Origin of the sequence: Candidatus Karelsulcia muelleri, assembly GCF_003214255.1 — a bacterium.
In the GTDB taxonomy this organism is placed as follows: Bacteria; Bacteroidota; Bacteroidia; order Flavobacteriales; family Blattabacteriaceae; genus Karelsulcia; species Karelsulcia muelleri_B.
The window spans coordinates 1-87,500 of record NZ_CP029011.1; the positions used below are offsets into that span (position 1 = coordinate 1).

An 87,500-nucleotide genomic window follows, 5' to 3' on the forward strand; every position below is an offset into this window, starting at 1 on the left:
ATGTATAAAAATCAAAAAGTTTTTTTTGAAAACTTAAAAAAAAAAAAATTTCAAGTAACTTGGAAATATCAAAAAAAATTATTGAATATTATTCTTAATATTTTGTTTTATAATAGATATTTTCAAAAACAATTAAAAATAATTCCTAATTACCTATTAATTGTAGAACATTCTAATGTTTATACATTAGGAAGAAGAGGATTTTATAAAAATTTATTGTTTAATAAAAACAAAATTCCAATTTCTAAAATTGATAGAGGGGGGGATATTACTTACCATGGGCCTGGTCAATTAGTTTGTTATCCTATAATTTATATTAAAAATCTCTCTTTAGAGATAAAGAAATATTTACGTCTTCTGGAAGAAGTGATAATTCAACTTCTATTTAATTTTTTAATTAAAGGATATAGCAAATTACCTGAAACAGGAGTTTGGGTTAAAAATAGGAAAATTTGTGCAATTGGAATTAAAATAAGTAGATTGGTAACAATGCATGGTTTTGCCTTAAATGTCAATACAAATTTACATTATTATAATAACATAATTCCATGTGGAATTAAAAATAAAGGCGTTACTTCTATAAAAAAAGAAAAAAAAAAGATTGTTTCTATGTATAAAGTTATTTTTTTTTTAAAAAAAAAATTAAATTATATTTTGAATATTAAATTCATTTAAATCAGATTTAAAGATTGGTTTAATAATTTTTTAATACGGGGGATATTAGGATTAATTCCAGATATACAATTTTTAGAAAAGGAAAAACAAGCCTCACCTATTAATTTGGCAGACTCTAAAAAATTCGAACCTATAACAGGTTTACAAACTCCTGAACCGGAAGCTAGAGAAATAGTAGTATCATTTCCTATCACTTTAATTGAAACCATACAGAAGGCTTCACATTGAGTGGAATTGATTTTTCCTGAGGAAGAGGGAATAATTATTTCTCCATCTCCAATTACAGAAGACATCATTCTAATATCATTAGATATTTTAAAAAGAGAAATTGCAAGATTTTTTAAAATCCCATGTGTAATTACTATTGTTTCATGTGAGGATAATGCTGAAAATTTATTTTTTGCAGTTTTAAATTCAAAACCAGTTAAATTAGAAATATAATTCACTACTTTTAAAGCAAATCGGCAATTTCCAATAGCTAATTCAAGGATATTATTTATAATGTTTTTTAATTCTTTAATTACTTTATCAAGTTGTGAAACATAAGCTGAAAATTCTTGTCCTAGGGACGGAGCATCCAGAAGATGAGTTATTCCGATTTTTATAATATTTTTATAATCAAAAGATTTTAATTTTAAGGAATTCCGTAATTTTTTTATTCCTGGAATTGTTTTTTCAATTAATATTTTATATGATGTTATCTGCATCGCAGTTGTAAAGGCATCATTAGATGATTGAGATTTATTTACATCATCATTCGGATTAATGGAAGATATTCCTTCACCTAATTTTTTGCCTGATAAAACATGAGCTCTATTTGAAATAACTTCATTTATGTTAATATTAGTTTGTGATCCAGTTTGCCAGATAACTAATGGAAAATTATTATTTAATTTTCCTTCTAATATTTCATCACAAACCTTTGTAATAATTTTTTTTTTTTTTTTAGATAAAAATCCTAATTCATAATTAGTAATTGCAGCAGCTTTTTTTAGATATGCTAAACCAGAAATAATTTCTATTGGCATAGAATATTTTTTCCCTATTTTAAAATTAATTTTAGATCTTTCCGTTTGTGCCCCCCAATATTTTTTATTTGAAACTTCTATAGTTCCTAAAGAATCTTTTTCTATCCGAAAAGTCATATATTTTTATATGTTAAAATTTTTTATATATATATTAAATTAAAAGATATATATTTAGTTTTTTATGAACCTTATGAACCTTATGAACCTTATGAACCAAAAAAGGAAAAAAAATTTATATTTCCTGATAGGAATAGGAATATATTTAATTTTTTTCTTATTTTTAATTTATTTTTTCTTTTTTAATCTGAAAAAAGAAAATTCATTAAATAAAAAAAAAATAGAACTTTTTAAAAAAGAATTAATTCAAAATAATTTAATTAAAACTCAAGAGTTAAAGTTAAAAAAAATTAAAGAAAAAGAAGTTATTCTAGAAAATAATGTTTTAAAATTAAGTTTCTCCACAATAGGTGGAAATATTAAAAATCTTTTTTTAAAGAAAAATACAAATATCTCTATAGAAACTGATAATTTTTCTCTTCTTAAAGAGAATAGCTCTTTATTTGGATTAGAATTTACTAATAAATTTGGTAAAAAAATTGAGACTTATAAACTTGAATTTCTTCCTGAAATTAAAGAAGATCTATTTAAATATACTCTAAATATGCATGCTCAATTAGAGCCGAATGTTTCTATTGATTATGTATATGTTGTTTATAAAGGAAATAATTATTATATAGATTTTTTTATTAAATCTAAAGGTCTTTCTGAATATGTCTCAAAAAATTCTTTTAATTTTGAATGGAGTCAAAAAATATTAAATCTTGAAAAAGAAAAAACAATAGAAAAAAAATATACTAATATCTCCTTTAGGATTAATTCAAAAAAAAATAAAATTAATTTTTTTGATAAAAAAAAATATTCTTTTAAAGAATTAGATAATTTATATTGGATCGCTAATAAACAACAATTTTTTGCATCTATTTTATGCTTTAAAAATCAATTAACAATTGATAATTCAAAAAAAATTTTAATTTATTCTGAAAATCTCAATTCTGATTCCGAATTAAAATTTTCTGAATTAAAAATTCCCTTTCTTTTAAAAAAAGAAGAAGAATTAAATTGTGATTATAAATGGTATTTTGGACCATTAGATTATCATATCTTAAAACAATCTAAAGATGGTTTTGAGCAAATAATTCCTTTTGGAAAAGGAATAGCCAAAGTTTTAAATAGATATTTTTTTTTAAATTTATTTGAACTTTTTGAAAAAGCTAATATTAATTCTGGAATAATAATCATTTTAATGACTATTGTAGTAAAATTACTTCTTTCTCCAATTACTTATTCTCAATATAAGTTCAATTTCTTCATGCAAAATTTATTAATGCAAACAAAATTTTTTTTAAATCCACAGATTTTAATTGAATTTTATAAAAAAATTGGAATTAATCCGATATATAGTTTATTAGGAAATATGATTCAAATACCTATATTTTATTCATTAATGAATTTTTTTCCAACATTAATAAATTTAAGAGGAAAAAGGTTTTTATGGGCAAAAAATTTATCTTATTCTGATAGAATTTTAAATTTAAATTTTAATATTCCAATTTATGGAAATCATATAAGTTTGTTTAATATATTTAATATTCTAATATTATTTTTTTTTCCAAAAATAAGGAAAAGGAATAGGTTTTATAAATCTAAAACAAATAGAATATATATATTATTTTATATAATGATGTTATTCTTTTTTAATAATTATCCTTCTGGAATATATATATATTATATTTCATCTAATATAATTAATATTTTATTCTATTCTCTAATAGATTTTTCTTTTCAAGAATTGAAAATTCCTATAATATGAACTTTTTAAAAGGATATGATACTAAAAAAGTAGAAAAGAAAATATATCAATATTGGATAAATAAAAATTATTTTTCATCTATTCCAGATAATAGAAAATCATATACTATTATAATGCCTCCACCTAATATTACTGGTATTTTACATATGGGGCATATTCTTAATAATACAATACAAGATATCTTAACCCGTTATGCTAGAATGAAGGGATATAATGCATGTTGGGTGCCTGGTTTAGATCATGCTTCTATTGCTACAGAAGCCAAAATAGTTTTTAATTTAAAAAAAAAAGGAATTTCTAAAAAAAAAATAGGAAGAAAAAAATTTTTTAATTATGCATTAAAATGGAAAAAGAAATATGAAAAAATTATAATTAATCAATTAAAAAAAATTGGGTGTTCTTGTGATTGGAAAAGAAAAAAATTCTCTTTAGAGAAAGAAATTACTGATTCTGTTACGAAAATATTTGTGAAACTTTATAAAGAAGGAAAAATATATAGAAAATATAGTATTGTTAATTGGGATCCATATGCTCAAACTACCGTTTCAAACGAAGAAATAATATATAAAAAATATAATGGAAAATTATATTATATTAAATATAAAATTGAAGGACAAAATAATTTTGTAACAGTAGCTACTACAAGACCAGAAACTATACTAGCAGATACAGCCATTTGCATTAATCCAAATGATAAAAGATTTTTGTTTTTAAAAAATCAAAGAGTACTTAATCCATTAAGTTTAAAATCAATTCCTATTATTGAAGATGATTTTGTTGATATGAATTTTGGTACAGGATGTTTAAAAATTTCTCCTGCTCATGATTTAAATGATAAATTAATTGCTGAGAAACATCATTTATCAATTATTAATTTATTTGATGATAAAGCCTTTTTAAATAAAAATGGATTAAATTTTTTGGGATTAAATAGATTTAAAGCAAGAAAAAAAATTATTCAATTTTTGAAAAAAAAAAATCAATTAGTAAAAATTGAAAATTACATCTATAAAATAGGAATTTCTGAACGGACAAAATCTATAATTGAACCCAAATTATCATTACAATGGTTTATAAAAATGAAAGATTTTATTTTTCCTACTTTAAATTTTGTGAAAAAAATTAATATTTATCCAGAGAAATTTAAAAAAAATTTTTATCAATGGCTTTATAAAATTAATGATTGGAATATCTCTCGTCAATTATGGTGGGGTCATCGATTACCGGTTTATTATTACAATAATAAAGATTATGTTGTTTCAGAAACAATTGAAGAAGCTTTAATAGAAGCACGTTTAAAAAGTAATAATAATTTTTTATCATATAAAGATCTTAAACAAGAAAATGATGTTTTAGATACATGGTTTTCTTCCTGGTTATGGCCTATATCTATTTTTGATGGCATTAGAAATCCTAATAATAATGAAATTAAGTATTATTATCCTACTCAAGATTTAGTGACTGCACCTGATATCTTATTTTTTTGGGTAATACGTATGATTATGTCAGGATATTATTTAATGAATAATTATCCTTTTAAAAATATCTATTTTACTGGAATAGTGAAAGATAAAAAAAATATAAAAATGTCTAAATCTTTAGGAAATTCTCCGAATCCTATTGATTTGATTAAAAAATATGGTGCTGATGCCGTTCGTGTTGGAGTTTTATTAAGTTCAAATGCAGGAATTGATTTAATTTTTGATGAAAATATTTGTATAAAAGGAAGAAATTTAACTAATAAAATTTGGAATGCATTTAAATTAATAAAATCTTTTAAAGGAGTTTTTTATTTAAAACCAAACTATTCTGATGAATTAACCATTAAATGGTTTTATTATAAATTGAATAAATGTTTAGAATTGATAAAATATTATATAAAAAATTATAAAATTTCAGAATCTTTTCTTTTAATTTATAAATTATTTTGGAATGATTTTTGTTCATTTTTTTTAGAAAAAATAAAATCTAAAATTTTAAATAAAAAAATAAGAAATAAAACAATATTTTTTTTTAAACAAATAATAAAATTATTTCATCCTTATATTCCATTTTTAACAGAAAAAATTTGGCAATTTTTGAAATTAAAAAATTATGATAATGATTTAATCATTACTAATTGGCCAATTCCAATTAGTTCAATTTATGAAAAAGAATTTATTAAAAAATTTAATAGATCTCTTAATTTTTTAAAAAAAATTAGAAAATTATGTGTTTTAAATAAATTTGGAAAAAAAGAAAAATTAATTATTTTAATTGAAAATAAAAATTTTTTATTTTATTCATTATTTTTAAAATTAGGAATTATAAGTTCTTTAATTTTTTTAAAAAAAGAAAAAAAAAATTATTTTTCATTTTCATTTGAAAGAAAAGAATTTTTTTTAAAAAAAAAAATAAAAAAACTTTCTTTAAAAGAAAAAGAAAAGATTAATAAAAAAATATTTTTTTATAAACTTTTTTTAAAATTTATTAAAAAAAAAATTGATAATCAAAAATTTTTGAAAAAAGCTTCATTCCAATTAATTAAAAAAGAAAAAAAAAAAGAAATAGATTGTATTCAAAATATTTTTTTTTTAAAAAAAAAAAAAAATAAGATTTTTGATCCTACTAAATTAAAAAAATATGAAATTTATATCTTCTAGTAATGAGCTATTACGATCCTTAAAAGATATTTTATATGTTATAAATATAACTAATAAATTACCAATTTTAGAAAATTTTTTATTTAAAATAAAAGAAAAAAATGTGTTAACTATAACTGTTTCGGATTTAGAAATTACTATGACTATTAGTCTAAATATTAATTCTATTAATTTTGGGAGTGCTGTAATTCCTCATAAAATTTTACTAGAAATTTTAAAAAAGATTCCAGAACAACCTTTAACTTTTTGTAAAGAAAAAGAAAATAAATTAAAAATTCTTTCTCAGAATGGAGAATATGATTTATCTATTTTTTCTTCAGAAGAATATCCAAAATATTCTTTATTAAGAAATAATAATCATTTCTTAATTTCTGAAAAAATATTATTAAATATTATAAATAATACTTTATTTGCAGTAGGAAATGATGAAATTCGTCCAGTTCTTAATGGAGTTTTTTTTGATATAGAAAATAATATTTCAAATTTTGTTTCAACAAATTCTAATTTGTTAGTAAAATATTCTATAAAAGATTTGAGTTTTAATAAAGAAATTAGATTGATTATTCCTAAAAAACCTTTAAATTTATTAAAATATAATTTAAATGATACAAATAATAATGTTTATATATCATATAATGATTTAAATACATCTTTTTTTTTTAAAAACAAAAAAATTATATGTAGTCTTCTAAATGGAAATTATCCAAATTATAAATCTCTTCTGAAGAAGAAGTATAATAAAATCTTAATTATAAATAAAAATTATTTTCTTAATGCTATTAAGCGGGTAACATTATTTTCAAATAGATTAACCTATCAAATAATATTAAATTTTTCTAAAAAAAGATCTCAAATATCTTCATTTGATATAAATTATAATAAGAAAGCATTTGAATATTTATTTTGTAATTATGATGGAGAACCATTAGAAATAGTTTTTAATTCAAAATATTTAATAGAAATATTATCTAACATTAATTGTGAGGATATTAAATTTGAAATGTTAAATAATAATTCTTCTTGTAGAATATCACCTCTTATGAAGAATTATAAAAAAGAAGAAATATTAATATTAATTATGCCTTTATCTAAATGAAAATCTCTTTTAATTGGTTAAAATTGTATCTTGATACTGAAGTATCTATTAAATTTATTTGTAAAATATTAACTGATATAGGACTTTTAGTAGAAAATTTAAAAAAAATAAAAAATTTAAATTCTTTTCAAGAAGATTATTTAATAGAATTAAATATTCCTACTAATAGGAGAGATGTAATGAGTCATTATGGAATAGCAAGAGATTTAAATATTGCTCTAAAATCTAGAGGATTTAAATCTAAAATGAAAGATTTCCCATCTGTTTCTCTTTTTAAAAAAGAAATTAATTTTAAAAACCTTAAATGTTTTATCGAAAAAAATAAAAAATGTATAAGATATTCTTATACTACTTTATCTAATATTAAAGTTTTAGATTCTCCTAATTGGTTAAAAAATTACCTAAATAATATAGGTTGTATTTCTACAAATAACATTTTAGATATAGAAAATTTTATTTTGTATGAATTAGGGAAACCTATCAGAATTTATGATTTAGATAAAATTAAAAATTTTTCTCTTTCTTTAAAAGAATCCCCCAAAAAATTTTGGTTTAATAAAAAATTTTTTTCATCTAAAAATGATTTAATATTATTTAATGAGAAAAATCCTATTTGTATAGCAGGTTTATTAGTTAATAAGAATTTTATTGTTGAGAAATTAACAAAAAATATTTTTATTGAAAGTGCTGATTATTCAGCAGAATATATTTATAAAATTGCCAAAAAATATAATATAAAAAATGAGTTTTCAATTAGATTTGAAAGAGGATTAGATCCCAATTTAAATATTTATGCATTAAAACGGGCTGCATTATTAATAAAAAAACTTTCTGGAGGAAAAATTTCCTCCAAAATAGTGGATTTTTATCCAGAAAAACCAGAAAAAAATATAGATCTTTTTATAAGATTTAACAAAATTAATAATATTATTGGATATAATTTAAATTTTATTAAAATAAAAGAAATATTAATTTTATTAAAAATTAAAGTTTTAAAAGAAAATTTTAATGGATTAAAAATTAAAATTCCGTTCTCTAGAAAAGATATAACCCGGGAAATAGATGTTATTGAAGAAATATTAAGAATATATGGATATAATCATTTTAATTGTAAAGAAAAAATTTATTTTTCTTGTAAAAAAAGAAATTTTCTATTAAAAAAAGAAAAGATGATTGAAAATATGATTTCTAATCAATTAAATTCACATGGTTTTTATGAAATTTTAAATAGTTCTTTAACTGAAACAAAATACTCAAAATATGAAAATAATAATTTTTATGAAAAAATATTTATTTTTAATTCAAAAAATAAAAATTTTTCTTTTTTAAGAGATAATCTTTTATTTGGGATACTTGAAAAAATTTCATCGAATAAAAATAAATATAAATTTTTTGAATGGGGAAAAAAATATTTTTTTTATAAAAAAAATATTTTAGAAAATAAAACTCTTGGAATAATTTGTGCAAAGAATAATAATTATAATTCTTTTTTTAAATTTAAAGGAATTATAGAACAATTAATAATTAGATGTGGAATAAATGTTGAGAATCAAAAAATATATAAAAACGGAATTTACTTTAATTATAAAAAAAATATAATTTGTAATATTGGATATATTAAAAAGGCTATTTTAGAAGAATTTGAAATTTTACAGAATATTTTATATGCAGATATAAATTGGGATATTATTCTTCTTCTTTTAAAAAAAGAAGAAAAAAGTTTTTTTAAAAAAAAATATCATAAATATAATTTTACTATTTATAGAAGAGATATTTCTTTACTCATTGAGAAAAAAATTTCTTTTGAAGAAATAAAAAAACTTTCTTTTTATAAAGAAAATAAAATTTTAAAAAAAATTCATTTATTAGATGAATATAATTCGAAAAATTTTCCTTTTGGAAAAAAATCTTATACTATAAGTTTTTTTTTTCAAAATTTGAAAAATAATTTAACTGAAACTATAATTGAAAAAACTATTAATAAATTAAAATTTATTTTTATAAAAAAAATAAAAGCTATTATAAGGTAAAATTATGAAAATATTAAATACCCCATATTATGGAATTTATTTTGGTGAAGATTCTTATATAAAAAAAAAGAATTTTTTTTTAAAAAATTTTTCTAAAAAAATACTTTTAGTAGATAATATTTCAAAAAAAAATTGTTTAAATTATTTTTTATCTAAAATAGATTTTTTAAAAAAATATTATATAATAAATATTCCTTCAGGTGAAGAAAAAAAAAATATTGAAACTTGTAAAGTTATATGGAAAAAATTATTAGATATAAATGCAGATAGAAAAAGTCTTTTTTTTAATTTAGGAGGAGGAGTAATAACAGATTTGGGTGGATTTGCATGTTCAGTTTTTAAAAGAGGATTAAATTTTATTAATATTCCTACTACTCTTCTGGGGATGATAGATGCCTCTATAGGTGGAAAAACAGCTATTAATTTTTTATCATTAAAAAATGAAATTGGATTATTTAATTTTCCTAAAGGAGTTATAATCGATAATAATTTTTTAAAAACTTTATCAGAAAATGATCTGAAATCAGGATTTGCAGAAATAATGAAATATGGATTAATATCAGATATTAATCTCTGGAAAAAAATAAAAAATTTGATTTTAAAAAAAAAAAAACTAATATATAGTTATAATTTAATTATAAATGCTATAAAAATAAAAAATTCTATAATAGAAAAAGATCCTTTAGAAAAAGGATTAAGAAAAATTTTAAATTTTGGTCATACGATTGGACATGCAATAGAAAGTTATTTTATTTACAATTTAAATAAAAAAATTTCTCATGGACATAGTATAGCTATAGGAATGATATGTGAATCTTGGATTTCATATAAAATGAAAATGATAACAAAAAAGGAATTTGAAGAAATAAATATGATAATCTCATTATTATATGATAATATCAAAATCTATAATTCACATATATCAAAAATAATAGATTTTATGAAACATGATAAAAAAAATGAAAATAACAAAATTAAATTTTCTTTATTAAAAAAAATAGGATATTCTATTTTTAATAAAGAAGTAGATTTCTTTTTAATAAAAAAAAGTTTTCAAAAGACTAATATGATTAATTTAATTTAATTGAATTGAATTGAATGGAAAAAATTATTTCAATAAATCTTGAAGAGGAAATAAAAGCTTCATATATAGATTATTCTATGTCTGTTATTGTTTCTAGGGCACTTCCTGATGGAAAAGATGGCTTAAAACCTGTTCATAGACGAGTTTTATACGGAATGTATGAACAAGGAGCCTTTAATAAGAAAAATTATAGAAAATCTGCTAGAATTGTGGGTGATGTGTTAGGGAAATATCATCCTCATGGAGATAGTTCAGTATATGAGGCTATAGTAAGAATGGCACAAAGTTGGTCTTTACGTTATCCTTTAATAGATGGTCAAGGGAATTTTGGATCTATAGATAATGATCCTCCTGCAGCAATGAGATATACTGAAATTAAACTTCAAAAAGTCTCTGAAGAAATGTTATTTGATCTTAAAAAAGATACAGTAGATATAAAACTTAATTTTGATTCTTCTTGTAAAGAACCTATAGTACTTCCAACTGTTATTCCGAATTTATTAATAAATGGCTCTTCAGGAATAGCAGTTGGAATTGCGACCAATATGCCTCCTCATAATATTGTAGAATCTATAAATGCTATTTGTTCTTATATAGAGAATACAGATATTTCGATAGAAGAACTTATGAAAGATATAATAGCTCCTGATTTTCCTACAGGTGGAATTATATATGGATATGAAGGTGTAAAAAAAGCTTTTTTAACAGGACGGGGCAAAATTTTATTAAGATCTAAAGTTTTTTTTGAAAAAATAGGCGGCTGTTATTGTTTAATTATTAAAGAAATTCCTTATCAAATAAGGAAAGAAGATTTAATAAAAAAAACCCTTAAATTAATTAAAGAAGAAAAATTAGAAGGAATTTCTAAAATTAGAGATGAATCTGATAGAACTGGGATGAGAATAGTTTTTTATTTAAAAAAAAATGTTAATAAACATTTATTATTAAAAAATATTTTTAAATATACTCCTTTAGAAACAACATTTAGTGTTAATAATATAGCATTAGTTAATGGCAAACCAGTACAACTTAATTTAAAAGATATAATAAAACATTTTGTAAATCATAGACATGAAGTTATTATTAGAAGATCGAAATTTGATTTAAAAAATGCAAAAGAAAAAGCACATATAATAAAAGGTTTTTATTTAGTATTAGACAATATAGAAACTGTAATTGAATTAATTAAATCTTCTAAAGAGAAAAATCATGCAAAAAAAAAATTATTAATTAAATTTAATTTATCAGAAAAACAAGTTAAAGCAATTTTAAATTTAAAATTAAATTCACTTACTAAATTAGAAAATGAAAAAATAAAAAAAGATTATTTAAAATTAAAAAAAGATATATCTTATTTTACTAATATAAAAACTGATATTTTTTTTCAAAAAAAAATAATAAAAAAAGAATTAAAACAAATTAAAGAAAAATATGGAGATTTAAGACGTACCCAAATAGATTATTTAGGAATAAAATCATCATGATGCAGTTTAAAATTAATAAATTTAATCTTCTAAAGAAAATTAAAAAAAACAACTAAATTTTATTTTTAAAAAATTATTTATTATAATTAATTAAAAAAACAGAATTATTATTAAAAAAACAGAATTATGTCTAATAAAAAAAAAAAAATTTCTTCAAGTTTAGAAGATATAATGAATTTAAATAAAAATGTTAAATTATCAGATTTTGATTGGAGTTCTTATGAAGTATCTTTTAGTAAAAAAGAAATAAAAAAAAGAAAAAAACTTGAAAAGTTATATACTGAAAATTTACAAAGAATAGAGGAATTTTATATTTATAAAGGAAAAATAATTCAATTAATTGATAGAAATGTTATTCTCGATATTGGATTTAAAGCTGAAGGTTTAATCCCTTTTAATGAATTTCGTGAAAATAAAAAATTTCCTAAAATAAATGATATTATTGAAGTAATTGTAGAAAAATTGGATTATAAAGGGAAATTAATTATATCTTATAATAAAGCAAAAAAATTAAAATCTTGGGAAAGGATTCAAAATTCTTGGAAAAAAAATGAAATAATAATATTTTTTGTGACTGCTCGTACTAAAGGTGGTCTAATAGTAGTTTTCTTTGGAATTGAATGTTTTTTACCAGGCTCTCAAATAGAGAAAAAGCCTGTAAAAGATTTTGATTATTATGTAGGCCAAACAATGGAGGGAAAAATAGTAAAAATAAATAATAAAACAAAAAATGTGGTTGTTTCACATAAAATTTTATTAGAAAAAGATCTTGAAAAGAAAAAATTAATTTCTCAATTAGAAAAAGGTCAAATATTAATAGGAATAGTAAAAAATTTAACCCATTATGGGAGTTTTATAGATGTAGGTGGTGGAATAGATGGATTATGTCATATTACAGATATTAGTTGGGAAAGAATAGACCATCCTTCAGAAAAATTAGAAGTTGGACAAATAATTAATTTTGTGATTTTATCAATTGATCAAATTAAAAATAGAGTTCAACTGGGATTAAAACAGTTACAAACTAATCCTTGGATTCATTTCGAAAAAAAACTAAAAAAAGGAAAAGTATTAATAGGGACAGTTAGTGTGGTAACAGATTATGGAGCTTTTGTAGAACTTTTTCCAGGTGTAGAAGGATTAGTTCATGTATCTGAAATGTCTTGGCATCAACAATTAAAATCTGCAAAAAATTTTGTAAAAATTGGAGAAAAAGTAAAAATTTTAATCTTAAATTTAGAGCATTCAGCTCAAAAAATGTCTTTAAGCATGAAGAGACTTTCTCCAGATCCTTGGGAAAATATAGAAAATAAATATCCATTAGGGACGAGAAATATTGGTACTGTTAAAAGTTTTACTAATTGTGGCGTTCGGTTAGAATTGGAACCTGGAATAGAAGGGTTATTATATAATTCTGATATTTCATGGACAGAAAAAATAAAATCTGGATTAGATATTTATAAAAAAGGAGATTTAGTTCAACTAATTGTGTTAGGTTTAGATGTAATGACACGAAAACTGAATTTTGGTTGTAAACAATTAACAAAAAATCCTTGGGAAAACCTTGAACAAATATTTCCGATAGGAAGTATCCAGATTGGAAAAATTATAAAATTTTTTTCTAAAGGAGTAATAGTTAAATTTAATGAAACTACTATATGTGCTTTTGCACCTCTTGGGTTTCTAATTAAAAAATCTGGGATACTATTAAAACCATTTGAAGAAGCAGAATTTAAAATTCTAGAATTAGAAAAAAATTATCAAAGATTTTTTGTATCTCATTCTTCTATATTTACAAAATATGTACCAAAAATAAAAAAAGAAAAATCCTCTCCCTCTAAATCTAAATTTGAGTTAGAGGAAGAAGAGGAAGATGAAAATCTGTTTTTTTTTAAAAAAAATAGAAAAATTAAAAATAAAAATAAAAAACTTAAACTTAAACTCTCTAAAAGAGCTAAAAAAAATAAAAAAAATAAAAAAAATAAAAAAAATAAAAAAAAGAAAAAAAATAAAATAATTAAATTTATTTATGTTAATTACTTTAAAAATAGATAATTATATTAATAAAAATTTTAAAAAGGAATTAAAATACTTAGTATTATTAAGACATGAAACCTTGTTAAAAACACATTATTCAAAAATGTCTATAACTCCTTATGAAGGAAGGTTATTAAGTCTAATTTCAAAATTAGTTAATCCAAAACTAATATTAGAAATAGGAACTTTTACTGGATATTCAACTCTTTGTTTAGCAGAAGGATTAAAAAAAGAAGGAAAATTAATTACAATTGAAAAAAATAAAAATTGGAAAATTATTTCTGATAAATATTTTCATTTGTCTCCTTTTTCTAAAAAAATCTCCTCCCTACAGGGAGATGCACTGAAAATAATTCCCAATTTAAATCTTAAAAAAATTGATTTAGTTTTTATAGATGCTGATAAAAAAAATTATTCAAATTATTTTGATCTTGTCATTTCTAAAATGAATAGTGGAGGAATTATTTTATCAGATAATGTGCTTTGGCATGGCAAACTATTTAATAATATAGAAAATTATGATAAAATTTCAAAATATATAAATATTTATAATAAAAAACTTTCCCAAGATCTAAGAATAGAGAATATAATTATTCCAATAAGAGATGGGTTAAGTTTATCTTTTGTAAAAATATAATTAATGAAATGAATATTCCAAATACAAATTTAAAAAGAGTTGTAATTATTGGATCAGGGTTTGGTGGCTTACAAGTAGCTTATAAATTAAATAGAAAATTTTTCCAAATTGTTTTGATAGATAAAAATAATTATCATACCTTCCAACCTCTTTTATATCAAGTGGCTACATTTGGTTTGGAACCTGATTCTATAGCAAAATCTATAAGAACAATTCTAAATAATTATTATAATTTTTTTTTCCGTTTAGCTAAAGTAAATTTTATAGATCTAAAAACTCAAATTATATTCTCAAATATGGGAGAATTATATTATGATTATTTAATTTTAGCTACTGGCTCTAAAACAAATTTTTTTGGAAAAAAAAATATTGAAAAATTTGCCTTACCAATGAAAACTCTTGAGGAAGCTTTAAATTTACGTAATTGTATTTTACAAAGGTTTGAATCTGCTTTATACGAAACAAATTATAAAAAACAATGTTTATTAATGAATTTTGTTATTGTGGGGGGGGGGCCAACAGGAGTAGAATTAGCAGGGTCATTAGCAGAATTCAAATCTTCAATCTTTCCTAAAGATTATCCAGAATTAGATAATAAAAAAATAAAGATTCATTTAATTCAAGCTACTAAAAGATTATTAGATGGAATGTCAGAATCTTCTTCTAAAAAAGCATTAAAATATTTAAAAAATATGGGGGTAAATGTTTGGTTAAATAATCCTGTAAAAGATTATGATGGAAAAATTTTATCGACAAATAAAGGAAAATTAAAATCAATTAATGTTATTTGGACAGCAGGTGTTAAAGGGGCTTTAATTAAAGGATTAAAAAAAAAATATTTAGCCAATAATAGAATTCAGGTAGATTGTTTTAATAAAGTTAAAGGGGAAAAAAATTTATTTGCAATAGGAGATGTAGCAGTTATGAAACCAAATGGACATCCCATGATAGCACTTCCTGCTATGAAACAAGGAATTCATTTAGCAAAAAATTTTAATAGATTTTTTTCTAAAAAACAATTAATTCCTTTTAATTATCACAATAAAATTACAATGGCAATTATAGGGAGAAATAAGGCCGTTTGTGATATTTTTTTTTTAAAAATAAGTGGATTTTTTGCATGGCTTATTTGGATGTCTATACATTTAATTAAAATCGTAGGGTTTAGAAATAAACTTTTAACATTAATAAATTGGGGGACCCAATATATAAATTATAATAAAAGTATTAGATTAATAATTAACTATTAATATTTAATTAAATTTATAGATTTAATAGATTTTCTAGATTTAATAGATTGAAAAAATTCTTTATTATTTTTTGTTTTCATTAAACGTGTTTTGATAAAATCAATTGCCTCGACAGACGTCATTTCAGCCAGAAGTTTTCTTATAAGAAACATTTTATTTAAATTGTATTTAGTTAATAAAAATTCTTCTTTTCTTGTACTAGAAGCATTCAAATCTATAGCTGGAAAAATTCTTTTATTCGCAATTTTTCTATCTAATTGTAATTCCATATTTCCTGTTCCTTTAAATTCTTCAAAAATTACTTCATCCATTTTTGAGCCCGTTTCTATTATTGCAGTAGCAATTATAGAAAGAGAACCTCCATATTCAATATTTCTAGCTGCACCAAAGAATCTTTTAGGTTTTTGCAAAGCATTAGAATCTACACCTCCTGATAAAATTTTTCCAGATGTAGGAGATACCGTATTATATGCTCGTGCTAATCGTGTTATAGAATCTAATAAAATTACTACATCATGTCCACATTCAACCATTCTTTTTGCTTTTTGTAAAACAATATTAGCTACTTTTACATGTTTTTCTGCTGGTTCATCAAAAGTAGAGTATACTACTTCGCCATTAACATTTCTTTGCATATCTGTTACTTCTTCTGGTCTTTCATCTATTAAAAGAATTATTAAATATACTTCTGGATGATTAGAAGCAATTGTATTGGCTATTTCTTTTAATAAAGTCGTTTTCCCAGTTTTAGGAGGTGCTACTATAATTCCTCTTTGCCCCTTTCCTAAAGGAGAAAATAAATCTACAATTCTTGTAGAAAGAGTTACTTTTCTTTTTGAAATTTTAAATTTTTCATTTGGAAATAATGGAGTTAACTTTTTAAAAGATTTTATTTTTATTACAGAAGTAGGAAATCGTCCATTTATTTGAAATATTCTTTTCAAAGGAAAATATTTTTCTCCTTTTTTTGTATTTGGAGTTCGTACTTCTCCTCTGATAGTATCACCTGTTTTAATTCTAAAAAGTCTTATTTGAGATTGTGAAACGTAAACATCCTTAGATGAGGATAAATAATTAGTATAAGAAGATCTTAAAAAGCCATACTTGTCTGTCATCGTTTCTAATACTCCTTCACTAACTACTATTCCTTCATATTTAAATGGATAAATTTTATTGGTTTTTTTTTCAGTTATATCAAACATAATTTTATATATATTTAAAATTTATAAAAATAAAATGAATGAAATTTTTTTTTCAAAAAAAATTAAAATTTTTAAAAAAAAATTTAATTCCCTTTCTAAGTTAATTATAATTAGTACTCCGGAAATAATAAAAAATTATAAAAAATATATTCTTATTTATAAAGAATATAAATTTTTATATAAAATAATTAATTATTATAATAATTTAAAAAAAAATAAAACCAATATTAAAGAAATAGAAAATCTTTTAAAAAAAGATTCAGAATTATTAGAATTAGCTTTTTTGGAGAAAAAAAATCTTTTTTTAGAAAAAAAAAATATTTTAAACAAAATAGAAAATCTTTTAAATTTAAATTTAAATTTAAAGAAAAAAAATTATAACAAAATTTTAATGGAATTAAGAGCAGGCACTGGAGGTGATGAAGCTTGTATCTTTGTAGAAGATATATTTAGAATGTATACTCTTTATTTTAAAGAATTAGGTTGTAAATATGATATATTAAATATGCAACAAGGATCAATAAAAGGATATAAAGAAATCATATTAGAAATAGAAGGAAAAAATGTTTATGACAAATTAAAATTTGAATCAGGTGTTCATAGAGTTCAGAGAATCCCATATACTGAATCACAAGGTAGATTACATACATCTGCAATAACAGTAGCTGTTATTCCAGAAAATTATTACAAGAATAATATAAAAATAGTTTTATCAGATATAAAAAGAGAGACTTTTAAAGCTAGTGGCGCAGGAGGTCAACATGTTAATAAAACAGAATCTGCAATTCGTTTAACTCATATTCCTACTGGAATAGTAGCAGAATGTCAAGAAGAACGATCACAACATAAAAATTATGAAAAAGCAATTAAAGTTTTACGTGCTAGAATTTATAATTCAGAATTTAAAAAAAAAAATGAACTTCTTTCTAAAAAAAGAAAATCTCTTATTTCGACAGGAGAAAGATCAGAAAAAATAAGAACCTATAATTATCCTCAAGGAAGGGTAACAGATCATAGGATTAATAAATCCATTTATTATTTAGATCATTTTATGAATGGCAAATTAAATGAAATGATTACAGCTCTTCAAATTCTTGAAAAATAATTTGAATTTTTTTTTAATGTTAAAAAAATTTTTAGGGTTTATATTATTTTTATTAATAAGTTTTTCTGGTTTTTGGTGTATAATATTTTTTTTAATAATAATTCCATATTGGATAATTTTTTTTTTGAAAAAATAGAAAAAAAAACAAAAGAAACTATTTTTTTGAAAAAATAGAAAAAAAAACAAAAGAAACTATTTTTTTGAAACAAAAGAAAAAAAAAGTTTATAAAAAAAAACAAATAAAAAAAAAACAAATGAAAAAAATAGCTATTATAAATGGTCCAAATTTAAATCTTTTAGGTAAAAGAGAACCCAAAATATATGGTAAAAAAAACATTGAAATTTTTATTAATCTTTTAAAAAAATCTATTAAAAATAAAAATATTGCAAAAATTTACTTTTATCAAAGTAATCATGAAGGGGAAATTATTGATATAATTCATAATATCGGGTTTGAATACAATGGAATTGTTATAAATCCAGGTGCATATACTCATACTTCTTTAGCAATAGCAGATGCTATCAAATCTGTGTCAAGCCCGGTTATTGAAGTTCATATTACAAATATTTTTTCTAGAGAAAAAATTAGAAAGAAATCATTTATAACAGAAGTTTGTCAAGGCAGTATATTTGGATTTGGTCTTAATTCTTATGAATTAGGAATAATTAGTTTATTAACTTTTTTTTAAACTAAAAAAATAATCTTATTATTTTTTAATTTTAAAAAACCAGAATTAATTTTTATTTTTAAAATAGTTGTATTTTGATTACACAAAATTTTTATTTCCTTTTCAAGTTTTATTTCCTTTTCAAGTTTTATTTCCTTTTCAAGGAAAAATTCATTTTCAAGTAAAAAATTACTATAAATTTTAATTATTCCAGATGATATCATCGATATCAAGGAACAATGATTATTTAATAATTCCAATTGTCCTTTTTCAGTAGAAAAAAACACAGCGAATCCTTCGATTTCTAAAATTTTTTTTTCTTTTTTTAAAATAAAAATTTTCATTTATTTTCTTTTTCTATATCTCTCTCTTCTTCTTCTTTTACATCTTCTATATTATTCCCCTCTTCTTCTTTTACATCTTCTATATCTTTTACATCTTCTATATCTTTTACATCTTCTATATCTTTTACATCTTCTATATCTTTTACATCTTCTATATCTTTTACATCTTCTATATCTTTTACATCTTCTATATCTTTTACAATATCTTTTGCAATATCTATTTTTTCTTTTGAAGAATCAATTACTTCATTTATTGTTCCTTTTAAATTAAAATGAATTTCTGCTATATTATCTAGTTTGCCGTCTAAAATGAAATTAAATCCTTCTATTGTGTCTTTTATATTTACTAATTTTCCAGTAATTCCCGTAAATTGTTCTGCTACATTAAATGGTTGAGATAAAAATCTTTGAACACGTCTAGCTCTATGAACAATTAATTTATCTTCTTCAGATAATTCTTCTATTCCCAAAATAGCTATTATATCTTGCAATTCTTGATAACGTTGAAGAATTTTTTTGACACGTTGTGCACATAAATAATGATCATTTCCTAGAACTTCTTTCGATAAAATACGTGATGTAGAAGATAAAGGATCTACAGCTGGATAAATTCCTAAAGATGCAATTTTTCTTGATAAAACAGTTGTAGCATCTAAATGAGCAAAAGTAGTTGCTGGAGCGGGATCACTCAAATCATCTGCAGGAATATAAACGGCTTGTATAGAAGTAATTGATCCCTTTTTAGTAGATGTTATTCTTTCTTGCATAGTTCCCATTTCAGATGCTAAAGTCGGTTGATATCCAACTGCTGAAGGCATTCTACCTAATAAAGCTGATAATTCAGATCCTGCTTGAGTAAAACGAAAAATATTATCTATAAAAAAAAGTACATCTCTTCCTTGGCCACTACTATCTCTATAATATTCAGCTAATGTTAATCCTGATAACACTACTCTGGCTCTTGCTCCTGGGGGTTCATTCATTTGGCCAAATACAAATGTTGCTTTAGATTTTTTTAATTCTGTTTTATCAACTTTAGTTAAATCCCATTTGCCATTTGTCATTTCTTTTAAAAAAGAATTCCCATATTTTATTATTCCAGAAGAAATCATTTCTCTTAAAAGATCATTTCCTTCTCTAGTTCTTTCTCCTACCCCTGCAAAAACAGATAATCCTCCATAAGATTTAGCAATATTATTAATTAATTCTTGTATTAAAACGGTTTTTCCCACACCAGCACCACCAAATAAACCTATTTTTCCACCTTTAATATACGGTTCAATTAAATCAATTACTTTTATTCCTGTATATAATATATTAAGATTTGTTGATAATTCTTCAAATTTAGGAGGGTCTCTATGAATTGATAGTCTTTTAGACTTTGTCAAAGGACCTAACCCATCAATAGTATCTCCTACAACATTAAATACTCTTCCATTAATTTCTTCACCTACTGGCATACTAATTGTAGTTCCGAGAGAAATAACATCTTGTCCTCTTTTTAAGCCATCAGTTATATCCATAGATATACAACGTACAGTACAGTCTCCAATATGTTGTTGGACTTCAAGTATAATTTGTTTTTTTTCTTTATTAAAAACTTCTAAAGAATCATATAAATTCGGTAAAGAGGATTCATTTTCAAATGAAACATCAATTACTGGACCTCTTATCTGTCTAATTTTTCCTTTTATCATAAAAAAAAATTATATTATATTATATTATATTATATTATATTATATTATATTATATTATATTATATTATATTATATTATATTATATATTTTATTAATATAAATATTAAATTAAGATGTTTTTTAAGAAAAAATTAGGTCAATATTTTTTACATGATAAAAATATTGCACAAAAAATAGTGAATAGTATTTCATTTAAAAAAACTATTGTAGAAATAGGTCCCGGAATGGGAATGTTAACACAATATTTATTATTAAAATCTAAAAATGTTTTTCTTATAGAAATAGATAAAAAATATGTTTTTTTTCTTAAAAAAAAATTTTCAATTATAAAAAATAATATTTTTAATTTAAATTTTTTAAATTGGAATCCCCAAGAATATTTTTTATCTTCTTTTACTTTAATTGGAAATTTTCCATATAATATTTCCTCACAAATTTTATTTAAAATAATTAAATATCGTGAATATATACCAGAATGTATAGGAATGTTTCAAAAAGAAGTTGCAGAAAGAATAACCTCTAAAAATAAAAAAAAATCATATGGGAAATTATCTGTAATAATGCAAACATTTTATAAAATAGAATATTTATTTACAGTTAATAATAATGTTTTTATTCCTAAACCAAGGGTAAAATCTGCTGTGGTAAAAATGTTAAAAAAAAAATTAAATTTTAAAATAAAAGAATCTATATTTTTTAATATAGTTAAAACAGCCTTTCTTTATAGAAGAAAAAAATTATTTAATTCATTAAAAATATTATCGTTTTCTACAGAATTTTATAAACTTCCTATTTTAAATAAACGAGTTGAACAATTATCTGTAAATGATTTTATTTTACTTACAAAGTATGCTAGCAAAATAAAAATAGATTAAAAACTTATTTGTTTTTTTTTAAAAAAATATATATATATATAATATTGCGGGGTGGAGCAGTTGGTAGCTCGTCGGGCTCATAACCCGAAGGTCACAGGTTCGAGTCCTGTTCCCGCTATACTTACTTAAAATTAAAATTAAAATTAAAATAATTGATACATAAAAAGTATGTTTAAAGAATATAAACATTTAGAAATAGAAAAACTAACAAATGAAATAATAATTTATTGGGAAAAAAAAAATTTTTTTAAAAAGAAAAAGAAAAAAGACATATATATAATATATGAAGGTCCTCCTTCTTCTAACGGTTCCCCTGGAATACATCATATACTTCCTATAACAATAAAAGATCTATTTTGTAGATATAAAACTTTAAAAGGAAAAAAAGTAAAAAGAAAAGCAGGTTGGGATACACATGGATTACCAGTGGAATTAGTAGTTGAAAAAGAATTAGGAATTACTAAAAATGATATAGGAAAAAAAATAAGTATATTTAAATTTAATACTAAATGTAAAGAAGCTGTAATGCGTTATTATAACGAATGGCTGAAATTAAGTAAAAAAATTGGTTATTGGATAGATTTAGAAAAACAATATTTTACATTTAAAACTAAATATATAGAAACAATATGGTGGTTATTAAAAAATTTTCATAATAAAAATTTATTATATAAAGGATATAAAATTCAACCTTATTCTCCTGCTGCAGGAACAGGATTGAGTTCACATGAATTAAATTTCCCTGGTGGGTATAAAAAAATAACAGATTTAACAATAATAGTGAAATTTAAATGTATAAAAAATACTCTTCCAAAAGAATTAAAAAAAATAACTGGAGAAATATATTTTTTAACCTGGACAACTACTCCTTGGACTTTACCTTCGAATACTGCATTAACAGTAGGAAAAAATATAGACTATGTAATAATATCTACATATAATCCTTATTCTTTTTTAAAGATAAATATTATTTTAGCTAAAAAATTAGTTAAGAAAGTTTTATCAAAAAACTTTTATTATGTAAATTCTAAAAAAGAATTAAAAAAAATTAAAAAAAATAAAATTCCATATTTAATTTTAAATGGATTTAAGGGATATAAACTTATTGGAAGTAATTATGAACAATTAATTAATTGGTTTTCCCCCTATAAAGAGAAAGAAAAAGCATTTAAAATTATATCTAGTGATATTGTAACTAAAAAAAATGGTACTGGAATAGTACATATTTCACCTACTTTTGGTGAAGAAGATTTTTTTTTATCTAAAAAAAAGGATATTCCTCCAATGTTAATTTTAGATAAAAATAAAATTCCTGTTCCCTTAGTAGACATGGAAGGAAAATTTATAAAAGAAACCCCATATGGATTTAGTGGAAAATATGTAAAAAATGAATATTATAGTGATAAAAATCGTCCTGCTAAATCAGTAGATTTGGAAATAGCTTTATATTTAAAAAATATAAATAAAGTATTTAAAATAGAAAAATATATTCATTCCTATCCTCATTGTTGGCGTACCAAAAAACCGATATTATATTATCCTTTGAATTCTTGGTTTATTAAAACTTCTTTTTTTAAAGAAAAAATGTTAAAATTAAACAATTCCATAAATTGGACTCCCAAATCCACAGGAAAAAAAAAATTTGGTTTTTGGTTAAAAAATATAAATGATTGGAATTTATCACGTTCTAGATTTTGGGGAATTCCTTTACCTATTTGGAGAACAAAAAAGGGAGATGAAGAAAGAGTAATTGGATCTATAAAAGAATTAATAAATGAAATAGAAAAATCTGTGAAAGAAGGTTTAATGAGTTATAATCCTTTGAAAAATTTTATTATAGGAAATATGTCAGATAAAAATTATGATAGTATAGATTTACATAAACATAATTTAGATAAAATTATTTTAATCTCTAATTATAAAAAACCTATGATTAGAGAATCTGATATTATAGATGTTTGGTTTGATTCAGGTGCTATGCCATATGCACAATTACATTATCCTTTTGAAAAGAAATTTTTAATTGAAAAAAAAATAATGTTTCCTGCAGATTTTATTTGTGAAGGTGTTGATCAAACAAGAGGATGGTTTTTTACATTACATGCAATTTCTTGCATGTTATTTAATTCAATTTCATTTAAAAATGTAATATCTAATGGATTAGTTTTAGATGAAAAAGGAAAAAAAATGTCTAAAAGTAGAGGAAATACTATAAATCCTTTTAAAATTATAAAGAAATATGGTCCTGATACTATTAGATGGTATTTAATATCAAATTCTTCTCCATGGGAGAATATTAAATTTAATATAAAAATTATTGAAAAAATAAAACAAAAATTGTTTGGAACATTATATAATGTCTATTATTTTTTTTATATTTATGCTAAAATAGATAATTTTAAATTAAAAGAAAAAAAAATTCTTTTAAAAAAAAGACCATTTATTGATAAATGGATTTTATCTGAATTAAATTCTCTTATAAAAAAAACAGATTATTATTATCATAATTATGAACCTACCAAAGTAGTACGTAAAATTGAAAATTTTGTAATAGAAAATTTAAGTAATTGGTATCTAAGATTATCTAGGAAACGATTTTGGAAAGAAAATTATACAACAAATAAAATTTCTGCATATCAAACTTTGTATATTTGTTTATCAACAATATATAAAATATCATCTCCTATAGCTCCATTTGTTATGGAAAATTTTTATAAAAATTTAAATTTTTATTTAAAAAAAAAATCTTTTGAAAGTGTACATTTATCAGATTTTCCTCAATATAATATTAAAGCTATAAATAAAAATTTAGAATTAAAAATGAGGCTAGCTAAGAAAATAACATCAATGATTTTTTCATTAAGAAAAAAAGAAAAATTAAAAGTTAGACAACCTTTAAAAAGAGCTTTGATAGTAATCAATACCAATAATTTTAAATTTAATAAATTTTTAAATCTTCTAAAAAGAGAAGTAAATATAAAACAAATAAAATTTTTTTCAAAAAACAAACTTTCTAGTGTTACTAAACAAGAAATTAAAGTAAATTATAAATTACTTGGACCTAAATTTGGAAAGGTTGTAACTTTAATTTATAAAAAAATAAATAACTTAACTATAGAAAATATAAAAAAAATAGAAACAAAAAATTTTTTAAGATTAAATATCAATGATAGAAAAATATGTTTGTCTAAAACAAATGTATTTATATCAACAGTATATCTTAAAGGTTGGAGCGCCTTGTGTAATTATGGAATAACTGTAGCAATAGATACTACTATTTCAGATACTCTGAAAAAAGAAGGCTTTTCTAGAGAATTAATAAATAGAATCCAAAATATAAGAAAATTTTTTAATTATAAAATAACAGATAAAATTTATCTTTATATAGAAAAATCTTTTTTTATAGATAAAATATTAAAATTGAATGAACACTTTCTTTGTGAAGAAACTCTTACTTCAGAATTAATTGTAATTAATCATTTAAAAAATGGGATTTTTTCATTTATTGAAAAAAATAAAATTAAAATTTTATTAAAAAAAAAAGAATAATAAAAAATTATGTTAATATTATTAATTTTTTTAGATCAAATCATAAAAATTTATATAAAAACACATTTTAAATTAGGACAAAGTTTAAAAATTTTTAATTGGTTTCAATTAATTTTTAATGAAAATCCTGGAATTGGATATGGGTTTAATTTAAAATATGGATATTTAGAAAAACTAATAATTAGTATTATTAGAATAATATTAATTAGAAATTTAAAATTTTTTTATAAAAAAAATAAAATATCTATCTGTTTATTATTGGCAGGGGCTATTAGCAATTTAATTGATTGTTTATTTTATGGAATTATTTTTAATAAGGGAGTAAGATTTATTAATCATTCTTGGAATTTTTATGAAGGAATTTCAAATATTTTTTATAAAAAAGGATATTCTTTTTTTTTGTGTGGTTGTGTTGTAGATATGTTCTATGTTAAATTATTAAAAATAAAAATGCCTAATTATATTCCTCTTTTTAGAAATGTTGAATTAAAATTTTTAAATGTTATTTTTAATTTAGCGGATCTTTTCATTTTTATGGGAGTAATAATCTTATGTTCTCCCCAGGCTGGATTTGAACCAGCGACCCCCTGATTAACAGTCAGGTGCTCTAAACCAACTGAGCTACTGAGGAATAATTTATATGTAATATAAAAATTTAAATTTATTTTTCCAAATCTTTATTTTTTGAACTTTTTAAAATTGAAATAAAAGCAGATTTAGGAATTTCTACTTTTCCAAAAGTTTTAATTTTTTTTTTACCTTTTTTTTGTTTTTCTAATAATTTTCGTTTTCTTGTAAAATCTCCTCCATAACATTTAGAAATTACATTTTTTCGTAGGGATTTAATTGTTTCTCTATAAATTATTTTTTTTCCTATAGAGGCTTGAATAGGAATTTCAAATTGGTGTTTAGGAATAATCTTACTAAGATTATAACAGATTTTTTTTCCTATTAAAAAAGAATTTGTTCTATGAACTAAGGTTGAAAAAGCATCTACAATTTTTCCATTTATAATGATTTCAATTTTAACAATATCTGATTTTCTATATTCTAAATGAGAATAATCAAAAGAAGCATATCCTTTAGATATGGTTTTTAATTTATCATAAAAATCAAAAATAATTTCAGAAAAAGGTAATTCAAAAATTAATTCTACTCTAGTTTTAGTAATATAAGTTTGATTCATTATAATTCCTCTTTTTTCAATACATAATTGTATTATTTTTCCTATAAATTGTGGAATAGTTATTATATTAGCTCTAATATAAGGTTCTTCAATTTTTTCTAATTTATTTTTTTCTGGAAAATCAGAAGGATTATTTATTAAAAAGTTCAAATTGTTTTTTAAAAAAACCTTATAGTGTACATTTGGAATAGTTGGAATTACATCTATATTATATTCACGTTCAAGTCTTTCTTTAATAATCTCCATATGAAGTAATCCTAAAAACCCGCATCTAAACCCAGTGCCTAACGCATAAGAAGTTTCTGGTGTAAAGGATAAAGAAGAATCATTTAAAGATAATTTTTCTAGAGAAAATCTGAATTCTTCATATTTTTCTTTTTTTCTAGGAAAAAATCCTGCAAATAACATTGGTTTTACTTCTTCAAATCCTTCTATCGGATTTTTAGCTGGATTTATAGCATCTGTTAATGTATCTCCTACTTTAATTTCAGAAGGATTTTTAATTCCAGCAATTAAATAACCTACATTGCCAGCATGAATAATTTTTTTTTTTAAATTTTTTAATTTAAAAATTCCTATTTCCTCCACATTATAAACAATATTTGTTGACATAAATTTTATCTTTTGACCTGTTTTTAACATACCATTTTTAATTCTAAAATATGTTTGAACCCCCCTAAAAGGATTGTAAATCGAATCAAATATAATTGCTTGTAAAGGTAAGTTAATATCTCCTTTAGGAGATGGTATTTTTTTAATAATAGAATCTATTATAGATTTTATTCCTATTCCTTTTTTAGCACTTGTACATAATATATCATTTTTATGACAATTTAATAATTCTATTATTTCAAGTTTTACTAATTCAATATTAGAATAAGGTAAATCTATTTTATTTATAATAGGAATTATCGTAAGATTACTTGCTAATGCAAGTTCTAAATTAGAAATTGTTTGTGATTGTATACTTTTTGTGGCATCTATTATAAGTAAAGCCCCTTCACAAGCTGAAATAGATCTAGAAACTTCATAAGTAAAATCAACATGACCTGGAGTATCTATTAAATTTAATAAATATTTTTTTTTTTTATATTTATATTCCATTTGAATTGGGTGACTTTTTATTGTAATTCCTCTTTCTCTTTCAATTTCAAGACTATCTAGTAGTTGATTTTTTTTCTCTTTTATTGAAATTGTTTTAGTAAATTCTAATAATCTATCAGCTAATGTACTTTTTCCATGATCTATATGAGCAATAATGCAAAAATTTCTTATATTATTCATATTATTTTATTTGATTTTTTAAAAAGTTCATTTATTTTTAATGATAAATCTAAAAAAACTATTTCAACAACAGCATTTTTTTCTATTTCATAGATAGCTTTATTAATTTCTATATTTATTTGTTCTATATTTTGTTTATGAATAAATAAACAAAAATTTGTCCAATTAAACTTATTATAAGTTAATGGAATTTCTTTTATAAGAAAATTATTATATTTTTGTAGAAAAGCTTTTCTGAAAATTTCTATTAAATATAACAAAAATTTTATTTGGGTTTCTTTTTTCCAAAAATTTATTTTTTTAGAAAAAAGAATAATTTTTTCGAAAAAAATAGGATTTTTTTTTATGAAAAATAAATTTCTTATCCAAGAAATAAAATTAATTTCTAAATAGTTTTCTTGTAAATTATTTACTAATTTTAAAGCTTTATTTAAATTTCCTTCTGCTTTTAAAGCAATTTGTTTAGATTGGATAGTATCAATTTTTAATTTTTTTTCTAAAAATTTTTTTATTTCTTTAAAAGAAAATTTCTTAAAACGTATAAGAAATATTCTAGATAAAATAGTCGGTAATATGTTATTTTCATTTTCCCCAACTAATAAAAAAATGGTTTTTTTAGGAGGAAATTCTAAAATTTTTAATAATTTATTACTAGAATAAAGTGTTAATTTTTCTGGCATCCATAATATTATTATTTTATAATCACTTTCATAACTTTTATATGTTATCTTTTTTAAAAGATTTTCTATTTGTTCTTTATATATAAAACATTCATTTGATTTTATCCATTTGATCCAATCTGAAAAACAACCATATGGTTGTTTTTTTAAAAAAATACTCCATTTATTAAAAATATTTTGATTTTTTTTAGGTAAAGGGAATATAAAATGTAAATCTGGATGTTGAAAATTTTTAAATTTTAACAAACATGAATGATCATCTTCTTTACAGAAAATTTTTTTAGAAAAATTTATAGCTGTAATTAAATTACCACACCCTTCAGGACCTAAAAACAAAATAGCATGAGGAATTTTATTTATTTTTAATAAATGAATAATTTCACTTTTCATAGTTTAAATACTTTAACTTTATGCATAAATCAAAAAAAGTAGAACTTCTAGCACCTGTAGGAAGTTTTGAAGCTTTAGAAGCAGCTATTAATTCAGGAGCTGATTCGATTTATTTTGGATTAGATCAATTAAATATGCGTACTAGATCTGTTAATAATTTTTCTATTTCGGATATTCCATTTATTGTAAAACAATGTAAAAATAAAAATATTAAAACATATTTAACAATTAATACGATTATATATGATCATGATTTATTTTTAATTAAAAAAATAGCAAATAATGCTAAAAAATTTGGAATTGATGCTATTATAGCAATGGATCAATCAATTATTAATTATGCTAAATCAATTAATTTAAAAGTGCATATATCTACACAATTAAATATAACAAATATTGAAAGTATAAAATTTTATTCTTTTTTTGCAGATACTATTGTCTTAAGTCGTGAATTAAGTTTAATTCAAATTAAAAATATTATTTCTAATATAAAAAAAAATAAAATTTTAGGGCCTTCAGGCAAATTAATAAAAATTGAAATTTTTTGTCATGGAGCATTATGTATGGCAATTTCAGGGAAATGTTATTTAAGTTTCCATTCATATAATTCTTCTGCCAATAGAGGATCATGTAAACAAAATTGTAGAAAAAATTATACCTTAATAGAGAAAAATTCTGGAATTTATTTAGATGTTAAAAATGAATCATTATTATCATCAAAAGATTTATGTACAATAAATTTTTTAGATAAAATTATTGATTCAGGAATTAGTTTATTAAAAATAGAAGGAAGAGCACGATCTCCTGAATATGTGGCTAATACAACCTCCTGTTATAGAGAAGCTATAGATTTAATTTTAAAAAAAAAACCAATTCCAGAATCTAAAATTAATTTTTGGTTACAAAAATTAAATAATGTTTATAATAGAGGTTTTTATAGTGGCTATTATTTAGGAAATAAAATTGAAAAATGGTCTACTAAAAATAAAGTAGATTTTTTTTATCCTAAAAAAAAAATTTATTTAGGAAAAGTAAAAAATTTTTATAAAAAATCTATGATTGGAGAATTTTTAATAGAATCATTTCATTTAAAATTAAATGATTCTATTTATATTATAGGAATGAAGACTGGAATAAAAAAAACTTTTGTGAAATCATTAATGGTAAATGATATAAAAACTAATATAGCTTTTAAAGGAGATCTTTGTACTTTTCCTATTAATTTTAATATTAAATTATCAGATAAATTGTATAAAATAATTGAAAAGTAATGTTTATTATAAGTTTTAAAAGAAAAAAATGTATAGGTTGTTATTCTTGTATAGAATCTTCTCCATTACATTTTAAAATGTCAAAAAAAGATGGAAAATCTTTTTTATTAAATTCTATAAAAAAAAAAAATTTTTTTATTTTAAAAACCAAAAATTGGGGGACCTTTTTAAATTGTAAAAAAGCTTCAATAGTTTGTCCAGTTAAAATTATTATGTTAAACTCACAGTTTTATTAAAAATTAATTTATCTAAACAAAAACTTAATTTATCTAAACAAAAATATCCAATTCGTTGAAATTGAAATTTCTTATAAATTGTTGCTTTTCTTATGGAAGGTTCTGCATATGCAATTGTTGTTTTTAATGAATTTTTGTTGATCTTATCAAGATAATTTTTTAATTGTTCAGATTTCTTTTCAAGAAAAAGATTATCATATATATTTATTTTAATTTTTATAGCATGAATTTTAGAAACCCAATGTAATGTACATTTAATTTTTTTCTTCCTTGTAAACCCCGATAAACTTTTTTTATCATAAGTACAATATATTTGTTTTATGCTACCATCTAAATTTCTATAAATCTTATTAGCTTTTAAAATATAAGCGTTTTTTAAACGTATTTCTTCTCCTAAAGAGAATCTCAAAAAATTTTTTGTTTTTTTTTCTAAAAAATCTTCATTTTCTATATATATTTTTTTTGAAAATGGAATTTTTCTATAGTTTTTTTTTAATTGGTTAGGAAAATTTTCAGAATTTAACCATTCAACTTTATCATCTGGATAATTTTCAATTATTAATAATATTGGATTTATTACCACCATTACTCTATAAGAGATTTTTTTTAAATGTTTTCGAATACTAAATTCTAAAAGAGAAATATCTATATTATTTTCTCGTTTGGAGAGACCAATTTTTTTTATAAAATTATTTATTGATTTTGGAGTATAACCTCTTCTTCTAAGTCCTGCTAACGTAGGCATTCTTGGATCATCCCATCCATTTACAATTTTTTTTTTTACTAAAATTTGTAATTTTCTTTTACTTAAAATATTATAATTTAAATTTAACCTAGAAAATTCATATTGTTTAGGAATTAAACTATTTTTTTTTTTTATATTTTTTAAAAACCATTTATATAATGGTTTATGATTTTCAAATTCAAAAGAACAAAAAGAATGTGATATTTGTTCTATATAATCTGATTGGCCATGTGTCCAATCATAAGTAGGATATATACACCAATTTTTTTTGGTTTTAAAATGATTTTTTTTTTTGATAATTCTATACATTATAGGATCTCTAAGATTCATATTTGGGGATTTCATATCTATTTTTGCACGTAAAACACATTCACCGTCATGAAAATATCCATTTTTCATTTTTTCAAATAAAAAAAGATTTTCTTTTATAGATCTTTTTCTATATGGACTTTCAATTCCTTCTTCAAAAGGATTTTTTTTTTGTTCTTGGATTTGTTCTTGGGTTTGATCATCAACATAAGCTTTTCCTTTTTTTATAAGAATTTTAGCCAAAAAATAAAGTTTATTAAAATAATTAGATGCATAAGTTTCTTTCTTCCATTTAAAGCCTAACCAAAGAATATCATTTTTTATATATTCAATGAATTTTTTTTTTTCTTCTATTGGATTTGTATCATCAAATCTTAATATTACTGAGGTTTTATATTTTTCTGCTAATTTAAAATTGAAAAAAATAGATTTAGCATGTCCAATATGTAAATAACCATTAGGTTCTGGTGGAAATCTAAAAAGTAATTTGTTTTTGGTAAATCCTGATTTTAAATCTTTTTCTATAATTTTTTCTAAAAAATTTAAATTTTCTTTTTTCATATAAATTTTTATTTTCTTAAAAAAAGAATTAATATACTTATATCTGAAGGAGAAACTCCACTTATTTTAAGTGCTTCTCCAATAGAATTGGGTTTATAATTTATTAATTTTTCCTTTGCTTCAATTGAAAGAGATTTTATCTTTTTATAATTAAAATTAATTGGAATTTTTAAATTTTCTAATTTAGACATTTTTTTTACATTTTCTTCTTCTTTTTTAAAATATCCTTTATATTTAATTCTAAGAGAAATTAAATATAAAATTTTTTTATTGATCTTATTCTTTTTCATAAAATTTTTTACTAACGATAACTTCTTTATTTCTTCTATAGAAATTTCTGGCCTCGATAAAAAATCACCTAATTTAATGTTTTCTTTTCTAATAAAAGATTTTTTTAAAAATTTTTTCGCTAATTCAAATTTAATTGTTTTTCTTTTAAAAAAAGAAAAACATTTTTTTAAATGTTTATTTTTTAATTCTAATTTTTTTATTCTTTCATAATTTACCAATCCTAATTTTTCACCAATAGGGGTTAATCTTTCATCGGCATTATCTTGTCTTAATAAGATTCTATATTCTGCTCTGGAAGTGAACATTCTATATGGTTCTTCTGTTCCTTTATAAATTAAATCATCAATAAGTACTCCTATATAGGCTTCATTTCGTTTAAGAATCAATGGATCTTTTTCATTAATTTTTAAATTAGCATTTATTCCTGCTATTAAGCCTTGTGCTGCGGCTTCTTCATATCCTGTTGTTCCATTTATTTGACCTGCAAAAAAAAGATTTTCAATTTTTTTTGATTCTAAATTAATTTTTAATTGTGTAGGATAAAAATAATCATATTCTATAGCATATCCTGGTCTAACCATTTTAGCCTTTTCAAATCCAGGAATTGTAATTAATGCTTTATATTGAACTTCTTCTGGCATAGAAGTAGAAAATCCATTAATATATACTTCTTGAGTATTCCAACCTTCTGGTTCTACAAAAATTTGATGATTATCTTTATTAGAAAATCTATAAATTTTTTCTTCAATAGAAGGACAATATCTAGGACCTACACATTTAATGTGTCCATTAAAAATAGGAGATAAATTAAATTTATCACGTAATAATTTATGAGTTTCTAAATTTGTATAGGTAAGATAACATTTTTTTTGTTTTATTCTCATTCTCTTTTTTTTACTTAAAAAAGAAAAAGGTTCTATTGGAGAATCTCCTAATTGTTCAATCATTTTCGAATAATCTAAAGATTTTCCATCTAATCTGGGAGAGGTCCCTGTTTTCATTCTTCCTGAAATTAATCCAAATTGTTTTAATTTTTCTGTTAATCCTTTTACAGAATTTTCGTAAATTCTCCCCCCACTTTTTTGTTTTTTTCCTATATGGATAATTCCATTTAAAAATGTACCATTTGTTAATATTACTGATTTACTTTTAATAGTAATTCCAAGAATGGTTTTAACTCCAATTACTTTATTATTTTTAATAATTAAATCTATAACAGTATCTTGATATAAATTTAAATTATAATTTTTTTTTAAAATTAAACGCCATTCTTTCGAAAATTTTAGTCTATCACATTGGGCTCTAGGACTCCACATTGCAGGTCCTTTAGATTTATTTAACATTCTAAATTGAATCATACTTTTATCTGTTATTATACCTGAATACCCTCCTAAAGCATCAATTTCTTTAATTATTTGTCCTTTTGCAATTCCTCCCATTGCGGGATTACATGACATTTGTGCTATATTATATATATTTGTTGTAATTAATAATGTTTTTGATCCAAGATTAGAAGCTGCTAGAGCTGCTTCTGATCCAGAATGTCCCCCACCTACTACAATTACATCATATTTCTGATCAAACATAATATTTATTAATAATGTTTTTTTTTTTAAAAAAAAATAAATAAAAATCTTCTTTTTTAGACATTAAATTTTTTTCATATTTTTTAATATCATTATATCCTATTAAATGTAATCCAGCATGGATAATTACACGTTTTAATTCATCATAAAATGAATTTTTAAATTTTAACGAATTAAATTTTATTCTATTAATACTAATAAAAATTTCTCCAGAAATAATATTGTTTTCAGAATACTTAAAAGTTAGAACATCTGTATAAGAATTTTTTTTTAAAAATTTTTTATTAATTTTAATTAAAAATTTATCCTCACAAAAAATATAATTTATTTTTTTTATCTTTTTTTTTTCTTTTTTAAAAAGAAACCCAAGCAATTTTGAAAATAATTTTTCATTATATAAATGAAATTTTGTTTCATAAATAAAATTTATCATAATAAGGAATTAATTAATGTTATATATTGTTCCAACCCCAATAGGAAATAATCTTAAAAAAAGTAGATTTTATTTTCTTTTATTTGAGCAGAAAATATTAAAAATTATAAAAAATTATTATAAAATAAAGAATATTTTAAAATCATATCATTCTTATAATTTCTGATCCAGGTTTTTTATTAGTAAAATATTGCATAAAAAATCAAATCAAAGTTTCTTGTTTTTACCAGCATTCTTGGATTTTTACCACATAAACAAGGTAAAAAGAATAAGTAGTCCTTCTAGAATTTTAGAAACTTTATTTTTAATAAAAAAATTTGAAAGAAGCACCGAGCGGATTTGAACCGCTGTAAAAGGTTTTGCAGACCTCTGCCTAGCACCACTCGGCCACAGTGCCCAATAAAATTATATTAATATTAATATATATATATTTTTTTTTTAAAAAAATATGAAAAAAAAAACTATATTATTTTCTTCCAGAAAAAGTTTACACCTTTCAAAAGAAATTGCCCATTTTTATGGGGATAAATTAGGAAATATAAATTTCTTGGAATTTAGTGATGGAGAATATGAACCAGATTTTGAACAATCTGTTAGAGGTACTAGTGTTTTTTTAATTGGATCTACTCTGCCTCCAGCAGATAATCTGATGGAATTATTATTTATGTGTGATGCAGCAAAACGTGCTTATGCAAAGAAAATAACATTAGTCATACCATATTTTGGGTGGGGCAGACAAGATAGAAAAGAAAATAAAAGAACTCCTATTGGAGCAAAATTAGTATCTAATTTAATGACAGTGTCTGGTGCTACAAAAATAATTACAATGGATTTACATGCAAATCAAATACAAGGCTTTTTTGAAATTCCTGTAGAAAATTTAGATGCTTCAACTTTATTTATAGAGTATATCAAACAATTGGAACTAGATTGTTTAACAATTGCTTCTCCTGATATTGGAGGAGCCAAACGTGCAAGAAATTATGCTAGCATTTTAAATGCTGAGGTAGTTATATGTTATAAAGAAAGAAAACAAGCAAATAATATAGACTTTATGAATATAATTGGAAATGTAAAAAATAAAAATGTTATTATTGTAGATGATTTAATAGATACAGCAAATACTATTTCAATAGCTTCAAATCTTATAAAAAAAAAAGGTGCAAAAAGTATACGTGCTATTGCTACTCATCCAATTTTATCAGGATCTGCATATGAAAAAATAGAAACTTCTTCTTTAGAAGAACTTGTAGTAACAAATACAATTAAATTAGATAATAAAAAAAATTTAAAAAAAATAACAATTTTAAATTGTGCAAAAATATTTGCACAAGTTATGCGAAATTTTAATTAAAAAAATATATATATGAATAATATAATAAATATAAAAAAAAAATCTAATCGTGAATTAAGAAATTCTGGTTATGTTCCTTGCGTAATATATAGAAAAAAAAAAAATATAACATTTTCTGTTTTAATTTCCACATTAAAAAAAAATCTTTTGAAGATGAATTATTATAAAATTTATTTAAAAATAAAAAATTATTATAAAATGGAGGCAATTTTAAAAGAAATTCAATTTCATCCAATAACTGAAAATGTGATACATTTAGATTTTTACGAATTAAAAAAAAAGAATAAATATACTATTTCCATTCCCCTAATATCTGAAGGTCATTCTATAGGTGTTTCTAAAGGAGGTGAATATAAACTTTTTTTAAAAAAAATAAAATTAAAAATTTTAAAATATTTTTTTTTAAACAAAATATTTTTAAATATAAGTAATTTAGAAATAGGAAATAATTTTTATTTAAAAAAAATTTATAATCCTAAATATATACTTCTTCATTTTAAAAAAGAAGTAATAGCATCAGTTTTTCCATCTAGAAATCTTTTAAAAGATGAAAAAAAGAAAGTAAACCTAATCAACCAGAAAGAGAAAGAGAAAGAGAAAGAGAAAGAAAAAAATATAAATTAAATGAATATAAAACGTTATACTGTAACAGCAGCATTACCATATGCTAATGGCCCAATTCACATTGGTCATTTATCAGGAGTTTACCTTCCAGCAGATATATTTGTACGTTATCTTAAATCTAATGGAAAAAACGTTATTTTTATTTCTGGAACAGATGAACATGGTGTTCCTATAACAATAAAAGCAAAAGAAGAAGGATTATCCCCCCAAGAATTAGTAAATAAATATCATTCTTTAATTAAAAACTCATTAAAAAAAATGGGAATATTATTTGATAATTTTTCACGTACTACATCTAAAATCCATTTTAAAACTTCTAGAAAGTTTTTTAAAATTCTTTATCAAAAAAAAATTCTTTTTGAAAAAGAATCAGAACATTATTTTGACAAAAAAGTTAAAAAATTTTTACCTGATAGATATATAAGAGGAATATGTCCTAAATGTAGTTATAAAGCAGCATATGGGGATCAATGTGAAAAATGTGGTTGTTCAATTTCGCCTGAAGAATTAATAAATCCTTATTCTTTTTTTACTGGCAAAAAACCTATTTTAAAAAAAACTAAACATTGGTATTTACCATTAAATAAATATCAAAATTTTTTAGAAAAATGGATAAAAACAAAAAAATTTAAAAAAAATGTTTCTGGACAAATAAAAGCCTGGCTTAAGGAAGGGTTAAAACCTCGAGCAATTACAAGAGATTTAAATTGGGGTATTCCTCTTCCAATTAAAAATAACACTGGAAAGGTATTATATGTGTGGTTTGAAGCTCCTATAGGATATATTTCTTCCACAATCGAATGGGGTTTAAAAACAGGAAAAAATTGGGAAAAATATTGGAAAAATAAAAATACAGCAATTATTAATTTTATAGGAAAAGATAATATTGTATTTCATGGAATAATTTTTCCAATTATGCTTAAAGTTCATGGAGAATATATCTTACCATATAATGTACCTGCTAATGAATTTCTTAATATTGAAAAAAAGAAAATTTCCACTTCTAAAAAGTGGGCAGTATGGTTACATGAATATTTAGAAGACTTTCCTAAAAAAGAAGATGTTTTAAGATATGTTCTTACATCTAATATGCCGGAAACAAAAGACACTAATTTTAGTTGGCAAAATTTTAAAAAAAAAAATAATTCAGAATTAGTCTCAATATTAGGAAATTATTTTAATAGAGTTGTTGTACTTACCAAAAAGTTGTTTAATGGCAAAGTTCCTTCTCCAGAGAAATTTCAAACAAAAGATTTTTTTCTATTAAAATTTTTAAAAAAATGTCCTTTAAAAATAGGAGGTTTTATAGAAAAATATCATTTTAAAGATGCTTTAATGACATTTATGGAACTTGCACGTTTAGGAAATAAATATTTAACGGATGAAGAACCGTGGAAAATTAATAAAAAAAGAGTAAAAACTATTATATATATATCTTTTCAAATAATGGGAGTGATTGGAAATTTGTCTAATCCTTTTTTACCTTTTACATCATCAAAAATATTAAAAATGTTATCTTTAAAACAATTAAATTGGCAATTGCTTTTAAAAACTAATGAAATTGTAACCCCCGGCCTGTTATTATCAAATAACAAATTATTATTTGATAAAATAACCGATTTTGAAATAAAAAAACAATTAAAAAAATTAATAAAATCAAATAAAATAAACAAATGATTTGGGATCCCATAAAAATATTAAATATATTTGGGTTTAAACTTTATATATATAGTATTTTTTTTTTTATATCTTTTTTATTGGGTATTAAAAAACTTAAATATTTTTATAAAATTGATGAACATTTGATAAAATATAGTTTATTAGGTCTTTTAATAGGTGCACGAATAGGACATGTTCTATTTTATGATTTTTTTTATTTTAAAACAAATTTGCTTGAAGCTATTTTTCCAATAAAAAATTCTAAATATATAGGCTATCAAGGATTATCTAGTCATGGGGCTGCTATAGGATTATTAATTTCTACATTTTTTTATAATAAAAAATTTATTAAAAAACAATTTTTTTGGCTTTGTGATAGATTCTGTATAATAATTGCTTTTAGTGGTTCGATTATAAGAATCGGAAATTTTTTTAATTCTGAAATTAATGGAAAAAAATCTAATTTTGCTTTTCCTTTTTCTATTGGTTTTATCCAATTATATCAAGATAAAATCTTGAAGATAAAAAGATATCCTTCTCAATTATATGAATCTATTTCTTATATAATAATATATAAAATATTATTTTTTCTTTATAAAAAAAATAAATTTAATGGATATATTTTTAGTATATTTCTTATATGTATTTGGTCTATAAGGTTTCTCTTAGAATTTTTAAAAGAACCTCAACCAAACGAAATGTTTTTTTTATTTAAATTAAATACTGGTCAATTATTGAGTATTCCTTTTATAATTATTGGATTTTTACTTTTTTTTAAAAAAAAATTAAAGACAATAATTTATAAATTTTATTATCCGTTTTAATGATTCTTTTTTTCCTATTATTGAAATAATAAAAAACAGATCCAATCCTTTTAAAGATCCAACTAAAGAAATTCGTAATAATTGCATAATAGAATATCTTTTTTGGTCCAAGTCCAACTTTTGAATTAAAGTTTTAATATTTAAAATATTAAATTTTTTTTCATTTAAAAAAATCCATATTAAGGAATGGAACCTTTTAATATTTTTTTTAAAAAAAAATTTTTCATTTAAATCTGGAGATTTAAAAAAATAAATTGTTTGATTTATAATTTCATTTATAAATGAACATTTTTTTATTAAAAAATTAATAATTTTTAAGAAAAAAATATTTTTTATTTTTATATAAAAAATATTACGTTTTTTTAATTCTTTCTTTAAAAGAAAAAGAATTTCTTTATAAGTTTTTTTTTTAAAATATTTACAATTAAACCATTCTGCTTTTTTAAAATTAAATTTAGCAGAAGATATGTTTATATCTTCAATTTGAAAAATTGAAATTAAATTTTTTAATGAAAAAATTTCTTTTGTTCCACCTGGATTCCAGCCTAAAAAAACTAACATATTGAGAAAAGCTTCTGGAAAATATCCAGATTCTCTATATCCTTTATATTTTTGGGAAGTTTTCTTATCTTTCCATCCTAAAGGAAAAATTGGAAATTTTAAAATTTTTCTTTTACTAATTTTACCTTGTCCTAAAGGATTTAATATTAACGGTAAATGTAAAAAAATTGGAGTAATCCAATAAAAATATTTATATAAACAAATATTTATTGGAAAAGAAGATAACCATTCTTCACCTTTTATAACATGAGAAATTTTCATTAAATGATCATCAATTACATTGGCTAAATGATATGTAGGAGTGCCATCAGATTTTAGAATAATTTTCTCATCTAATGAATTAATAATTATTTTGCCCCGTAAAAAATCTTTTATTTTTAATCCAAAAAATTTTGGAATTTTAAATCTTATTACAAAAACTATTCCATTAATTATTTTTTTAAAAGTTTTTTCATTAGAGATATTTAAATATAATTTTTTTCTATTATAATTTCTTTTCTTCTTTTTTTTTTCAAAAGCATAATAAGCAAAATCATTTGCTAATAAATATTTTATATATTTTTTATAGATTTCATATCTTTCTGATTGTCTATAGGGCCCATAATTTCCTTTCATTGCTGGTCCTTCATCTACAGTAAGTCCACACCATTTAAGAGATTTAATTATATAATTTTCTGCACCAGATTTGTATCTGGATCTATCGGTATCTTCTATTCTGAGAATAAATTTTCCCTTATTTTTTTTAGCAAATAAAAAATTATATAAAGCCGTTCTAATGCTACCTAAATGAAGAGGTCCAGTAGGACTGGGTGCAAAACGAACTCTAACTTTTTTCATAAAAAATTAAATTCCTCCAATTATTTCAAGTATTTCTTTTGTAATATTTTCTTTTCTTATTTTATTAAAATAATATAATAATTCTTTTTTAATTTTTAACCCATTATCTTTAGCTTTTTGCATAGCCATCATTCTTGATGAATGTTCTGATATTTTTGATTCTAAGATTGAATTATAAATTTTTAATTTTAACATTTCAGGAAATAAAAATTTTAATATTTTTTTTTTAGATGGTTCAAATCTAAAATCTTTTTTTTTTTTTAAAAAAAAATGTTTGTTAATTTTAACTGGTAAAATTTGTTTTATTGAAATAAATTTTTTATATATATTTTTTGAATTATTATATATCATAATAATTTTAATAAAATTTCCTATTTTATAATTTTTATATATATCATTTATTATATTAGACAAAATATTAAAATTTATGTTTTCTATTAAATTGCTATTATAAACTAATATAGGATATTTTTTAGAAAAAAGTTCTTTTCCTTTTTTACCAAAAAATAATATATAAATATTTTTTTTTTTAAAAAAATTATTAATTAAATAATTTGAAATTTTTAATAAAAAATTATTAAAAGATCCACAAAGACCTCTATTAGAGGTTAATACTATTAAGAGTATAGTATTTTTTTTGTTTTTTTTAAACAAAAAATTATTATTATTTAATAATAAAATTTTAAAAATTTTTTCGAGATTATATTTATAAAAATTTAAATTTAAAAGTTTTTCTTGAGTTTTTTTTAAATTTCTAGATGAAACTAGTTTCATTGCACTAGTCATTTTTACAATAGAACTTACTGTATTTACTCTATTTATTAATTCTTTTAAATTAGACATTTAATTTAATCTAAATTTTTTTTTAATAATTAAGGCTACATTCTTTAATGTAGATCTAATTTCATTATTTAATTTTCCCTGTTCTAATAATTTTATTATATTTAAATGATTATTATTTAAATAATTTAAATATTCTTTTTCAAAAAGCTTCACTTTTTTAAGTGGAATATCTTTTAAAAGATTCTTTGTACCTGCATATATAATAGCTATTTGATAGCCTAATCTATATGGAGAATTAATAGATTGTTTTAATATTTCTATATTTCTTTTGCCTTTTTCAATAATTTCTTTAGTTGTAGCATCTAAATCTGATCCAAATTGAGAAAAAGATTCTAATTCTCTAAATTGAGCTTGATCTAATTTAAAAGTACCTGCAATTTTTTTCATTGATTTAATTTGTGCCGTTGCACCTACTCTGGAAACCGAAATTCCTTCATTTATAGCCGGTCTTATTCCTGAATTAAAAAGGTTTGTTTCTAAAAAAATTTGTCCATCTGTTATTGAAATAACATTTGTAGGAATATATGATGAAACATCCCCAAATTGGGTTTCTATTATTGGTAAAGATGTTAAAGATCCTCCTCCCAAAAGTTTTTTTTTTATACTTTTTGGTACATCATTCATTTCAGATGCAATTTTCTTATCACTTATTATTTTAGATGAACGTTCTAATAACCGTGAATGTAAGTAAAAAATATCCCCTGGATAAGCTTCTCTGCCTGGTGGACGACGTAATAATAAAGAAATTTCTCTATAAGCTACTGCTTGTTTCGATAAATCATCATAGATAATTAAAGCAGAACGTCCAGTATCACGAAAAAATTCTCCTATTGCAGTACCAGAAAAAGGAGCAAAAACCTGCATAGCAGCAGAATCTGAAGCATTAGCTGTTAAGATAATTGTATATGATAAAGCATCATTTTTATTTAAAATTTTTATTATACTAGCTAAAGTTGATGCTTTTTGACCAATTGATACATAAATACAATAAACGGGATTTCCATTTTCATAAAATTGTTTTTGATTAATTATAGTATCTATTGCTAGAGTAGTTTTTCCAGTTTGTCTATCTCCTATTATTAATTCTCTTTGGCCTTTTCCTATAGGAATCATAGAATCTATACATTTAATTCCAGTTTGTAAAGGTTCTTTTACTGGTTCTCTATAAATCACCCCAGGTGCTTTTCTCTCTAATGGCATTTTAAATACTTTTCCTTCTATCGGGCCTTTTCCATCGATAGGAACCCCGAAACTATTTAAAACCCTTCCTAACATTCCTTCCCCTACATTTATAGACGCAATTTTTCCGGTTCTAATGACTTTCTCCCCTTCTTTTAACCCATGGGAAGGTCCAATTAAAATAACTCCTACATTTTCTTCTTCTAAATTTAGAACAATTCCTTTTGTTTCATTTTCAAATTCTACTATTTCTCCATAAATTACATTATTTAATCCATATACATTCACAACTCCATCTCCTATATTCATTATTATTCCAGATTCAAGTATTTCTTCATTAGAATTAAAATTTAAAATTTTTTTTTTTATTAAAGCTGAAATCTCAGCATATTTTATATCCAACATATATTTTTATTTTAACAAATTTTGTTTAAAATTTTTAAAAAAATTTTTAATTGTAAAATCATAATATTTATTATCAAATTTTATTAAAAATCCCCCCAATATATTTTTTTTTTTTTTTAAAAAAAAAATAATAATTTTCTTCTTAATCAGAAAAAGAATTTTTTTATATAAAAAAAAATTTAAATAATTATTATTAATATAATTTTTATACCGAAAATGTAATTCTATTATATTTTGTTTTTTTTTAAAAAAATCTATATATTTTAAACAAATTTTTTTAAATAAAAATTCTTTGTTTTCAATTATTATTAATAATAACAAGTTTTGTATTAAATTAGATTTAATTATTTTTTTAAAAAAATTTATTTTTTTCTCTTTTTTTAAAAAAGGTGTTAATAACAATTTTTCCAAATTATGATTTTTTTTTATTAAAAATAATAATTTTTCTATTTCATTTTTTAGAAAAATTTCTTTTTTTAATTCTAAAGCAGAATCCAAAAATCCTTTTGCATATTTTTTTATTAAAATTTTAGAATATAATTTCATTCTTATGAAAGAATTTTTTTCAAAAATTTATTATGATTTTTATTATTTAATTTAAATTCTTTTGTTAAAATTTTTTTTGAAATAATTATTGATAAATTTAAAATTTCATTTTTTAATTTTTCTAAAGCTATTCTTTTTTTATTTTCTATTATTATATTGGTTTTTTCAATAATTAATTGACTTTCTAAAAACACTTTTTTTTTTGCTTCTTCCTCTATTTTTTTTTTTTCTTTTTGAGCTTCATTTAAAATCTTTTGCTTTTTTTTTTCTGCTTTTATTCTAATTTTTTTTTTTTTATTTTTAAAATTTTTTATTTTTTCTTTTGCTTTTTCGGCTTCATTTATTGAATTCATTATATTTTTTTCACGTTTTTCTATAAAATTATTTATAGGATTCCATGCAAATTTTCTAAGAATAATAAATGTAAGTAAAAATATTATTGATTGCCAAAATATTAATCCTAAAGAAGGCGTAATTAAATCCATAATAAAATTATGGTTCTTATTTTAATACTGCCAACAAAGCAGTAACTATTCCAAACAAAGATGCTCCTTCTAAAAGAGCTGCAGAGATTATCATTGCAGTTTGAATTTTATTTGCAGCTTCTGGTTGTCTAGCTATTGCTTCCATAGCATTTCCTCCAATCTTGCCAATACCAAATCCCGCTCCCAATACAGCTATTCCTGCTCCTAAAGCAGAAAATCCTATATAATTTAAATTATTTTCCATAATAATTAATTATTTTATAATAATATTAAATATATATATAATAATTTTTATTAAAAATCAAATAAATTAATTAATTGCTAATCCTAAATATAATGCTGATAAAGAGGTAAAAATAAATGCTTGTAAAAAGCAGACCATTATTTCTAATAAAGAAATAAAAATAGAAAAAGGAATAGATATAACTATTGAAAAAAAATTTTTAAAAATAAAAATTAAAGAAATAAAACTTAATAAAATTATATGTCCTGCTGTAATATTTGCAAATAAACGAATACAAAGAGTAAAAGGACGAATTAATAAACCTAAAATTTCTATTGGAATTAATAAAAATTTAATTAAAAATGGAACATTTGGCGGAAAAAAAAGATGTTTCCAATAATTTTTTTTAGAACTAAAAAAAGTGATTAAAAAAATTATCATTGATAATGATAAAGTTACGCTAATATTCCCTGTAATATTAGGTCCTGTAGGAATTATTCCTAAAATATTATTTACTAAAATATAAAAAAACAGTGTTAATAATAATGGTAAATAAAATGTATCTTTTTTTTTTCCTAGATTAGGAATAACTATTTCATTTTTTAAAAATAAAATTATTGCTTCTAAGAGAAGAAAGAGTTTGTTTTTAACAAACTTCTTCTTATAAGAAGAAGATAATTTTATAAATATAAAAGATAATATAAAAAGAGATGTTATTAAACAAAACACATTTTTTGTAATTGAAAAATCAAAAGGAATTTTATTAAGGATAAAACCATTTTTATCTGTTTTTAGAAAACCAACGGAATTAGTTTGATAAATTTTATCATGAAAAAATCTATAATAAAATTTATTAATTTTTAATAAATTATTTCCATGGTTAAATTTTGATGACATAAAAACATTTAATCCTTTATTTAAAATTAATATTGGTAATGAAAAAGAAACATTTTTTTTTTCTTTTTCAAAAAAATTCCATTCATGAGAATCTTTTATATGATTTAAAATAAAAAAAGCTGGATTAAATAAAAAATTTTTTTTATTATTCAATTTTTGAGAATGTAAAAATCTTAAATTACTAAACCCAAACAAAAATATTAAAAATAAAAAAAAATTCATTATTAAGTATATTTAAATTAATTTTAGAATTAATTAGTTAGTCCAGCAAATTGACATTAAAAATATTTATTTTTTTAAAACCCATTGAGCAGTATCAAAATTAATTTGTCTTAAAAGAATTTTTTTGTTTTTAACAAAATTTTTTTCATTATATTTTTTATAATGAATAATTGTGTATAATTCTACATTATTTATTTTTTTTATAATAAATTTATTTTTTAGATTGAAAATAATATTCATAATATTATTAAATTTATCTTCTAAACAAACTGTCAAACTAATTGAGGAATATTGAATTAATAATATTTTAATTTTTGAAAAAAAATTAAATATTTCACTAATATTTTTTTCTAAATATAAAAAATTTTTTTTAAGAAAAAAAGATAACAAAATTGTTTTTTTTTTTAATATAAAAAAAGAATTTTTAAAATTTATTTGTTTTTTTTTTTTAATTAAGGTCCCTTTTTTTTTGGGGAAAAAAAAAGATCTAACATATAATGGAATTTTTTTTTTTTTTAAAGGATGTAAAGTATTTAGATGTATAATTGAGGCACCATAATAAGATAATTCAAAAGCTTCTTCAAAAGAAAGACTTTTTAAAAAAGTAGTTTTTTTAAAAACTTTTGGATCTGCATTTAAAATGCCAGGTACATCTTTCCAGGTAGTTTGACTTTTTGCATTTAAACAATATGAAAAAATTGATGCAGTATAATCTGAACCTTCTCTTCCTAAAGTAGTAGTATAATAATTATTATCTGCTCCTATAAAACCTTGAGTTAAATAAGAAAATTTCTTATTTAATTTTTTAATTTTTTTTTTTGTTTGTTTCCAATTTACATGTGCTTCACGAAAACAATTATCAGTTTTTATAAAATTTCTACAATCTATCCAAATATTTTTAATATTTTTATAATTTAAATAATCACTAACTATTTTAGTAGAAATTAATTCTCCAGCTCCCACAATTTGATCATATATAAAATTATAATTTAATATGTTATTTTTTTTTAAAAAAAAATAAATATTATTAAAATAAAATAATATATTTAAAACATAATAGTTTTTATTAAAAAATAAATTTTTAATCATTTTTAAATGATTTTTTTCTATTTCAAATAAAAAAATGTAGGGGGATTTTTTTAAAAAATATGTATTTACTACTTTTTCAAGCTTATTAGTAGTTTTGCCAATAGCTGAAATTACAATAACAGTATTTTTATAACCTACAGATTTTATTACTTTGGATAAATTTTTTACTCTTTTAGAGTTTTTAATAGAAGATCCTCCGAATTTATATATTTTCATTTAAAGATATTCTCATCAAATGAATTTCGAAATTATTTAATAATTTTTTCAAGTAACAGGAAAATACTATTTATAAGTAGAAATATAATTATAAGAAAAAAACTTAAGAGATAATTCATATTAAAAATTAAATTCTTTTCTAAAAAGAAAGAAATTATTTCTATAAATAAAAAAATTATTAATATAAATAAATATATGTATGAAATATTTTTTTTCAAAATTTTATTGATTTAAAAAATCTTAATAAGACTTTCATTTGGAAAAATATTACATACATTTCGTCCAAATACTTTTATTGAAAAAGATAATAATATTATTCCAAATAATTTTTTAATAATATATAAATTAGATTTACTAATTTTTTTTTCTATAAAATCAATATTTTTTATTACAAAAAATACGAATATCATATTCAAAATTAATGACAACATTATTGTTTTAATATCATAATTGGTTTTTAAAGACATTAAAGTTGTTACAGATCCTGGACCGGCAATTAATGGAAATGAAATTGGAATAATAGAAATTTCGATATTAGATTTTTTTTCTAATTTAGATAAATCTATTTCAAAGATCATTTCTAATGAAACTAAAAATAATATTATAGCTCCCGCTAATGAAAAAGAGTAAAGATCAATTCCAAATGAATTTAAAAAAAAATCTCCTAAAAAGAAGAAAAATAAAAAAATTAACATTGATACCAATGTTATTTTTTTAGTATTTATTATATTTCCTTTTTTTTTATATCCAATAATAATAGGAGCATTTCCTATAATATCTATTATACTAAACAATATAAGAAAACATGTAAAAAATAATTTTATTTGTTGAAGTTGCATTTTCATTTAAAAAAATTTAAAATTTTACTTTTTTAAACAAAGTAATAAATATTAATTAATTAATTATTTAATTATTATTTTGTCTTATTATTTCAAATAAAATAATAGCAGTTGAAGTACTCACATTAAGAGAATCTATTTTGCCTTTCATAGGAATCTGAATAATAATATTAGATGATTTAAACCAATTTTCTGATAATCCTTTTGATTCTGCCCCTATGACAATGGCTAAAGATTTCTTCTCTAATTTTAGATTATATATATTTTTTATATTTTTTATATTTTTTTTAACAGATGTTGAAATAATTTTAATTTTTTTTTTTTTTAACCATAAAATAATATTTTCAGAATTATCTATTGTTATATTATTTGTAAATACTGCACCTAAACTTGAGCGAATAACATTAGGATTAAATATATCAATTGTATTATTACATAATAATACAGCATCTATTCCAGCAGCCTCAGTTGTTCTCAAAATAGCTCCTAAGTTTCCAGGTTTTTCTATTCCTTCTAAAACTAGTAAAAAAGTAGTTAAATTAATTTTTATTTTTTTAATATAAAATTTTTTTTTCAAAAAAGAGGCAAGAATGCCACCAGTTTTTTTTCTAAAAGAAATTTTTTTATATATTTGATATGAAATCAAAAATTTTTTTCTAAAAAAATTAGAAATAAATTCGTATTTATATATTTTTTTATATAAAAATATATATTCTGGAATATAATTTGCTTTTAAGGCCATTTTAATTTCTTTTAATCCTTCTACTATAAAGTAATTATATTCTTTTCTTTTTTTTTTCTTTTTTAAAAAAAAAGATATTTAATAATTTTGTTATTAAAACTATTCATTTAAATCTTAATAATATAATTAATTAAAAAATCTCCTACTTCTTTAGTAGAAAAAGAATATTTAGGATTTAAATCTTTAGTAGAAACTCCATTTTTTATAGAATTATTTACAGCCTTTTTTATTAAAAAACTTTCTTTTTTCATTCCAAAATCTTCTAACATCATAGCAACAGATAATATTGATCCCAAAGGGTTAGCTATATTTTTTCCAGCAGCTTGTGGATAAGATCCATGTATTGGTTCATACATAGGAGTTTTTTTTCCAATAGAAGAAGAAGGAATTAATCCTAATGAGCCAGTTATTGCACTAGCTTCATCTGATAGTATATCTCCAAACATATTATCAGTTAATAATATATCAAATTTTTTAGGATTAAAAATCATCTGCATAGATGCATTATCTATAAAAAGATAATCTAATTGTACTTCTTTAAAATTTAAATGAATTTCTTTCAAAGTTTCTCGCCATAATCTAGAAGTTTCTAAAACATTTGCTTTATCAACTAATGTTACTTTTTTTTTTCGTTTTAAAGCTGCTTTAAAAGCAGCTGTTGCTATCCGGGATATCGTTTTTTTTTCATAATTACAAACATCATATGCTTTTGTTTTATTTAGAGATAATCCTTTTTTTCCAAAATAAATTCCATTAGTAAGTTCTCTATAAATAATAAAATCAACATTTTCTATATATTTTTTTTTTATCGGAGATATTTTTAATAATTTTTTATAAACTTTAATAGGTCTTATATTAATATATACCCCCATTTTTTTTCTAAGTTTTAATAAACCTTGTTCCGGTCTAATTTTAGAATTCTCATATTTGGGATTTCCTATTGCTCCAAATAAAATCGAATCACATTCTAAACAAGTATCTAAAGTAGATTTTGATATTGGTATACCTGTTTTTTCTATAGAAATTCCTCCTACTAAACAGTTATGATAAATAAATTTATGATCATATTTTGTTCCTATAGCATCTAATACTCTTAAAGATTGATGAATTACTTCTGGGCCTATCCCGTCTCCTGACAAAACAGCTATATTTTTTTCCATATCTTAATAATAATAAATTTTTTTTTCAAAATTTTTAAATTTTTTTTTCAAATTTAAAATATATTCAATTTCATCATATCCATTTATGAAACATTTTTTTATAAAATCATCTATTTTAAAAAATTCTTTTTTTTTTTCAATTTTTACATATTGGTGTTCAAGATTTATTTCAATAAATAAATTAGGATTTAATAAAATTTTTTTTAAAATAAATTTTAAAAAAGTATTTTTTAATTCGATAATTAATAAACCATTATTTAAAGCATTTTGTTTAAAAATATCAGCAAAATAATTTGAAATTACTACTTTGAATCCATAATCTCTAATAGCCCACGCTGCATGTTCTCTACTAGAACCACAGCCAAAATTTTTTCCAGTTATTAAAATTTCTCCATAAAATTTTTCATGATTTAATATAAAATTTTTTATTAAATTTCCTTTTTGATCAAATCGCCAATCTTTAAATAAATTTTTTCCAAAATTAATTTTTTTAGTTAATTTTAAAAATCTAGCTGGAATAATTTGATCAGTATCTATATTTTCTAGATAAATTGGAACTGCTCTACTAATTAAAGTAATAAATTTTTCCATAAATAAATAATTAATTAATAGGATTATATTTTAAATATTCTGATACATTTACAATTTTTCCTTCCAGAGCTGTAATGGCTGCTACTAAAGGACTAGCTAACAAAGTTCGTGCTCCTTTACCTTGACGGCCTTCAAAATTTCTATTTGAAGTAGATAAACAATATTCCCCAGATGGAATTTTATCTTCATTCATTCCTAAACAAGCTGAACATCCTGGCAGACGTAATTCAAAACCTGCATTTAATAAAATTAAATCAATTTTTTTATTTAAAATTTGTTTATATACTTGTTTTGAACCTGGTACGACCAAAACATAAACATTTTCTGCTTTTTTTTTATTTTTTATAATTTTAGATATTAATTTAATATCTTCTATTCTAGAATTAGTACAACTGCCAATAAAAATATAATTTATTCTTAATCCTAATAAAGACTCTCCTTCTTTTAAACCCATATATTTTAGAGATTTTATTTTAATATTTCTTTTTTCAAAATTATTTTCTTTTGGAATTGAATCAGATATTTTTATGCCCATACTTGGATTAGTTCCATATGTTATCATGGGATAAATATTAGAGGAATTAAATTTATATTCTTTCTCAAAAGATGCTTTTTTATCTGTTTTTAGATTCTTACATTTTTTTTTAAAACTATTTAATTCTTTTTTCTTGGTAGAGAAAATTTTATAATATAAATATTTTAAAGTTGTTGTGTCTGGTTCTATCATACCTCCTCTTGCGCCCATTTCTATACTCATATTGCATACCGTCATACGTTCTTCCATATTCATTTTTTTAAATACAGATCCACTATATTCTATAAAATAACCTGTTCCTCCATCTGGACCTAATTTAGATATAATATATAAAATTATATCTTTTGCAGTTACTCCTAAATTTAAATTTCCTTCTAATTTTATACGCATTTGTTTAGGTTTACTTTGTAATAAACATTGAGTAGCCATTACCATAGCTACTTGACTGGTCCCTATACCAAATGCTATACAGCCAAAAGCTCCATGAGTAGAAGTATGACTATCTCCACATACTATTGTCATTCCAGGAAGAGTAATTCCAAGTTCAGGACCAATAACATGTATTATACCTTGAAAATCATGTTTTAATCCAAAAAATAATATTCCATTTTTATTACAATTTTTTTTTAATTTTTCTATTTGAAATTTTGAAAGAACATCTTTTATTGGAAAATTTTTAGCAGTTGTAGGAACATTATGATCTGTTGTAGCTATTATTTTATTAGGTTTTAAAATTGAAATTTTTCTTTTTTTTAATTCTTCAAAAGCTTGTGGACTAGTTACTTCATGTATATAATGCCTATCAATATAGAGAACATCTATTTTTTTATTTAAACTAAAAACTACATGTGATTCCCATATTTTTTCAAAAAGAGTTTTATTCATTTTATAAAAAATTATTTTTTTTTAAAATTTTTTTTAAATCTTCATCAGAAATTTCTTTTTTTTTATCTGCATATTTTATAAAAAAATTATAAATTAAATCTAATTTTGATTTTTTAAATGAATAACCTAATTGTTTATAACGATAGGCTAAAGCTGAACGTCCACTTCTAGCTGTTAAAATAATAGAGGATTTTTTAACTCCTACATCTTTTGGATTAATTACTTCATAAGTTTCTCTTTTTTTAATTAATCCATCTTGATGGATTCCGGAAGAATGTGAAAAAGCATTAGCTCCTACTATTGCTTTATTATACTGAACCAACATCCCGGTACATTCAGATACTAATTTACTTGTTTTATATAATAATTTGGTATTTATTTTTGTATAAAAATTTAAATGTTTATGTTGTTTCAGTATCATAACAACTTCTTCTAAAGAAGTATTTCCTGCTCTTTCTCCAATTCCATTAATAGTACATTCTATTTGTTGAGCTCCATTCATTATTCCAGCTATTGAATTTGCAGTCGATAATCCCATATCATCATGACAATGAGTTGATATTGTAACTTTATCAATTGAATTAACATTTTCTTTTAAAAATTTAATTTTTTCAGCATATTCTTCAGGTAAACAATAACCTGTCGTATCTGGAATATTAATTACTGTTGCTCCTGCTTTTATAACAGCATCACAAATTTGTGCTAAAAAAATATTTTCTGTTCTGCCAGCATCTTCTGCATAAAATTCTACGTCTTCTACAAATTTTTTTGCATATTTTACTGCCTCTTTTGCAAGATCTATTATTTTTTTTTTAGTACTATTGAATTTATATTTAATATGATATTGAGAGGTACCTATTCCTGTATGAATTCTCGGCTTTTTAGCATATTTTAATGCTGAAGCTGCAACTTCTATATCTTTTTTTACAGCTCTTGATAGACTACATATTATTGGTTCAGAAATAGATTTACAGATTGCTTCAACTGAATGAAAATCACCTGGACTAGATATCGGAAATCCGGCTTCTATTATATCTACTCCCATTAGTTCTAATTGCCGAGCTATTTTAATTTTTTCTGATGTGTTTAATTTACATCCCGGAACTTGTTCTCCATCACGTAATGTAGTATCAAAAATTTTAATTCTTTTTTTTTTCATATTTAATTAATTTCAGAGGCTGGGCATAAAAATGGTGATTATCTTTTAATTAAAAAAATAATTTCTAATATTAGTGAACAATAATAATTTATCATATAATTAAGAATTATAAATTCATTTGATAATTTAAAATTATTTATCATATAAAAAATAATTACAATATTTAATAATAAATTAAAAAAATATTTAAAATAGAGATTTAACTTGTTTTCTAAAAAAAAATAAAATAAAAATATTTTTAATTTTAATAAAAAAATTATTAAATATAAAATTTTTATTTTGGAATCATCATTAAAAAATATAATTATTAAATTATAATTAAAAAAATATAATATTATTATTGAAATAATAAGATAAATCAATTTTTTTTTCATATAAAAAATGATTAATTTAATACAAGAATTTTTGTGGAGAGGATTAATACATAATACTACTTATAGTAAAAAAATCAAAAATGAAAAAATTACTTTATATACAGGATTTGATCCTACTTCTAAATCTTTACATATAGGAAATTTAGTAGCTATAATTATGTTAATTCATTTTCAAAGATCAGGGAATAAGATTATATCAGTTATTGGAGGAGGAACAGGAATGATTGGAGATCCATCTGGAAAAAATAGTGAAAGAATTCTAATTAAAAAAGAATCTTTACAGAAGAATATAAAAAATATAAAAAAACAATTATCTTTTTTTTTAGATTTTCATTATAATGAAATATTAAATAATTATGAATGGTTAAAAAAAACATTATTTCTTGATTTTGCTAAAGATATAGGAAAATATTTTCCAATTAATTATATGTTATCAAAAGATTCTATAAAAAAAAGAATTTATAAAAAAAATAGTATTTCATTTACAGAATTTACATATCAATTATTACAAGCATATGATTTTCTTTATTTATATAAAAAAAAAAATTGTTCATTACAAATAGGAGGTTCTGATCAATGGGGAAATATTACCAGTGGGATAGAACTTATAAGAAAAAAACTAGGTATAAAAGTAAATGGATTAACTTTTCCGTTAATTACTAAACTTGATGGCTCAAAATTTGGAAAAACTGAAAAAGGAGATAATATCTGGATAGATCCAAATTTAACATCTCCATATGAATTTTATCAATTTTGGATAAATATTTCTGATGATCAAGCAAAAAAATATATAAAAATATATACTTTTTTAAAAAAAGAAGAGATAAAAGAAATTATTTTTTTTCATGAAAAAAATCCAAATTTAAAATTAATTCAAAAAAAAATAGCATCTGAAATAACTATTTTTGTACATGGAAAAAAAATTTTTGAAAAAATAAAATTTATATCAAATATTCTTTTTAAAAAAGAAAAAATTTTAACTAATCTAAGTAAAAATGATATTAAATCTATATATGAAAATATTCCTCATAAAAATTTATTTATAGATATAAATTTTAAAATCCCAATTTTAGATTTATTAGTAAATAAAAGTAATTTTATTAAATCTAAAAAAGAAGCTATTAGACATTTAAAATGTAATTCAATTTTAATAAATAAAAAAATAATAAAGGAAAATTTTTTTTTAAAAAAAAAGGATTTGATCTCAGAATCATATGTTCTTTTGCAAAAAGGGAAAAAAAATTTTTTTATGATTAAATTTAATTTTTTGTTTTTAACACATTTATAAAAAAATCTCTATTTAAAGATAAAGAATATATGGAATATAATTTTAATAAAATAGAAAAAAAATGGCAAATTTATTGGAAAAAAAAAAAAATTTTCAATAAAAAAATTCTTTATAAGAAAAAAAAATATTATATATTAAATATGTTTCCTTATCCTTCTGGAGAAGGATTACATGTTGGCCATCCAATAGGATATATAGCATCTGATATATATGCACGTTATAAAAATTCTCAAGGAGAGAATGTTATTAATCCAATAGGATTTGACTCATTTGGATTACCTACAGAACAATATTCAATCCAAACAGGAATACATCCTAATATAATGACAAAAATTAATATTAAAAGATATAAAATACAACTATTAAGATTAGGAATCTCTTTTGATTGGGACAGAGAACTAAATACTAGTGATAGTACATATTTTAAATGGACTCAATGGATGTTTATAAAAATGTTTAATTCTTGGTATGATAAAAAATTAGAAAAAGCTAGATCAATTAAAATTTTAATTAATGAATTTAATTTCAATGGAAATAGAAATATTAATGCTTTTTCTACATTTAAAAAACGATTTTCTGCAGATGAATGGAAAAAAAAAAAAAATTTTGAAAAAGAAAAAATTTTACAAAACTATCGTATAGCTTTTTTATCAAAACGATCTGTAAATTGGTGTCCTAAATTAGGGACTGTATTAGCAAATGATGAAATTAAAGAGAATCTCAGTAAAAGAGGAGGTTATCCTGTTTATAAAAAAAGAATGTTACAATGGAGTCTTAGAATAAGTGCATATTCTGAGAGACTTTTAAATGGTTTAAATAAAGTTAATTATCCTGATAATTTAAAAAAATCTCAAAAATCCTGGATAGGAAAAGAATCTGGAATAAAAATATTTTTTTCATTAGAAAAAAATGAAAAAATAAAATTAGAAATTTTTACTATTAAACCATATATGTTATTTGGAGTAACATTTATAATAATTCCATTAGGAAGTTATTTTTTAGAAAGAAAAAAAATAACAAATATTGTTGATAAACAATATATTAATGATGTAAAAAAATATCTTTTAAATTTTTCTCTAAAAGAAAAAGAAATCTCAGGAATATTTACAGGCAATTACGTTTTACATCCATTGACTAAAAAAAAAATTCCAGTTTATATTAGTTCTTTTATAAAAGATGATTATAATTTAAATTCTATTATGTGTGTTCCAGCACATGAAATTAAAAGTTATAAATTTGCTAAAAAATTTGGTATTAAAATACTTGAAGTGTTATCTATAAAAAGTTCTGAAAAGATTTTTTGTATAAATTCTTCATTTTTAAATGGATTAAATTTAAAAAATTCTTTTTTTTTTATAAAAAAAATTTTATTAAACAAAAATTTTGGAAAAAAAAGTATTTCTTTTAAATTAAAAGATGCTGTTTTTTCAAGACAAAGATATTGGGGGGAACCAATTCCAATATATTATGAGAATAATATTCCTAAAACAATAAATAAATTACCTTTATTATTACCATATATGGATTTACCATATATGGATATTTCTCATAATGAGATTAATTCTCCATTAACTCGAGCTAAATTTTGGGCGTGGGATAAAAAAAATAAAAAAATAGTTTATACAAATTTAATAAATAAGAAAACCATTTTTCCTTTAGAAACTAATACGATGCCTAGTTGGGCTGGCTCAAGTTGGTATTATTTCCGATATATGGATCCTAAAAATAAAAATTTTTTTTTAAATAAAAGAAAAGAAAATTATTGGAAAAATGTTGATCTTTATGTAGGAGGAATAGAACATGCTACAGGTCATTTAATTTATGCAAGATTTTGGCATAAATTCTTAAAAGATTATGGATTGGTAAATTCAGAAGAACCTTTTAAAAAAATTATTAATCAAGGAATGATTTTAGTAAAATCTGCTATTATTTATCGTAATAAAAAAAAAAAATATTATATATCATATAGTTTATTAAATTTAAAAAAAAAAAATGATTTTCAAAAAATTAATATAGATATCAAATATATTAAAAATAAGAATGAAGTAGATATAGAAAAAATAAAAACTTGGCGGTCTGAATTGAATAATTCAAAATTTATATTAGATAATGGAAAATTTACATGTAATCGTATACTTGAAAAAATGTCTAAATCTAAATATAATGTAATTAATCCAGATTTTATTTATAATAAATATGGTGCTGATACATTCCGTATGTATGAAATGTTTTTAGGACCATTAGAAAAATCTAAAATCTGGAATATAAAAAATATAGATGGAATCTATAATTTTTTAAAAAAATTTTGGAATTTTTTTCATAAAAAAGGAAAATTTTATGTAGATGAAAATTATCCTTCTAAAGAAGAATTAGAAATTTTATATAAAACTATAAAAAAAATAAAAAATAGTCTAGAATCTTTTTCTTTTAATATACCTATAAGTGAATTTATGATTTTTTTAAATAAATTAATACGTATGAAATGTTATAAAAGACAAATATTAGAACCAATAACTATTTTATTTAGTTTTTATGCTCCTCATATTTCTGAAGAAATATGGTATAAATTAGGTAAAAAAAAATCTATTTATTTTGCTAATTTTCCAAAAAACAATCTAAATTCTCTTTTAGAGAAATATTTTAATTACCCAGTAACATTTAATGGAAAATTTCGTTTTAAAATTAAATTTAAAAAATCTGAACCAATTCAGAAAATTGAAAAAAAATTATTAAACAATGAAAAAATAATTTTGTTTTTAAAAAACAAAAAACCTAAAAAAATATTTATTATTCTGAATAAAATAATTAATATAGTTTTTTAAATTTTAAAGTATAGAATTTTTTTAAAAAAAAATATATTATATATATAATTTAAATATTAAAAATCTCTTTTTATGAGAGAGGATTATAAAAATTTAATAAAACTTTGTACGCAAGTAAGAAGAGATATATTAAGAATGGTATATTTAGCTAATTCTGGTCATCCAGGTGGCTCAATGGGATGTACTGAATATTTTGTAGCTTTATATAAAGTAATAATGAACTATGATACCAAAAATTTTAAAATAGAAGGAAAAAATGAAGATTTATTCTTTCTTTCTAATGGACATATTTCTCCTGTATATTATAGTATCTTATCAAGATGTAATTTCTTTCCTCTTAAAGAATTAAATTCTTTTAGAAAAATTAATTCTCGTTTACAAGGACATCCGACTCCTTCTGAAGGGTTACCAGGGATTAGAATTTCTTCAGGTTCCTTAGGACAAGGAATGTCCGTTGCTATAGGTGCTGCTTTAGCTAAAAAACTTAATGGAGAATCAACAGTAATTTATAGTTTACATGGTGATGGAGAACTTAATGAAGGTCAAATATGGGAAGCAGTTTTATATGCTGGAGCAAAAAAAATAGATAATTATATAGCTACTATAGATAATAATGGTCAACAAATAGATGGAACGACAGATGAAGTTCTAAATTTGGGAAATATTAAAGATAAATTTGAATCTTTTGGATGGTTTGTTTTAGAAGAAAAAAAAGGAAATAAATTAATTAATGTAATTAATGTGTTAAAAAAGGCTAAAAAATTTATTAATAAAAAAAAACCTATATTAATAATTTTAAAAACTAAAATGGGATATGGAGTAGATTTTATGAGTAAAGATAATTCTTGGCATGGAAAAGCTCCTTCTTTTGAAGAGCTACAAAAAGCTTTAATTCAACTTCCCCAAACATTAGAAGATTTTTAAAAAAATATGAAATTATATAAAAATATAGGAATGAGAGAAACTCGTTCCGGATTTGGAGATGCATTATTAAAATTAGGAAAAGAAAATACTAAAATAGTAGCTTTGTGTGCTGATTTGACTAATTCATTATCAATGACAAAATTTTATAAATTATTTCCTTATAGATTTTTTCAAATAGGCATTTCAGAAGCTAATATGATGGGAATTGCAGCTGGACTGACTATTGGAAATTATATTCCTTTTACTGGAACATTTGCCAATTTTGCTACGGCAAGAGTTTATGATCAAATTCGTCAATCAATTGTTTATTCTAAAAAAAATGTTAAAATATGTGCCTCCCATTCTGGGATTTCTTTAGGAGAAGATGGGGCAACTCATCAATCTTTAGAAGATATAGGAATGATGAAAATGTTACCAGGTTTAGTAGTTATAAATACTTGTGATTATAATCAAACATATGCTGCTACAATAGCAATTTCAAAATATATAGGACCTGTTTATTTAAGATTTGGGAGACCTGCAGTACCTAATTTTACTAGTGAGAAAAAACTATTTCAAATAGGAAAAGCAATTATTCTTAATAGAGGAGAAGATGTAACAATAGTTAGTACAGGGCATTTAGTTTGGGAATCTTTAGAAGCCGCTAAATTTTTAAAAAAAGAAGGGATTTCATGTGAAGTAATTAATATACATACAATAAAACCATTAGATGAAGAATCTATTTTAAAATCAGTAAAAAAAACTAAATGTATAATTACTGCAGAAGAACATAATTATTGGGGGGGATTAGGGGAAAGTGTTGCAAGATTATTAAGTTTAAATTATCCTTGTTCACAAGAAATAGTAGCTGTAAATGACACTTTTGGAGAAAGTGGCAAACCATTTGAATTAATGAAAAAATATTCTTTAGATAAAGAAACTATTATTAAAAAAGTAAAAAAAGTAATTAAAAAAAAAAAATTATTAAATTATTAAAATGGTATTTTAGCTCAGTTGGTAGAGCAACGGACTGAAAATCCGTGTGCCCCGGTTCAATTCCGGGAGATACCACCTAAAAAATTCTTAATTTAAGTTTTTTTATTAAAAATGTTGAAATGTTCATTTATAAAAGAAGAAAAAAAAGAAATCTGTAGAAGATTAAAGAAAAAAAATTTTTATAATTTTTTTATTATAAATTTAATTTTAAAAAATGAAAAACAAAAAAAAAAAATAAAATTAAAAATAAATAATTTATTTTTTTATCTAAATTTTTTTTCAAAAAAAATACTTTTGTTTTTAAAAAACAAGTATTTTTTGGAATTAATTAAAAGTTATTCTTTTTTTTTAAAAAAAAAAAGAAAATCTTATAAAAAGATTATTAAAAAAATAAATATTAAATTAATTAATAATCTTATTAAAATTCCTAATATTCCTTCAAAAGAAATTAAAAAAAAAACAAATATTGTTTTATATCAAAATTTTGATAAAAAAAAAATAAAACAAAATTTGTTTCCTCACTGGGAATTAGGAAAAAAATTTAAACTTTTTTGTTTAAAACAAGGATCAATTATATCTGGAAATGGCTTCAATGTATTAATAAATACAGGAGCTTTATATCAACGAAGTTTAATACAATTTTTTTTAGAAAAAAATATTATTTCAGGATATATAGAATATATTCTTCCATTTATTGTAAATAAAAATTCTGTTTATGGAACCGGTCAATTTCCTGATAAAGAAAATCAAATGTATAATATAAATTATGATAATTTAAATTTATATCTTATCCCAACAGGGGAAGTACCATTAATAAATATATTTAAAAATAAAATTTTTAAAGAATCAGAGTTACCTTTAAAAGGAACAACTAATACTTCTTGTTTTAGAAGAGAATCAGGTTCATATGGAACTAATGTTAGAGGATTAAATAGATTACATCAATTTGAGAAAGTAGAAATTGTACAAATTAGTACATGTTATTATTCTTATTATTCATTTTATGAAATGGTTAATCATATTAAATATATATTATTATCATTAAAATTAAAATTTAGAATAATTCAATTATGTGGAAATGAGTTAGGATTTACTTCTGCTTTAACTTATGATTTTGAAGTTTATTCTCCTGGACAAAAAAAATGGTTAGAAGTTAGTTCAGTTTCTAATTGTAGAAATTTTCAATCAAATAGATTAAATATAAAATATCGTTCGATTAAAGGAAATATTCAAGATTGTCATTCTTTAAATGGAAGTTCTTTAGCTATTCCAAGAATTTTTTCAACTTTAATAGAAAATTATCAAAATATAAATTATATTTTAATTCCTAAAGAATTAATTAAATTAATGAAAAGAAAAAAAATAAATATATGTCAAAATTTTGTGAAATAACTTGTCGAAAACCAATAATGGGAAATAAAATTTCACATGCGAATAATAAAATTAAACGCAAATTTTACTTAAATTTAAGTAAAAAACGTTTTTTTTTAACAAAAAAAAATAAATGGATTACTTTAAAGGTTTCTTCTGCCGGAATAAAAATTATTAATAAAATTGGAATTGAAAAAATATTGTTTTTATGTCAAAAAAAAAAATTAGAATTCAAGTAATAATAGAATGTACAGAACATAAAAATAGCGGATTATATGGAACTTCTAGATATATTACTACAAAAAACAAAAAAAATAATCCAGAAAGATTAGAATTAAAAAAATTTAATCCTATTTTAAATAGAAAAACTCTTCATAAAGAAATAAAATAATATGGAAAAAAACTTCAAAAACCATAAAAAAAAAACTATTCAAAAAGAAAAAAAATCATTAAAAAAAATGACAAAAATTATTTTTTTTTTAAAAAAAAAAAATAATTATTCTTTTAAAGAAAAAATTATAAATTCTAATTTAATTGTTCATTGGGTGAACGACCGGAATTGAACAATTAAATTCTAAATTCTAATTTAATTGTTCATTGGGTGAACGACCGGAATTGAACAATTAAATTCTAAATTCTAATTTAATTGTTCATTGGGTGAACGACCGGAATTGAACAATTAAATTCTAAATTCTAATTTAATTGTTCATTGGGTGAACGACCGGAATTGAACCGGCAACCCTTAGAACCACAATCTAATGCTCTAACCAATTGAGCTACGTTCACCATAAAATAAATAACAAAACCATAAAATAAATAACAAAACCATAAAATAAATAACAAAACCATAAAATAAATAACAAAACCATAAAATAAATAACAAACTATAAACAAAAATTCTTAATCTTTTTAATAAGGAATTTAAATTTCTCTGGAATAGGAGAAATCAAATATTTATTTTTTAAATAAATAGGATGTTTAAATTCTAAATAATAAGCATGTAATGCTTGATATTTCAACGTTTTTAAACATTTTTCTAAAAAAATTCTTTCTTTAAAAGAAAGAAAATTTTTATACTTTTTATCTTCTCCATAATTTTTATCATTAAAAATGGGATGCCCAATATATTTTAAATGTACTCTTATTTGATGAGTCCGTCCAGTTTCTAAACTACATTTTAAAAGTGAAAAATATTTAAAGGTTTCTAACACTTTATAATGTGTAATAGCTTGTTTACCTAAACAACCATTAGGAAAAACATTCATATGTGTTTTATTTTTTAAGCATCTTCCTATATTACATATAATAGTTCCTTCTTTTTTAAAAAAAATTCCCCAAACTAAAGTAATATATTTTCTTTTTATTTTATTAAACCAAAATTGTTTTGATATTTTATTTAAAATCTTTTCAGATTTTGAAACTAAAATTAAACCACTTGTTCCTTTATCTATTCTATGTCCTAAAAATGGATAATTATCATTAATATTAATTATTTTTTTATTTTTAAAATAAAAATGTAATCCATTACTAAGAGTCATAGATTTATTGCCATTGCCTGGATGAACTACTAAACCTGATTTTTTATTAATAATTAATATATATTCATCTTCATAAAGAAGATGAAGTTTCATTTTTTGATAATGAAATTTTTTTTTTTTCAAAAAAATTTCAATTACATCATTATTTTTTAATAAATAATTTTTTTTTTTATAAATTTTATTAACAAAAACATTTTTCTTTTTAATTAAATTTTGAAAAAAATTTCTTTTATAAGAAGAAAATTTTTTTTTTAAAAAAAAATCTAATCTTAGATTAATTTCATTTTTTTTAACAAAAATTTTTTTTTCAACATAATATTTTTATTTTAATATTATATATATAAAAATAATTAAGAAATTGAGATTTTTTATAGAAATATCTTATAAAGGATCATCCTTTTTTGGATGGCAAATTCAAAAAAAAAATCTGTCTATACAAGAAACAATAGAAACTTGTTTAAGTTTTTTATTAAAAAAAAAAATAAAAATTATAGGTGCGGGAAGAACAGATACTGGAGTTCATGCTATTCAAATGTTTGCTCATTTTGATTTAACAAAATTAACAAAAAATCATATAAATAATCATTTTCAAAGCAAATTAAATTCTTTTTTACCTTTAAATATAAAAATTATCAATATTTTTTCTGTAAAAAAAAATATTCATGCTCGTTTTAATGCTATAAGTAGAGTTTATGAATATAGGATTTCTTTATCTAAAGATCCTTTTTTATTTAAAACAAGCTGGCAATGGTTATCTAAAAACCAAATAGAATTAAAAATTCTTAAAAAAGGTGCCAATATACTTAAAAAGTATAAAGATTTTAGTAGTTTTTGTAAAGAAAAATCTAAAAAAAATTTATGTGAAATTTCCACTGCAAAATGGATTTTAAAAAAAAATATTTTATATTTTAGAATTGAAGCCAATAGATTTTTAAGAAATATGGTAAGATCTTTAGTTGGAACACTAATTGAATTAGGAATAAAAAAAATTACAATAAAAGATTTTATTAAAATAATAGAAGCAAAAAATAGAAATTTAGCCGGAATAACTGCTCCCCCAAAAGGTCTTTTTTTAATTAAAATTAATTATCCATTAAATATTTTTTTAAATTAATTATCTCCAATGAAAATTTCTTCCTCTTCAGATGAATATTCTGTAAATCCAGTTCCTGCTGGAATTTTTTTACCTACAATAACATTTTCTTTTAATCCATTTAAATAATCAGTTGTCTGACTAATAGCAGCGTCAATTAAAACTTTTGTAGTTTCTTGAAAAGAAGCAGCCGAAAGAAAAGATTTCGTATGTAACGCTGATTTAGTTATTCCTTGAATAATAGGTATAGAGAAAGCCGGAAGGGCCTCTCTATAAGAGATGAGTTTTTTATTTAAACCATTTAAAATTTTATTTTCTTTTTTAATATCAAAAAAATTTATTAATTGACCCTCATAAAATTTTTTAGAATCACCTGAATTTTCAATAAATTTCATTTTAATTATTTTTCTATTTACTTCTAAAAAATCTTCTTTAGATTCAATATTTCCTTCTAAAAAAGGAGAATCTCCTGATTTTATAATTTTTACTTTTATCATCATTTGTTTTACTATAATTTCAAAATGTTTCTCATTAATTTTTACACCTTGTAAACGATATATTTCTTGTATAGCATTAACTAAATATTGTTGAGCAGCTTTCAAACCTTTAATATATAAAATTTTTCTTATTGAAAGATCCCCATCTGATAATGGTTTTCCTGCTTTTATATAATCATATTCTTGAACCATAACTTGTTGATTAAATTTTAACAAATATTTTTTTTTCTTTCCTGATTTAGAAAATAAAATTATTTCTTTCTTTCCTTTTTTAAACTTTCCATAACTAACAATCCCATTTATTTCTGCTACCATTGCAGGATGGAAAGTATATCTTGCTTCAAATAATTCTGATAATTGAGGTAACCCTCCTGTTATATCTCTTGATTTAAAATATTTTATAGGTATTTTTAATAAAATAGTTCCTTCCGTAATTTTTTCTCCATTCTTTACTACTAAATGTGTTCCTACAGTGAGGTTGTAAGTTTTTAAAACTTCATTTTTTTTATTGACTATTTTTAGTCTAGGAATTTGATTTGTTACTTCTGTAATTACTTGTTCTTTAAATCCAGTTTGAGAGTCAATTTCACTTTTAAAATTAATTCCTTTTTCAAGATTTTCATATTTTATATGTCCTGAAATTTCAGCTATAATAACTGCGTTATATGGATCCCAACTACATATAGTTTCATTTTTTTTTAAAAATGTTTTATTTAAAACATATAAAGTTGATCCATATGGAATCCTTTGTTTCATTAAAAGTAATCCCCTACTATTGAATAGTTTCATTTCAGCAAATCTAGAAACTACAATAGTTTCATATTTATTTTTTACTATTTTTATATTTTCATATTCTATATATCCATCATATTTTGCTTTTATTTTTGAAGATTCATATATTTTTCCAGCTGTTCCTCCAACATGGAAAGTTCTAAGAGTCAGTTGAGTGCCAGGTTCCCCAATTGATTGTGCTGCCATCACTCCTACGGCTTCTCCTTTCTTAATTAGAGACCGGTTAGCAAGATTTCTTCCATAACATTTTCTACAAATTCCTATTTCAGACTCACATGTAATAGGAGATCTTACTTCAAGACTATCTAGTTCTGCTTCTTCTAAAAGAAAAACATTTTTTTCATCTATCATTTCAGATGATTTTATTAACAATTTCTTAGTCCTAGGATGAGAAATCTCTTTTAAAGATATTCTCCCTAAAACCCTATTTGACAATGTTTCTATTATTTCATCATTTTTTTTTAATGCAGATACTTTTCTTCCTAATAAGGTTTTACAATCATTTTCTTGTATAATTACATCTTGTGCTGAATCTACTAAACGTCTTGTTAAATATCCAGCATCTGCAGTTTTTAAAGCTGTATCAGCTAGTCCTTTTCTTGCTCCATGTGTAGATATAAAATATTCTAATATAGATAATCCTTCTAAAAAATTAGATAAAATTGGATTTTCTATAATTTCTGAACCTGCCCCTTCAGCCTCACTCTCACTCTCACCCTCACCCTCACCCTCTAAACTAGAACTATATTTTTTAGGTTTAGCCATGAGTCCTCTCATTCCGGCTAATTGACGGATTTGTTCTCTTGAACTTCTAGCTCCAGAATCAAGCATCATATATACAGAATTAAATCCTTGTTTACTTGTTTTCATATAATTAATAACTTTTTCTGTTAATTTCTTATTAGTATTAGTCCATATATCTATTATTTGATTATAACGTTCATTATTAGTTATTAATCCCATATTGTAATGATTTTTAATAATTTCAAGTTTTTTCATTGCTTTTTTAACAAAAATTTTTTTTTCTTTCGGAATAAGTATATCATTTATATTAAAAGATAAACCTCCTTTAAAAGCATGATAATATCCTAATTCTTTTAGAGCATCTAAAAATTTTGCAGTAGTAGGAATATTGGTAATATTTAATATATTAGATATAATTTCTTTTAAAGATTTTTTTGTTAATAATTGATTTATAAATCCTGCTTTGTAAGGAACAATTTTATTAAATAAAACTCTTCCTACTGTAGTTGTTATAAATTTTGTTTTTAATAACCAATCCTTATAATCTAAAATTTTAGCTTTTACTCTAATAATAGCATGAATATTTACAATTTTATTCTGAAAAGCTATTTCAACTTCTTCAAAAGAAGAAAAACACATTCCTTCCCCTTTAATTTTATTTGTTTTAGTAGATTTTAATTTTTTTGTTAAATAATATAATCCTAAAATCATATCTTGTGATGGAACTGTAATTGGGTCTCCATTAGAAGGATTTAAAAGATTTTGTGATGCTAACATTAATAATTTAGCTTCTAAAATAGCTTCAGTTGATAATGGTAAATGAACTGCCATTTGATCTCCATCAAAATCAGCATTAAAGGCTGAACAAACTAATGGATGTAATTGAATAGCCTTGCCATCAATTAATTTAGGTTGAAATGATTGAATTCCTAATCGATGAAGAGTTGGAGCTCTATTTAAAAGAACTGGATGACCTTTTAAAAGATATTCTAATACATCCCATAGAATGGGATGCTTTTGATCTATAAATTTTTTAGCTGATTTTACTGTTTTTACAATTCTTCTGTCAATAAGAATTTTAATAATAAAAGGTTTATAAATTTCAGCTGCTATTTCTTTAGGTAATCCACATTCATGTAATTTTAATTGGGGACCTACTACTATTACTGATCTTGCTGAATAATCTACTCTTTTTCCTAAAAGATTTAGTCTAAAACGACCTTGTTTGCCTTTTAACCCATCAGATAAAGATTTTAATGGTCTATTAGTTTCTGATTTTACTGTTGTAATTTGTTTTGAATTATCAAAAAGAGAATCCACTGCTTCTTGTAACATTCTTTTTTCATTCCGTAATATTATATCAGGAGCTTTCATTGCTATTAATTTTTTTAATCTATTATTTCTAATTATTATTTTTCTATAAAGATCATTTAAATCCGAAGTTGCAAACCTGCCCCCCTCTAAATGAACTAAAGGACGTAATTCTGGAGGAATTACAGGAAGTGTTCTTAACATTAGAGATTCAATTTTTCCTCCTTTTTTTTTTCCTTCTAAAACACCTTCTATTACATTTAGTCTTTTTAAATACTCAATTTTTTTTTGGTAAGTTTTGTAATTGTAAGACTTTTTAATTTTTTTTTTTAAATAAGATCTCAAAAGTTTGAAATCAATATTTTTGAGTAAATATTCTAAACCTTCACCACCCATTTTAGCAATAAATTTTTTAGGATCATCATCAGATAAATTTTGATTTCCTTTTGGAAGAGATTTTATAACTTTTAAATATTCTTCTTCAGTTAAGAATTCTAATTTTTTAAAAGGAAAATTTTTCTTTCTTCGAACACCTTGTTGAAGAACAACATACCGTTCATAATAAATTATCATTTCAAGTTGTTGAGATGATAAGTCTAAAATATATCCAATTTTATTTGGAAGAGATCTAAACCCCCAAATATGGACTATTGGGACTACTAAATTAATATGCCCCATTCTTTCACGACGAACTTTTGTCTCAATTATTTCTACACCACATTTCTTGCATATAAATCCTTTATAACGAAATTTTCCACAAGTACATTCAAAATCTTTAATAGGTCCAAAAATCCGTTCACAAAAAAGACCATCTTTTTCAGGTTTATGAGTCCGATAATTTATTGTTTCTGGTTTTAATACTTCCCCATATGAAGTTTTTAATATATCTGCATAATAAGCTAAACTAATAGTAATTTTATTAAAATAATTAATCTCTTTCTCTTCGTTTCTGTTAATTTTGTTTTTTCTGTTTTCTTTCATAATTTTGTTTTTTAATCTAAATCTTCTTCTAAAGAAAGATTTAACCCTAATCCTTTTAATTCACTAATTAAAACATTAAATGATTCTGGAACGCCAGGAATTGGAAATTTTTTTCCTTTCACAATTGCTTCAAAAGTATTGGCACGTCCTATTACATCATCAGATTTTATAGTAATAATTTCACGTAAAATATTTGCTGCTCCAAAAGATTCTAAAGCCCAAACTTCCATTTCACCAAATCTTTGTCCTCCAAATTGAGATTTTCCTCCTAATGGCTGTTGAGTAATTAATGAATATGGACCTATTGATCTAGCATGTAATTTATCATCCACCATATGATTTAATTTTAACATATAAATAACACCTACTGTTACTGGTTGCTCAAATTTCTCTCCTGTTTCTCCATCAAATAAATAAGTATTTCCAAAACGAGGTAAATTAGCTTTATCAGTATATTTTGATATTTCATCTAAAGAAGCTCCATCAAAAATGGGGGTCGAAAAATTTATTCCTAGTTTTTCTCCCGCCAAACCTAAAATAGTTTCATAAATTTGGCCTATATTCATTCGGGATGGTACTCCTAATGGATTTAAAACTAAATCTATCGGAGTTCCATCTTCTAAATAAGGCATATCTTCTTCTTTTAAAATTATAGCAACAATTCCTTTATTGCCATGTCTGCCAGACATTTTATCACCTACTTTTAATTTTCTTTTTTTAGCAATAAAAACTTTAGCAAGTTTAAAAACACCTGGTGGTAATTCATCTCCTATTAAAATTCTATTTTGTTTTTTTTTTAATTTTATTTTTAATTGGTTTTTTTTTAAATTAAAATTATTAATTAATTTTAATACTAATTTATTTTTTAAATTATCTTTTACCCAATTAGGAGAAATAATATTACTAAAATTATCAATTTTTTTTAAAACTTTTAAAGTAATTTTTTTTCCTTTTAAAATAATTTCTTTATTGGAAGAATTTCTTACTCCTTCAGAGATAGTTCCTTCTAATATAGAATTAAGTTTTTTTATTAATAAATCTTTTAATTTCTCTAAATTTTTTTTAAAAGAAAAATTTAATTTTTCTAATTTTAAATGTTTCTTTATTTTATACTCTTCAGTCTTTTCACTTCTTGAATAAAGTTTTTTATCTATTACTACTCCAAATAACGATGGATCAGCTTTTAAAGAAACATTTTTTCTATTTACTGCTCTTTCCCCAAAAATTGCTTTTAAAAGTTTTTTTTCTGTATAAGGATTTTTCTCTATTTTAGGAGTTAGCTTTCCTATAATTATATCTCCAGGTTTTACTTTAGATCCTATTCTAATCATTCCATTTTCATCTAAATTTTTAAGATCTTCTTCATTAAAATTTGGAAGATCATTTGTTAATTCTTCCATTCCGAAGTGAGTATCACGTACTTCTATTGAATATTCATCTATATGAATAGATGTAAACCAGTCCTCACGGAGTACTTTTTCAGAAATTACTATTGCATCTTCAAAATTATATCCTTTGAATGGCATAAAAGCTACTTTAAGATTTATACCTAATGCTAATTCTCCATTTTGAGTAGCATATCCTTCACATAAAACTTGATTTTTCACCACTTTCATACCTTTTTTTACTATTGGTCTTAAATTTATACAAGTATTTTGATTAGTTTTTCTAAATTTAATTAATTTATATTTTTTAATTCTTTTTTCAAAAGAAAGTAATTTTTCTGTTTCAGACATAAAATATTTTATTTTAATAACATTTGCATCTACTGAATCTACGATTCCATCTGCTTCTGCATATATTAACATTCGTGAATCATAGGCTAAATGTTTTTCTAATCCAGTTCCTACAATAGGGACTTGAGGATTTAATAAAGGAACTGCTTGACGCATCATATTTGACCCCATTAATGCTCTATTTGCATCATCATGTTCAATAAATGGTATTAAAGATGCTGAAATAGAAGCTATTTGATTAGTCGATAGATCTATATAATCTACTTTTTTATAATTTACTAAAGTAAAATCAGAATCTTCGCGAACTATAAGTTTGGGTTTTAATTCCCCGGTTTTATGATTTAAAATTGCATTTGCTTGTGCTATTAATTTTCCAGTTTCTTGTTCAGCACTAAGATATAATGGTTTTTTCTTTAAAAGAACTTTTCCATCTTTTACTCTTAAATAAGGAGTTTCTATAAATCCCATAGAATTAATTTTTGCAAAAACACATAAAGAGGATATTAATCCAATATTAGGTCCTTCAGGAGTTTCTATAGGACATAATCTTCCATAATGAGAAGAATTCACATCACGTACTTCAAATCCTGCTCTTTCTCTTAAAATTCCTCCCTGCCCTAAAGAAGATAATCTTCTTTTATGAGTTATTTCAGCTAAAGGGTTAGTTTGATCCATAAATTGAGATAATGGATTTGTTCCAAAAAAAGTATTAATAACAGATGTTAAAGTTTTGGCTTTTATTAACTCTAAAGGAGTTATAGAAATTTTCTTTTTTAGATTAATTTTTTCTTTTATAATTATTGCAATTTTTGCAATACCCAATCCATATTGTGTATATAATTGTTCCCCTACTGTTTTTACTCTTCTATTAGAAAGATGATCTATATCCTCAATTTCTTTGGTTGAATTATTTAATTCAATTAAATGTTCAATAATAGAAATTAGATCTTCTTTACTTAAAATATTATAAGTTAATGGAATATCTACTTTTAAAGTTTTATTTAATTTATATCTTCCTACTTCACCTAAAGAATAGTTTATTTCAGAAAAAATTAATTTGTTCATTAATTCCTTTGAAGATGAATGACTTGGCGGATCACAATTTTTTACTTTTTTATATATAAAATCCAGAGCTTCTTTTTTATAATTTGTAGGATCTTTTTGTAGAGTATTATGGATTATTGAATAATAAAAATTTTTCTTTTTATATAAATAAATTTCTTTAATTTGACACTGAAGAAGTTTTTTTATATGATTTTTATTTAAAAAAATATTTCTCTTTAAAATAATTTCATTTTTTTCTAATGAAATTAGTTCTCCTGTTTTTTCATCAATCCAATCTTCAAACGAAGTTTTTAATATGTTTGCAGCCATATATTTTCCTAAAAGTTGGTTAGAATTTTTTTTAGTTAAAATAAATTTGTCAGCTAACTCAAAGATATTTAAAATCTCCTGATCTTTAGAATAACCTATTGCTCTAAGTAAAGTAGTAATAGGGAATTTTTTACTTTGATCTATAGAAACGGACAATACATTATTTATATCTATTGAAAATTCCATCCAAACTCCTTTAGAAGGAATTAGTTTGGCATAAGCCAAATTTTTTCCATTTGGATGAGAATATTGTCCAAAAAATATTCCCGGGGATTTTTGTAATTGAGAAACAATTACTCTTTCAGATCCATTAAAAATAAATGATCCTGTTGGAGTCATATATGGACAAGATCCAATATATATGTCTTGATATACTGTTTCAAACGTTTCATATTCTGGATTGGTACAATAGAATTTTAATCTTACTTTAATAGAAACACTATAGGTTAAACCTCTTTTAAGACATTCTTCTAATGAATATCTAGGAGGATCTATTAAATAATCTAGAAATTCTAAGATAAATTGACTTTTAGAATCTGATATTGGAAAATATTCTAAAAAAGCTTTATATAATCCTTCCTTTTTTCTATTCATATAAGTTGAATCAAGTTTCAAAAATTTTTTAAAAGATTTTATTTGAATCTCTAAAAAATCTGAATAATAAGAATTAGTTTTTACTAAAGAAAAATTAATTCTTTCTGGATTCTCTATAAATTTCATTTTTTGTTTGTTTTTCATAAATTGTTTAATTTTTTTCATAGTTTTCAGTTTTAATTTAATTCAATTTCTGCTCCTATGTTTTCAAATTTATTTTTTAATGATTCTGCCTCTTCTTTTTTTAAAGATTCTTTTATAATTGTTGGAGCAGAATCCACTAAATCTTTAGATTCTTTAAGACCTTTTCCAGTAACCTCTTTTATTAATTTCACTACGGCTAATTTTGATTGACCTGATGATTTTAGAATCACATTAAATGTTTTTTTTTCTTGTTTAGATTCTAAACTAAGTTTAGTTTCTTCACTTGAAGTAGTTGGGGGAGCCATTATTCCATAATTTTCTTTTAAAATAGTTGATAATTCAGTAACTTCTTTTACAGTTAAATTTACTAATTTATCCGCTAATTTTTTTAAATCTGTCATTTTATTCATATTCATTTTCATTTTCTTAATTAATTTTTTTTTTTACTAAAGAATATATAAGAAGATTAAAATTTTTTTTTAAATTGAAAAAAAAATTTATTAATTCAAATTTAAGATAAAAAATTATATCTAATAATAATTCATTTTTTGATTTAAGTGTTATTAATGTTTTTAATTGTGAATCTCCACTATATAATATATCTTCTATAAAGGCTGCTTTTAAATATTCTTTTTTTAAAGAAAATTTTTTTTTATAATTATTTATAATTAATGCTGGTACATTAACATTATTAGATGTCATTAAAGTAGTTGGGCCTTTTAAAAATTTATTGAAAATTTCAAATTTTGAATTTCTTATAGATTTTTTTAGTAATGTATTTTTTATAAATTTTAATTTTATTTTATGTTTATAACAATTTTTTCTCAAATCAAAAATTTGATTAGAAGTTAACCCTGATAAATTCACTAAATAAATAGATTTAGTCTTAAAAAGATAAGATGATATTAAATTTATTAATTTATTTTTTTTAGTTTTAATCATAATATAACTGATATACTTGGTCCCATAGTACTAGATAAATATATTTTTTTAAAATAAATTCCCTTAAAAGTTGATGGTTTTTTTTTATTTAAAACACTAATTAATTTTAAAAAATTTTGTTTTATTTTTTCAAAACCGAAGGAAACTTTTCCAATTCCATTATGAATAATGCCATATTTATCAACTTTAAATTCTATTTTTCCAGATTTTATTTCATTTATAGATTTTTTAGGATTTTGAGTTACTGTCCCTGCTTTGGGATTAGGCATTAATCCTCTAGGACCTAAAATTTTGCCTAATGGCCCTAATTTTATCATTACTGATGGTATTGTAACTATTACATCAAATTCTAACCATCCATTATATATTTTTTTTATATAATTATCTAATCCAATGTATTCTGCTCCTGCATTTTTTATTTCTTTTTCTCTTTCTGGAGGAATTAAAGCTAATACTCGTACATTTTTTCCAGTTCCATATGGTAAATTTACTGTTCCACGTATCATTTGATTAGGTTTTTTAGGATCAACACCTAAACATATTGCAACATCAACAGATGAATCAAATTTTGTAAACAATTGTTGTGTAACTAATTTTGAGGCTTCATCTAAACTATATTTTTTTTTATAATCAATATTATTATATAATTTTTTATTTTTTTTGTTTTTTTTTCCCATTGTATGTTTACTTGTTAATAAAATAACTAAAAAATTTCAATTCCCATGGATCTAGCTGTTCCAGCTACCATAGAAATAGCAGATTTTATATTGAAACAATTCATATCTATGATTTTATTTTTTGCAATCAATTTTATTTTTAACCAAGAAATTTTGCCAACTTTAATTTTATTTGGTTCTTTGGAACCTTTTTCAAGGTTACAAATTTCTAATAATTGTTTAGAGATTGGAGGTTGTTTTATAATAAAATCAAAATTTTTATCTTCATATATAGTTATAATAACAGGTAACAATTTTTCTTTTTTATCTTCTGTTTTAGAATTAAATTTTTTACAAAAATCCATTATATTTACCCCAGCAGCTCCTAATGCAGGACCAATAGGAGGTGCTGGATTGGCTAACCCACCTTTTATTTGTAATTTTATTTTTTTCAAAATTCTTTTATTCATAATTATTTTTTTTATAAAAATCAAAATGTATTAAAAAATTTCACTTTCATAATCCGAATCATAATTTATTTCGGAATCTGTATTTAAAATGTTTTTTAACAAAAAAAATAAACTTTTATCCATCAAAAAAATTATACTAGAAAATAGTATCCATATAATTATTATATATAATATATTTTTTTTTATAGTTAATAATGTTGGCCAGTTTATATTTAAAAAATAATCTTTATAAAAATTTGAAACTATTTTTTTAATTTTCATCAGCATCCGGCTTTAAATTCACGGGTGGTAAGAATCGAACTCACGACCTTTGGTTTTGGAGACCAATGCTCTAACCTACTGAGCTACACCCGTTTTTAATCAAGTATTTTAATTACTTGTCCAGCACCAACTGTTTTTCCACCTTCACGAATTGCAAATCTTAAACCTTCACTTAAGGCAACTGGTTGAAAAAGTTCTACTTCTACAGTAATGTTATCTCCTGGCATTACCATTTCTACATTATTTAATAATATAATTGTTCCTGTTACATCTGTTGTTCTTAAATAAAATTGAGGTTTATATTTATTATGAAAAGGAGTATGCCGGCCTCCTTCTTCTTTTTTTAAAATATATACTTGAGCCATAAATTTTTTATGAGGAGTAATATATCCAGGATATGATATAACCATTCCACGACGGATATCTTTTTTTTCTATCCCTCTTAATAATAAACCTACATTATCTCCAGCTTGGCCTTTATCTAAAATTTTTCTAAACATTTCTACTCCAGTAACTATAGAATTAAGTTTTTTTTCCCCCATTCCTATTATTTCAATAGAATCTCCTGTATTTATAATACCTGTTTCTATCCGTCCTGTGGCTACAGTTCCACGTCCTGTAATAGTAAAAACATCTTCAATTGGCATTAAAAAGGGTTTTTCTATATCTCTTATGGGTTCTTTTATATAATTATCCACAGCTTTCAAAAGGTCTTCTACTTTTTTTATCCATTTTTCTTCTCCATTTAAAGCTCCTAATGCTGAACCTTGTATAATTGGAATATTTTCTCCATCATATTCATATTTAGATAACAATTCTCGAATTTCAATTTCTACTAATTCTATTAGTTCTGGATCATCCACTTGATCTACTTTATTCATAAAAACTACTAAATTTGGTACTCCTACTTGACGAGCTAATAAAATATGTTCTCTTGTTTGAGGCATGGGTCCATCTGTTGCAGCTACTACTAAAATTGCTCCATCCATTTGAGCAGCACCTGTAACCATATTTTTCACATAATCAGCATGTCCTGGACAATCTACATGAGCATAATGACGTGATTCAGTTTGATATTCTACATGGGAAGTATTTATTGTTATTCCTCTTTCTTGTTCTTCAGGAGCATTATCAATTGAACTAAAATCTTTAGCTATTGCTAGTCCTTTTTTAGCTAAAACTGTTGTTATAGAAGCAGTTAAAGTAGTTTTACCGTGATCTACATGACCTATTGTTCCTATATTTAAATGAGGTTTATCACGTTTAAATATTTCTTTTGCCATATTTTTTTTTCTTTTATCTTATCTTTTCTTTTCTTTTCTTTAAGAGCCAATGACGGGGGTTGAACCCGTGACCTCTTTCTTACCAAGAAAGTACTCTTCCAACTGAGCTACATCGGCAGGCCGAGCGGAAAATAAAATATTTTGAGCGGGAAACGGGATTTGAACCCGCGACATTCAACTTGGAAGGCTGATGCTCTACCAACTGAGCTATTCCCGCATAGTGCATAGTGGGAAGAGTAGGATTCGAACCTACGAAGGAATAATCCAGCAGATTTACAGTCTGTTCTCGTTAACCACTTGAGTATCTCCCCAATTCTATATATTTATATATAAAATAAAATATAAATTCCATGAGCCGATGGAGGGAATCGAACCCACGACCTCGAGATTACAAATCACGTGCTCTAACCAACTAAGCTACATCGGCATATACACTTTTTTTTTATTATTATTACAAAATTGATTATAAATTGAATTGATATATATTAGATTAAAGATTATATATTACCCAATTATAATATAATGAAGAAATCTTTTAAAAAAATATGAATTTAAAAAAAATAAAATTAATATTAATATCAATTTCAATTTTTTATATTTTGAATATAAAAAATTGTTATTCGAATTTAAATAAAAAAATAGAACATGGAAAAAATTTATTTAAACAAAATTGTACTGCTTGTCATTCTTTAGAATTAAAAAAAAAATTAATAGGTCCTCCTTTATATGGAATAAATGAAAAAAGAAATAAAAAATGGCTTTATAAATGGATAAAAAATAATAAAAAATTAAGAGAATCAGGAGATAAAGAAGCAATTGAATTATATAATAATTCTAATAAAGTAGAAATGCCATTATTTACTAAATTGTCTAAGAAAGAGATAAAGGATATCTTATTTTTTATTAAAAAATCAAATAATTTAAATAAAAAAAATAATAAAATTATGATTGAAAAATCAAATTTTAATTTGATAAATTATTTAAAGGATCCATTTATTAGAACAATTTTTTTAAGTTTATTTATATTAAGTTTAATACTTATTTATTTAATAAACAAATTAATTTATTTTTTAAAAATTTTAAAATTAAATTCTTTTAAAGAAAACGGTTTAAAAAAAAGAGAATTATCTACAACTAAATTAGTATTTTTATTAATAAGAATGAAATTAAAAATTAAAAAAATATATTATATAATTCAAATATTATTGATAACATATGTTATATGGATTTTATGGATTTTTTTAATGAGAATAGATGTAAATAAAGGATATAAACCTAATCAACCGATATTTTTTTCTCATAAAATCCATTCTGGAATTAATCAGATTCCATGTGAATATTGTCATTATAGTTCTATATATAGTAAAGTTTCAGGAATTCCATCATTAAATGTATGTATGAATTGTCATTTATCCATTAATGAATATAATGGAAATTATTTTTGTTTTGGAAAAACAAAAAAATATTTTGACAATGAAATAAAAAAAATATATAAATATTTAGGCTGGAATGAAAGAAGTAGAGTGATTTATGGCAAAGAATTTAATATAAAATGGATAAGAATTCACAATTTACCTGATTTTGTTTATTTTAATCATTCTCAACATATTATAGTTGCAGGAAAAGAAATAAAAAAATCAAAAAAGGTAGATTCAACTTGTGAAGCTTGTCATGGCGATGTTAAAAATATGGATAAAATATCAATGTATAATGATTTTACTATGGAATGGTGTATAAAATGTCACAAGCAAACAAAAATTAATAAACACAATAAATATTATTTAAATTATTTTAATAAAAAAAATTTAAATAAAACGATTAGTTCAATAGGAGGAATAGAATGTGGAAAATGTCATTATTAAAAATTATTAAAACTTTAAAAAAATGAATATGAAAGAGGAGTTTTTATTAATTATTAATATAATATTAATTAAATAAATTTTTTATGAAAAAAAAATATATAAAAATAACACGAAGAGATTTTTTAAAAATCTTAGGGTTTACTACATTATCGGTAACTTTAGCAGCTTGTAAAGGACCTATAATAGAATCTATTCCATATATTATAAAACCAGAATCTATTACTCCTGGAGTTTCGAATTATTATGCTTCTACTATGTATGATGGCTTTGATTTTGGAAACGTTATTATAAAAACTAGAGATGGAAGACCTTTAAAAATAGAATATAATAAAAAATCAAAAGATTTAAATGAGGTATCATCTAGGATTCAAAGTTCGATATTATCACTTTATGATAATAAAAGATTGAAATTTCCTTCAATAAAGAAAAAAAAAATTTCTTGGAAAAAATTAGATAATATTATTATTAAAAGATTAATAAATTTATCAAAATCAAAGAAAAAAATTGTGATTTTAACGTCTTCATTACCTAGTCCATCTACTAAACAATTAATTTATGATTTTTCTAGAGTTTATAAAAAAACCAATCATATAATATATGATTCAATTTCTTATTCATCAACTTTAAATGCTGTAAAAAATATTTTAGGTAAAAGAGCAATACCATATTATGATTTATCTAAAATTGAATTATTAATATCTTTTGATGCTGATTTTTTAGGAGATTGGAGTCCTCAAAATTTTCATAAAGTTTATGTAAAAAGAAAAAAACCTAATTTATCGATGATAAATCATATTCAGATAGAAAGTAATATGAGTTTATCTGGAGCAAATGCAGATTTAAGAATTCCAATGAATTTAACTGAAATTCAAAATTTACTGTTTGAAGTTTATAAAGGATTAAAAAATAAATCAAAAAATAAATTAGCAATTACATTAGTAAAAAAAATTTTAAAAAAAGGAAATAAAACTCTTGTGATTGCTGATGGAAATAAAGAAATGTATGAAATGGCATTATTAATAAATAAGAAAATTAAAAGTAATGCATTAAAAAAGAATAAATTTATTCTTTTAAAAGAAAGTAATGATAAAATTTTTTTTAAATTTATTGAAGAATTATCCAATAATAAAATTGGAGCATTATTAGTATTTAATACTAATCCGATATATAGTTTTTATGATGAAAAAATTAAATCTTATTTAAGAAAAATACCTTTAACGATTTCATTTGCAATGAAAGAAGATGAAACTTCAGATTATATGGAGATTTGGGCTCCTATTCATCATTGGCTTGAATCTTGGGGAGATTATAAACCTTTAACAGGAATGTATTGTTTAAGACAACCAACTATAAGAAAAATTTTTAATACTCGACAATTTGAAGATTCCTTATTAAAATGGATAAAAAAAAACCCAAATCATTTTAAAATAAAAAATTTATTTTTTAATAATTTTAAAAATAAAAAAAAAATTAAATATTCAGATTATTTAAAAATTTTTTTTGAAAAAAAAATTATGAAAAAATCCGATTTAAATTCTTTTAACAAAGCTTTATTTCATGGAAGTTTTAAACTTAAAGAAAAATTGAATTTAAATATAAAAAAACAACCTTCAAACTATATTTTGAATATAAAAAACAAAAAAAATTTTGAATTAAGATTATATTTAAAAACAAGTATAGGAGATGGAAGACAATCTGATAATCCTTGGTTACAAGAATTACCAGATCCTATTACTAGAACTACATGGGAAAATTATTTAACTATGTCTTTGAAAGATGCAAAAAATTTAAAACTAAAAAATTGGAATGTAGAAACAGGAGCTTTGAATGGAAATTGTGTGAATTTAATTTTTAAAAATTTAATAATAAAAGATATTCCTGTATATATTCAACCTGGCCAAGCCATAGGAACGATAGGATTATCATTTGGATATGGAAGAAAAAAAGGAAAAGTTACTAAACTAAGTAAAGGCTTTAATGCTTATTTATTATATAAAAATTTTTCTTTGATTCAAAGAAATATTCTTTTAAAAAAAAGTAGTAAAAATTATAAATTTTCTTGTATTCAATTACAAAATACTACCGCCGGGAGAAATTCTCTTGCAAAAGAAAAAAATCTTTTTATTTATTTAAATAAAAAAAAATTTGTATGTAAACAAAAAAATTTTTTTAAAAAAAATCTTTTTGTGAAAGAAGAAAAAAATGGTCATCATTTTAATCTTTCAATTGATTTAAATAAATGTACAGGTTGTACAGCTTGTGTAATTGCATGTAATGTAGAAAATAATATTCCTATTGTAGGAAAAAAAGAAATTCGGAATTTTAGAGATATGCATTGGTTACGAGTAGATAGATATTATTCTAGTAAAAATAAAAAAGAAAATTTTTTTTTTAAAAAAAAAAATTTGGGATATAAAAACCCTTTTACTGAACCTAAATTTTATAAAAATCTTTTACTCCCAGAATGGGAAAATCCGAAAATTATATTTCAACCAATAATGTGTCAACATTGTAATAATGCTCCTTGTGAAACAGTTTGCCCTGTAGGGGCTACTACACATGGAAAACAAGGTCAAAATATGATGACTTATAATCGTTGTATAGGTACAAGATATTGCGCAAATAATTGTCCATATAAAGTACGTCGTTTTAATTGGTTTAATTATTCTAATAAATTTAAATTTCCAATGAATATAAATTCAAATTTAGATAAATTTGTATTAAATCCCGATGTAGTAATAAGAAGTAGAGGAGTAATGGAAAAATGTTCTCTTTGTATACAAATGACGCAAGCAGTAATTTTAAAAGCAAAAAAAGAAGAAAGAAAAATTAAAGATGATGAATTTCAAACAGCATGTTCTAAAGTATGTCCTACTAATGCTATTAGTTTTGGAGATATGAATGATAATTCATCAAAAATTATAAAAAAAAAATTAAGTGATAGAAGTTATAAACTATTAGATTTTTTAGGAGTGAATCCTAATGTGTTTTATAATATAAAAATAAGAAATTTTAAACAAAAAAAGAAAAAAAATAAAATAAGTAATTTTAATTAAATGTCGACTCCTTTAATCTTAGGAAGAAATAACTATACTGAGATTAGTAATAGTATTATTAAACCTATAAAAAACAAAGCTAGTAAATTATGGTGGATTTCATTTCTATGCTCTTTAATGGCATTTATTTGGGGGGGAATTTGTATTTTGTATACCATACATACAGGAATAGGAGTTTGGGGGTTAAATAAAACTATAAATTGGGCATGGGATATTACTAATTTTGTGTGGTGGGTAGGAATTGGGCATGCTGGAACTTTAATTTCAGCAGTATTATTTTTATTTAGACAAAAATGGCGTCTATCTATAAATAGATCAGCAGAAGCTATGACTATATTTGCTGTAATTCAAGCAGCAATATTTCCAATAATTCATATGGGCCGGCCATGGAATGCATACTGGGTATTTCCTATTCCTAATCAATTTGGAACATTATGGCCAAACTTTAATTCTCCATTGTTATGGGATGTTTTTGCTATTAGCACATATTTTTCTGTTTCTTTAGTGTTTTGGTTTATAGGATTAATTCCAGATTTTGCTATGATTCGTGATAAAATGAAAAATCCTTTTAAAAAAAAAATATATAATATTTTAAGTTTTGGCTGGGGAGGAGATTTAAAACAATGGCAATTTTTTGAAAAAGTATCTTTATTATTAGCTGGGATTTGTACACCTTTAGTATTTTCAGTACATACAATAGTTTCTTTTGATTTTGCTACATCTGTTATTAAAGGATGGCATAGTACAATTTTTCCTCCATATTTTGTAGCCGGAGCTATTTTTTCAGGTTTTGCAATGGTTCAAATTTTATTAGGAATAATGAGGAAACTCTTAAAGTTAGAAAATTTTATTACTAAAAAGCATTTAGAATGTATGAATTTAGTAATATTGGTTACTGGAGGAATTGTGGCTCTGGCATATATTGCTGAATATATATTAGCTTGGTATTCTAAGAATCCATTTGAAGATTTTATATATTTTTCTTCAAATGCTGCAATAGGTCCTTTTTGGTGGGCTTTTTGGGCACTGATTATATGTAATATGATTATTCCCCAATTGTTATGGGTTAAAAAAATAAGAACAAATTATTTGTGGTCATTTTTAATAGCTATATTTATTAATATAGGAATGTGGTTTGAACGTTTCAATATAATTGTTTTAAATTTAAGTCATGATTATTTACCTTCCTCTTGGGTAGGATTTTTTCCATCTTTTGTAGATTTAGGAATTTTTATAGGAACTAATGGTTTGTTTTTTTTATTATATCTTCTATATATAAAATCAATACCTGTTATTTCACAATCTGAATTAAAAACAATTTTAAAAAAAAATTAAAATAAATGAAAAATATAATATATGCATTATATGATAATGATGAAATGATTTTAAAAGAAATAAAAAGAATTAATTTATTAAAAATTAAAATTAAGAATATTTATTCTCCTTTTCCAATTCATGGAATAAAGTTAAAATCACCTTTTAATATAAAAATTTTTTATTATGGATTATTTGGATTTTTGATTTCAAGTTTAATAACTTGGTATTCAATGATATTGGATTGGCCTCAAAATATTGGAGGAAAACCTTCTTATAGTTTTTATTTAAATTTTCCATCATTTATACCAATTTTATTTGAAATCACAATTTTTTGTACGGCACATTTTATGTGTTTAACTTATTTTTTTAAATGTAATTTATATCCAGGATCTTTTCCAAAGAATCCTGATGGAAGAACTACAGATGATAAATTTTTAATGGAAATAAGATTATATAATAATATAAGAAATTTTGTAAATTTCTTAAAAACCAATGGAGTTTTAGAAATAAGTATAAAAAAATAAAATTTAATTTTTATGTATAAAAAATATATATATATATTTATTTATATAATAATGATGGTATCGTGCAATAAGAATATTTTGCCTAAAAATGTTTATATGCCAGATATGTATTCTTCAAAAGCATATGAGCCAGATAGAAAAAACATATTGACATTTAAAAAAAAAATAAAAACAAAAATGAAATTTTATCCTTTTGGAAAAATTGGTTTAAATCCAGTTAAAGGAACTATTCCTCAAAATAAGGAAAAAATTTTACCATATACATTACCGAATAATAATAAAGGATATAATCTTTCAAAAGAAATAAAAATTTCTCCTTTAAAAGGAAAAAAAAAATCAATTTTAAAAAGAGGAAAATATTTATATGATAGAAATTGCGCCATTTGCCATGGTTCGAAAGGAGATGGAAAGGGAATTTTAGTAAAAAATGAAAAAATTTTCGGAGTTCCTTCTTATAAAGAACTTGATATATGTATTGGAAGTATTTTTCATGTTATAATGTATGGAAAAAATAATATGGGTTCTTATTATTCAAATTTATCTATGTTAGATAGATGGAAAATAGCAGAATATGTTATGAATTTAAAATATAAAAATTAAGATGAAGAAACTTCAAAAGAGAAAATTAAGATTAATATTCATTATTGGATTATTATTAATGTTAATAACAATTTATAAAAAATCATATATTCATGAATATGAAATAATTCAATTAATAGATGGTTTAAGTTTAAAATTAAAAAAAAATAATATATATGATTATAATAATTTTAAATATAATTTTATTAAAAAAATTTGTAATAAACCTTGGGTAGCATTATACACTTCTAATATTTATTTTGTTAATATTTCATTAGGAGGATTGTTATTTTTAACAATTCAATATATTTCGAAATCAAAATGGTCATTAGGATTAATAAAGATTATGGAAAGTATAATTTCTTTCTTTCCTTTTGGAGGAATGAATATTTTAATATTAATAATATTAAATTATTTAGGAATAAATAATATTTTTTATTTAAATATTTTAAATAAAAAAAATATAATTTATTTTATGAAGAAATTGATGATATCATTTATATATATATATGTAATTAATTTTTTTATAAAAAGAATTTGTGAAAAGGAAAAAGATTTAAAAAAAAAAAGAAAATATTCAGTTTTATTTGTAATTTTTTTTTCATTAATTTTTCCTTTTATAGGATGGAATTGGATAATGTTTTTCCATTTAGATTGGATAAGTACAATTTTTAATTGGTATTTAATAGGGACTAATTTAGTATTAGGAATTAGTTTAATTAGTTTATTATCAATTTGTTTAAATAAAAAACAAGTGTTTTTAAATTTTAAAAAAAAACATTTACAGAATTTATCAAATTATTTATTTTCTGCTAGTTTTTTATGGTGTTATTTTTTATTTGCACAATTTTTGTTAATTTGGTATAGTAATATTCCTGAAGAAACGTTATTTTATTCCAATAAAATTTTAAATTTAAAAAATTTAGATATATTATTGATAATAATAAATTTTATAATTCCATTTTTCTTTTTAAGAAAAAAAAAGAAAAAAATTATAATATTTTTATGTTTAAATATTTTAATAGGTAATTATTTAAATATATATAACCTAATTACATCTGATAATGTAGGAATTATGTCGGGATTAGGAATGGAAGAAATAAGTTCATTTATTTTGATTGGAAGTTTATTTTTATTAAAAATAAAAAATTTTTTAATAAAAAAATAATAAGTCTATTTTAAAAATTTAGAATTAAAAAAAAGAATTTTGTTGATTATAAATAATAAACCATTATTTCTTAATTGGGAAAAAAAAGATTTTAAATTTAATTGTTTATAAAAATTATGATTATAATTTTTAATTTCTTTTAAAGAAGAATTGGAATAAATATATTTTATTAAAAAAAAAATTCCTTTTGGAAAAAGGGCTGTAGTAAAAATTTTGATAATTAGTTTTTTTTTATTTAAATTAATTTTAATCCAAAGTTTAGATTGACAATCTTCAATTAGATTGTTATCAATAAGATTTTTTTTATTCATTAATAATAATTTTTTTCCATGATTTATTAAAAAGAAATATCTTTCTTCTAAAGAAGAAAAAGATTTAATTTTCTTAATTAAGTATTTTTCTTTTTTTAAAATTAAATTCATAAGGTTAAAATTTCCTATTTATAAAGAAAAAAATTAATGTTTTTAATGATTTATTTGCTGAATTGTTAGGAAAATTATTTAATTGAATTAAGGCTTTATTGGTGAATAATTTCATTTTATAAATAGAAAATTCTATTCCACCTAAAAACAAAATAAAATTAATTAATTTTTTATAAAAAAAAAAAAAATTTTGTTTTTTCTTTGAAAGATTCAATATCCATTTTTTTTCTTTGAAAGAAGCTTTATTGAAACTATAAATAAATGGGAAGGTAATTTTTGTTTCATTTAATTTTAAAAATAAATTTTGTTGATTAAAATTATTATGTTGATTAAAATTATTATAATCTAATAAATCATCTTTTATTTGAAAAGATAACCCAATTAAAATGCCGATTTTTTTTAAAAAAAAAAGAGTGTGTTTTTTTTTAAGTAATTTTCCACTTTGTTCACAACAAGTACTTAGAAGTAATGCGGTTTTATTAAAAATTATTTTTTTATAATTTTTTTCATAAAATTTATGATTTTTAATAAAGTCAATTTGATACAATTCTCCTTCACTCATTTTTAAGATGAGATTAGAAAATAAATTATTATAATGATTATAATTATGATTTAATGCAAGATTTAAACTTTTTGAAAAAATGTAGTCTCCAAAAATTACTGCAATTTTATTATTCCATAAGGAATTAATAGTTAAAAAACCTCTTCTAAAAGAACTATTATCAATTACATCATCATGGATGATGGATGCTGTATGGATTAATTCTATTATAGAGGCTAACTTATAAGTTTTTTTAGAAATAGTTCCTAACATCTTAGTTATTAAGAAGATTAAAAGAGGTCTAACATATTTTCCTTTTTTTAAAAAAAAATAATTTTTAATTTTCTTTAAAAAAAGAATTTTACTTTTTAAGAAAAAAAGAAATTGTTTTTCAAAAATTTTTAATTCTTTTTTAAGAAGAAATTTTTTTTTCATATTAAAAAAAAATAATATTAAAAATTTAAAAAAAAACTAAAAAAAATCAATTTGGATTTTAAAAAAAAAAGATATATAATAAGAATAAGAGAAAATCAAATAATTATTAATAAATAATTATTAATAAATTATTTCTAATTAAAAAAACGTTCTTTTTTTTAAAAGCTTAAAAGGATTTTTCTTTAAAAGAAAAAATATTGGAAGAAAAATCAATTCACATTGAAGAGTTTGATCCTTGCTCAGGATAAACGCTAGCGGAGGGCCTAACACATGCAAGTCGAGGGGCATCAAAAAAAATATAAGATAAGTTTACTTAACTTATGTTTTTTGTTTGGCAACCGGCGTACGGGTGAGTAATACATACGTAACTTTCCTTATGCTGAAGGATAGCCCGAGGAAACTTGGATTAATACTTCATAATACCATTTTTTATTAAGAAATTTGGTTAAAGTTATTATGGCATAAGATAGGCGTTTGTCCGATTAGTTAGTTGGGAAGGTAATGGCTTCCCAAGACAATGATCGGTAGGGGGCCTGAGAGGGCGTCCCCCCACATTGGTACTGAGACACGGACCAAACTTCTACGGAAGGCAGCAGTGAGGAATATTGGTCAATGGAGGCAACTCTGAACCAGCCACTCCGCGTGTAGGAAGAAGGCAATTTAGGTTGTAAACTACTTTTGTATATGAATAAAAAATTCTATTTTTAGAAAAATTGAAGGTAATATACGAATAAGTATCGGCCAACTCTGTGCCAGCAGCCGCGGTAAAACAGAGGATACAAGCGTTATCCGGATTTATTGGGTTTAAAGGGTGCGTAGGTTGTTTTTTAAGTCAGTAGTGAAATCTTAAAGCTTAACTTTAAAAGTGCTATTGAGACTGATAAACTAGAGTGAGGTTGGAGTAACTGGAATGTGTGGTGGAGCGGTGAAATGCATAGAGATCACACAGAACACCGATAGCGCAAGCAGGTTACTAAACCTAGACTGACACTGAGGCACGAAAGCATGGGTAGCAAACAGGATTAGATACCCTGGTAGTCCATGCCGTAAACGATGATCACTAACTATTGGAGAATAATTCAGTGGTCAAGCGAAAGTGATAAGTGATCCACCTGAGGAGTACGACCGCAAGGTTGAAACTCAAAGGAATTGACGGGGGTCCGCACAATCGGTGGAGCATGTGGTTTAATTCGATGATACGCGAGGAACCTTACCAAAACTTAAATGTATTACGAATAAATTGGAAACAATTTAGTCATTAGACGGAGTACAAGGTGCTGCATGGTTGTCGTCAGCTCGTGCCGTGAGGTGTGAGGTTAAGTCTTTGAACGAGCGCAACCCTTATTATTAGTTACCATCAAGTAATGTTGGGGACTCTAATAAGACTGCCGGCGTAAGCCGAGAGGAAGGCGGGGACGACGTCAAATCATCACGGCCCTTATGTTTTGGGCCACACACGTGTTACAATGGTCGGTACAAAAGGCAGCAACTGGGTGACCAGAAGCAAATCTTTAAAGCCGATCTAAGTTCGGATTGGAGTCTGCAACTCGACTCTATGAAGCTGGAATCGCTAGTAATCGTGCATCAGCCATGGCGCGGTGAATATGTACCCGGGCCTTGTACACACCGCCCGTCAAGCCATGGAAGTTGGAAGTACCTAAAATCGGTGACCTTTATAGAAGGAAACTGCCTAAGGTAAGTCTAATAACTAGGGCTAAGTCGTAACAAGGTAGCCGTACCGGAAGGTGCGGCTGGAACATCTCTGTTTTTAGAGGATAAAAATTTTATAGAAAATCCTTTTAATGCTTTTAAAAAATTTTGAGACTTTTATTTATTATATTATATAATATATATTATATATTAGATAAATAAAAAGTCTCGTAGCTCAGTTGGTGAGAGCGCTACACTGATAATGTAGAGGCCAGCGGTTCAAATCCGCTCGAGACTACTTATCAATGGGGAATTAGCTCAGATGGCTAGAGCATCTGTTTTGCAATCAGAAGGTCATCGGTTCAAATCCGATATTCTCCACTGAAAAAGTTAGTAGTAAAGGAGGTGGAGGGATTGGGTAGAAGGAGTAGGAGAAAAGAAGGAAGGTAGGTAAGGAGGTAAGGATGAAAGGAAGGATGAAAGGAGGTAGGGATGAAAGGAAGGAAGTAAGTAAGGAAGGATGAAAGAGAAGAAAATTTAAATTGAAGAAGCAAAGAAGAGCGGATGGTGGATGCCTTGGCTCTGAAAGACGATGAAGGACGTGAGAAGCTGCGATAAGTTGTGGTGATTAGCTCAGAAAAAATGATCCACAAATTTCCGAATGAGGGAACTCGCTGAATCTGAAAATTCAGCCTCATTTTGAGGGAAACCTGGAGAACTGAAACATCTAAGTAACCAGAGGAAAAGAAAACAAAAGTGATTCTGTAAGTAGCGGCGAGCGAAACCAGAAAAGCCCAAACTATTATTTGCTATAATGGGGTTATAGGACTATAAGATTGATTAATTATTATATAATAAAATATTTTGGAATAAATATCCATAGAAGGTGAAAGACCTGTATATGAAATATAATACTAACATAGTAGGATCCTGAGTAAAACGGGACACGTGAAATCCTGTTTGAATTGACCAGGACCATCTGGGAAGGCTAAATACTTGTCAGAGACCGATAGTGAACTAGTACCGTGAGGGAAAGGTGAAAAGAACTTCGAAGAGAAGAGTGAAAGAGATCCTGAAACCATCCGCTTACAAGCAGTCGAAGCTTTTTTATAAAGTAACGTCGTGCCTTTTGCATAATGAACCTACGAGTTAATTATTCCGGCAAGGTTAAATAATTAAGTTATGGAGCCGGAGCGAAAGCGAGTATTAAATATGCAAGGAGTCGGGATAATTAGACGCGAAACCGAGTGATCTCCCCATGGGCAGGTTGAAGCTATGGTAAAACATAGTGGAGGACCGAACTGGTAAACGTTGAAAAGTTTTCGGATGACCTGTGGGTAGGAGTGAAAGGCTAATCAAACTCGGAGATAGCTCGTACTCCCCGAAATGCATTTAGGTGCAGCATTGTGTAAAAATATTACAGAGGTAGAGCTACTGATTAGATGAGGGGACTTCATCGTCTACTAATTCTTGACAAACTCCGAATGCTGGAATATGTTACACAATAGTGAGGGCCTGGGTGCTAAGGTCCAGGTCCGAGAGGGAAACAACCCAGACCAACAGCTAAGGCCCCAAAGTATATACTAAGTTGAAGAAACGAAGTTCATTTACGATGATAGCTAGGATGTTAGCTTGGAAGCAGCTATTCATTTAAAG

General features: G+C 22.5%; 70 protein-coding genes, 12 tRNA genes, 2 rRNA genes and 1 pseudogene (1 of these 85 running past the window's edge). 42 read left to right on the forward strand and 43 right to left on the reverse strand.

Going from position 1 to position 87,500, the window contains the following annotated elements:
• Positions 1–675, forward strand: coding sequence for a lipoyl(octanoyl) transferase LipB (gene lipB / locus DDE61_RS00005; protein ID WP_110476679.1), 675 nt, complete (start codon positions 1–3; stop codon positions 673–675).
• Here lipB and DDE61_RS00010 read toward each other — a convergent pair.
• Positions 672–1,820, reverse strand: coding sequence for a lyase family protein (locus DDE61_RS00010; RefSeq protein ID WP_110476682.1), 1,149 nt, complete (start codon positions 1,818–1,820; stop codon positions 672–674). The two genes, lipB and DDE61_RS00010, sit on opposite strands and share 4 nt — an antisense overlap.
• Positions 1,821–1,911: 91 nt before the next feature.
• Between DDE61_RS00010 and yidC the strand changes: the two genes are divergently transcribed.
• From yidC to DDE61_RS00055, 9 genes and pseudogenes are all read left to right on the forward strand, one after another.
• On the forward strand, positions 1,912–3,573 hold the full coding sequence (gene yidC / locus DDE61_RS00015; protein WP_239493659.1) for a membrane protein insertase YidC: 1,662 nt from the start codon (positions 1,912–1,914) through the stop codon (positions 3,571–3,573).
• Positions 3,570–6,215, forward strand: coding sequence for a valine--tRNA ligase (locus tag DDE61_RS00020; protein WP_110476686.1), 2,646 nt, complete (start codon positions 3,570–3,572; stop codon positions 6,213–6,215). The genes yidC and DDE61_RS00020 overlap by 4 nt, the downstream gene beginning before the upstream one ends.
• On the forward strand, positions 6,196–7,311 hold the full coding sequence (gene dnaN, locus DDE61_RS00025; RefSeq protein WP_110467171.1) for a DNA polymerase III subunit beta: 1,116 nt from the start codon (positions 6,196–6,198) through the stop codon (positions 7,309–7,311). Before DDE61_RS00020 ends, dnaN begins: the two co-directional genes overlap by 20 nt.
• On the forward strand, positions 7,308–9,341 hold the full coding sequence (locus DDE61_RS00030) for a phenylalanine--tRNA ligase subunit beta (RefSeq protein WP_110476688.1): 2,034 nt from the start codon (positions 7,308–7,310) through the stop codon (positions 9,339–9,341). The genes dnaN and DDE61_RS00030 overlap by 4 nt, the downstream gene beginning before the upstream one ends.
• Before the next feature lie 4 nt (positions 9,342–9,345).
• Positions 9,346–10,425: a 3-dehydroquinate synthase gene (gene aroB / locus DDE61_RS00035; protein ID WP_110476690.1), complete on the forward strand. Its 1,080-nt coding sequence runs from the start codon at positions 9,346–9,348 to the stop codon at positions 10,423–10,425.
• Between the two features lie 14 nt (positions 10,426–10,439).
• Positions 10,440–11,900 (forward strand): annotated as a pseudogene (locus DDE61_RS00040) (DNA gyrase subunit A); the annotation flags it as partial.
• Between the two features lie 135 nt (positions 11,901–12,035).
• Positions 12,036–13,964 (forward strand): S1 RNA-binding domain-containing protein, encoded by a 1,929-nt coding sequence (locus DDE61_RS00045; RefSeq protein WP_110476694.1) that lies wholly within the window; start codon positions 12,036–12,038, stop codon positions 13,962–13,964.
• Positions 13,939–14,583 (forward strand): O-methyltransferase, encoded by a 645-nt coding sequence (locus DDE61_RS00050; protein ID WP_110467176.1) that lies wholly within the window; start codon positions 13,939–13,941, stop codon positions 14,581–14,583. Before DDE61_RS00045 ends, DDE61_RS00050 begins: the two co-directional genes overlap by 26 nt.
• Before the next feature lie 8 nt (positions 14,584–14,591).
• Positions 14,592–15,833, forward strand: a complete 1,242-nt coding sequence (locus DDE61_RS00055) for an NAD(P)/FAD-dependent oxidoreductase (RefSeq protein ID WP_110476696.1) — start codon at positions 14,592–14,594, stop codon at positions 15,831–15,833.
• Here the strand turns inward: DDE61_RS00055 and rho are convergent.
• Positions 15,830–17,035: a transcription termination factor Rho gene (rho, locus tag DDE61_RS00060; protein WP_110476698.1), complete on the reverse strand. Its 1,206-nt coding sequence runs from the start codon at positions 17,033–17,035 to the stop codon at positions 15,830–15,832. The genes DDE61_RS00055 and rho overlap by 4 nt on opposite strands.
• 34 nt (positions 17,036–17,069) lie before the next feature.
• Here rho and prfA point away from each other — a divergent pair, with 34 nt between their 5' ends.
• A complete protein-coding gene (prfA, locus tag DDE61_RS00065) occupies positions 17,070–18,140 on the forward strand; it encodes a peptide chain release factor 1 (protein WP_110476853.1) in 1,071 nt (356 codons plus the stop codon).
• A 254-nt stretch (positions 18,141–18,394) separates the two neighbouring features.
• Complete coding sequence (aroQ, locus tag DDE61_RS00070; protein WP_110474157.1) at positions 18,395–18,829, forward strand: type II 3-dehydroquinate dehydratase; 435 nt, start codon at positions 18,395–18,397, stop codon at positions 18,827–18,829.
• On the opposite strand, the gene DDE61_RS00075 is transcribed toward aroQ, so the two are convergent.
• Together DDE61_RS00075 and atpD are read right to left on the reverse strand one after the other, a co-directional pair.
• Positions 18,826–19,152 (reverse strand): ATP synthase F1 subunit epsilon, encoded by a 327-nt coding sequence (locus DDE61_RS00075; protein ID WP_110476700.1) that lies wholly within the window; start codon positions 19,150–19,152, stop codon positions 18,826–18,828. The genes aroQ and DDE61_RS00075 overlap by 4 nt on opposite strands.
• Positions 19,149–20,849 (reverse strand): F0F1 ATP synthase subunit beta, encoded by a 1,701-nt coding sequence (atpD, locus tag DDE61_RS00080; RefSeq protein ID WP_110476702.1) that lies wholly within the window; start codon positions 20,847–20,849, stop codon positions 19,149–19,151. The genes DDE61_RS00075 and atpD overlap by 4 nt, the downstream gene beginning before the upstream one ends.
• A 113-nt stretch (positions 20,850–20,962) precedes the next feature.
• On the opposite strand from atpD, the gene rsmA reads away from it, so the two are divergent.
• From rsmA to DDE61_RS00100, 4 genes are all read left to right on the forward strand, one after another.
• Positions 20,963–21,724 (forward strand): 16S rRNA (adenine(1518)-N(6)/adenine(1519)-N(6))-dimethyltransferase RsmA, encoded by a 762-nt coding sequence (gene rsmA, locus DDE61_RS00085; protein WP_110476704.1) that lies wholly within the window; start codon positions 20,963–20,965, stop codon positions 21,722–21,724.
• A gap of 45 nt (positions 21,725–21,769) precedes the next feature.
• Positions 21,770–21,842 (forward strand) — tRNA-Met (locus tag DDE61_RS00090).
• Positions 21,843–21,892: 50 nt separating this feature from the next.
• Positions 21,893–25,273, forward strand: a complete 3,381-nt coding sequence (gene ileS / locus DDE61_RS00095; protein ID WP_110476706.1) for an isoleucine--tRNA ligase — start codon at positions 21,893–21,895, stop codon at positions 25,271–25,273.
• 9 nt (positions 25,274–25,282) lie between these two features.
• Positions 25,283–25,864, forward strand: a complete 582-nt coding sequence (locus DDE61_RS00100) for a signal peptidase II (RefSeq protein ID WP_110476709.1) — start codon at positions 25,283–25,285, stop codon at positions 25,862–25,864.
• On the opposite strand, the gene DDE61_RS00105 is transcribed toward DDE61_RS00100, so the two are convergent.
• From DDE61_RS00105 to DDE61_RS00115, 3 genes are all read right to left on the reverse strand, one after another.
• Positions 25,830–25,904, reverse strand: a tRNA-Asn gene (locus DDE61_RS00105). The two genes, DDE61_RS00100 and DDE61_RS00105, sit on opposite strands and share 35 nt — an antisense overlap.
• A gap of 30 nt (positions 25,905–25,934) precedes the next feature.
• Positions 25,935–27,743 carry a translation elongation factor 4 gene (lepA, locus tag DDE61_RS00110; RefSeq protein WP_110476711.1) on the reverse strand — a complete coding sequence of 603 codons (1,809 nt, stop codon included), beginning with the start codon at positions 27,741–27,743 and terminating at the stop codon, positions 25,935–25,937.
• Positions 27,740–28,813 carry a DNA polymerase III subunit gene (locus DDE61_RS00115; RefSeq protein WP_110476713.1) on the reverse strand — a complete coding sequence of 358 codons (1,074 nt, stop codon included), beginning with the start codon at positions 28,811–28,813 and terminating at the stop codon, positions 27,740–27,742. Before DDE61_RS00115 ends, lepA begins: the two co-directional genes overlap by 4 nt.
• 20 nt (positions 28,814–28,833) lie before the next feature.
• Between DDE61_RS00115 and DDE61_RS00120 the strand changes: the two genes are divergently transcribed.
• Both DDE61_RS00120 and DDE61_RS00125 read left to right on the forward strand, forming a co-directional pair.
• A complete protein-coding gene (locus DDE61_RS00120; protein WP_110467187.1) occupies positions 28,834–30,084 on the forward strand; it encodes a peptidase U32 family protein in 1,251 nt (416 codons plus the stop codon).
• Positions 30,084–30,320 carry a 4Fe-4S domain-containing protein gene (locus DDE61_RS00125; RefSeq protein WP_110473145.1) on the forward strand — a complete coding sequence of 79 codons (237 nt, stop codon included), beginning with the start codon at positions 30,084–30,086 and terminating at the stop codon, positions 30,318–30,320. The genes DDE61_RS00120 and DDE61_RS00125 overlap by 1 nt, the downstream gene beginning before the upstream one ends.
• On the opposite strand, the gene glnS is transcribed toward DDE61_RS00125, so the two are convergent.
• The 4 genes from glnS to DDE61_RS00145 all read right to left on the reverse strand — a co-directional run bounded on the left by glnS (position 30,295) and on the right by DDE61_RS00145 (position 34,642).
• Positions 30,295–31,935 (reverse strand): glutamine--tRNA ligase, encoded by a 1,641-nt coding sequence (gene glnS, locus DDE61_RS00130; protein WP_110476715.1) that lies wholly within the window; start codon positions 31,933–31,935, stop codon positions 30,295–30,297. The genes DDE61_RS00125 and glnS overlap by 26 nt on opposite strands.
• Before the next feature lie 8 nt (positions 31,936–31,943).
• The gene (gene mnmG, locus DDE61_RS00135; protein ID WP_110476717.1) at positions 31,944–33,812 is read right to left on the reverse strand and encodes a tRNA uridine-5-carboxymethylaminomethyl(34) synthesis enzyme MnmG; all 1,869 of its coding nucleotides are present in this window, start codon (positions 33,810–33,812) and stop codon (positions 31,944–31,946) included.
• Positions 33,805–34,245, reverse strand: coding sequence for an rRNA maturation RNase YbeY (ybeY, locus tag DDE61_RS00140; RefSeq protein WP_110467191.1), 441 nt, complete (start codon positions 34,243–34,245; stop codon positions 33,805–33,807). Before ybeY ends, mnmG begins: the two co-directional genes overlap by 8 nt.
• A 324-nt stretch (positions 34,246–34,569) precedes the next feature.
• A tRNA-Cys gene (locus tag DDE61_RS00145) sits at positions 34,570–34,642 on the reverse strand.
• Positions 34,643–34,693: 51 nt separating this feature from the next.
• On the opposite strand from DDE61_RS00145, the gene DDE61_RS00150 reads away from it, so the two are divergent.
• Genes DDE61_RS00150 through DDE61_RS00165 form a run of 4 tightly spaced genes read left to right on the forward strand, consistent with a single transcriptional unit; the run spans position 34,694 to position 38,706 of the window.
• Positions 34,694–35,599 (forward strand): ribose-phosphate diphosphokinase, encoded by a 906-nt coding sequence (locus DDE61_RS00150; RefSeq protein WP_110467193.1) that lies wholly within the window; start codon positions 34,694–34,696, stop codon positions 35,597–35,599.
• A 12-nt stretch (positions 35,600–35,611) separates the two neighbouring features.
• Positions 35,612–36,223, forward strand: coding sequence for a 50S ribosomal protein L25 (locus DDE61_RS00155; RefSeq protein WP_110476719.1), 612 nt, complete (start codon positions 35,612–35,614; stop codon positions 36,221–36,223).
• The gene (metG, locus tag DDE61_RS00160) at positions 36,224–37,900 is read left to right on the forward strand and encodes a methionine--tRNA ligase (RefSeq protein ID WP_110476721.1); all 1,677 of its coding nucleotides are present in this window, start codon (positions 36,224–36,226) and stop codon (positions 37,898–37,900) included. It abuts the gene before it with no gap.
• Positions 37,897–38,706 (forward strand): prolipoprotein diacylglyceryl transferase, encoded by an 810-nt coding sequence (locus DDE61_RS00165; RefSeq protein WP_110476723.1) that lies wholly within the window; start codon positions 37,897–37,899, stop codon positions 38,704–38,706. Before metG ends, DDE61_RS00165 begins: the two co-directional genes overlap by 4 nt.
• Here the strand turns inward: DDE61_RS00165 and gltX are convergent.
• From gltX to DDE61_RS00245, 15 genes are all read right to left on the reverse strand, one after another.
• The gene (gene gltX / locus DDE61_RS00170; RefSeq protein WP_110476724.1) at positions 38,668–40,104 is read right to left on the reverse strand and encodes a glutamate--tRNA ligase; all 1,437 of its coding nucleotides are present in this window, start codon (positions 40,102–40,104) and stop codon (positions 38,668–38,670) included. The two genes, DDE61_RS00165 and gltX, sit on opposite strands and share 39 nt — an antisense overlap.
• 6 nt (positions 40,105–40,110) lie before the next feature.
• On the reverse strand, positions 40,111–40,947 hold the full coding sequence (atpG, locus tag DDE61_RS00175) for an ATP synthase F1 subunit gamma (RefSeq protein WP_110476726.1): 837 nt from the start codon (positions 40,945–40,947) through the stop codon (positions 40,111–40,113).
• Positions 40,948–42,531: a F0F1 ATP synthase subunit alpha gene (gene atpA, locus DDE61_RS00180; RefSeq protein ID WP_110476728.1), complete on the reverse strand. Its 1,584-nt coding sequence runs from the start codon at positions 42,529–42,531 to the stop codon at positions 40,948–40,950.
• 6 nt (positions 42,532–42,537) lie between these two features.
• Positions 42,538–43,077: a F0F1 ATP synthase subunit delta gene (locus tag DDE61_RS00185; protein ID WP_110476729.1), complete on the reverse strand. Its 540-nt coding sequence runs from the start codon at positions 43,075–43,077 to the stop codon at positions 42,538–42,540.
• Positions 43,078–43,079: 2 nt separating this feature from the next.
• Positions 43,080–43,562 (reverse strand): F0F1 ATP synthase subunit B, encoded by a 483-nt coding sequence (gene atpF / locus DDE61_RS00190; protein WP_110476730.1) that lies wholly within the window; start codon positions 43,560–43,562, stop codon positions 43,080–43,082.
• A 16-nt stretch (positions 43,563–43,578) separates the two neighbouring features.
• Positions 43,579–43,806, reverse strand: coding sequence for an ATP synthase F0 subunit C (gene atpE, locus DDE61_RS00195; RefSeq protein WP_110467202.1), 228 nt, complete (start codon positions 43,804–43,806; stop codon positions 43,579–43,581).
• Positions 43,807–43,872: 66 nt separating this feature from the next.
• Entirely contained in the window at positions 43,873–44,904 is a 1,032-nt protein-coding gene (atpB, locus tag DDE61_RS00200) for a F0F1 ATP synthase subunit A (RefSeq protein ID WP_110476731.1), read from the reverse strand.
• A 66-nt stretch (positions 44,905–44,970) separates the two neighbouring features.
• Entirely contained in the window at positions 44,971–46,209 is a 1,239-nt protein-coding gene (locus DDE61_RS00205; protein ID WP_110476732.1) for an aspartate kinase, read from the reverse strand.
• Between the two features lie 230 nt (positions 46,210–46,439).
• Positions 46,440–47,054 carry a MarC family protein gene (locus tag DDE61_RS00215; RefSeq protein ID WP_110467205.1) on the reverse strand — a complete coding sequence of 205 codons (615 nt, stop codon included), beginning with the start codon at positions 47,052–47,054 and terminating at the stop codon, positions 46,440–46,442.
• A gap of 61 nt (positions 47,055–47,115) precedes the next feature.
• Positions 47,116–47,868 (reverse strand): TrmH family RNA methyltransferase, encoded by a 753-nt coding sequence (locus tag DDE61_RS00220; protein WP_394798025.1) that lies wholly within the window; start codon positions 47,866–47,868, stop codon positions 47,116–47,118.
• Positions 47,869–47,897: 29 nt separating this feature from the next.
• Positions 47,898–48,950, reverse strand: coding sequence for a 3-isopropylmalate dehydrogenase (gene leuB, locus DDE61_RS00225; RefSeq protein ID WP_110467207.1), 1,053 nt, complete (start codon positions 48,948–48,950; stop codon positions 47,898–47,900).
• 3 nt (positions 48,951–48,953) lie between these two features.
• Positions 48,954–49,541 carry a 3-isopropylmalate dehydratase small subunit gene (leuD, locus tag DDE61_RS00230; RefSeq protein ID WP_012784022.1) on the reverse strand — a complete coding sequence of 196 codons (588 nt, stop codon included), beginning with the start codon at positions 49,539–49,541 and terminating at the stop codon, positions 48,954–48,956.
• A gap of 10 nt (positions 49,542–49,551) precedes the next feature.
• On the reverse strand, positions 49,552–50,961 hold the full coding sequence (gene leuC / locus DDE61_RS00235; RefSeq protein WP_110473161.1) for a 3-isopropylmalate dehydratase large subunit: 1,410 nt from the start codon (positions 50,959–50,961) through the stop codon (positions 49,552–49,554).
• A 1-nt stretch (position 50,962) separates the two neighbouring features.
• Positions 50,963–52,120 carry a 2-isopropylmalate synthase gene (locus DDE61_RS00240; RefSeq protein ID WP_110476734.1) on the reverse strand — a complete coding sequence of 386 codons (1,158 nt, stop codon included), beginning with the start codon at positions 52,118–52,120 and terminating at the stop codon, positions 50,963–50,965.
• 38 nt (positions 52,121–52,158) lie between these two features.
• On the reverse strand, positions 52,159–52,494 hold the full coding sequence (locus DDE61_RS00245) for a hypothetical protein (protein ID WP_110467211.1): 336 nt from the start codon (positions 52,492–52,494) through the stop codon (positions 52,159–52,161).
• A 7-nt stretch (positions 52,495–52,501) separates the two neighbouring features.
• Here DDE61_RS00245 and tyrS point away from each other — a divergent pair, with 7 nt between their 5' ends.
• The 9 genes from tyrS to DDE61_RS01470 all read left to right on the forward strand — a co-directional run bounded on the left by tyrS (position 52,502) and on the right by DDE61_RS01470 (position 60,437).
• Positions 52,502–53,782, forward strand: coding sequence for a tyrosine--tRNA ligase (gene tyrS, locus DDE61_RS00250; protein WP_110476735.1), 1,281 nt, complete (start codon positions 52,502–52,504; stop codon positions 53,780–53,782).
• Positions 53,783–53,811: 29 nt separating this feature from the next.
• The gene (leuS, locus tag DDE61_RS00255; protein ID WP_110476736.1) at positions 53,812–56,604 is read left to right on the forward strand and encodes a leucine--tRNA ligase; all 2,793 of its coding nucleotides are present in this window, start codon (positions 53,812–53,814) and stop codon (positions 56,602–56,604) included.
• 72 nt (positions 56,605–56,676) lie between these two features.
• Positions 56,677–57,528 (forward strand): transketolase, encoded by an 852-nt coding sequence (locus tag DDE61_RS00260; protein WP_110473166.1) that lies wholly within the window; start codon positions 56,677–56,679, stop codon positions 57,526–57,528.
• Between the two features lie 6 nt (positions 57,529–57,534).
• Positions 57,535–58,503: a transketolase family protein gene (locus tag DDE61_RS00265; RefSeq protein WP_110474226.1), complete on the forward strand. Its 969-nt coding sequence runs from the start codon at positions 57,535–57,537 to the stop codon at positions 58,501–58,503.
• Between the two features lie 3 nt (positions 58,504–58,506).
• Positions 58,507–58,578 (forward strand) — tRNA-Phe (locus DDE61_RS00270).
• Between the two features lie 36 nt (positions 58,579–58,614).
• Positions 58,615–59,895, forward strand: coding sequence for a serine--tRNA ligase (gene serS / locus DDE61_RS00275; RefSeq protein ID WP_110476737.1), 1,281 nt, complete (start codon positions 58,615–58,617; stop codon positions 59,893–59,895).
• Positions 59,874–60,113, forward strand: a complete 240-nt coding sequence (gene rpmB, locus DDE61_RS00280; protein ID WP_110467217.1) for a 50S ribosomal protein L28 — start codon at positions 59,874–59,876, stop codon at positions 60,111–60,113. Before serS ends, rpmB begins: the two co-directional genes overlap by 22 nt.
• Positions 60,083–60,265, forward strand: a complete 183-nt coding sequence (gene rpmG, locus DDE61_RS00285; RefSeq protein WP_012784032.1) for a 50S ribosomal protein L33 — start codon at positions 60,083–60,085, stop codon at positions 60,263–60,265. Before rpmB ends, rpmG begins: the two co-directional genes overlap by 31 nt.
• Position 60,266: 1 nt before the next feature.
• Entirely contained in the window at positions 60,267–60,437 is a 171-nt protein-coding gene (locus DDE61_RS01470) for a hypothetical protein (RefSeq protein ID WP_204352350.1), read from the forward strand.
• A gap of 149 nt (positions 60,438–60,586) precedes the next feature.
• On the opposite strand, the gene DDE61_RS00290 is transcribed toward DDE61_RS01470, so the two are convergent.
• Together DDE61_RS00290 and DDE61_RS00295 are read right to left on the reverse strand one after the other, a co-directional pair.
• Positions 60,587–60,660, reverse strand: a tRNA-His gene (locus DDE61_RS00290).
• 98 nt (positions 60,661–60,758) lie between these two features.
• Positions 60,759–61,712, reverse strand: coding sequence for an RluA family pseudouridine synthase (locus DDE61_RS00295; protein WP_110476738.1), 954 nt, complete (start codon positions 61,710–61,712; stop codon positions 60,759–60,761).
• Positions 61,713–61,770: 58 nt separating this feature from the next.
• On the opposite strand from DDE61_RS00295, the gene truA reads away from it, so the two are divergent.
• Complete coding sequence (gene truA / locus DDE61_RS00300; RefSeq protein ID WP_110476739.1) at positions 61,771–62,526, forward strand: tRNA pseudouridine(38-40) synthase TruA; 756 nt, start codon at positions 61,771–61,773, stop codon at positions 62,524–62,526.
• On the opposite strand, the gene rpoC is transcribed toward truA, so the two are convergent.
• From rpoC to DDE61_RS00365, 13 genes are all read right to left on the reverse strand, one after another.
• Positions 62,523–66,830 (reverse strand): DNA-directed RNA polymerase subunit beta', encoded by a 4,308-nt coding sequence (rpoC, locus tag DDE61_RS00305; protein ID WP_110476740.1) that lies wholly within the window; start codon positions 66,828–66,830, stop codon positions 62,523–62,525. The two genes, truA and rpoC, sit on opposite strands and share 4 nt — an antisense overlap.
• Before the next feature lie 11 nt (positions 66,831–66,841).
• The gene (gene rpoB, locus DDE61_RS00310; protein WP_239493660.1) at positions 66,842–70,699 is read right to left on the reverse strand and encodes a DNA-directed RNA polymerase subunit beta; all 3,858 of its coding nucleotides are present in this window, start codon (positions 70,697–70,699) and stop codon (positions 66,842–66,844) included.
• An 11-nt stretch (positions 70,700–70,710) separates the two neighbouring features.
• Positions 70,711–71,100, reverse strand: a complete 390-nt coding sequence (rplL, locus tag DDE61_RS00315) for a 50S ribosomal protein L7/L12 (RefSeq protein WP_239493661.1) — start codon at positions 71,098–71,100, stop codon at positions 70,711–70,713.
• 4 nt (positions 71,101–71,104) lie between these two features.
• Positions 71,105–71,620 (reverse strand): 50S ribosomal protein L10, encoded by a 516-nt coding sequence (rplJ, locus tag DDE61_RS00320; RefSeq protein ID WP_110476741.1) that lies wholly within the window; start codon positions 71,618–71,620, stop codon positions 71,105–71,107.
• Complete coding sequence (rplA, locus tag DDE61_RS00325) at positions 71,617–72,297, reverse strand: 50S ribosomal protein L1 (protein ID WP_110467222.1); 681 nt, start codon at positions 72,295–72,297, stop codon at positions 71,617–71,619. Before rplA ends, rplJ begins: the two co-directional genes overlap by 4 nt.
• A 26-nt stretch (positions 72,298–72,323) precedes the next feature.
• On the reverse strand, positions 72,324–72,746 hold the full coding sequence (rplK, locus tag DDE61_RS00330) for a 50S ribosomal protein L11 (protein ID WP_110473318.1): 423 nt from the start codon (positions 72,744–72,746) through the stop codon (positions 72,324–72,326).
• Between the two features lie 30 nt (positions 72,747–72,776).
• Complete coding sequence (locus DDE61_RS00335) at positions 72,777–73,007, reverse strand: hypothetical protein (RefSeq protein ID WP_110476742.1); 231 nt, start codon at positions 73,005–73,007, stop codon at positions 72,777–72,779.
• A 19-nt stretch (positions 73,008–73,026) separates the two neighbouring features.
• Positions 73,027–73,100, reverse strand: a tRNA-Trp gene (locus DDE61_RS00340).
• Positions 73,101–73,102: 2 nt separating this feature from the next.
• Entirely contained in the window at positions 73,103–74,290 is a 1,188-nt protein-coding gene (tuf, locus tag DDE61_RS00345) for an elongation factor Tu (RefSeq protein WP_012784041.1), read from the reverse strand.
• Positions 74,291–74,334: 44 nt separating this feature from the next.
• Positions 74,335–74,407 (reverse strand) — tRNA-Thr (locus DDE61_RS00350).
• 27 nt (positions 74,408–74,434) lie between these two features.
• Positions 74,435–74,507: transfer RNA gene (locus tag DDE61_RS00355), tRNA-Gly, on the reverse strand.
• An 11-nt stretch (positions 74,508–74,518) separates the two neighbouring features.
• Positions 74,519–74,601 (reverse strand) — tRNA-Tyr (locus DDE61_RS00360).
• Positions 74,602–74,643: 42 nt separating this feature from the next.
• Positions 74,644–74,717, reverse strand: a tRNA-Thr gene (locus DDE61_RS00365).
• Between the two features lie 118 nt (positions 74,718–74,835).
• Here DDE61_RS00365 and DDE61_RS00370 point away from each other — a divergent pair.
• The 6 genes from DDE61_RS00370 to DDE61_RS00395 all read left to right on the forward strand — a co-directional run bounded on the left by DDE61_RS00370 (position 74,836) and on the right by DDE61_RS00395 (position 82,796).
• A complete protein-coding gene (locus DDE61_RS00370; RefSeq protein ID WP_110476743.1) occupies positions 74,836–76,152 on the forward strand; it encodes a c-type cytochrome in 1,317 nt (438 codons plus the stop codon).
• An 83-nt stretch (positions 76,153–76,235) separates the two neighbouring features.
• Complete coding sequence (locus tag DDE61_RS00375) at positions 76,236–79,208, forward strand: 4Fe-4S dicluster domain-containing protein (RefSeq protein WP_110476744.1); 2,973 nt, start codon at positions 76,236–76,238, stop codon at positions 79,206–79,208.
• Positions 79,209–80,543: an NrfD/PsrC family molybdoenzyme membrane anchor subunit gene (gene nrfD / locus DDE61_RS00380; protein ID WP_110467228.1), complete on the forward strand. Its 1,335-nt coding sequence runs from the start codon at positions 79,209–79,211 to the stop codon at positions 80,541–80,543.
• A 5-nt stretch (positions 80,544–80,548) separates the two neighbouring features.
• A complete protein-coding gene (locus tag DDE61_RS00385) occupies positions 80,549–81,049 on the forward strand; it encodes a DUF3341 domain-containing protein (RefSeq protein WP_110474248.1) in 501 nt (166 codons plus the stop codon).
• A 96-nt stretch (positions 81,050–81,145) separates the two neighbouring features.
• Entirely contained in the window at positions 81,146–81,649 is a 504-nt protein-coding gene (locus DDE61_RS00390; protein WP_317045632.1) for a c-type cytochrome, read from the forward strand.
• A gap of 1 nt (position 81,650) precedes the next feature.
• On the forward strand, positions 81,651–82,796 hold the full coding sequence (locus tag DDE61_RS00395) for a hypothetical protein (RefSeq protein ID WP_110476746.1): 1,146 nt from the start codon (positions 81,651–81,653) through the stop codon (positions 82,794–82,796).
• Between the two features lie 5 nt (positions 82,797–82,801).
• On the opposite strand, the gene DDE61_RS00400 is transcribed toward DDE61_RS00395, so the two are convergent.
• Positions 82,802–83,218 carry a SufE family protein gene (locus tag DDE61_RS00400; RefSeq protein ID WP_110467232.1) on the reverse strand — a complete coding sequence of 139 codons (417 nt, stop codon included), beginning with the start codon at positions 83,216–83,218 and terminating at the stop codon, positions 82,802–82,804.
• Positions 83,219–83,222: 4 nt separating this feature from the next.
• Entirely contained in the window at positions 83,223–84,194 is a 972-nt protein-coding gene (locus DDE61_RS00405) for a polyprenyl synthetase family protein (RefSeq protein WP_110476747.1), read from the reverse strand.
• Positions 84,195–84,410: 216 nt separating this feature from the next.
• Here DDE61_RS00405 and DDE61_RS00410 point away from each other — a divergent pair.
• From DDE61_RS00410 to DDE61_RS00425, 4 genes are all read left to right on the forward strand, one after another.
• Positions 84,411–85,961 (forward strand): 16S ribosomal RNA (locus DDE61_RS00410).
• A gap of 107 nt (positions 85,962–86,068) precedes the next feature.
• A tRNA-Ile gene (locus DDE61_RS00415) sits at positions 86,069–86,142 on the forward strand.
• 9 nt (positions 86,143–86,151) lie between these two features.
• A tRNA-Ala gene (locus tag DDE61_RS00420) sits at positions 86,152–86,225 on the forward strand.
• Positions 86,226–86,388: 163 nt separating this feature from the next.
• Positions 86,389–87,500 (forward strand): 23S ribosomal RNA (locus DDE61_RS00425); it runs 1,796 nt beyond the window's last position.
• The 16S and 23S rRNA genes sit together here with 2 tRNA genes alongside, the layout of an rRNA operon.

What these genes read in the sequence shown, in the direction of transcription:
- lipB (WP_110476679.1), top strand. Translation starts at nt 1, where the DNA reads ATGTATAAAAATCAAAAAGTTTTTTTTGAAAACTTAAAAAAAAAAAAA.
- DDE61_RS00010 (WP_110476682.1), bottom strand. Translation starts at nt 1,820, where the DNA reads ATGACTTTTCGGATAGAAAAAGATTCTTTAGGAACTATAGAAGTTTCA.
- yidC (WP_239493659.1), top strand. Translation starts at nt 1,912, where the DNA reads ATGAACCAAAAAAGGAAAAAAAATTTATATTTCCTGATAGGAATAGGA.
- DDE61_RS00020 (WP_110476686.1), top strand. Translation starts at nt 3,570, where the DNA reads ATGAACTTTTTAAAAGGATATGATACTAAAAAAGTAGAAAAGAAAATA.
- dnaN (WP_110467171.1), top strand. Translation starts at nt 6,196, where the DNA reads ATGAAATTTATATCTTCTAGTAATGAGCTATTACGATCCTTAAAAGAT.
- DDE61_RS00030 (WP_110476688.1), top strand. Translation starts at nt 7,308, where the DNA reads ATGAAAATCTCTTTTAATTGGTTAAAATTGTATCTTGATACTGAAGTA.
- aroB (WP_110476690.1), top strand. Translation starts at nt 9,346, where the DNA reads ATGAAAATATTAAATACCCCATATTATGGAATTTATTTTGGTGAAGAT.
- DDE61_RS00045 (WP_110476694.1), top strand. Translation starts at nt 12,036, where the DNA reads ATGTCTAATAAAAAAAAAAAAATTTCTTCAAGTTTAGAAGATATAATG.
- DDE61_RS00050 (WP_110467176.1), top strand. Translation starts at nt 13,939, where the DNA reads ATGTTAATTACTTTAAAAATAGATAATTATATTAATAAAAATTTTAAA.
- DDE61_RS00055 (WP_110476696.1), top strand. Translation starts at nt 14,592, where the DNA reads ATGAATATTCCAAATACAAATTTAAAAAGAGTTGTAATTATTGGATCA.
- rho (WP_110476698.1), bottom strand. Translation starts at nt 17,035, where the DNA reads ATGTTTGATATAACTGAAAAAAAAACCAATAAAATTTATCCATTTAAA.
- prfA (WP_110476853.1), top strand. Translation starts at nt 17,070, where the DNA reads ATGAATGAAATTTTTTTTTCAAAAAAAATTAAAATTTTTAAAAAAAAA.
- aroQ (WP_110474157.1), top strand. Translation starts at nt 18,395, where the DNA reads ATGAAAAAAATAGCTATTATAAATGGTCCAAATTTAAATCTTTTAGGT.
- DDE61_RS00075 (WP_110476700.1), bottom strand. Translation starts at nt 19,152, where the DNA reads ATGAAAATTTTTATTTTAAAAAAAGAAAAAAAAATTTTAGAAATCGAA.
- atpD (WP_110476702.1), bottom strand. Translation starts at nt 20,849, where the DNA reads ATGATAAAAGGAAAAATTAGACAGATAAGAGGTCCAGTAATTGATGTT.
- rsmA (WP_110476704.1), top strand. Translation starts at nt 20,963, where the DNA reads ATGTTTTTTAAGAAAAAATTAGGTCAATATTTTTTACATGATAAAAAT.
- ileS (WP_110476706.1), top strand. Translation starts at nt 21,893, where the DNA reads ATGTTTAAAGAATATAAACATTTAGAAATAGAAAAACTAACAAATGAA.
- DDE61_RS00100 (WP_110476709.1), top strand. Translation starts at nt 25,283, where the DNA reads ATGTTAATATTATTAATTTTTTTAGATCAAATCATAAAAATTTATATA.
- lepA (WP_110476711.1), bottom strand. Translation starts at nt 27,743, where the DNA reads ATGAATAATATAAGAAATTTTTGCATTATTGCTCATATAGATCATGGA.
- DDE61_RS00115 (WP_110476713.1), bottom strand. Translation starts at nt 28,813, where the DNA reads ATGAAAAGTGAAATTATTCATTTATTAAAAATAAATAAAATTCCTCAT.
- DDE61_RS00120 (WP_110467187.1), top strand. Translation starts at nt 28,834, where the DNA reads ATGCATAAATCAAAAAAAGTAGAACTTCTAGCACCTGTAGGAAGTTTT.
- DDE61_RS00125 (WP_110473145.1), top strand. Translation starts at nt 30,084, where the DNA reads ATGTTTATTATAAGTTTTAAAAGAAAAAAATGTATAGGTTGTTATTCT.
- glnS (WP_110476715.1), bottom strand. Translation starts at nt 31,935, where the DNA reads ATGAAAAAAGAAAATTTAAATTTTTTAGAAAAAATTATAGAAAAAGAT.
- mnmG (WP_110476717.1), bottom strand. Translation starts at nt 33,812, where the DNA reads ATGTTTGATCAGAAATATGATGTAATTGTAGTAGGTGGGGGACATTCT.
- ybeY (WP_110467191.1), bottom strand. Translation starts at nt 34,245, where the DNA reads ATGATAAATTTTATTTATGAAACAAAATTTCATTTATATAATGAAAAA.
- DDE61_RS00150 (WP_110467193.1), top strand. Translation starts at nt 34,694, where the DNA reads ATGAAAAAAAAAACTATATTATTTTCTTCCAGAAAAAGTTTACACCTT.
- DDE61_RS00155 (WP_110476719.1), top strand. Translation starts at nt 35,612, where the DNA reads ATGAATAATATAATAAATATAAAAAAAAAATCTAATCGTGAATTAAGA.
- metG (WP_110476721.1), top strand. Translation starts at nt 36,224, where the DNA reads ATGAATATAAAACGTTATACTGTAACAGCAGCATTACCATATGCTAAT.
- DDE61_RS00165 (WP_110476723.1), top strand. Translation starts at nt 37,897, where the DNA reads ATGATTTGGGATCCCATAAAAATATTAAATATATTTGGGTTTAAACTT.
- gltX (WP_110476724.1), bottom strand. Translation starts at nt 40,104, where the DNA reads ATGAAAAAAGTTAGAGTTCGTTTTGCACCCAGTCCTACTGGACCTCTT.
- atpG (WP_110476726.1), bottom strand. Translation starts at nt 40,947, where the DNA reads ATGTCTAATTTAAAAGAATTAATAAATAGAGTAAATACAGTAAGTTCT.
- atpA (WP_110476728.1), bottom strand. Translation starts at nt 42,531, where the DNA reads ATGTTGGATATAAAATATGCTGAGATTTCAGCTTTAATAAAAAAAAAA.
- DDE61_RS00185 (WP_110476729.1), bottom strand. Translation starts at nt 43,077, where the DNA reads ATGAAATTATATTCTAAAATTTTAATAAAAAAATATGCAAAAGGATTT.
- atpF (WP_110476730.1), bottom strand. Translation starts at nt 43,562, where the DNA reads ATGGATTTAATTACGCCTTCTTTAGGATTAATATTTTGGCAATCAATA.
- atpE (WP_110467202.1), bottom strand. Translation starts at nt 43,806, where the DNA reads ATGGAAAATAATTTAAATTATATAGGATTTTCTGCTTTAGGAGCAGGA.
- atpB (WP_110476731.1), bottom strand. Translation starts at nt 44,904, where the DNA reads ATGAATTTTTTTTTATTTTTAATATTTTTGTTTGGGTTTAGTAATTTA.
- DDE61_RS00205 (WP_110476732.1), bottom strand. Translation starts at nt 46,209, where the DNA reads ATGAAAATATATAAATTCGGAGGATCTTCTATTAAAAACTCTAAAAGA.
- DDE61_RS00215 (WP_110467205.1), bottom strand. Translation starts at nt 47,054, where the DNA reads ATGAAAATGCAACTTCAACAAATAAAATTATTTTTTACATGTTTTCTT.
- leuB (WP_110467207.1), bottom strand. Translation starts at nt 48,950, where the DNA reads ATGGAAAAAAATATAGCTGTTTTGTCAGGAGACGGGATAGGCCCAGAA.
- leuD (WP_012784022.1), bottom strand. Translation starts at nt 49,541, where the DNA reads ATGGAAAAATTTATTACTTTAATTAGTAGAGCAGTTCCAATTTATCTA.
- leuC (WP_110473161.1), bottom strand. Translation starts at nt 50,961, where the DNA reads ATGAATAAAACTCTTTTTGAAAAAATATGGGAATCACATGTAGTTTTT.
- DDE61_RS00240 (WP_110476734.1), bottom strand. Translation starts at nt 52,120, where the DNA reads ATGAAAAAAAAAAGAATTAAAATTTTTGATACTACATTACGTGATGGA.
- DDE61_RS00245 (WP_110467211.1), bottom strand. Translation starts at nt 52,494, where the DNA reads ATGAAAAAAAAATTGATTTATCTTATTATTTCAATAATAATATTATAT.
- tyrS (WP_110476735.1), top strand. Translation starts at nt 52,502, where the DNA reads ATGATTAATTTAATACAAGAATTTTTGTGGAGAGGATTAATACATAAT.
- leuS (WP_110476736.1), top strand. Translation starts at nt 53,812, where the DNA reads ATGGAATATAATTTTAATAAAATAGAAAAAAAATGGCAAATTTATTGG.
- DDE61_RS00260 (WP_110473166.1), top strand. Translation starts at nt 56,677, where the DNA reads ATGAGAGAGGATTATAAAAATTTAATAAAACTTTGTACGCAAGTAAGA.
- DDE61_RS00265 (WP_110474226.1), top strand. Translation starts at nt 57,535, where the DNA reads ATGAAATTATATAAAAATATAGGAATGAGAGAAACTCGTTCCGGATTT.
- serS (WP_110476737.1), top strand. Translation starts at nt 58,615, where the DNA reads ATGTTGAAATGTTCATTTATAAAAGAAGAAAAAAAAGAAATCTGTAGA.
- rpmB (WP_110467217.1), top strand. Translation starts at nt 59,874, where the DNA reads ATGTCAAAATTTTGTGAAATAACTTGTCGAAAACCAATAATGGGAAAT.
- rpmG (WP_012784032.1), top strand. Translation starts at nt 60,083, where the DNA reads ATGTCAAAAAAAAAAATTAGAATTCAAGTAATAATAGAATGTACAGAA.
- DDE61_RS01470 (WP_204352350.1), top strand. Translation starts at nt 60,267, where the DNA reads ATGGAAAAAAACTTCAAAAACCATAAAAAAAAAACTATTCAAAAAGAA.
- rpoC (WP_110476740.1), bottom strand. Translation starts at nt 66,830, where the DNA reads ATGAAAGAAAACAGAAAAAACAAAATTAACAGAAACGAAGAGAAAGAG.
- rpoB (WP_239493660.1), bottom strand. Translation starts at nt 70,699, where the DNA reads ATGAAAAAAATTAAACAATTTATGAAAAACAAACAAAAAATGAAATTT.
- rplL (WP_239493661.1), bottom strand. Translation starts at nt 71,100, where the DNA reads ATGAAAATGAATATGAATAAAATGACAGATTTAAAAAAATTAGCGGAT.
- rplJ (WP_110476741.1), bottom strand. Translation starts at nt 71,620, where the DNA reads ATGATTAAAACTAAAAAAAATAAATTAATAAATTTAATATCATCTTAT.
- rplA (WP_110467222.1), bottom strand. Translation starts at nt 72,297, where the DNA reads ATGGGAAAAAAAAACAAAAAAAATAAAAAATTATATAATAATATTGAT.
- rplK (WP_110473318.1), bottom strand. Translation starts at nt 72,746, where the DNA reads ATGAATAAAAGAATTTTGAAAAAAATAAAATTACAAATAAAAGGTGGG.
- DDE61_RS00335 (WP_110476742.1), bottom strand. Translation starts at nt 73,007, where the DNA reads ATGAAAATTAAAAAAATAGTTTCAAATTTTTATAAAGATTATTTTTTA.
- tuf (WP_012784041.1), bottom strand. Translation starts at nt 74,290, where the DNA reads ATGGCAAAAGAAATATTTAAACGTGATAAACCTCATTTAAATATAGGA.
- DDE61_RS00370 (WP_110476743.1), top strand. Translation starts at nt 74,836, where the DNA reads ATGAATTTAAAAAAAATAAAATTAATATTAATATCAATTTCAATTTTT.
- DDE61_RS00375 (WP_110476744.1), top strand. Translation starts at nt 76,236, where the DNA reads ATGAAAAAAAAATATATAAAAATAACACGAAGAGATTTTTTAAAAATC.
- nrfD (WP_110467228.1), top strand. Translation starts at nt 79,209, where the DNA reads ATGTCGACTCCTTTAATCTTAGGAAGAAATAACTATACTGAGATTAGT.
- DDE61_RS00385 (WP_110474248.1), top strand. Translation starts at nt 80,549, where the DNA reads ATGAAAAATATAATATATGCATTATATGATAATGATGAAATGATTTTA.
- DDE61_RS00390 (WP_317045632.1), top strand. Translation starts at nt 81,146, where the DNA reads ATGCCAGATATGTATTCTTCAAAAGCATATGAGCCAGATAGAAAAAAC.
- DDE61_RS00395 (WP_110476746.1), top strand. Translation starts at nt 81,651, where the DNA reads ATGAAGAAACTTCAAAAGAGAAAATTAAGATTAATATTCATTATTGGA.
- DDE61_RS00400 (WP_110467232.1), bottom strand. Translation starts at nt 83,218, where the DNA reads ATGAATTTAATTTTAAAAAAAGAAAAATACTTAATTAAGAAAATTAAA.
- DDE61_RS00405 (WP_110476747.1), bottom strand. Translation starts at nt 84,194, where the DNA reads ATGAAAAAAAAATTTCTTCTTAAAAAAGAATTAAAAATTTTTGAAAAA.